This is a genomic window from Acholeplasma granularum ATCC 19168, assembly GCF_000526235.1.
GTDB lineage: Bacteria > Bacillota_I > Bacilli_A > Acholeplasmatales > Acholeplasmataceae > Acholeplasma > Acholeplasma granularum.
Genome location: NZ_JAFR01000012.1, coordinates 1 through 99194, shown reverse-complemented (window position 1 = coordinate 99194; position 99194 = coordinate 1). Strand labels below are relative to the sequence as shown.

General features: G+C 28.9%; 98 protein-coding genes, 1 rRNA gene, 1 pseudogene and 1 other annotated feature. Of the genes and pseudogenes, 10 read left to right on the top strand and 90 right to left on the bottom strand.

Annotation, left to right across the window (positions count from 1 at the left end):
* From G324_RS0106020 to trmFO, 17 genes and pseudogenes are all read right to left on the bottom strand, one after another.
* Positions 1-246 (bottom strand): 16S ribosomal RNA (locus G324_RS0106020); the annotation flags it as partial.
* A gap of 367 nt (positions 247-613) precedes the next feature.
* Positions 614-2152: an RIP metalloprotease RseP gene (gene rseP, locus G324_RS07755; RefSeq protein WP_025725489.1), complete on the bottom strand. Its 1539-nt coding sequence runs from the start codon at positions 2150-2152 to the stop codon at positions 614-616.
* Between the two features lie 36 nt (positions 2153-2188).
* Positions 2189-3145 (bottom strand): phosphatidate cytidylyltransferase, encoded by a 957-nt coding sequence (locus tag G324_RS0106010; RefSeq protein WP_025725488.1) that lies wholly within the window; start codon positions 3143-3145, stop codon positions 2189-2191.
* On the bottom strand, positions 3142-3816 hold the full coding sequence (uppS, locus tag G324_RS0106005) for a polyprenyl diphosphate synthase (protein WP_162146955.1): 675 nt from the start codon (positions 3814-3816) through the stop codon (positions 3142-3144). Before uppS ends, G324_RS0106010 begins: the two co-directional genes overlap by 4 nt.
* A gap of 40 nt (positions 3817-3856) precedes the next feature.
* Entirely contained in the window at positions 3857-4840 is a 984-nt protein-coding gene (locus tag G324_RS0106000; protein WP_025725486.1) for a branched-chain amino acid aminotransferase, read from the bottom strand.
* Between the two features lie 140 nt (positions 4841-4980).
* A complete protein-coding gene (locus G324_RS0105995) occupies positions 4981-5217 on the bottom strand; it encodes a hypothetical protein (protein WP_025725485.1) in 237 nt (78 codons plus the stop codon).
* A 96-nt stretch (positions 5218-5313) separates the two neighbouring features.
* Positions 5314-5541 carry a hypothetical protein gene (locus G324_RS0105990; protein ID WP_025725484.1) on the bottom strand — a complete coding sequence of 76 codons (228 nt, stop codon included), beginning with the start codon at positions 5539-5541 and terminating at the stop codon, positions 5314-5316.
* A gap of 70 nt (positions 5542-5611) precedes the next feature.
* Positions 5612-6166: a ribosome recycling factor gene (gene frr, locus G324_RS0105985; RefSeq protein WP_025725483.1), complete on the bottom strand. Its 555-nt coding sequence runs from the start codon at positions 6164-6166 to the stop codon at positions 5612-5614.
* Positions 6163-6882: a UMP kinase gene (pyrH, locus tag G324_RS0105980; protein WP_162146954.1), complete on the bottom strand. Its 720-nt coding sequence runs from the start codon at positions 6880-6882 to the stop codon at positions 6163-6165. The genes frr and pyrH overlap by 4 nt, the downstream gene beginning before the upstream one ends.
* Positions 6883-6912: 30 nt before the next feature.
* A complete protein-coding gene (gene tsf, locus G324_RS0105975) occupies positions 6913-7800 on the bottom strand; it encodes a translation elongation factor Ts (protein WP_025725481.1) in 888 nt (295 codons plus the stop codon).
* A 100-nt stretch (positions 7801-7900) separates the two neighbouring features.
* Complete coding sequence (locus G324_RS08170) at positions 7901-7999, bottom strand: Rho termination factor N-terminal domain-containing protein (RefSeq protein ID WP_245587897.1); 99 nt, start codon at positions 7997-7999, stop codon at positions 7901-7903.
* Between the two features lie 84 nt (positions 8000-8083).
* A pseudogene (rpsB, locus tag G324_RS0105970) lies at positions 8084-8890 on the bottom strand (30S ribosomal protein S2); the annotation flags it as partial.
* Positions 8891-9100: 210 nt separating this feature from the next.
* Complete coding sequence (locus tag G324_RS07750) at positions 9101-10129, bottom strand: trypsin-like peptidase domain-containing protein (RefSeq protein WP_025725479.1); 1029 nt, start codon at positions 10127-10129, stop codon at positions 9101-9103.
* Between the two features lie 3 nt (positions 10130-10132).
* Complete coding sequence (gene dut / locus G324_RS0105960) at positions 10133-10573, bottom strand: dUTP diphosphatase (RefSeq protein WP_025725478.1); 441 nt, start codon at positions 10571-10573, stop codon at positions 10133-10135.
* On the bottom strand, positions 10560-11105 hold the full coding sequence (locus G324_RS07410) for an NUDIX hydrolase (RefSeq protein ID WP_162146953.1): 546 nt from the start codon (positions 11103-11105) through the stop codon (positions 10560-10562). The genes dut and G324_RS07410 overlap by 14 nt, the downstream gene beginning before the upstream one ends.
* A complete protein-coding gene (gene xerA / locus G324_RS0105950) occupies positions 11089-12009 on the bottom strand; it encodes a site-specific tyrosine recombinase/integron integrase (RefSeq protein ID WP_162146952.1) in 921 nt (306 codons plus the stop codon). The genes G324_RS07410 and xerA overlap by 17 nt, the downstream gene beginning before the upstream one ends.
* A gap of 1 nt (position 12010) precedes the next feature.
* Complete coding sequence (gene trmFO / locus G324_RS0105945; RefSeq protein ID WP_025725475.1) at positions 12011-13294, bottom strand: methylenetetrahydrofolate--tRNA-(uracil(54)-C(5))-methyltransferase (FADH(2)-oxidizing) TrmFO; 1284 nt, start codon at positions 13292-13294, stop codon at positions 12011-12013.
* A gap of 100 nt (positions 13295-13394) precedes the next feature.
* Here trmFO and G324_RS0105940 point away from each other — a divergent pair, with 100 nt between their 5' ends.
* Positions 13395-14060, top strand: a complete 666-nt coding sequence (locus G324_RS0105940; RefSeq protein WP_210994120.1) for an MIP/aquaporin family protein — start codon at positions 13395-13397, stop codon at positions 14058-14060.
* A 29-nt stretch (positions 14061-14089) separates the two neighbouring features.
* Here the strand turns inward: G324_RS0105940 and G324_RS07745 are convergent, their stop codons facing one another.
* From G324_RS07745 to gap, 13 genes are all read right to left on the bottom strand, one after another.
* Positions 14090-14647 carry a folate family ECF transporter S component gene (locus G324_RS07745; RefSeq protein WP_025725473.1) on the bottom strand — a complete coding sequence of 186 codons (558 nt, stop codon included), beginning with the start codon at positions 14645-14647 and terminating at the stop codon, positions 14090-14092.
* 157 nt (positions 14648-14804) lie between these two features.
* Positions 14805-15449 (bottom strand): uracil-DNA glycosylase, encoded by a 645-nt coding sequence (locus G324_RS0105925; RefSeq protein WP_025725472.1) that lies wholly within the window; start codon positions 15447-15449, stop codon positions 14805-14807.
* On the bottom strand, positions 15427-16047 hold the full coding sequence (locus G324_RS0105920; protein WP_025725471.1) for a signal peptidase I: 621 nt from the start codon (positions 16045-16047) through the stop codon (positions 15427-15429). Before G324_RS0105920 ends, G324_RS0105925 begins: the two co-directional genes overlap by 23 nt.
* A gap of 1 nt (position 16048) precedes the next feature.
* Positions 16049-16663 carry a V-type ATP synthase subunit D gene (locus G324_RS0105915; RefSeq protein WP_025725470.1) on the bottom strand — a complete coding sequence of 205 codons (615 nt, stop codon included), beginning with the start codon at positions 16661-16663 and terminating at the stop codon, positions 16049-16051.
* Positions 16664-16669: 6 nt separating this feature from the next.
* Complete coding sequence (locus tag G324_RS0105910) at positions 16670-18106, bottom strand: V-type ATP synthase subunit B (RefSeq protein WP_162146951.1); 1437 nt, start codon at positions 18104-18106, stop codon at positions 16670-16672.
* Positions 18107-18126: 20 nt separating this feature from the next.
* Complete coding sequence (locus G324_RS0105905; RefSeq protein ID WP_025725468.1) at positions 18127-19875, bottom strand: V-type ATP synthase subunit A; 1749 nt, start codon at positions 19873-19875, stop codon at positions 18127-18129.
* A 2-nt stretch (positions 19876-19877) separates the two neighbouring features.
* Positions 19878-20447: a hypothetical protein gene (locus G324_RS0105900; protein ID WP_025725467.1), complete on the bottom strand. Its 570-nt coding sequence runs from the start codon at positions 20445-20447 to the stop codon at positions 19878-19880.
* A gap of 7 nt (positions 20448-20454) precedes the next feature.
* Positions 20455-20769 carry a V-type ATP synthase subunit F gene (locus G324_RS0105895; RefSeq protein WP_025725466.1) on the bottom strand — a complete coding sequence of 105 codons (315 nt, stop codon included), beginning with the start codon at positions 20767-20769 and terminating at the stop codon, positions 20455-20457.
* Positions 20770-20790: 21 nt separating this feature from the next.
* Positions 20791-21243: an ATP synthase subunit C gene (locus tag G324_RS0105890; protein ID WP_025725465.1), complete on the bottom strand. Its 453-nt coding sequence runs from the start codon at positions 21241-21243 to the stop codon at positions 20791-20793.
* A gap of 12 nt (positions 21244-21255) precedes the next feature.
* Positions 21256-23169 (bottom strand): V-type ATP synthase subunit I, encoded by a 1914-nt coding sequence (locus G324_RS0105885; protein ID WP_035357555.1) that lies wholly within the window; start codon positions 23167-23169, stop codon positions 21256-21258.
* A 9-nt stretch (positions 23170-23178) separates the two neighbouring features.
* Positions 23179-24210 (bottom strand): V-type ATPase subunit, encoded by a 1032-nt coding sequence (locus tag G324_RS0105880; protein ID WP_025725463.1) that lies wholly within the window; start codon positions 24208-24210, stop codon positions 23179-23181.
* Entirely contained in the window at positions 24207-24524 is a 318-nt protein-coding gene (locus tag G324_RS0105875; RefSeq protein WP_162146950.1) for a hypothetical protein, read from the bottom strand. The genes G324_RS0105880 and G324_RS0105875 overlap by 4 nt, the downstream gene beginning before the upstream one ends.
* A gap of 179 nt (positions 24525-24703) precedes the next feature.
* Positions 24704-25717 carry a type I glyceraldehyde-3-phosphate dehydrogenase gene (gap, locus tag G324_RS0105870; protein ID WP_025725461.1) on the bottom strand — a complete coding sequence of 338 codons (1014 nt, stop codon included), beginning with the start codon at positions 25715-25717 and terminating at the stop codon, positions 24704-24706.
* Positions 25718-25881: 164 nt separating this feature from the next.
* On the opposite strand from gap, the gene G324_RS07740 reads away from it, so the two are divergent.
* Positions 25882-26436, top strand: a complete 555-nt coding sequence (locus G324_RS07740) for a CYTH domain-containing protein (RefSeq protein WP_025725460.1) — start codon at positions 25882-25884, stop codon at positions 26434-26436.
* 46 nt (positions 26437-26482) lie between these two features.
* Here the strand turns inward: G324_RS07740 and spx are convergent, their stop codons facing one another.
* Positions 26483-26944 carry a transcriptional regulator Spx gene (spx, locus tag G324_RS0105860; RefSeq protein ID WP_025725459.1) on the bottom strand — a complete coding sequence of 154 codons (462 nt, stop codon included), beginning with the start codon at positions 26942-26944 and terminating at the stop codon, positions 26483-26485.
* Between the two features lie 220 nt (positions 26945-27164).
* Between spx and pepF the strand changes: the two genes are divergently transcribed.
* Both pepF and trpS read left to right on the top strand, forming a co-directional pair.
* A complete protein-coding gene (gene pepF, locus G324_RS07395) occupies positions 27165-28928 on the top strand; it encodes an oligoendopeptidase F (RefSeq protein ID WP_035357552.1) in 1764 nt (587 codons plus the stop codon).
* A 41-nt stretch (positions 28929-28969) separates the two neighbouring features.
* Positions 28970-29154: a binding site (T-box leader), on the top strand.
* Positions 29155-29201: 47 nt separating this feature from the next.
* Positions 29202-30206: a tryptophan--tRNA ligase gene (trpS, locus tag G324_RS0105850; RefSeq protein WP_025725458.1), complete on the top strand. Its 1005-nt coding sequence runs from the start codon at positions 29202-29204 to the stop codon at positions 30204-30206.
* Between the two features lie 27 nt (positions 30207-30233).
* Here trpS and G324_RS07390 read toward each other — a convergent pair whose 3' ends face one another.
* The 10 genes from G324_RS07390 to G324_RS0105800 form a co-directional block, all read right to left on the bottom strand.
* Positions 30234-31070, bottom strand: coding sequence for a diacylglycerol/lipid kinase family protein (locus G324_RS07390; RefSeq protein WP_025725457.1), 837 nt, complete (start codon positions 31068-31070; stop codon positions 30234-30236).
* A 4-nt stretch (positions 31071-31074) separates the two neighbouring features.
* Positions 31075-32310, bottom strand: a complete 1236-nt coding sequence (gene tyrS / locus G324_RS0105840) for a tyrosine--tRNA ligase (RefSeq protein ID WP_025725456.1) — start codon at positions 32308-32310, stop codon at positions 31075-31077.
* Positions 32311-32558: 248 nt separating this feature from the next.
* Positions 32559-33551 carry a LacI family DNA-binding transcriptional regulator gene (locus tag G324_RS0105835; RefSeq protein ID WP_025725455.1) on the bottom strand — a complete coding sequence of 331 codons (993 nt, stop codon included), beginning with the start codon at positions 33549-33551 and terminating at the stop codon, positions 32559-32561.
* A gap of 158 nt (positions 33552-33709) precedes the next feature.
* Positions 33710-34072 carry a 50S ribosomal protein L19 gene (rplS, locus tag G324_RS0105830; protein ID WP_025725454.1) on the bottom strand — a complete coding sequence of 121 codons (363 nt, stop codon included), beginning with the start codon at positions 34070-34072 and terminating at the stop codon, positions 33710-33712.
* Between the two features lie 81 nt (positions 34073-34153).
* On the bottom strand, positions 34154-34885 hold the full coding sequence (trmD, locus tag G324_RS0105825) for a tRNA (guanosine(37)-N1)-methyltransferase TrmD (protein WP_025725453.1): 732 nt from the start codon (positions 34883-34885) through the stop codon (positions 34154-34156).
* Positions 34882-35358, bottom strand: coding sequence for a ribosome maturation factor RimM (gene rimM, locus G324_RS0105820; RefSeq protein WP_162146949.1), 477 nt, complete (start codon positions 35356-35358; stop codon positions 34882-34884). Before rimM ends, trmD begins: the two co-directional genes overlap by 4 nt.
* Positions 35359-35362: 4 nt before the next feature.
* Positions 35363-35611: a KH domain-containing protein gene (locus tag G324_RS0105815; RefSeq protein ID WP_025725451.1), complete on the bottom strand. Its 249-nt coding sequence runs from the start codon at positions 35609-35611 to the stop codon at positions 35363-35365.
* A 21-nt stretch (positions 35612-35632) separates the two neighbouring features.
* Positions 35633-35875 (bottom strand): 30S ribosomal protein S16, encoded by a 243-nt coding sequence (gene rpsP, locus G324_RS0105810; protein ID WP_025725450.1) that lies wholly within the window; start codon positions 35873-35875, stop codon positions 35633-35635.
* A gap of 82 nt (positions 35876-35957) precedes the next feature.
* Positions 35958-36191, bottom strand: a complete 234-nt coding sequence (locus G324_RS0105805) for a YlbG family protein (RefSeq protein ID WP_162146948.1) — start codon at positions 36189-36191, stop codon at positions 35958-35960.
* A 4-nt stretch (positions 36192-36195) separates the two neighbouring features.
* Positions 36196-36891, bottom strand: coding sequence for a pseudouridine synthase (locus tag G324_RS0105800; RefSeq protein ID WP_025725448.1), 696 nt, complete (start codon positions 36889-36891; stop codon positions 36196-36198).
* Between the two features lie 45 nt (positions 36892-36936).
* Between G324_RS0105800 and def the strand changes: the two genes are divergently transcribed.
* Positions 36937-37512 carry a peptide deformylase gene (gene def / locus G324_RS0105795; protein WP_025725447.1) on the top strand — a complete coding sequence of 192 codons (576 nt, stop codon included), beginning with the start codon at positions 36937-36939 and terminating at the stop codon, positions 37510-37512.
* Between the two features lie 26 nt (positions 37513-37538).
* Here the strand turns inward: def and G324_RS0105790 are convergent, their stop codons facing one another.
* Genes G324_RS0105790 through thiI form a run of 3 tightly spaced genes read right to left on the bottom strand, consistent with a single transcriptional unit; the run spans position 37539 to position 40374 of the window.
* Positions 37539-38435 carry a TIM barrel protein gene (locus tag G324_RS0105790; protein WP_025725446.1) on the bottom strand — a complete coding sequence of 299 codons (897 nt, stop codon included), beginning with the start codon at positions 38433-38435 and terminating at the stop codon, positions 37539-37541.
* Positions 38432-39133, bottom strand: coding sequence for a TrmH family RNA methyltransferase (locus G324_RS0105785; protein WP_162146947.1), 702 nt, complete (start codon positions 39131-39133; stop codon positions 38432-38434). Before G324_RS0105785 ends, G324_RS0105790 begins: the two co-directional genes overlap by 4 nt.
* Positions 39133-40374 (bottom strand): tRNA uracil 4-sulfurtransferase ThiI, encoded by a 1242-nt coding sequence (thiI, locus tag G324_RS0105780; protein WP_162146946.1) that lies wholly within the window; start codon positions 40372-40374, stop codon positions 39133-39135. Before thiI ends, G324_RS0105785 begins: the two co-directional genes overlap by 1 nt.
* Positions 40375-40512: 138 nt before the next feature.
* Here thiI and G324_RS0105775 point away from each other — a divergent pair, with 138 nt between their 5' ends.
* Complete coding sequence (locus G324_RS0105775) at positions 40513-40977, top strand: GAF domain-containing protein (RefSeq protein ID WP_025725443.1); 465 nt, start codon at positions 40513-40515, stop codon at positions 40975-40977.
* Positions 40978-41146: 169 nt separating this feature from the next.
* A complete protein-coding gene (gene rpsD / locus G324_RS0105770; RefSeq protein ID WP_025725442.1) occupies positions 41147-41743 on the top strand; it encodes a 30S ribosomal protein S4 in 597 nt (198 codons plus the stop codon).
* Between the two features lie 43 nt (positions 41744-41786).
* Here the strand turns inward: rpsD and pdo are convergent, their stop codons facing one another.
* The 9 genes from pdo to G324_RS0105725 form a co-directional block, all read right to left on the bottom strand.
* Positions 41787-42431 (bottom strand): protein disulfide oxidoreductase, encoded by a 645-nt coding sequence (gene pdo, locus G324_RS0105765; protein ID WP_025725441.1) that lies wholly within the window; start codon positions 42429-42431, stop codon positions 41787-41789.
* An 11-nt stretch (positions 42432-42442) separates the two neighbouring features.
* Complete coding sequence (locus tag G324_RS0105760; protein ID WP_051457540.1) at positions 42443-43411, bottom strand: NAD(P)/FAD-dependent oxidoreductase; 969 nt, start codon at positions 43409-43411, stop codon at positions 42443-42445.
* Positions 43412-43416: 5 nt separating this feature from the next.
* A complete protein-coding gene (locus tag G324_RS0105755; protein WP_025725439.1) occupies positions 43417-43899 on the bottom strand; it encodes a hypothetical protein in 483 nt (160 codons plus the stop codon).
* A gap of 177 nt (positions 43900-44076) precedes the next feature.
* Complete coding sequence (locus G324_RS0105750) at positions 44077-44985, bottom strand: hypothetical protein (RefSeq protein WP_025725438.1); 909 nt, start codon at positions 44983-44985, stop codon at positions 44077-44079.
* 186 nt (positions 44986-45171) lie between these two features.
* Positions 45172-45936, bottom strand: coding sequence for a triose-phosphate isomerase (tpiA, locus tag G324_RS0105745; protein ID WP_025725437.1), 765 nt, complete (start codon positions 45934-45936; stop codon positions 45172-45174).
* 5 nt (positions 45937-45941) lie between these two features.
* Positions 45942-46187 carry an HPr family phosphocarrier protein gene (locus tag G324_RS0105740; protein ID WP_025725436.1) on the bottom strand — a complete coding sequence of 82 codons (246 nt, stop codon included), beginning with the start codon at positions 46185-46187 and terminating at the stop codon, positions 45942-45944.
* An 18-nt stretch (positions 46188-46205) separates the two neighbouring features.
* Positions 46206-46754 (bottom strand): helix-turn-helix domain-containing protein, encoded by a 549-nt coding sequence (locus G324_RS0105735; protein WP_084027171.1) that lies wholly within the window; start codon positions 46752-46754, stop codon positions 46206-46208.
* Positions 46754-47953 (bottom strand): phosphoglycerate kinase, encoded by a 1200-nt coding sequence (locus G324_RS0105730; RefSeq protein WP_025725434.1) that lies wholly within the window; start codon positions 47951-47953, stop codon positions 46754-46756. The genes G324_RS0105735 and G324_RS0105730 overlap by 1 nt, the downstream gene beginning before the upstream one ends.
* An 89-nt stretch (positions 47954-48042) precedes the next feature.
* Entirely contained in the window at positions 48043-48444 is a 402-nt protein-coding gene (locus G324_RS0105725; protein WP_162146945.1) for a competence protein ComK, read from the bottom strand.
* 73 nt (positions 48445-48517) lie between these two features.
* Here G324_RS0105725 and G324_RS0105720 point away from each other — a divergent pair, with 73 nt between their 5' ends.
* Positions 48518-49222, top strand: a complete 705-nt coding sequence (locus G324_RS0105720; protein WP_025725432.1) for a hypothetical protein — start codon at positions 48518-48520, stop codon at positions 49220-49222.
* Between the two features lie 93 nt (positions 49223-49315).
* Here G324_RS0105720 and sufB read toward each other — a convergent pair whose 3' ends face one another.
* Genes sufB through sufC form a run of 5 tightly spaced genes read right to left on the bottom strand, consistent with a single transcriptional unit; the run spans position 49316 to position 54027 of the window.
* Positions 49316-50725 carry a Fe-S cluster assembly protein SufB gene (sufB, locus tag G324_RS0105715; protein WP_025725431.1) on the bottom strand — a complete coding sequence of 470 codons (1410 nt, stop codon included), beginning with the start codon at positions 50723-50725 and terminating at the stop codon, positions 49316-49318.
* Between the two features lies 1 nt (position 50726).
* A complete protein-coding gene (gene sufU, locus G324_RS0105710) occupies positions 50727-51164 on the bottom strand; it encodes a Fe-S cluster assembly sulfur transfer protein SufU (protein WP_025725430.1) in 438 nt (145 codons plus the stop codon).
* Between the two features lie 13 nt (positions 51165-51177).
* Positions 51178-52380 (bottom strand): aminotransferase class V-fold PLP-dependent enzyme, encoded by a 1203-nt coding sequence (locus tag G324_RS0105705; RefSeq protein ID WP_035357546.1) that lies wholly within the window; start codon positions 52378-52380, stop codon positions 51178-51180.
* Between the two features lie 4 nt (positions 52381-52384).
* On the bottom strand, positions 52385-53257 hold the full coding sequence (locus G324_RS0105700; RefSeq protein ID WP_025725428.1) for a SufD family Fe-S cluster assembly protein: 873 nt from the start codon (positions 53255-53257) through the stop codon (positions 52385-52387).
* Positions 53254-54027, bottom strand: coding sequence for a Fe-S cluster assembly ATPase SufC (gene sufC / locus G324_RS0105695; protein ID WP_162146944.1), 774 nt, complete (start codon positions 54025-54027; stop codon positions 53254-53256). Before sufC ends, G324_RS0105700 begins: the two co-directional genes overlap by 4 nt.
* A gap of 135 nt (positions 54028-54162) precedes the next feature.
* Here sufC and G324_RS0105690 point away from each other — a divergent pair, with 135 nt between their 5' ends.
* Positions 54163-54879, top strand: a complete 717-nt coding sequence (locus G324_RS0105690; RefSeq protein WP_025725426.1) for a hypothetical protein — start codon at positions 54163-54165, stop codon at positions 54877-54879.
* 76 nt (positions 54880-54955) lie between these two features.
* Here G324_RS0105690 and G324_RS0105685 read toward each other — a convergent pair whose 3' ends face one another.
* The 7 genes from G324_RS0105685 to G324_RS0105655 all read right to left on the bottom strand — a co-directional run bounded on the left by G324_RS0105685 (position 54956) and on the right by G324_RS0105655 (position 67338).
* Positions 54956-55324 (bottom strand): DUF3899 domain-containing protein, encoded by a 369-nt coding sequence (locus tag G324_RS0105685; RefSeq protein ID WP_025725425.1) that lies wholly within the window; start codon positions 55322-55324, stop codon positions 54956-54958.
* A gap of 4 nt (positions 55325-55328) precedes the next feature.
* The gene (locus tag G324_RS0105680) at positions 55329-56426 is read right to left on the bottom strand and encodes an ABC transporter ATP-binding protein (protein ID WP_025725424.1); all 1098 of its coding nucleotides are present in this window, start codon (positions 56424-56426) and stop codon (positions 55329-55331) included.
* Positions 56423-57916: an oligopeptide/dipeptide ABC transporter ATP-binding protein gene (locus G324_RS07890; RefSeq protein ID WP_245587895.1), complete on the bottom strand. Its 1494-nt coding sequence runs from the start codon at positions 57914-57916 to the stop codon at positions 56423-56425. Before G324_RS07890 ends, G324_RS0105680 begins: the two co-directional genes overlap by 4 nt.
* Positions 57917-57930: 14 nt before the next feature.
* Positions 57931-59781 (bottom strand): ABC transporter permease, encoded by a 1851-nt coding sequence (locus G324_RS07735; protein WP_025725422.1) that lies wholly within the window; start codon positions 59779-59781, stop codon positions 57931-57933.
* Entirely contained in the window at positions 59781-60854 is a 1074-nt protein-coding gene (locus G324_RS0105665; RefSeq protein WP_025725421.1) for an ABC transporter permease, read from the bottom strand. The genes G324_RS07735 and G324_RS0105665 overlap by 1 nt, the downstream gene beginning before the upstream one ends.
* 183 nt (positions 60855-61037) lie before the next feature.
* Entirely contained in the window at positions 61038-64379 is a 3342-nt protein-coding gene (locus tag G324_RS0105660) for an ABC transporter substrate-binding protein (protein ID WP_025725420.1), read from the bottom strand.
* A gap of 361 nt (positions 64380-64740) precedes the next feature.
* Positions 64741-67338, bottom strand: a complete 2598-nt coding sequence (locus G324_RS0105655; protein ID WP_025725419.1) for an InlB B-repeat-containing protein — start codon at positions 67336-67338, stop codon at positions 64741-64743.
* A gap of 142 nt (positions 67339-67480) precedes the next feature.
* Between G324_RS0105655 and G324_RS0105650 the strand changes: the two genes are divergently transcribed.
* Complete coding sequence (locus G324_RS0105650; protein ID WP_025725418.1) at positions 67481-68071, top strand: TetR/AcrR family transcriptional regulator; 591 nt, start codon at positions 67481-67483, stop codon at positions 68069-68071.
* Between the two features lie 451 nt (positions 68072-68522).
* On the opposite strand, the gene asnA is transcribed toward G324_RS0105650, so the two are convergent.
* The 25 genes from asnA to G324_RS0105520 form a co-directional block, all read right to left on the bottom strand.
* Entirely contained in the window at positions 68523-69524 is a 1002-nt protein-coding gene (asnA, locus tag G324_RS0105640) for an aspartate--ammonia ligase (RefSeq protein ID WP_025725416.1), read from the bottom strand.
* Positions 69525-69661: 137 nt separating this feature from the next.
* On the bottom strand, positions 69662-70864 hold the full coding sequence (locus G324_RS0105635) for a hypothetical protein (RefSeq protein WP_025725415.1): 1203 nt from the start codon (positions 70862-70864) through the stop codon (positions 69662-69664).
* 91 nt (positions 70865-70955) lie between these two features.
* Positions 70956-71621, bottom strand: a complete 666-nt coding sequence (locus G324_RS0105630) for a hypothetical protein (protein WP_025725414.1) — start codon at positions 71619-71621, stop codon at positions 70956-70958.
* Entirely contained in the window at positions 71621-72919 is a 1299-nt protein-coding gene (locus G324_RS07730) for a helix-turn-helix domain-containing protein (protein ID WP_025725413.1), read from the bottom strand. The genes G324_RS0105630 and G324_RS07730 overlap by 1 nt, the downstream gene beginning before the upstream one ends.
* Before the next feature lie 156 nt (positions 72920-73075).
* A complete protein-coding gene (locus G324_RS0105620) occupies positions 73076-75190 on the bottom strand; it encodes an LTA synthase family protein (protein WP_025725412.1) in 2115 nt (704 codons plus the stop codon).
* A 118-nt stretch (positions 75191-75308) separates the two neighbouring features.
* Positions 75309-78041: a glycoside hydrolase family 10-like protein gene (locus G324_RS0105615; RefSeq protein ID WP_025725411.1), complete on the bottom strand. Its 2733-nt coding sequence runs from the start codon at positions 78039-78041 to the stop codon at positions 75309-75311.
* A gap of 125 nt (positions 78042-78166) precedes the next feature.
* Positions 78167-78598: a hypothetical protein gene (locus G324_RS0105610; protein ID WP_025725410.1), complete on the bottom strand. Its 432-nt coding sequence runs from the start codon at positions 78596-78598 to the stop codon at positions 78167-78169.
* A gap of 58 nt (positions 78599-78656) precedes the next feature.
* Positions 78657-80228, bottom strand: a complete 1572-nt coding sequence (locus tag G324_RS0105605; protein ID WP_156921287.1) for a hypothetical protein — start codon at positions 80226-80228, stop codon at positions 78657-78659.
* Entirely contained in the window at positions 80215-80937 is a 723-nt protein-coding gene (locus G324_RS0105600; RefSeq protein WP_025725408.1) for an ABC transporter ATP-binding protein, read from the bottom strand. The genes G324_RS0105605 and G324_RS0105600 overlap by 14 nt, the downstream gene beginning before the upstream one ends.
* 164 nt (positions 80938-81101) lie before the next feature.
* The gene (locus G324_RS0105595) at positions 81102-82967 is read right to left on the bottom strand and encodes an ABC transporter ATP-binding protein (protein ID WP_025725407.1); all 1866 of its coding nucleotides are present in this window, start codon (positions 82965-82967) and stop codon (positions 81102-81104) included.
* A gap of 1 nt (position 82968) precedes the next feature.
* Positions 82969-84729, bottom strand: a complete 1761-nt coding sequence (locus G324_RS0105590; RefSeq protein WP_025725406.1) for an ABC transporter ATP-binding protein — start codon at positions 84727-84729, stop codon at positions 82969-82971.
* Between the two features lie 3 nt (positions 84730-84732).
* A complete protein-coding gene (locus G324_RS0105585; protein ID WP_025725405.1) occupies positions 84733-85161 on the bottom strand; it encodes a MarR family winged helix-turn-helix transcriptional regulator in 429 nt (142 codons plus the stop codon).
* Positions 85162-85660: 499 nt separating this feature from the next.
* Positions 85661-86224: a DUF2179 domain-containing protein gene (locus G324_RS07365; protein WP_035357542.1), complete on the bottom strand. Its 564-nt coding sequence runs from the start codon at positions 86222-86224 to the stop codon at positions 85661-85663.
* A 35-nt stretch (positions 86225-86259) separates the two neighbouring features.
* Entirely contained in the window at positions 86260-87168 is a 909-nt protein-coding gene (locus G324_RS0105575; RefSeq protein ID WP_025725404.1) for a GIY-YIG nuclease family protein, read from the bottom strand.
* Positions 87169-87304: 136 nt separating this feature from the next.
* Positions 87305-88414, bottom strand: a complete 1110-nt coding sequence (locus G324_RS0105570) for a DUF1700 domain-containing protein (RefSeq protein ID WP_025725403.1) — start codon at positions 88412-88414, stop codon at positions 87305-87307.
* Complete coding sequence (locus tag G324_RS0105565) at positions 88407-88727, bottom strand: PadR family transcriptional regulator (RefSeq protein ID WP_025725402.1); 321 nt, start codon at positions 88725-88727, stop codon at positions 88407-88409. The genes G324_RS0105570 and G324_RS0105565 overlap by 8 nt, the downstream gene beginning before the upstream one ends.
* 401 nt (positions 88728-89128) lie before the next feature.
* Positions 89129-90421 carry a TIR domain-containing protein gene (locus G324_RS0105560; RefSeq protein ID WP_025725401.1) on the bottom strand — a complete coding sequence of 431 codons (1293 nt, stop codon included), beginning with the start codon at positions 90419-90421 and terminating at the stop codon, positions 89129-89131.
* Complete coding sequence (locus tag G324_RS0105555; protein WP_162146942.1) at positions 90414-92456, bottom strand: hypothetical protein; 2043 nt, start codon at positions 92454-92456, stop codon at positions 90414-90416. Before G324_RS0105555 ends, G324_RS0105560 begins: the two co-directional genes overlap by 8 nt.
* A 283-nt stretch (positions 92457-92739) precedes the next feature.
* Positions 92740-94350: a chaperonin GroEL gene (gene groL / locus G324_RS0105550; protein WP_025725399.1), complete on the bottom strand. Its 1611-nt coding sequence runs from the start codon at positions 94348-94350 to the stop codon at positions 92740-92742.
* 25 nt (positions 94351-94375) lie between these two features.
* A complete protein-coding gene (locus G324_RS0105545) occupies positions 94376-94636 on the bottom strand; it encodes a co-chaperone GroES (RefSeq protein ID WP_025725398.1) in 261 nt (86 codons plus the stop codon).
* Between the two features lie 117 nt (positions 94637-94753).
* On the bottom strand, positions 94754-96226 hold the full coding sequence (locus tag G324_RS0105540; RefSeq protein ID WP_025725397.1) for a phytoene desaturase family protein: 1473 nt from the start codon (positions 96224-96226) through the stop codon (positions 94754-94756).
* Positions 96227-96429: 203 nt separating this feature from the next.
* Entirely contained in the window at positions 96430-96861 is a 432-nt protein-coding gene (locus G324_RS0105535) for a DUF1801 domain-containing protein (protein ID WP_025725396.1), read from the bottom strand.
* A gap of 82 nt (positions 96862-96943) precedes the next feature.
* Positions 96944-97312 (bottom strand): hypothetical protein, encoded by a 369-nt coding sequence (locus tag G324_RS0105530; protein WP_025725395.1) that lies wholly within the window; start codon positions 97310-97312, stop codon positions 96944-96946.
* Positions 97313-97341: 29 nt separating this feature from the next.
* The gene (locus tag G324_RS0105525; RefSeq protein ID WP_025725394.1) at positions 97342-98298 is read right to left on the bottom strand and encodes a DUF1295 domain-containing protein; all 957 of its coding nucleotides are present in this window, start codon (positions 98296-98298) and stop codon (positions 97342-97344) included.
* Between the two features lie 98 nt (positions 98299-98396).
* On the bottom strand, positions 98397-99194 hold a 798-nt coding region (locus tag G324_RS0105520), incomplete at its 5' end, for a hypothetical protein (RefSeq protein ID WP_210994119.1).

The following is a 99194-nucleotide window of genomic DNA, read 5'->3' as shown; positions in this document are numbered from 1 at the left end:
CCCACCAACTAACTAATGCGCCGCAGACCCCTCCTAGACCGATAAATCTTTAAATATAAAGAAATTATCTCTATATCCTATCCAGTATTAGCTCCAGTTTCCCGGAGTTATCCTCGAGTCTAGGGTAGGTTATCTACGTGTTACTCACCCGTTCGCCACTAAGCATCCGAAGATGCTTCGTTCGACTTGCATGTATTAGGCACGCCGCCAGCGTTCATCCTGAGCCAGGATCAAACTCTCCATATAATTTTATGTTTTGTTTTGATTTTAGCTCTTATTTTTGTTTTCTCTTGTTCATCATCATTCAGTTTTCAAAGACTTAATTTTTGCGTCTCTCATTTGAGCGCTTAATCATTCTATCATTATAATTTTACCTTGTCAACATCTTTTTTCATTTTGTTGATTTTAGTATTTATCTTATAGATAAGAGTTTGATTTCGCCTTCTAAAGTTGAGACCTTTCTTATTTTAACACACTTAACTATTAAGTCAACCTTTAAAATCGTTTTTTTTATAAAAAAGTAAAACTAATTCTTATATATATTAAAAAGGCGTATTATTCTACTAAAACATATAAAAAAGACCCACTAGGTAGGCCTTTTTGTATTTTCAAATTATGTGAATAATCTTAAAATGTCATTCCAAGTTACATATACAAAGAGCATTAATAATAATATAAAGAATGCATTATTGACATACAATTCAAACTTTGGTGGAATTTTTTTCTTTGAAATTGCTTCATAGCCTAAGAAAATGAGTCTACCACCATCAAGAGCTGGTATTGGTAAGAGATTCATCAGTCCAATATTGACTGATAAGAATGCAACAAATATCATTAAACTTATAAATCCACCTTGTGCTGCATTAGAAACTAAACTAAATATTCCAACAGGTCCTGCTAAATCAGATACACCAACACCACTATTAGGATTAAATAGTAAACTTAATGTAGCAATCATTTCTGTAACCGAACTTCCAAATTTTTGGAATGGATATGTGATCATATGTATAAAATCAAATGCATATCCAGTTTGGAAACCAAAGCGTACAGATACACTTTCATAACCTAGTGATTTTAATGATTCAGCACTTAGTACTTCATAAGTATAGCTTCTAGCTTCCCCAGATCTGAGGACATCCACTTTTATAGTATTACTATTATAATTTCTAGCAATTTCAATTATATCTGACCAGTTAGATACAGAAACATCATTAATATGAGTAATCTCATCACCTATATCTAATCCTGCTGATTTTGCTTTACCACCAAGACCACCAATAATTGCTAAATCTTTATTGTTATCATTTAAATCATTTACAAGTCCAAAGTTTTGTAAAACAATAGTTACATATAAATTAATAGATTCTGGAGAACCATTTCTTGTAACAACAACTGGAACTATATGCTGATTTAAATTATTGGAAACTGCTCTGATTTCATCAATATTAGAAACTTCAATACCATTAATTTCAGTAATCACATCACCTGCAATTAAACCAGGGTTACTAGAAATATCAACAACGTTATTTTCTAAAGGCTTACCTTGAATAATTGCAACAATAAATAATATAAGTAGTGCTAATAAGAAATTCATCATTGGTCCCATAAACAAGACTAAGAATCTTTGCCATATAGTTTTTGATGCAAAGGATGATTCTTCTGGAGTAATTTGTAAATCTTTTGTTTTTTGATAGATATATTTAGCATCACGTGTAACTTGATATCTTGATATTGATCCATCTTCTGTTTTAAGTTCTATATAAAGTTCACTTAAATTTTTACCAAATAAATCAAAGTCTACAACCTCACCATAAATAAGTGGTTGTTTGCATGTTTTATCTAAAAGAATTTCTGTTACTAATCCAATTTCATTTAGACAAAGTCCAATAACTGAGCCTTTTGAAATAAGTGCATTATCACCATTTTCGCCACTCATTGCCACATAACCACCCAGTGGTATTGCACGTATAGCGTATTTTGTATCACCTTTTTGTTTCATTGCAATTGCTGGCCCCATACCAATTGAAAACTCATGGATAAGTATACCTGCTCTTTTAGCAAATATAAAATGTCCTAGTTCATGTATTGATATGATCGCTGTTAAAACTAATAAAAATATGATTAAGTTAAATATAAGTTCAAAAACTTCCACATCTGTGCTCCTTTAATTTTTAAGTTTAAAAAAAATTTATAGTGGATAGAATTGTTTAATAACAATGAATATACTTAAGAATAATATTCCTAAAAATAATATTGAATCAAATCTATCTAAAACACCACCATGACCAGGAAAAATAGTTCCGAAGTCTTTTATATCATAGTTTCTTTTTAGTTTAGATGCAACTAAATCACCAATTTGCGCAGCAATTGATCCTAATAATGTAATTGGTACGATAATTAAGGCTTGTATCAATAGTTTTTCATTACCAATACTTGTAAAGTTATCAAATATTGTCATATATCCGTCTGGATTAAACATACCACCAAAAATTCCTTCAGGTGTGAAAATTTGTCCATAAAATATTGCAAATAATGATGCAACTAATGTTCCAAATATTGTACCAGCAATCGCACCTTCCCATGATTTCTTAGGTGAGATTCTTGGTGCCATTTTATGTTTCCCGAAGGCGATTCCAAAAAAGAATGCAAAAATATCTGTTGTCATAGAAATTAGTGCCACATATACAATAAATCTAACACCTAAATATCGTAGAATTGTTATAGCAGCAGCTCCTAAACCAACATAATTAATAATCGTAAATGCTTTTCCTAAATCAGTTCCTGTGAAATCATCTATAAAGACTAAGAAACTTAGTAATAATATCGTCGTAATCGATATGATTATAACTGGATTTAAATTTATAGTAATTAAAATTAAACCAGGAAAAACATTGGGTTCTAAAGGTGCAATCATTCCACCCATATTCATATAAGTTAATAATGCAAGTACAATAATAACTATTTGAACTATTGGTTTAATTGGCTTTTCTTTTTCATACATACGTATCATTTCTAATGATGCAATAACCACAAAAGCCATCATAAATAATTGAAAGATATTAAATACCCAAAATGGAAAATTTAAAACTGTTACAGGTATTAAGATAATTGCAAGTACAAGTGCAGTAATTATTCGTTTTCTCATGATTTTATTCCCCCAAAACGGCGTTGACGTTTTGAAAACTCCTTTAATGCTTTATCAAAATCTTTTGGTCGAAAGCTTGGCCAATACCTTTTTGTAAAATATAGTTCAGCATAAGCTATCTGCCATAATAAAAAATTTGATAATCTAATTTCTCCACCTGTACGTATTAAAAAATCCACAGGATTTTTAACCATTAGATTTTCATTGAATGCTTCTAATGTATTTTCTTTCATTTTTCCAATAGCAGTAAGAATCTCATCATAACTACCATAGTCTATACAAACATTTAGTATCATTCCACTAAAGTTTCTTGTATCATTTTCTAACTTATCCATTAAATCCAATATATCTTTTTTTAGTCTGTCTTTTCTACCTTTAAATACTAATTTAATATTGGCATTTATTATACGGTCTAAATTTTCATTTACTATTTCAATAGGTTTAGTCATTAAATAATCAACTTCTTCTTGGGGTCTAACCCAATTTTCAGTTGAAAAAGCGTACACACTTAATTCTTTAATTCCTATTTTATTGGCATGCTCAGCTATTTTTGCTAAATTCATACCACCTCTGTAATGACCAGCAGAACGAGGTAATTTATATTTTTTTGCCCAACGACCATTTCCATCTAAAATGATTGCTACATGATTGGGTAATTTATTATTATTCATATAGAAATAAGTCCTTCCTAACTAAATCAATTATAACAAACTAAACCTCAATTACCCATCCAAAATCTTCATTAATATCACCAAACTGGATACTTTGAAGTAAATCATGTAATTTGTGTAAAACTTTGTTAGATTTTAATTTATAAACTTTATTTTCATCTTGTACACTTTCAATTGGAGTAATTACAGCAGCTGTGCCACATGCCCCTAATTCATCAAAGGAAGATATTTCATTTAAAGGTATTTCACGTCGTATAACTTCCATACCTAATAACTTATCTGCAATCATTTGAAGTGAGTTATTTGTAATACTTGGTAGTATTGATCTGGATTGTGGTGTAATAAACTGGTTTCCTTTGATGCCGATGATATTTGTTGCACCAGTTTCATCTATTTTAGTGTGTGTTTTAGGATCTAAATATAGACAATCATCAAATCCTTGTTGCTGTGCTAAATATTTAGGGTATAAACTTGCAGCATAGTTAGCTCCTGACTTAATATGACCTAATCCATTTGGTGCAGCCCTATCATATGGTGTTGTTGTTAAACGAATAGAGTTAAATCCATCTTTAAAATAACTACCCACAGGTGTTGCAACAACACCAAATAAAAACTCATTAGCTGACCGTACACCCATAACAGTTTCTGTACCAATTACAAACGGTCTAATATATAAAGAACCTTTTGATTCATAACTTGGTACCAAATCTTTATTTTCTTTTACAACTAATTTAACTGCTTTTATAAATAATTCCATTGGAACAGGCGGTATCATTAATCTTTCACAACTACCTTGTAGTCTTTTAGCATTTGCCTCAGGTCTGAAAAGTAATGTTCGACCATCTTTTGCTCTATAAGCTTTTAATCCTTCAAATACTGATTGTCCATATTGTATTGCAACCGCTAAAGATGAAATTTCAAAATTAATAGATGTATCTAGTTTACCTTCATCCCAAGCCCCATTTTTATAGTGTGCATAAAATGCTTTATTCGTGCCATGAAACTTAAATCCTTCAATTTTCATATCAAATTCACTTTATTTAAATTATTTAAATTTAAATAAGTCCTTTCTTTTTATGTATTGATATTGTTAAGGTTAATCATAAATAATTATTAACATTATACCATAAACAAAAATGGCATACCATGGTATGCCATTTTGTTTTAAAGTAAATCAGTTAAGACTGGTTTACCTTGTATAAGTGTCGTTACTAAGTCAATAATCCACAAGATATTCCAACCTAGAACGATCCATAGAATACCGATAACCAATAGAGTTGAGTTTTTATATTCAGCACCCTTTATTATTCTATAAATCCCCCAAGATAAATCAAGAAGTGGTAATGACATAATAATCTTACCTGTAAATGATAGATTATCCATCCATTCTATAAATTTCATGGTAATTATCTCCTTTTTTGATTAATTCTATTATATCTAATTATCATTAAAAATAAAACTGCCAGATTTAAACTGGCAGCTTATTTTAATAATTTTTTATGCAAGAACTCTAATTTTATTATCTAATAAAATTGTAACGAAATCAACAACCCAGAAAATAAAGTTCCCAATACCTGTGAAAAGTGCTAAGACACCAACAACAATTGTAACCACATTGCTTTCTTTGACCCCTTTGATGATTCTATAAAGTCCAGAGATAAGCCATCCAAAGAAAAACTGTAAAACTAATTTGACAACTTTTGATAATTGATCAAATGCTTTCATAAAAATTCTCCTTTTTTCTTTATTATACCAAATAAAAACCACCAATTACAAATGAATTGGTGGTAAATGATTAAACATCTAATAATTCGTCGGATTTTTCCTTAGTTAGCTTGTCTACTCTAGCTACATAGTCATCTGTTAATTTTTGAACATCTTCTAAATAACCTTTTTCATCATCTTCGGTTAAATCTAATTTCTTTAAATGTTCATTGCCTTCACGTCTGATATGGCGAATTGCTACTTTACCTGCTTCAGCCATTTTCTCTACATCTTTTACAAGTTGACGACGTCTTTCGCCAGTTAATGGTGGTAACAATAACCTGATTCCTGTACCATCATTTCTTGGAGGTAATTCTAGGTTGGATGTGTTAATTGCATATTCGATATCTTTTAAAACTGATTTATCAAATGGTTTAATATAAAGTTGTTGCGCTTCCGGAACTGAGATAGACGCCACTTGTTTAAGTGGTGTATCTACACCGTAATATGAAACCATAATACGATCTAGCATATTTGGGTTTGCACGGCCTGTACGAACAGATGCGTATTCTCGCTCAAGTGCGTGAATGCTTTTTTCCATTTTTTCTTCAGTTTCTAATAAAATCATATCTGCTTGTTCATTCATTGGTTTACTCCATTCTTTACAATTGTACCGATGGAATCTCCTTTTGCAGCTTTAAGAATATTATCTTTTACATTCATATCAAAAACTAATATTTCTATATGATTGTCTTTACATAAACTAGCTGCTGTTGAATCCATGATTTGTAGATTTTTTTCTAAAACTTCTTGATGTGATACGAGATTTAATTTAACAGCATCTAAATGTTTATTAGGGTCTTTATCATAAACACCATCTACACCATTTTTAGCCATTAAAATAACATCTGCATTCAGTTCAGCTGCACGTAATGCTGCTGTTGTATCTGTTGAGAAATATGGTGATCCGGTACCACCTGCTAATACGACGACGCGCCCCTTTTCAAAGTGTCTTAATGCGCGTCTACGAATATAGGGTTCTGCAACTGCAGATATTTGTAGGGCAGTCATTACACGTGTAGGTACACCAATAGCTTCTAAAGCATCTTGCAAAGATAAACTGTTCATGATTGTTCCAAGCATTCCCATATAGTCTGCTTGTGCACGGTCCATACCAAGTTCTTCACCAGTTTTACCACGCCATAAATTACCAGCACCGACAACTATAGCAACTTCAATGCCAGCTTCTTTTACTTTTTTCACTTCAAGAGCAATCTTTTTAACGGTTTTTGGATCAATACCATATTGTCCATCACCTTTTAATGCTTCACCTGAAAGTTTTAGAATTACACGTTTATACATTATAACCACCCCTTGTTCTTAAGTAATTAATTATTTAATTTGTGCCATAACTTCGGCTGCGAAGTCTTCAACACGTTTTTCGATACCTTCTCCAACTTCTAATCTAACATAGCTTAAGATATTGTTGTTATTGGATTTTAAATGATTACTTACTTTAACAGATGGGTCTTTAACAAAACCTTGATCTAATAATACGATTTCTTGTAATACTTTACTTAATTTACCTTGTAGGATACCTGATAAAATCTTTTCTGGTTTACCTTGAAGTGATTCGTCATTTGCCATTTGTTCAGAAATAATTTTAGTTTCAATATCAATTGTTTTTTGGTCAACATCTTGTCTGCTTAGGAATTGTGGGTTAAATACTGTGATGTGCATTGCTAAGTCTTTAGCTAATTCTTCGTTTGGAGTTTCTAGTACTGTAAGTACTGAAATTTTTCCACCCATATGGATGTATGAACCAAATCCTTGGCTATCTTCTTTGGTTACGCGTACTAAACGTCTTAAAGAGATTTTCTCACCAATTGTTGATGTAGCTTCTAAGATGATTGTATCTACTGTTTTACCTTCTTCATTTGTAAGTAGTAATGCTTCTTCTACTGAAGTCGCATTTGAATGGATGAATAATTGCCCTAATGAATTTAACAGGTCAGTAAATTGTTTGTTTTTAGCAACAAAGTCTGTTTCTGAGTTTAATTCAAATAAGATTGCATCATTTCCATTAACTACAACAGAAGTTAAACCTTCTGCAGCAATTCTATCAGCTTTTTTAGCTGCTTTAGCCATACCTTTTTCTCTTAATAATGTTGCTGCTTCTTCAACATTACCATTTGTTTCTTCTAATGCTTTTTTGCAGTCTAACATACCTGCACCGGTTTTTTGTCTTAATTCTTTAACCATAGCTGCTGTGATAACCATTATAAATTTCTCCTTAATCTATTTTTCATATTTATTATACTATATTATGTTCTTATTTTCATAAAATAAAGGGATGAACAATTCATCCCCTTTGTAAATTTTACTCGTTTAATGCGTCGATTAATTCTTGTTTTTTTAGTTTAGAGTAATTTTCAATTCCCTTTGCTTTAGCAAGATCTCTTAAATCTTGAACTTTCAAAGTGGATAAATCTTCAGTTGATACTTCTTCAGTTGTTGGAGCAACTTCTTGTGCTTCTTTTACGACTGGTGCTTCTTTTTTGAATTCTTTTTTAAATTCTTGTCTTGGTTGTCTGTTTTGATCTTGTCTTGGTTGTCTTGGTTTTTGATTTGGACGACTATCTTTTTCTTGTTCAAAAGATACTTCTTCATCTTCATATTTTTCAACAACGCCACCGTTAGCTTCGATTACAGCATTTGCCATAACCCATGTTAATAATTTAACAGCACGGATTGCATCATCGTTAGCTGGAATAATGTAGTCTACTAAATCTGGGTCACAGTTTGTATCTACAATACCAAATACAGGAATACCTAATTTACGTGCTTCAAGTACTGCGATTTCTTCAGTTCTTGGGTCAACTACAAAGATTGCTTGTGGTAAACGTTGCATATCTTTAATACCACCTAAGAATCTTTCTAGTTTAGTACGTTGTCTTGATAAACCTAATACTTCTTTCTTAGGTAATTTAGCCCATGTACCATTTGCTTCATCAGCATATAAATCATGTAATAATTTAATACGTTTTCTAATTGTTTTGAAGTTTGTTAATGTTCCACCTAACCATCTGTGATCAACATAGAATTGACCTGAACGGATAGCTTCTTCTTTAACTGCTTCTGATGCTTGTTTCTTTGTTCCTACAAATAATACATTTCCGCCTTCTTTAACGATGTCAAATAAAGCTGAATATGCTTTTTCGATTTCAAGCGCTGTACGCTTTAAGTCGATAATGTGGATATCTTTACGTGATGTAAAGATGTATGGAGCCATTTTAGGGTTCCATCTTCTAGTTTGGTGTCCAAAATGTACGCCAGATTCTAGGAGTTGTTTCATTGATACTACTGCCATTTAATATACTTCCTTTCGATTTTTAGTTATTTTCCTCTGCAACACTTTTTACTTTAGCCACTATTTGTCTATAGCACCTGACTAAAGGAACATGTTACATGTGTATTTAACAGCCTTTTTAATATACCATAAAGATATAGGTTTTGCAACGCTTATTTATTAATTTTTGAATGTTTTTGTTTGAAATAACATAATGATTAAAAAAATTGATTATGATTTGCCTTGAATGTATGCTTTAACCTCAGAAATGTGGATTGCAAAGTTATACATTTGTAAATCATTTTCTGTGTCATATGTTGGATAACTATATGCATTTATACCAACAAGTTGTCCATAAACATTAATTAAGGCACCACCAGAGTTACCAGGATTCATTGGTGCTGAGTGCATAATGACATCGGCATTAAATCCTTCACCGTCATCGTCATTTAATTTATTGTATGATATAACACCTTGAGTCACAATATCATCAAACCAAACCGGTGAACCTAAAGCAAATACAATACCACCGTTTTTAATTACATCATCATTTGCTAGTGGCATAACTTCTAATTGATCGGTTGTAGTAAACTTTAATATTGCTAAATCTTTTGCATATGTTTCTGAAACCTTTGTGACTGATGTATATGATTTAGTTCCTGTTTTAGTAAATACTGTGATTTCAAAGTCACTAGATTGTGTACCTGATGTAACGTGTTCATTAGTGATGACATAGTATGTATTTCCTAACTTTTGATAAATCACCCCAGAACCACCAGAATCAACATTCGCACCACCTGTAATATCTATTTTAACGACACTTTGGTGCGCTTTTTCTATTAATTTTTTTTGTGCGATATCAACAAGTTCTAGTATTTGTTCAGTAGTATAACCTGCATTTTCAAGTGCTAATATATCTAAAACAGCTTCTTTATTATTTGTTAACCATGTAATCATATCAAATGGTGCCGTATCATCTATTAAATTCCATTTTGCATAAAGTGTTATATTTTCATTTACTCCAGAACCAAATGGTGCCGGATATAAAAAGTCTTGATCTAAATACCAACCACCAAATTCATAATTTGCTTTTGTTGGTTTTTGACTTGGTAAAAATAAATTATTTGATTCGACTGTATCTGTAAATAATACATCTGTACCTGATATATATGTAACTTCTATATTTTTAGTTAAATCTTCTTGACATGCAACTAAAAATAAACTTAATACTAGTAGTGGTAAAATTAATATTTTTTTCATTTTTTATTTTCCTGAGCTCCCAAATCCACCGATGCGTTCGCTATTGGCATCGTCATCTTCAGTAATTAAGTATTTTTGAAAAATACCTTGAGCAATTCTTTCACCTTTTTTAATGTGTACGATTTCTTTACTAAAATTATATAAAGGAATCATGATATGTCCTTCATTGTCTGGATTATTGTAGTAGTCTCTATCAATAATACCAACTGCATTAGATGTAATCAGTCCTTTTTTGATTCCTAAGGATGATCTTGGATAAATCATTAAAACCTCATCTTTATCCATAAAAACTTTAATACCTGTATCAATTTTTTTAATTTCTCCAGGGTTAATACTTATTTCAATTGCACTTTCAATATCATAGCCTGCACTATATTTGGTTGCTCGTTTTGGTAAATTAATAAATTTATCCATAAAACTTGTTACTATTTCAAACTTCCTCATCTATTCCCTCTTTTATTAATTGTTTTTTTAAGTATTTTAATACTGTAACTTCTCTAGGTAAAACAGTCATCATACCTTTATGTTTATTTAATTTACTTATTGCCAGCTCATTTGCTTTAATAGCCTCATCTATATCAATCCATTGAGGGTCCACACCATGTTCAATTTCACGAGCTTCAAGTATTTGTTCACCTTTGCCATTAATATCTAAGGTGAAGTAATATGATGTTTGAAGATATACCGAGTCAGAACCAGATATGCCATATCTTTTTTCTTCTATATAACCAAAGGGTTTTATATTAAGTATTTCTTTAGCACCAAGTTCTTCTTTTAATTCTCTTTGAAGTGCCTCTATCATATCTTCATCTTTTTTCTTGCCACCACCCGGAAATGTGTAATCATTAAATTTTTTTGCATAAACCATTAAAAGTTTGTTGTTTTTATAAATAATACCGCGAACTGTTGTGCGTGTTTTATTTACCTTTTTTTCTTCTGTACCTGGTTCAATAATTGTATCACTTATTTTTAACATTTACATTCATCCTTGGGTGTGTTTGGTTATATACTTCCTTCATTTTTTCTTTGGAAACGTGTGTATATATTTGAGTTGATTTTAAATTTTTGTGTCCTAATAGTTCTTGGACAATTCTTAAATCTGCACCATGATTAAGCATTGAGGTTGCAAATGCATGTCTAAGCATATGTGGATGTAGATTATATGTTTCACCACTTTTTTTAATTAATTGATCAAGGATTGTTCGAAGTCCTCTAGTGGTTAGTGGACCTCCCTTATAATTAATAAATAATCTTTTTTCATTTGTTAGATCACCTTTACTAATTAATGCAACCCTTATAAAAGATAAGTAATGTTTAAGTTCTTCTATTAGTTTTTGGTGGAGGATAACATATCTATCTTTGCCACCTTTACCATGAATAAGTATTTGAGCACTTGATAAATATATATCACCAACAGTTAATTCTATAAGTTCACTTGCACGTAAGCCACAACTATATAATAAATCTAATATCACTAGGTTTCTATAACCTAAAGGTGTTGAAGTATCTAGTGAATCAAATAAATATTTGATAGCTTCCTCATCAATAATATGAGGAAGATTCTTAGGTACTTTAGGTGCTTTAATATCAGAAAATATATTTACTTCAATATAATTATTTTTTTGAAGATAATTATAGAAGTTTTTTAAACTAGATATTTTTCTTGAAATTGATTTTTTACTAAAATTATTGTTGTCTAAATAAGATAGATAGTTTCTTGCTAGACGTATTCTTGTTGCACCAAGTAAACTATCTGCAAATCCTTCGTTAATTAAAAAAGATTCAAACCCTTTAATGTCAATTATATAGTTTTTTATTGTATGTTCACTATAGTTTTTTTCAATCAATAAGTAATCTTCATAATTACGAAGTATATCCATATTAAACAGCCTCACTCATATATTCATTTAAGGCTTTCATTGCACGCTCATAATACATTTGTTTACGTTCAAACTTTTTAGCAATCACCTCATCAAGTAAACCAAAATTAGCATTCATAGGTACAAATGTATTATGGTAACTTGATATATAACGTGCCATTGCACCCATCATTGTATCTTTAGGTAGTGGGTTAATTTTCCCTGTTTTTATATAGTTATAAAGATTAATTGCAGCATTTAAACCTGAGGCTGCAGATTCTACATAACCTTCTACACCACTAATTTGTCCAGCAAAAAACCATTTAGGATTGTTTTTTACTTGGAATGCATTGTTAAGATGTTTAGGAGACTCTAAATAAGTATTTTTATGGATGACTCCATATCTTAATATTTCTGCATTTTCAAGACCAGGTATCATTTGAATAATACGTTTTTGTTCACCCCATTTTAAATGGGTTTGAAAACCAACCATATTATACATTGTCTTATTTAAGTCATCTTGTCTAAGTTGTACGACTGCATAAGGTTTTTCACCATTTGGTTTTCTTAAACCAACTGGCTTTAACGGTCCATAAAGTAATGTTTGAATACCTCTAGTTGCCATATCTTCAACCGGCATACATCCTTCAAAAACATTATTTTCAAAATCTTTTGGTACAACTCTATCTGCAGTAATTAGTGCATGATAAAAAGCTTCATATTCTTCTTTATTCATTGGACAATTAATATAGGCAGCAACATCTTTATCATATCTTGATTTCAAATATGCAATATCCATATTAATAGATTTAGCATCTATAATTGGAGCTACTGCATCAAAAAAGTTTAGGCTTTCTTCTTGTAGATGTTCTTTAATTTCTAATGAAAGTTTATCACTTGCTAAAGGTCCTGCAGCAATGATTGTAAATTCATCTTTATTAAGTGTTGTTACCTCTTCATTAATAACCTCAATATTCGGATGGTTTTTAATCACTTGAGTCACATGTTTTGCAAAAAGAATTCTGTCAACAGCTAAACTTGAACCTGCAGGAACTTTATAGATTTCTGCTGTATCTAAAACAAGCGAGTTAAATTTTCGCATTTCCTCTTTTAAAAGACCCACTGCATTTAATGGATCATTTGAACGAAATGAGTTTGAACAAACAAGTTCTGCAAAATCAGATGTAACGTGTGCAGGGGTTTGTTTAACGGGTCTCATTTCATATAGTTTTACTTTAATACCTTTGTTGGCTAGATAATAAGCAGCTTCGCTGCCTGCAAATCCAGCACCTATTATTTTTATCATATTTTCACCACTTTGATTATACCATTATTTAACTTAAGAGAAAATAGTATGGTTTTTAATTGTTTGTTATATAATTATACTTAAAGGAGATTGATAATACATGAATATGAAAGCATATATTGCAGAATTTATTGGTACTTTTTCTTTGGTCCTCGTAGGTTTAACTGCTGCAGTTTTAAATTTAGAATTATCTAGTATTGGTCTTGCCTTTGGATTAATTTTAATGGCAATGATTTACACTTTAGGTAATAGTTCTGGTGGGCATTTTAACCCAGCTGTTACATTTGGTATGGCACTAACTAAACGCCTAAGTTGGAAAGACTTCGGACTATATATTATAGCACAACTACTTGGTTCTTTATTTGCAGTTTTATGTTTAGTTCCATTTATTGGTAGTCTTGATAATTTAGCAGCTAATCAAGTATTAACAGACTTTGGAGTTCAAACCGATTTATTAGTATTATTACTTGCATTACTTGTTGAGGTAATTGCTACATTTATCTTTGTATTTGTAATTTTACGAGTTACCAAAGAAAAAACTCTTCATATGGTTAGTGGTTTAATTATAGGATTAACCTTAACAGCATTAATCTATTTTACCGGAAACTTAACCAATGCAAGTATAAATCCAGCACGTTCTATATTCCCGGCATTATTCCAAGGTGGTAAAGCCTTAAATGAATTATGGATATTTATAATAGGACCTATGATTGGCGCATTCTTAGCATCTGTTGCAGCACCTTATTTTGACTCAGAAAATTCTTGATAAATAAAAAATCCCGATTGGGATTTTTTTTATGCGCGTGCTTCATGAAAAAATTCAACATATAATGGCTCTAATCTCATATTCACCTGATAAGTTATAAATGATATGATAACAATATTTACAGGCATCATCATAAGTCTTAAAGGTACATTTAAACCTGCAATCATAAGTGCTTGTTCATAATCTTTACCTAGAGTTAAGTATTGGAACATAAAATCGGCAAATGTGGATAATGTAGATGCGATTATATGCGTTACTAAAATAGCTAAAGAAACACGCCAAATTTTTGAGTTTCTTCTTGCAATTAAAAATGGGACAATACCCCAACTAATTGCTTGTAATGCAAATATAAAATTGTAATCACCTTTCGGGGCAGCAAAAAAACCGATGGCATCTGATAAAAATCCCATAACTCCACCATAAATTGGTCCTAATACAATCGAACCAATAACTAAGGGAATTGCATAAAATGGAAATCCAAAGGATAGATTTGAGGGAACAATTGTTTTAAATAAAATATCTAAAACAATAGAAAATGCGGTGAGTGTTGCTGCGAGTGTTAATTTTCTTATTTCTTTTTTTACCATGAAAAAAGACCTCCTAATTTTAGAGATCCACTAAAAAATGTGGGATCTATGAGAAATACACCGCCATAATTAATTATGTTCGTTCAAGACCTATCCACAAGAATCTTGACACTTGACGCATATTTCCCATCTATATGGTTTAATTCATTATACCTTATTATAATTTCCAATCAATAGGTTTAACTCCTTGATTTTTTAAAAAGTCGTTAGTTTTCGAAAATGGTTTCGAACCAAAAAAACCATTATATGCTGATAAAGGAGATGGATGAGCACTTTCAATATATAAATGTTTTGGATTATTTAAATATTTTTTATAAGATCTTGCTTGATTTCCCCATAAAATAAAGACGATGGGTTGATTAAGTAAATTTATTTGTTTTATGATTTCTAGGGTAAATATTTCCCATCCTAAATTTTTATGGGATAGAGGTTTACCTTGTTCAACTGTTAAGATTGTATTAAGTAATAAAACACCTTGTTTTGCCCAAGAAGTTAAATCGCCTTGATTTGAATTAGATATATTTAAGTCATTATAAAGTTCTTTAAATATATTTTTTAAGCTTGGTGGTAATTTTTCATTTAATGTTGAAAAGCTTAAACCATGTGCTTGATTTGGACTATGATATGGATCTTGACCTAAAATCACTACTTTTAATTCATTAGTAGTAAATACTTCAAAAGCAAAAAACCAGTTATCTTTTTTAGGATAAATGGTTTTAGTTTGAATTTCATTTTCAAGTGTGTCCATTAAGTTTTTAAAATAAGGTTTTTTACTTTCTTTACTGATCCAAGTTGTCCACATCTTTATTTTTTTCCTCTAGTTTCTTTTTATCATTTTTATATATGATTACTAATCCTGTAATTAGACCTATATTAATAATAATTACTCCAATACCGTAAGGAGATGTAATAAATGCTTTGAAAGTAGCCATTGGAATGGTTAATTTATGACGACCTATGAGGTCATCTTTAGTGACTTTATGTATTTCAGTTGCTGATTTTCTCCACTGATCAGTAATTCTTAATTCTGGATCTTTATTATATTGTGAGTGTGGATATGTAATGATATATCCATCTTCATCTAGTTTATAAAAATGATGTGTTACTGCATCTTTTATATAAGCACCAATTTTATCATTATAAAAGTATGTTTCAAAAATAATTATGTCACCATCTTTAAAATTATTTACATCCGTATCATTTACTACAACAATAAAATCTCCTGTCATAATAGTTGGTTCCATTGAATCTGATACAACCCTATACCAACCAACACCTAATATTTTAACAAGCCCATTTGGAATAAATAAAGAAATTGATATAACAAATAATAAAAATATAATAAGTCCATAATATAAAACATTTTTAATTATTTTAATTATTTGTTTTTTATCTGTCATTTTACATTCCTTTTATCTTTTTATTCTTAATTGTCTTTAAACGAATAAACTCTTCTTGGTCTTCTGCTTCTAATCTATCGTGTATCCATTTAATATCATTAGCTAATTTAGGTAATACAACATTTTTAAGTGCATTATGTCTTTTTTTAGTTTGTCTAATGGCATTAGATAAGCGGTAAAGTGAGGATTCTAATCTAACAAGTTCAACTGTTAAGTCTCTTGCTTCTTGAAATGTTTTATAGGCATAGTCAAACTTTGAGTTTGTTGAACGTAGTCCATAAGATAGACGAATAGATGGTCTTTCATATGTGATTACAGGCAAATCAACACCCATTAAAGATCGATAAGATATACTTAAGTTTTGGTCTATTGGGATTGCTTTTGCAATCTCACTAACTATACCTAAAGTAATATTTGCATCTTGTAGTGCTTGATATGCTTTTTTATATGTATTTTGAATTTTAATACGAATATCTGATATATCTTGTACCAATGTTAATACTTCTTGAATAAATATATTTTTTTTCCTATCTAATAAAACCTCACCATTGGATGCTAAGGTTTGTTTGGCCTTTAAGTTTATTAAATTGCCCTTTGTAGGAATTACATTATTCATTATTTATCAGTTCTTTCCTAAAATTCTTTCAATTTGATTATTTTCTAATAAATTAAAACGTAAAAGTGCTTTATCTTTATGTAGATAGGTACTTATTTGTTCTTTGCTAAGTCTTGTTAATTGTTCAGGTGGTAGTATGCTTAATAAATCCCAGCCTAAATCTAAAGATTCGCCTAATCTTCTTGATGTTTCACCTTGATTTAAAAAGTGTTGTTCAAAAAGTTTACCAAATAATAGAAATGATTGATCATTATCACTTAGTTCATCTTCACCGATTACTTGACTAAGTGATGTCACTTCTTTATATTTTGCATAAGCTGCAAGTAATTGATCGGATACAATCCCATGATCATGTCTGGTAAAATCTTTACCAATACCATCCTTCATTAATCTTGAAAGGGATGGTAATACATTAATTGGTGGAAAGATGTTTCTTTGTTTTAATTCTGGATCTAATACAATTTGACCTTCTGTAATATATCCTGTTAAGTCTGGTATAGGATGAGTCATATCATTATTTGGCATGGTTAAAATTGGAATTTGTGTAACTGATCCAATTTTTCCTTCAATCATTCCTGCTCTTTCATATAAACTTGAAAGATCAGAATACATATACCCAGGATATCCTTTTCTACCAGGTATTTCACCTTTTGAGGATGAAAACTCTCTTAATGCTTCACAATAACTTGTCATATCAGTCATGATAACCAGTACATGATAATCTTCATAAAATGCTAAATATTCAGCAGTTGTCAGTGCCGCACGTGGTGCTAATATACGTTCCACAATTGGTTCTGATGCTGTATTTATAAACATTGAAACTCTATCCATGACATGCGCTTGTTCAAATTGTGATTTAAAGTATTGTGCCACATCATGTTTAACACCCATTGCAGCAAATACGATACAAAACTTTTCATGTTCTTTCTCAGCAATTTTTGCATGTTTTACAATTTCAACAGCAAGTTCATTATGTGTCAAACCTGTTGATGTAAATATAGGTAGTTTTTGTCCACGAATTAGTGTAGTTAAAGTATCAATTGCTGAAATTCCTGTTTCAATGAAGTTTTTAGGGTATTTTCTTGATACTGGGTTAATTGCCTCGCCATTTAAATCCAGTCTTTGATTTGAAAATATTGGTCCAAGTCCATCAATTGGATGTCCTACACCATTAAATGTACGACCTAATACTTCTTTAGATAAACCCATTTTTAATGGGTGTCCTAAAAACTTAGTGTGTACATCTTTTAACATCATGCCGTCTGTACCTTCAAATACTTCAACTGCGACAATATCTCCTGTAATTTCAATAACACGGCCATGTCTTAGTTCATTATTTTCAAGGCGTATTTCAACGACATCTTCATATCCGATACCATCAGAACCTTCTAAAAAGATGATTGGACCTCTAATACCTTTTAAGCCAATATATTCTAAACTCATAATATTAATCGATCCTTTCTTTAAATAATTTGGTCAATGGTTTGACGTATCTTAATTTTTAATAATTCAAGTGGTTCTAAATTTTCATTATCGATTTCATATTTCATTTGAATAACATCATCAAATAATTTAGTTTTTATAATCATTGATAAAGCTTTTCCTTTTTCAATGAATTTTAATGATGCATCATATAAATATAATATGACATCCATCATTTTTAATTGTTTATTTAATGGTACAAATGTATCCACTTTATGAAATGCATTTTGTTGGAGGAAACCAGTACGGATAACACGACCGATTTCAATTGTTAATTTTTGATTATCTGGTAATACATCAGAACCCATAAGACTTGCTATTTCAAGCAATTTATTTTCTTCTGCTAAAATGGTTAATAATCTTGAACGGTTCTTTAAAAACTTAGGATCAAGTGTATTATCATACCAACTAGATAATTCATTAATATATTCTGAATAACTTAAATTCCAATTGATTGCAGCAAAGTGTCTTTGATAAGCAAGATTTTTATCTAGTGCCCAAAATGCTCTAACAAAACGTTTTGTATTTTGAGTTACTGGCTCACTAAAGTCTGCACCTTGTGGAGATACAGCACCAATAATAGAAACAGAACCTACAGATCTATTTTGGTTTACCATCATTCCAGCACGTTCATAGAACTTAGAAATTCTACTTGGAAGATAAGATGGATAGCCTTCTTCAGCAGGAATTTCTTCTAAACGTGCAGAAATTTCTCTTAAAGCTTCTGCCCAACGTGATGTAGAATCCGCCATAATCGCAACATGATAACCCATATCTCTATAGTATTCAGCAACTGTTAAGCCTGTATAAATACTTGCCTCACGAGCTGCAACCGGCATATTGGATGTGTTTGCGATTAAAATTGTTCTGTCCATTAATGTTTCATTTGTTCTTGGGTCTACAAGTTTAGTGAATTCATCTAATACTTGAGTCATTTCATTACCACGTTCCCCACAACCAATATAAACAATAATATCTGCATCTGACCATTTAGCTAATTGGTGTTGTAACATTGTTTTGCCTGTACCAAAACCACCTGGGATTGCTGCAGTACCACCTTTAGCAATCGGAAAAAATGTGTCGATAACACGTTGTCCGGTAATTAAAGGTGTGTTTAATTCAAGTCTTTCTAAAACTGGTCTTGGCTTTTTAATTGGCCAAATATGATACAGATTTAAGTCAATATCTCCTGTTTTAGTTTCTAGTGTAATAATTGAATCCCTCACCTTATAAATACCTGATGGTTTTATTTTTTTTACGATACCTTCATACATTGGAGGAATCATTAAACGGTGAGTGATTGATTTTGTTTCTTTTAATTTACCATAACTCATACCAGCACTTAAAAAAGTACCTTCTTGGGCTGTAACTTCAATTTCATAGGTTTTATCTAAATCAAGACTAGGTAAACTTGATCCTGCTTTAATATAATGACCATCATTTTTTTCAATCGTTTGAAGTGGTCTTAAAACACCATCATAAATATTACCCATTAAACCAGGTCCTAACATAATAGATACAAGTTCACCTGTTGAATAGACTTCATCACCAACTTTTAGGCCTTGAGTTGTTTCATAAACTTGAATAATTGTTTCTTTATCTGATATGGATATGACTTCACCGATTAATTTATTGGGTCCAACATAAACCATTTCTAACATTTTAAATGTATCTGTGGCATTTAGTTTTACAACTGGACCATTAATTGCATATATAGTATTTTTCATCATATTTACTCACTAAACCATTTGGCTGTTTCATAAAAATATTGGCGTGCTTCTTTTAAGTTTGTTGAAATTGTTTCAGAAACTACACGGTTTAATTTTTCATTATATAAAACAAAACCTGCACGAATATTATTATTAATCTTTACATTTAAACCTTTAGGTGCCAAATCTTTATCTTTTTCATTTAATTCGATGGTATCAAATAATTTTATATCATATTGATTTAACTTTTTATTGAACCATTTTTTAGATTGAGGTGTTTCTTTAAATACCTTAATCTTATTTTCTAATTCAATAAACAATTCATCTATTAAATGCATTCTTTTATCCATGACTAAAAGATCAAGTGTACGCTGCTTAACAGATAAGTCTTCTTGATATTCTTTATATATATCTCTTGCACGTGATGCAAGGATAGTTAATTTTTCTTCTTCAAGTTCTTTAATAAATTGATTTCTCGCCTCAGCTTTTAAACCTTCAATTTCTTTTGTGAGCGATTCAATTTCACTTTTAGATTCTTTTTCAATCGATACTTTAAAATAAGTACCTAAATCATCTGTACTGTTATATTTCATCATACACCTACTTTATAAGTTTGACACCAATTGCTTTGGATACATAACTATCTATGGATTCACCCATATTGGTATCGCCATGTCTATCTGGAATTTCTACAAATAATGGGTTTTGATTTCTAAGTTTTAATTCAGAAATTAATTCTGGTGCCAGTAAAATAACTTTAGTCGTCATTAAAACGATTGCGATTGTATCATCTTCAATAATTTCTTTTAACTTTGCAACTAAGTCTTCTTTTTTATGTATGATTACACCTTCAATACCTACAAGACGCATGCCTACAAGCGTATCAACATTATCACTTAAAAGATAAAACCTCATTTTTTAAAACCTCTAATCTATTTACGCGATTGATGGAATCGTATTTAAAATTAAAATAGATACCAACATACCATAAATTGCAACCCCTTCACCTAAAGCAACGAAAATTAATGATTTCCCTAAGTTCTTTGGGTTTTCTGAAATTGCACCAATCGCTGCTGGTGCTGCTGCTGCAACGGCTATACCTGCACCTAAAGCGGATGCTCCAGTTGAGATTGCTGCTCCTAGATAACCAAATGCAGCTGCTTGATAAAAGAATCCTGAATCAGCAACACCTGGATCTGCTAGGTTAGCTGCAAATGCAAAAGGTGCAACAATTGCTACAGCAAAGAAAAAGGTTGCAAATAATCCGATGTGTAAAATAATTCTTTTTTTAGCACTTAATGCTGAAACACTTCCTTTAAATACTTTAATTAAAGGTAATGCGATAAAGATAATTCCTAAAACAATAATTCCTAATAAAATCCATTCCATTTATTTTTCCTCCTAAGATATTGGATTAAATACAATTCCGTCACCATCATAGTAACGTGAAAACATTTCGTAAAACTCTAATCTTAATACTTGAATACTTACTAGTAAGCCTTCAAGACCCATAACAAATAAATTTCCTAATGCCAGTGCAACTATATTTTGACCGTCATTTGCTAAGGTATTTACAACCATCATTAATCCTGCGTGAACTAAAACGAATCCGGCAACACGTAAGAATGATAATGTATTAGTAACATAACTTAAAATGATTTCAAATAGTTCAAATATACCTTCAGTTAAGAACCCACCAATACCATCAGGAAACATTTTTTCTCCATGAAATTTACGGTGTATTGGTTCTTGTAAGAATATTAATATGATTGGTATGACAATAAGTAAAATTACTGGAACAATTGAAAATAGTCCTTTAATTTGTAATAACATTGTGCCAACGATTCCAAATAATATGTATCCATAAAATAGAAATCCAGATACACCATTTGGCGAACAAATTGCTTGTGCATAATCTTTTGCCTTGAACTTATAATAAGTACCAACGCCAATTGACATGATAAGTAGGAGAGCCCCTAATCCTACAGACATTAATACCAATGTCATAGTATTACCACCCGACATGGCATGAAATGGTAAGAAGGATATCCCTAATTTATCATAAAGCGGCATCAAGAATGATTGATTACCAAAGAATTCCCCATATAAGATACCAAAGAAAGCTCCACTTAAACCAATTCTTGTAATAATTGGACCTAAACTCCAATTTTTAAACTTACCTAATAAAAATCCGATTAATGATAATGCAAGTCCTTGTCCTAAATCTCCAAACATAATACCAAATAATAAAGTATAGGTAATTGCCATTAGACTTGTTGGATCAATACCACCATATGTGGGAATACCATACATTTCAACATACATTTCAAATGGCTTACTAAACCAGTTGTTACGTAACTTAGTAGGCGGATTAAATCGCTTATCACTTAATGCATCATTATCATCAATTTGAACACTTTCCATATCTTTAAATATGTTTTTAAACTCTTCAACTTTGTTTGCTTCAATAAAACCTGAAAGTGACATTCTATCCCCTAATAAAACAACATGTCTTTTAGCTTTATACATCAAGTCTATAAACTCTAAGGTACTTTTTATAACCCCTAATTTTTCTTGGTACTTCAATCCTAAGTTAATGAGTATTGTTCTAAATTCATCAATTTCTTTTTCATTTTTAACAATTACTTCTCTTAAAGCTTCTTTAGCATTTTCAGGTGTTCCGTGAACAAACTCTGGAATATAAACACGTTCAAAGTACATGGATGTAAATAAGTTATCAATTTCTCGTTTAAACTCATTACTTGTAACATATAAACACCATTGTTCTTTAGTATCTTTATCTTCAGAAAAAGGAATAAAGATAAACGGTTTATGTCTGTAATAATTAATTCTTTCGATACTATCAAATGGTAATTTACCAATTCTTACACTTAAAAACTTAGTTTGGAATAAATCATCAAATGATAAATCCAGTTGATTTAAATTTTCTAGTTGTTTTAAAGCAATCAAGATATTAGAGTTTTCTTGTTCAAGTGCTTTAATATCATCAAATTCTACTTTAAATTCCTTATGGGAGTTTGCAATATATTGATGCATTTCATCTAAGTTATGTGTAATTGTTTTTACCTTCACAGGTAATAAAGTTAGATTTAAAGATTCTTCAATTTCACGAATCTCTTCTAATAGTTCTGTAGCCGGGTTTACATTTTCAAATGTAGACGAACCATGTACTGTAGACAGTATTTTTTGGTGATCTACCGGATGGAAACCAGAAAAATCGACAAACTTTGATAAAACTTCGTCTACTTTTTCTTTATCGGCTGTTAAGTTTACTAAACGCATTTTTGCTATCATGTCTACCTCTTAAAATACCATCATTGTACGTATTTCTTCTTCAGGTATTTGGTATCGAATACCTTCAATTAAGTGTGTTAGATTTTTTACTTCTAAATCTTGTAAAATCATGTATCCGAGAAATACTTCGGATGGATGATTGCTGTAATACATTAACTTATTTGCTATTTTATAGCGCATATGATCTGTAAAATATTCTAAATATATTTGATCTTTATCACCAACAAAGGTTTTATCACCCATTTGTATAATTTTAGTTAGAATTAAATTTGGGTCCTCAATTTTTAGTAATTCATCTAATTTTTGTTCACTTAAGCGATTTGGTATGATAAGCATTGTTTTGATTTCCAAATTAGACACTTTATAAAATTTCTTTAAACGATATATTTTTGTAATATTTTCTATTTCAATGCGAGATTTAAAAACATTTTCAAGGGCTTGTTTTTGTTTACCTTTAAAATGTTTATTAATATGTTCAAAAGCATAATTATAATAATCTGCTTCAAATAAAGATTCAAATTCATAGTATTTTAAATCTTCATTTTTAATCTTTTCATATGGTTTTAACATATCATAATATTTAGTATTTACTAAGTTTTCAACTAAAGTTTGTAGGTTAGTTGTTTTAGATATAGCTTCAAAATCTATTTTAGAATACTTATTAAAATAAACAGGTAGTTCTTTAACTACATCATAATTTTCACTAGAGATAAATGAACGAATCATCGCTAGCAATACTTCATGTTCCTGATGAAGTAAACTTACCAAATAAAAAGATTGATCTTTCATGGTTAAAAATTTAATGATACGCATCATCTGATTAAATTTTTGACGACGAATCAAACTTTCTAAACGGCTACGATTTAAACTGCCTTCAGGTATTTTTCCTAAGGTATCTATATATCCGGGATGTTTTTTTAAATAAGATGCAATCTCTGTAATAGAACGTTTTTTTACAAGTTCTAAATAATCATTAGAGGATAGATCATTTGAATGAATCGTTTTAATCTTAGTGATTAATGCATTATGAGCGCCAATCAATTTTCTTCACCTAAAATAAAAGACATTAAATCTTCAAGCCATTTATCTTTGTTTGCTTCATATTGTTCTAAGATTTTGGCTTCTTTAATGTTTGATTTTTCAGTATATTGTTTTAATCGTTCATCAAATAATACTTTCGCATCTATTTCTAGTTGTTTGGTTTGTTTTTCAAGTTCTATTTTTTGTTGTAAACTAAGTTCTTCTTTCATCTCTTTGAAAATTAAGAATAACTCGTTTTTTTCTTTTTTTAAACTTTCAATTTTGGCTTGAGCTTGTTTATCTAGTGCAAGAACCTCTTTAATTAAAGTTTTCATATATTCGCCCTTCAGTATAAAAATACAATTTTTAATGGTGTATTTTTAATTAAAATTGTATGATAAAAAATCATAATTTAATTATAGTCTTTCACTTATTATTTTACAAGGAAAAAGGAGCAAACTATAAAACCCCGCAACCTAACGGCTACGGGGTCATATAGATTGTTATTTTTAAATTATTTGTTTAAAGAAGCAATTTTTGACATTGTTCTAATTAATTGTGCAGTATATGACATTTCATTGTCATACCAAGCCATAACTTTAACAAATTTAGCATCTGTTTTTAAGATTTGAGTTGTGTTTGCATCATAAATTGAACCGAAGTGTGAACCAATAACGTCAGCTGAAACGATTGGATCAGCTTGATATTGTAAAGTATCATTTGCAGCAGCTTTAAATGCAGCATCTACTTCTTCTAATGTTACTTCCTTTTTTAATTCAACTGTTAAGTCAACTACTGAACCAGTAATTGTAGGTACACGTAAAGCTGTTCCGTCTAATTTACCTTTTAATTGAGGTAATACTAAACCGATTGCAGCAGCAGCTCCTGTTGATGAAGGAATAATACTTGTAGCAGCAGCACGTCCACGTCTTGACATAAATCCTTTTTTATGTGGTTGATCCATTAATGATTGGTCGTTTGTGTAAGCATGAACTGTAGTCATGAATCCTTTAACGATACCAAAGTTATCATCTAATACTTTAGCTACTGGTGCTAAAGCATTTGTTGTACATGATGCAGCTGAAACGATTGTTTCAGTACCATCTAAGATGTCATCATTTACGTTAAATACAACTGTTTTTACACCTTCACCAGTTGCTGGAGCAGAAACTACTACTTTTTTAGCACCTGCTTTGATGTGTAAGCCAGCTTTTTCAGCTGATGTGAATAGACCTGTAGATTCTAATACAACATCTACACCTAATTCAGCCCATGGTAATTCAGCTGGGTCTTTTTGAGCATAAACAGTAATTGATTTACCATCAACAACTAATTTATCTCCATTTGTTGAAACTTCGTGTCCACGGAATGGACCTTGTGCAGTATCATATTTTAATAAGTATGCTAGTGTCTCTGTATCTGTTAAATCGTTGATTGCTACAACATCAAATGCTGGATTTTCAACCATCAAACGAAACGCTAGTCTACCAATACGACCGAATCCGTTAATTGCTACTTTAATAGCCATATTCAATTCCTCCTAATTATGTTTGAATTTTTTTCACCTTTATTTTATCATAGTTTTTTTTAATTGCTTGCAAATTAAGATTGTAAACGTTTACTTAACATAATGTTCGTATATTTAATTTTTATGTTGAATATGATATAATCATAAATGCGAGGTAAAGTATAATGCATATGAATGTTGAAATTGAATTTAAAACACGCATTTCTAAAGATAAATACGAAGAGCTAATTAGTGCTTTTTCTTTAGAGGAAAACGTATTTAAACAAACAAATTTTTATTTTGATACCAATGAACTAGATTTAAACAAAAAATCTATGGTTCTAAGAATTAGACAAAAGAAAGAAACTTTTAAATTAACTTTAAAATCTCAGAGTGAAACAGGTGCTTTTGAGTATCATGTATTGATCACCCCAGAGCAAGCAAAATCCATGAAAAAAAATGGATTTCATACTAGAGATTTTTTCGAACAAATCGACTACCACGTATTTTTCCAAACATCTTTAGACAACTTTAGAGCATCTACACCTTATATGGGTGGTGTATTATTCCTTGATTATAATGAGTATTGCGGAAGAAAAGATTATGAACTCGAGTTTGAGGCAGATCATTTTGAGCTTGGTTTAGAAACATTTAATAAAATGCTAGAAAAATTTCAAATCACTTTCGAACAAACAAAAAGAAAAAGCGAACGTGCTCTTGCTTGCATAATTGACTTATAACATTTAAAAAAGTGCTTCCATGAAAGGAAGCACTTTTATTATCTAATTAATCTTTTTTTGAATCTTCTCCATTAATTGATGCAAAATATCTATTTAATGTATCATCATAGTGGGTAAAATCTTCTTCTGAGTTTTCGCGCATAATCATTTCTCTTAAACGCTTAGGAATAAATACTCTAATTTCTTCATCATTATATCCAACCTGCATACGTTTAGAATCCACAATAATTGGACGTTTTAAAACAGAAGGGTGATTAATAATAAAGTTTTTTAATTCAGATACCGACATATCTTCAACTTCTAATTCTTGTTCTTTAAAAACTTTAGAACGTGTTGAAATAATATCATCAAAACCATTTTCAGCATGATGAAGCATCATTTCTATATCTGCATCTTCAATTCTATGGTTAAATAGATTTTTTTCTTCATAAGCAACCTTATGCTCATCTAACCATTTTTTTGCTTTTCGACAGGATGAACAGCTTGGAGTCGTATAAATTGTAATCATCTTTAGTCCTCCTTTTATAACAACTTCTTAACATAAAAGTGTGTAGTTTTATTATATCGGTTTGTCAAACATAATACAATAGTACCTGCCAAAATTATTTTTTAGAGCCAACTGAAAACGTATTCAGAGCGGAAAACTGCGATAATTTATATCTTTTCTTTCCATTTTTATGATTTTATTGTTATAATTACTATAATTTATTTTAAGGAAGGTATTTAATATGAGTAAGTGGGATTTATCGGTCTTTTATCCAAATGATGAAGCTTGGGAAAAAGATTTTAATATACTAAAAAGCGAAGTTTCTAAGTTTGAAGACTTCAAAGGAAAACTTGGTGATTTTGAATTTTTCAAAAAATATCATGAATTTGATGAGGCATTAACTAAGTTACTATATAAGGTCTATGCTTATGCACATTTAGGTAGTGATCTTAATTTAAAAGATACTAAGAAAATGCAAATGAACCAACAAGTAGGTTTAATTTTATCTGAACTATCTCAAAAAACTGCATTTATTTCTCCTGAAATTATTAGTTTAGGTGAAGAAAAGGTTTTATCGTTTGTCGAACAAGATGAGTTTTTAAAACCATTTAAATTCCCATATCAAAAACTATTTAGAGGTCAAGAGCACATCTTAGATCATAAATCTGAGGAACTTCTTTCAAACTTTTCACCAATTAGAACAATTCCAACATCTTTATATCAAGCACTTTCAACAATTGATAGAGTTGATGAAAGAGTAACATTATCAGATGGGTCAGAAGTTACAGTTTCACAACCACAATTTAGAGCATTAATTGAAGATGCTAAAACTCCTGAAGATAGAAAAGTAATATTTGAGGCTTTATACAAAAGATATGTAGATAATAAAACAGCGTTTGCTGCTACATATAACTTAGTCTTACAACAATTATCTGCAAATGTAAAAAATAGAGGATATGAATCCAGTTTAGATGCTGCATTATTTAATAATAATATTCCTACAAGTGTATTCCTAAATTTAAAAGATGTTGCTTATGAAAATACTCATACTTTAAAAAGATATATTACTCTAAGAAAAAAAGCTTTAGGAATGAGTGAATATTTCACTTATGATCGATTCTTACCTCTTGCAAAATCTGGTAAAAAATATCCATATACTGAGGCAAAAGCATTATTCTTAGAATCTATTAAGGATTTTCCTGAAGAATTTGTTTTAAATCAAAAAGATGCAATTAAAGATGGCTTTGTTGATGTTTTACCTCAAGATGGTAAACGCTCAGGTGCTTATTCTTCTGGTTTTTATGGACATCATCCATTTATATTACTAAACCATAATGATACTTTAGATGCCGTATTTACACTAGCTCACGAAGCAGGTCATAGTGCACACACAATCTTCTCAGATAAAGCACAACCAATGCCAATTAGTGACTATACAATCTTTGTTGCTGAAATTGCATCTACATTTAATGAACATGCTTTATTAGATTATTTACTAGAAAAATCAACCTCTAAGCAAGAAAAAATAGAACTATTATCTATAGCAATTGATAATATTCATTCTACCTTCTACCGTCAAACTTTATTTGCTACTTATGAATATGAAGCAAATAAATTAGTTCAAGAAGGTAAACCTGTAAATGAAAAAGCATTAAGTCAAATCATGATTGATTTATATAAACATTATTATGATCTTGATATTACTAAAGAACCTGGGAAACAATATGTGTGGGCATATATACCTCATCTATTTTATACACCATTTTATGTATACCAATATGCAACAGCATTTAGTGCATCTCTAAAAATTTATGACAATGTCAAATCAAATGAACCCAATGCATTTGATAACTATATAAAGATGCTAAAAACTGGTGGTTCTATGTATCCGGTTGATGAAGCTAAAATTGCTGGTGCAGATTTAACAAAGAAAGATCCATTCCTATCTGTTGTTAAACGTATGGAATCATTACTTGATCAACTTGAGATTTTATTAAATGAATAACTTTACAAGTTGACTAAAGTATAAAAAACAAGTAAAATATATGCTAAGCGATGATAAGAACAAGTAACTTTAAAATTTGACATTAAGAAGAGACCTAAACATAATGCTGAAAGTTTAGGATGTTAATTAAAGTGAATGGACCTTGGAGCTTATAAATTTAAATCTAAAGTGCACAATTAATATTGTGAACTAAGGTGGTACCGCGATTAACAAAATCGTCCTTAGAAGTTTTATACTTTTAAGGACGTTTTTTTCTTAAGAAAGGAATATATTATGAACAGACTCGTATCAGGCATTAAGCCAACCGGTGAACTTACATTAGGTAATTACATTGGTGCAATTAAACAATTTGTACAGCTACAAAACGAATTACCAGACACAGAATTTTTTATTTTTATTGCTGACCTTCATGCAATTACAACACCTCAAGACAAACAACTACTTAAATCACGCATTAAAGAGATTGCAGCTTTTTATATTGCTTGTGGCCTAGATCCTAATAGAGTCAATCTATTTGTGCAATCAGAGGTTATGGAGCATGCATTACTAGGTTATATTATGGAATCTACAGCCTATATTGGTGAAATGGAGCGTATGATACAGTTTAAAGAAAAACGCCGTAACCAGGAACAAGGTGTTCGTACATCGCTTTTAACATACCCTGCTTTAATGGCTGCTGATATTTTATTATATGATGCAAATATTGTGCCTGTTGGTGAAGATCAAGTACAACATTTAGAACTGACCCAAACACTTGCAGAGCGCTTTAATAGTCAATATGGTGATACATTTGTTGTACCTAAACCATATATTACTAAGGTTGGTGCTAAAATAAAAGATCTTCAAGATCCAACTAAAAAAATGAGTAAGTCTAATGATTTATCTGTAAAATCATATATTCTTCTATCAGACAATTTAAATCAAATTAAAAACAAAATTAAGTCTGCTGTCACAGATTCAGACACTTCCATATACTTTGATGAAGTAAATAAACCAGGTATTTCTAATTTACTTACAATTTATTCTGCACTAACAAATTTAAGTATTGAAGAAATTGTTGAAAAATATAAAAATGAAACATCCTATGCAGGATTTAAAATAGACTTAGCTGAAATTGTTGCTTCACATATTGGCAATATTCAAACTAAATATAATGAATTAATAGCTTCAAACACATTAGATGAAATATTAGATCAAGGTGCAATGAAAGCAAAAATGTTTGCATCAAGAAAAATGGCTAAAGTACTAAATAAAATCGGACTAAAAAGAAAGAAGTAACCAAGCGGTTACTTCTATTTTTTTATATTATTTATTTACTTCAAACTTTCGAACTGGATATTCATGTTCACCATCACGTTGAAGATAACTATCCGTTAATAATTCTACTTTGATACGTTTTCCCTGATAAAATTGAACATACTTATATAAAAATCTATGTAGCCCTAAATATATTGAAGGAAAAAGTATAATTAATAACCATTTAGGGATTTTTTTAACAATTACTAGTTCTAAGTAGTCTTTGTCTCTACGCATTTTTGGTGCTAGACGCATCCCTCCGCCAAAAAACTGTGCATTCATTGCTGTTACAAACCATACTTTATTTTCCTCAAATACCTTACCATCCACATCAATTAATGCAGAAACGGGTTTATAATTTATGAATGATTTAAATACATTTTTAAAATAATTTGATTTGTTTTTAGCACTTTTTGAAACATTAACGTTATAACAAACAAAACCGTCAAATCCAACACCAGCACCATTTAAAAACTTTTCAGTTTTACCATTTACTTCAATAGTTGGTAGGTTTTTTATATATGGTTTAATATCTACAAACTTACCCTTTGTTTTAACGCTTCTAATAAAATCATTACCCGTACCTGCTTTATACATAAAAACTTGAGGTAAAATTTCGGTATCATTGATCTGATTAACAATTCTATTTAATGTACCATCACCACCAATAATAATAATTCTATCATCACTACTATATGCACTTAAAAAAGATTCAACATTATGAATATCGAGTAAATTTAAAATTTGAGATTTTATGCCTTTTTTGTTTGATTGTTTCTCTAATTTTTCTGCAATTTTAACATTTTTACCCTTATTAGATAGGGGGTTATATAATATAATATCCATATATTTATCTAAATACGATTAATGCGTATTTTTTCTTTCCTCTTCGTATAATACTATAGTTTTTAAATGTTCTAGGTGTTGTATTAACAATATAATCTACTTCTGTAATTTTATGACCATTAATGCTTACAGCACCATTTAAAATAAACTCTCTAGCTTCACGGTTAGATTGAGCAAGTTTTGATAAAACAAGTGTCTCAACTATATTTTCATTATGAATCAGTGTTGTATCTAAAACTTTTTCTAACGTTTGATATGCATCCATATCCAAATCCTCAAAGTTACCACTAAATAATGCTTCAGTAACACTTAATGCTGTTTCTAATGCTTTTTTCCCGTGAACAAGTTTTACAACTTCTTCTGCTAAACGCTTTTGAGCATATCTAAGTTCAGGTTTTTTACTTGACTCTAAAAGTATTTCATCAATTTCTTCTTTTTCTAAAATAGTTAATAGTTTTAAGAAGTTTTCAATATCACTATCACTACTATTTAAGAAATATTGATATAGTTCATATGGGCTAGTAAGGTTTTCATCAAGCCATAAAGCGCCTGATTCTGATTTACCAAATTTAGTACCATCTGCTTTTAATAATAGCGGGCTTGATAGTCCTACTGCATCATTTTCACCAACAACTTTTCTAATTAATTCTAATCCTGATGTTATATTACCCCACTGATCAGAACCACCAAACTGGATTTTGACATCTTCATTTTGATATAGTTTTAGCCAGTCAATTGACTGTAGAATCATATATGAAAATTCTGTATATGAAATCCCTGTTTCTAGACGTTTTTGGACAGTATCTTTATGTATCATATAAGATACATTAAAGTATTTACCAAAATCTCTTAAGTAAGTAAATAAATCTATTTTTGATAACCAATCATAGTTATTTACAAACATTACATTACCTGATATTAGTTTTCTAATTTGAGTTTCAATTTTTTGTGCATTTTCTAAAGATTTTTCTAAAGTCAGTAATTGTCTTTCACTGGTTTCTCTTGGATCTCCAATTAAACCTGTTGCACCACCTATTAAAACAACCGGTATGTGTCCGTGTTTTTGTAGGTATAGCATACGTACGATTTGTACTAAATGTCCGACTGTTAATGATTCACCTGTTGGATCATATCCTACATAAAATTTAATTTTTTTATTATTTAATAAATCTTTTGCAAGTTCGGGTTGGCTAACATCTTTAACCATACCTCTATATTCTAATTTACTGTATAAATCCATATTTTCTAAGACTTCCTTTTCATACTTTTTTAAATAAAAAATGTCCTTAAACTGAAAAAATCAGTCTAAGGACGAATGCTTAATAATTCGCGGTACCACCTTAGTTCACAATAAAAATTGTGCACTCATTTAGTAATGTAATCTCCATTAGTTGTATTTTGTTTGATATATTTAACTTCTAATTTTCACCAGCCATTAGATCTCTATATAAGTTTATATAAACTACTTGTACTAATATTATCGATTGATTAAATTGATTGTCTATTAATAATACGATGAGGTAAGATAATTCTTGTATTTTCTACATCTTGAGATTGCATCAGTTTTGTAAGTAGTCTCATTGATACAGCACCAATGTCATATACTGGTATATCAATAGATGTTAACTCTGGACGACTTAAAGCTGCATATTTAGTGTTTTGGAATCCTGCAATTTTTAAGTTTTCAGGTACACTTTTACCATTATTAATTGCCGTATTTAAAAACGATACTGCAATAGAGTCTCTAACAGCAATAGCACCATCTACATGAATATCTGCAAAGAATGTTTCAAAGTGTGGTTTATTGATGTTTGTATCACCACTTGTTCTAAAGATCATTGGTTCAAGTTTTGCTTCAACCATTGCTTTAGTATAACCTTCTTCTTTTTTATCATTAACACTATAGCGTCTTGCTGTACTTAATAAATAAATATCTTTACAGCCTTTTTCAATTAATTTTTTAGTAATTTCGAAGCCTGCTTTAACGTAATCAATACTTACAGTAGGTACAATTGGATCGGATGTTGCAACGTTTGCGAATACATAAGGTATTTTATTATCATTAAACATACGTTTGATTAAATCAACATCTTTATCACTTAATTCATCATTTAAGTATAATACACCATCAACTTGTTCAGCTACAATGTTTTGTAGTGTATCTAATACATCAGATTCATCATGAATGGTAAATAATTTAATTGAATAGTGATATTTTTCAGCAATATCAGCAATCCCACCAAGCATTTCTGCAACGGATGCTCTTGTAATATCAGAAATTACAACACCAACTGTTGTTGTTTTTCTACTTGCAAGTCCACGTGCAATAACGTTTGGTCGATAACCTAGTTCTTTAATTACTTTTAAAACTCTTAATCTTGTTTCTTCTTTTACTTTTTCAGGTGAATTTAAAACTCGAGAAACTGTTGCTAAGCTGACACCAGCAGCCCCTGCAACGTCATAAATAGTTGCGTTACTCATAGATATCACTCCTTTAATTATGATAATTATATCATAAAATGGAAGTGCTTACAATACTAAATGTAACAAAATGAAAAAATTTTCATAATGTAACATTAATGGCTTTATAATCTAAAAAAAGTCGCCATTTCATTTGAAATGACGAACTTTTTATATAATTATTTTTGCTTTTTTTCTCTAATTCTAGCTGCTTTTTTGCTTAATGTACGAATATAGTTTAATTTCGCACGACGTACGATACCATATCTTACAACTTCAATACGATCAACTCTTGGTGAGTTTACTGGGAATGTTCTTTCAACACCTACACCATTTGAAATTTTACGTACAGTAAATGTTTCGCCAATGCCACCGCCTTGACGTTTAATTACTAGACCTTCAAATAACTGAATTCTTTCTTTTGCACCTTCCACAATTTTAACGTAAACACCAACAGTGTCTCCAGCGTTAAATTTTGGACGTTCGATCATGTATTTAGATGTAATTTCAGTTAGTAAAGCTTGTCCTTTTAGTTTTGCCATAATAGTTCTCCTTATTCTACGTCTGTTCATAAGTCATATTACTTAGCGGACCAGCGTGCCTTTTTGATTATACATGAAACATTATTTTGTTTCAATTGATTTCTTAATTTTATTTAAGATTTTTGTTTCTTCTTTTGTCATGACTCTATTTTCTAATAGGTCAGGCCTTTTTAAGTATGTTTTTTCTAAACTTTTTTCTAAACGCCATAAACGAATATTTTCATGATGTCCTGATTTTAATACATCAGGTACTTTATGTCCCATATATTCATCAGGTTTAGTATATTGTGGGTATTTTAATAGTCCTTGTTGATGTGAATCATCAATGTAAGATTCTTTATTAATTACACCTGGTATTAAACGGATAATGCTATCTGCAATAACCATTGCAGGTATTTCACCACCGGTTAATACATAATCACCAATACTTACCTCTAAATCAACTAAATTTAAAATTCTATCATCAATTCCTTCATAGTGCCCACATATTAATATGAGGTGCTTAATTTCTTCACTCCATTTTGTGGCAAGCGCTTGGTTATAGACTGTACCTTGAGGAGATAAGAATACTGTGAATGTATCTTTAGTTTTTAGTTTAGTAAGTAATTTATGAAATGGCGGATAGATCATTAACATGCCTGCACCACCACCATATGGTGTATCATCAATTTTTCCACCTTTTAAATCTGTATATAATCTAAGATCGTGTATGTTGATTTCAACACGTTTATCCTCAATTGCATGTTTGATTTTTGAAGTGGTTAAGAATTGATCAAAAAAGTTTGGAAATATTGTAATAATATCTATGATCATATGAGTCCCTCAATTGCATCGATAACGATTTTTTCATCTGTAACTTCTTTAATAAAGACATCTACAAATGGGATGAGTTTATATTGACCATCGTCTTTTTTGACTCTTAGTAAATAACCTTGTGGCACTTCGACAAGTTCTATTACTTTACCTACAAAATAATTATTTTGGGCATATACATCAAGACCAATTAATTGAGGTAGATGAAATTCATCTTCTAATAATTCATCAGGTTCTTGACTTGTATATATTTCTTGTTTTTTTAAGTGCTCTACTTCAGATAATGTTGGAAAGTTTTCAAATGAAATTAAATATAAGTCTTGTTGTCTTCTAACTGTTTTGATAGTCATTTCTTGTTGGTTAATAATTACCTTACTACCTACAAAAAATCTATTAAAATCAGTAATTGATTGAACTTTAACTTCACCCTTAATGCCATGGGTGCTAACGATTTTACCAATTAAATATAACATCTAATTAATATGCGTCAATATCTAAGTGCACGCGTTTTCCAGCTTTTGAAGCACCCGCATAAACAATTGTACGTATTGCTGATGCAATTTTTCCACCTTTACCAATGACTCTTCCAAGATCTTGGTTATTGACTAACAATTGTATATGTACAAGTTGATTATCCTCAGATAAAACTTTAACGGAAACATCATCTGGGGAAACCACTAATGGCGTTACTATTTGTTTGATTAACTTTGCAAAATCGACTGCCATATGTATGACCCCCTTTTATAATTATTTATTTACTACATTAAACTTTTTGAATAAACTTTTAACTGTATCTGTTGGTTGTGCACCGTTGTTTAACCAAGCAACAACTTTGTCACTATTCACATCAACTGTTCCTTTGATTGGTTCATAAGTTCCTATAATATCTAAGAATCTACCATCTCTTGGTGCTTTTGAATCTGCTGCAACAATTCTGTAGAATGGTCTTTTATGATTACCAAAACGTTGTAAACGTAATTTAACTGCCATATTTGTTTTCTCCTTAATTCTTTTTGTCCTGTATTATTGTATCACATTATTTTAAGGTGTCAAGTATTTTTAGTTAACACCATTAAGAAATGTTTGCTTCTTCATTAAAAGTAAGAGATGGATAGATGCGAATAAAGCCTTTGACGTTTTTTAAGTGAGAAGTTAACATTTTTTCTCCCTTATTTTTATCAAAGTAAACAACTGCATAGTTTCCTTTTTTAGACACATATGCTAAATTTACATCCATTTTGCTTAATTTTTTAGGTACTTCTTTGCCTTTAAAATCTACTATATAGGCTACTCTTTGTATTTCCATAAATCTACCTTCCAAATATATCATCAATTGAGATCTCTTGATATTTTCCGGGCTCTAAGTTTAATTTTAGTGCACCAATTTGAATTCTTTTTAGATTGATTACTTCATAACCAATTTTTTTAAACATTTTTTTTACCTGATGAAATTTACCTTCATCAATTGAAATTGTTGCAACACTATCCATTGTAGTTAGATTAAGTGCTTGTGCAAAATATGTGCTACCATCTGTATTAATTAATTCAACACCTAAAAGTAGTTTATTTGCATCTTCTAGATTTAATATTTTATCTAGCGTTGCTTCATAGACTTTAATAACTTTCTTTTTAGGGTGTGTAATTTCATGAATAATTTGACCATTATTTGATAAAATCATTAATCCTTCACTGTCTAGATCCAGTCTACCAGCTATTTTTAGGTCTAACCTGTCATATGGACTTTTTATTAAATCAAATAAAACAGGATGTATATTATCTTTATTACTTGATAAATAATTCACAGGTTTATAAAAAGCTAAGATGATATCATCTTTATAGTAAAGATGTTCACCTTTAACGCATATTTTATCATAGTTCGGGTCTATTTTCATATCATATTGATATACAGGGTTACCATTTAAAGTAACATCCCCATTTTTAACCATAAACTTTACATCTTTTCTACTTCCAAGTTTTAAGTTGGATAAAAATTTATCTAATCTCATATGTCATCCTTATGATATAATTATTTAAAGAGGTGAATTTTATTTATGATACGCATGCAACACATTATAAGAGAGGGCCATCCCACTTTAACAACTCCATCAAATCCTTGCTTACTTCCACTTTCTGAAGGTGATATTAAACTAGGAAAAGATTTACTTGAGTATGTTATAAATAGTCAAAATGATGAATTGGTCCAAAAATATAAACTGCGACCAAGTGTTGGACTTGCTGCACCGCAAATCAATGTATTAAAACGTATGTTTGCTATGCATGTTCAAGACTTTGATGGGAAACTTTTTTCATATATTATGATTAATCCAGAAATTACTGCTTCATCTAAGGAAGAAACTTATTTACCAGGTGGTGAAGGATGTTTATCTGTTGATAGAGAAACTTCGGGTTTAACACCAAGATATTATGCAATTAAAGTTAAAGGTTATCACTTAGATTTAGAAACTAATTCTGCAAAACCTTTAGAAATTACATTAGAAGGGTATCCTGCAATAGTTTTTCAACATGAGTTTGATCACCTAAATGGTGTAATGTTTACATCAAAACTTTATCCACAACTACCAAATGCATTTCCATTATTTGAGATGGATGAATCAGAAGAAGATTAATCAAAAAGGCTTTATGGCCTTTTTTTTTACATAATTGATATTTTTTTATTATAAAACATTAAATATAATACTGCCAATTGAATACGTATCATAAAATAAGTATCTGTGTTTTGATATCTTTGAATATAATCTTCATATATTTTATATTCATGTTTTTTATTTTTGCTTACTAGTTTATTAAACCATGATTGTCCTTTAGGTTTATGCACTAATTCAATAATGCTTGAATCCAAAACAATATAACCATCATATTTCATTTTTATTAAACGTTTAGCAATGCCTTTAACATCAATATCATCGCCACTTCCAAGTATTCTACCACTAAGCATTCGATCGATATCATCCATAATTACCATACCAATTTTATGTCGTAAAATTCTATAGGCTGTAACTTCAGCTTCTTTTAGTTTATATAAATACACATAATCAAAAATGATTTCAACATTTTTGTTAGGAACATTATCTAAAATATATCGGTACATTTTAGGTGTATGATTATCATCAAATTTAATTAAGACTTTAAGTTTTTCTTTCTTTATAATTGAAAGATGTTTCTTAACAGTTTCAATAACCTTGTTATATGGTTTAATCGTTTCATCAAATTTAGGAATTGTATATATAAAGTATTTACTTTTTAAGTTAGAAACCTTTTTAGCAAGACTTTCTAGTAGATTATTGTAGTATGTAATTTCCTCTATTTTTTTCATATCAAATGATTCTAATAATGGGTCAACTGCAATAATAGGTATTTCTTGAAACTTTTCTTTTAGTAGTGTAAGTGTATCATCATCAAGTTGGTAAAACTTTTTACCATCAATTCTTCTGATTATTGCATAATTAATGGACGCATCATGAATGATTTTTAATTGTTCATCTATTGAAGCATGATCATAATCAACAAAACTACTAATAATAGGTTTCATCTTCTACTCCATTCATACATTAATATGGATCCAGCAACAGCAACATTTAGGCTTTCTACATTTTGGGTTTCTATTTTTATTTTACCATCTAAGATATGACTAACCTCATTTGACAATCCATGTCCTTCATTACCTAGTACTAATATATAAGGGTTTCCTTTTATAGGTTTTAGGTTTGATTCATGGGCATCAGCACCAAATGCTTGATAGTTATCTTCTTTTTTTCTTAAGATAAAGTCAACAATATTTTTTCGTTCAACAAATAATTCAAATAAAGCACCACTGGATGCACGAATTGTTTTATCATTATAAAGATCTGCACTTTTTTCTGATAAAACAACATGCCTAAACCCAAAAGCAAGTGCACTCCTTAAAAGAGCACCTAAATTATCAGGATTTTGGATATCATCTAAAACAAGTATGTTTTGAGATGATATTGGATTTTGCTTTTTTCTACAAATTGCCATTACATCATAAGGAGTTTGAGTTAAATTCAGTTCCTTCATTAATTTTGGATGAATTTGTGTGCCATCAATTTCCGGGTTTGAAGTAACAATTTCAATGACTAAATCATTTTTTAATGCAAGATCAACTAGTGTATTACCAAAAACTAAAAACTGATTTGTTAAATCACGATGTTTTTTTAATTTTAGTTTCATCCACTCTTTAAATTTTTTGTTGTCTTTAGATTCAATCATTATTTACCTTCTGTATAATTTTTTAGCGCACTTTCTACATCAAAACCATAAAGTGCTATTTCAAAATCAGTTGTTGGTTCTATTATTATTGTTTGAATATTTTTTATTGCTTCATCAAGCATTTCATTAAATTCAAATTTACTTTCTTCAATTAATGATTGCTTAATTGTAGGATTTGTTACAGGATTTCTTGGAACGTAAACTGAACAACAATCATTAAATGGAAGAATTGATATATCGTATGTATCAATTTTTTTAGATATTTCAATGATTTCTTGTTTATCGTTTGTAATTACCGGCCTTAATATAGGTATATTTGTAACATTTTCAACAACTTTAATACTACTAAGTGTTTGACTTGCTACCTGTCCTACAGATTCACCATTAATTAAAGCATCTAAACCATTTAAGTTTGCATATTTTTCAGCAAGTCTGTAAAACATGCGACGCATAATAGTTATTAAATGTGAATCTTGAACAGATCTTAATATTTCCTCATGTATTTTAGTAAAAGGAACTAAGTGTAGTTTTATTTTAGTTTTAGGCATAAAATAAGCTAACTTTTTAGATATTTCAATCACCTTTTGAACAGACTCTAAAGGAGTTAATGGAGTGGATTCAAAATGAAATAATTCCACTTCTATACCTTGTTTCATCATTAAATATGCTGCAACAGGTGAATCAATACCTCCTGATAACATCACAAGTGATTTACCACCTAAACCAATTGGATAACCACCAAGACCTGGTATTTTACCTACATAGATATAACATGCGTCATGTCTAACTTCAATATTAAGTACCGTTTCTGGTTTTTTTACCTCAACTTTAATACCTTCAAACTCAGGTAAAATACGTTTTGCTACCTCCTGAGATATTTGAAGCGATTGTAGCGGATAGTTTTTATCTGTACGCTTTGTTTCTATTTTAAAAGTTGTAGGTAGTTTAACTTCCGTTTTTACAACCTCAATTGCTAGTTTTGCAATATCATCTAAATCTTTGGTTGTTTTATATATATATGAAAAAGAATGTATCCCAGATACATATCCTAATTGTTTAATCACCAAATCTTTATCTTTTTCCATAAAATGGATAAATATTCTATCATGTTGATATTCGTATTTAATATTTAAATCTCTTAATTTTTCTCTTAATAGTCTTTTAATTTGTGTAATGAATAGAGGTTTATTTCTACCCTTTAAGACTAAATCACCAAAGCGAATTAAAATTGCTTTTTCCATAATTATCACCATTTATTATTATACCATTCATTCATCATGAAATTAAGGGTTATATTCTACAATTTAGCATCTAAACTGGATGTATGGTAAATAATGATATAATTAATTAACTATTTATTTGAAAGGAAATTTGCTTAAATGAACTATGATATATTAATTGAAAGCGCAAATGCTTTATTAAAAGATGAACCAAATAATTTATCATTATTAAGTAATGCAACAGCATTTATTAACGATCATATTAATGATTTAAATTGGGTTGGTTTTTATTTATATAATAACGGTGTATTAACACTTGGACCATTCCAAGGTAAAGTGGCTTGTAATAAGATTTTACCCGGTAAAGGTGTTGTAGGAACAAGCTATGTAAATAATGAAGTGATTGTTGTTAAAAACGTACATGAAATTGAAAATCATATTATGTGTGATGCAAACTCAATGAGTGAGGTTGTTATACCAATTAGAAATGGTAAAGAAATTTATGCTATATTTGATTTTGATAGTCCAATAGAAAATAGATTTGATGATAAACTAGTCCAATTTTTACGACAATTCGCGGCATTAATTGAAAAGTATATTGACTTTAATGCACCTTTAATATAAAATAAGTAAGCGGTCAAAAGCAGGCCATAAATACGTTTATAAATATCCCTACATTATATGGATGAACTAAGTAATCTTCTTCTGCTTGAAGGTGAAAAGGAATTTGCGGATTATATAAAAATATTGAGGTGTGTTTACCCAAAAAATAATAAAAGGAGGTAAATTCTATATGTCACGTTTTACAGGATCTACTTGGAAAGTGTCTAGACGCTTAGGATATTCAGTTTCAGAAACTGGTAAGGAATTAAAGAAAAGACCTTATGCACCAGGACAACATGGACAACGTCGTAGCAAATTATCAGACTACGGTATTCAGTTACAAGAAAAACAAAAGGTGCGTTTTGTATATGGAGTAAGCGAAAAGCAATTCAAAAAAACTTTCGTTGAAGCTTCAAAAATGCAAGGTAAGCAAGGTGAGAACTTCTTAAAACTTTTAGAATCTAGATTAGATAACGTTGTTTATCGTTTAGGTTTTGCAAGAACAAGAGCTCAAGCAAGACAACTTGTTAACCACGGTCATATCTTAGTTGATGGTAAGAAAGTTGATATTCCATCATACAGATTAAATCCAGGTCAAACTATAGCTCTTAAAGAAAGAAGCAAAAACTTAAGCATTGTAAAAGAAGCTTTAGAAGCTCAATTTGCACATGTTGATTATGTTGCATTAGACGCTAATGGCGTTGGTACTTTCTCAAGACTACCAGAAAGAAACGAATTCTTATTTGATATCAATGAACAATTAATCGTTGAATTCTACAATAGATAAAACCTAAAAAGAAAAAGGACTTTAAAAAGTCCTTTTTTTATTTCTATAATTTATCAATTTCATTTAAGAATGTTTCAATTGGTTGATTACCTAAAAACTCATATTTATCATTAATAATGATTTTAGGCACACTGCTTACATTATACTTTTCTGATAATTCATAAAATGTTTGAGCCTCATATGCTTCTGCTTCTATATTAGAATTTGTCATTGCAAGCCTAAATGCATTTGTAACAGCACCAGGACAATGTGGACACCCTAATGTCACAAAAACTTTAATGTTTACATTTTTATCAATTTTTGCAATTCTATCCATTACTTTTTGATCAAAGAATGGTTTTGTTGTTGAACTATCGATAAGTGATGATATAAGTGAATTAATTTCATGTCCAGCAGGTATGCCGTTAAATCTAAATCTTTTAAAGTTTTTATTTTGATCTAAAATTACAAATGTTGGTGCATAGGTTACACCATATTTAGATGCTTCTACTGCATCGTCTTCTAATGTTCTTTCAAGCAATGTGATTTTAGGGTTTAATACTTTGACTTCATTTAGAAGTTGTGCTGTCGGCTCACACATTTCACAAGCTTTATTCGTACCAAAAAATATTACTGTAATATCATTTTCCATCATTTTTAGTACTTCTTTAATTTGATTTGCTACATCTTGGTTTAATAGTTTATTCATTGTTTTTCTCCTTATTTATTAACCTTTAGGTAATGATTTGCATAAATTGCAGCTTTTGCACCTTCCGCTGCTGATATAATTATTTGTTTATGTATTTGATTTGTCATATCACCAGCTGCATAAATGCCAGCGATATTTGTTTCTTGGTTTGCATTTACAATTACTTCATTATGTTCATTTAATGCAACTAAATGTTTTACATATTGTGTATTTGGCGTTGTTCCGATGGAGACAAATAATCCGTCTGTTTTAAAATTGGAAGTTTCATTTGTTTTTTTATCGAGTATTGTCAAACTTTCTACTTTTAACTTCCCATGAATTTCAAGTATTTGAGTATCTAATAAATAACTTATTTTAGGATTATTATTAATTTTATCAATTAATACTTTATCTGCTCGAAATTTTGATCTTTGAATAATGGTTACTTTTTTTGCCCACACCGCTAGATCTAGCGCAGATTCAAGGGCACTATTACCACCACCTGCAACAACCACTTCCTTATCTTTAAAAAATGGTGCATCACAGATTGCACAATAAGAAACACCTTTAGATGAAAGTAATTCTTCACCCTTGATACCTAATTTTTTAGGATGTCCGCCTGTTGCAAGTAAAATAGTTTTTGAATGAATTACTTCATTTGTATTTAGAGTCAATCTAAATTTATTATCTAATTTGGTAATTGAATTTACCCATGCTTTTTCAAGTATGGGAATTTTAAATTGTTTAACATGTCCTAAAAATGAGTGAGATAGTGATTCACCAGTATAATTTGGTAGGCCTAAATAGTTATCAACATCTGTTGTATTTAGTAGTTGACCACCAATATCATTAGTAACAATTCCCGTTACTAAACCTAGTCGATGGGCATAGATACTGGCATTTAACCCCGCTGGTCCACCACCTACAATTAAAAAATCATATAATGTGTTTTTATCAAAAACAGTATCATTATTACTTATATTCATATTAAAATTAAACATATTATCTAATCCTTTAGTGGTTTTATTTTACATACACCAACTTTTATTTCTCTAAGTATAAAGAACAATCCAATTAAAATTAAAGCCAGTGAAATTATCTTATAAGGAAATCCTGCAAGTGGTAATGCAATCACACTAAATGCAATGCCAATTGATGAGAAGAATGCAATCACACATCCTGTACAGCCATATGTGAGTATTCCAAATAATATTGATAGAAATCCAAAGCTAGATGCTTTTGATTCTCTTCCTTTAATTTCAACCATAGCTGTGGATAAGTTCATCATAAGTGTGCTTAATAGTGCCATAACAATATTTAAAACAATATTAATAACAACTAAATAAGTTCCAAATGTTTGACTCATTTCAACATAAGACATATTCAAATAATCAATTAAAAAATAAATTACTAAAAAAAGTGTTAGAAAAATCGATCCTTGTATAATGTATTTTTTAGTTTTTTGTAATTCAAATGCTTTCTTTATCATGTGTGAAATCTCCTTATTTGATTATTTTCATTATACCACCGGGGGTATATTTGAAAATCCCATTTGCATTTTGACTCGATAAGATTTTTAAAATAAGTGAAAAATCATAGATTTACCTAAAAAGTAGTTTTTATATAAAATTTACTATAAAAAATAGTGCCTTAAGCACTACTTTTATTATATATATTTTGTTGTAAATTTAAATACTTTTTGCATTATTTCATACGTGGCAAAAGGATGTCCTTGACTATAACCTATTTCCATAGTGGAGCTTAAAGGATATAGTTCATCTTTATGATTCATTACTACATTTTCAAATATGACATTTGAAAGTTCTGCTTTACATAAGGGATCCCAAAGTAGGTCTTTAACTGGTACTAAACTTACGCCAATTAAAAATCTATTTATATCTTTTAATGTATGGGCATTAGGATAGTCTAGCATTTTTAAATAAATATGATTTGTATTTTTATTAATAATCTTAAAACACCAACCAGAAGTTCTTTTTGTCAATTCGATAGTTAATTTATCAAAACCTTTAAATGTATTATGATCCACCTTATTAAACTTAGATATAATTATGTTATCTACAAAAAAATCTTTTGGATGTCCACCTCCCATATAATAGTAAAATGGTTTTAAAAAGACTTCATCATTTTCATAAAATATACTTAATCCTACATCTAGTTGATCTGTTGATTGATGATTTACTAATATATATCCTTGATACTTTGTTGAATTTTGACTTGGTTTATAAATTGCTTCTACAAGCGATATATCCACACTTATTGTCTCATAACCTGGTTTTGAATATAGATAATTATATGCACCACTGTGGTACTCCAAGTCATTTGTTTTATTTAATTTGTCATAATATTTAATTGGTATATTTTTATATCTTTTATGCTTTGTATCAATTACAAATTCTTCGTTATTAAAATATATTTTATTAGTATCTATTGAGGTATCAAATATAGGTTCATCTAAGTGAAAAACTTTTGAATTATTTTTAGTTAATGCATATTTGATTGCTTCGATCTTATTATTAAATTGTACGTTTTCATGTTCATTTTTAACAATATACATTTTTAACCATCCACCCTTCAAATCACATTATACCATCTAAAATAAAACAAACAAGGTACATCATAAAATGATTGCATTATACAAAATTAAAAAGTTATTAAATATATTTTAAAATATATTTTTTTTGATATTTGTATAAAAAAGAAGCCTAATGGTCTAGACTTCTATATTAAAAACTTATATATTTTATTTATTTTTAGCTGCTTCAACAAATTTTAAGAAGTTATTATGATCAAGTGCAGCACCACCGATTAATGCACCATCAATGTCTGATTCTTCTAATAATGCTTCTATGTTATCAGTTTTAACAGAACCACCATAAAGTATACGAATTTGCATTGCAACTTCATTACCATATAAATGAGCCAATTTACTTCTAACATCTTTAATTGTTTCATTTGCCATTTGAGGGGTTGCAGTTTTACCTGTACCAATTGCCCAAACCGGTTCATAAGCAACAATTGTTTTAAGTGCTTGTTCTTTAGTCACATTTTTAAATGCGATTTCAAGTTGATTATCTAATACTTGTTTAGTTTGATTAGATTCTCTAACATCTAATTCTTCACCAATACATAAAATTGGTGCTAAATCATATTTAAATGCAGCATGCATTTTTAAATTAACTTCTTCATCAGTTTCGTTAAATATATTACGACGTTCTGAGTGTCCAATTAAAATATATTCAGCGCCAGCAGTTTTTACTTGAGCAGGTGAGTTTTCACCTGTGAAGGCACCTTCATCTTTATAGTGCATATTTTGTGCAGCAATACGTAAATTTTCTCCTTCACGTTTTACTAATAGATTTAATAAAATTGCTGGTGCACAAATAATTGATTCAACTTGATCTGTTGATGGCATATGACCATTGACTGCAAAGATAAATTCTAAAGCCTCATCTTTAGTTTTAAACATTTTCCAGTTTGCAGCAATTACAGGTACTCTTTTATGCATTTATATTATCCTAAGATTGAAGAAATGTCTTTGATTGCTTCTTCGGCATGAGGTCCTGATGCTACAATCTTAACGTTTTCTCCTTTAGGTACTGCTAAACTCATTAATCCTAATATAGATTTTAAGTCAACAGTCTTGTCTTTGTAATATAATTTAATATCTACAGCATATTTAGATGCTGTTTGAACTACTTTTGCCGCTAAGGTTGCATGTAAACCAGCGGTTGAACCTATGATAATTTCTTTTTCCATATCTATCTTCTCCTTTATTTAAAACATTGGTGGTGTGGATATCCAAAGTATCCTTGCAACACTATTTCCTAAGTTTTGTAAGTAATGTTCTTTATTAGCCATGTAATAAAAGGTTTCACCTTTTTTTACGATGTGTCTAGTTTTATTTAATACAAGGGTAACTTGTCCCTCAAGTACATAACCAAATTCTTCGCCTGGATGTGAATCATCAATTGTTGATTGGCCACCCGGCATAATCTCTATAATAATTGGTTCCATTTCATATTTTAATGCATTTGGAACAATCCAAGAAATAGTTGAACCTAAATCCGGATTTTCTTTTTCATAAAAGTCTTCTTTGGTAAATACAATTTTAGCATCTTCGCCTTCAGGTTTAGAGAAAAACTCGTGTGTCTCAACCCCTAATACTTCAAGTAATGCAAAGAGTGTCTGAATAGATGGAGAAGTGAGGTTGTTTTCTAATTGTGAAATATATCCCTTTGTGAGTTCTAAACGATTAGCAAGTTCTTCTTGAGTCAGGTTGTTACCAAGTCTGAGTGCTCTGATTTTCTTGCCGATGTCAATCATTATTTTTCGTCTACCAATTCTACTCCAGGTAATACTTTACCTTCTAAGTATTCTAGTGATGCACCGCCACCTGTAGAAATATGACTGAATTTATCTTCAAGACCAAATTTCGCTACTGCAGCTGCAGAATCTCCACCACCAACAATAGTAATTGCTTTACCGTTTAGGTTTGCTAATGCTTTTGTAATCTCTAATGTACCGTTTGCGAATGCTTCCATTTCAAATACACCTTGAGGTCCATTCCATACAACTGTTTTAGCTGATTCGATAATTTCTTTAAATCTTTCAACTGTTTTAGGTCCAATATCAAGTCCCATTTCATCTTCTGGAATTGCATCAAATGTTCTAACATTTGTCTCAGTATTTGCATCAAATGCTTTACCTGTAACAACATCAGATCCTAATTCAATTTTACCATTTGCTAATTCTAATAATTCCTTAGCTAAATCAACCTTATCTAACTCAACTAATGATTTACCAACTTCAAAGCCTTGAGCTTTTAAGAAAGTAAATGCCATACCGCCACCTATTAATACTTTATCAGCAACTTTTAGTAAGTTTTTAATCACTTCAATTTTATCAGATACTTTAGCACCACCTAAGATTGCAACAAATGGGCGTTTAGGATTTTCTAGTGCGCCACCAATAAAGTTAATTTCTTTTTCAAGTAATAAACCTGCAACAGAAACATCCATATTATTTGAAATACCTACATTTGATGCATGTGCTCTATGTGCAGTACCAAATGCATCATTAACAAATACTTCTCCTAAAGAAGCCCAGTATTTACCTAATTCTGGATTGTTTTTAGATTCTTTATTACCATCTAGGTCTTCAAATCTAGTGTTTTCAAACATTAATACATCACCAGCATTTAATTTGTTTACAGCATCTTCTAGAGCTTGTCCTCTAGTTTCAGGAATAAATGTTACTGGTTTATTAATTAATTCTGATAATCTTTGTGCAACTGGTCTTAGTGAGTTTGTTGCTTTATCAGCCTCAGTCTTAATACGTCCTAAGTGGGAGAATAAAATTAATTTTGCACCATTACTGATTGCATATTCTATTGTAGGTAATGCAGCAGTAATTCTTGTATCATCAGAAATTGAACCATCTTTGTTCAAAGGCACATTGAAGTCAACTCTTATAAGTGTTTTTTTATTTTGTAAATTTACATCTTTTATCGTTTTTTTAGCCATTTTGTGTCTCCTTATTTATTATCGTTTAACCATTTCATATTATACCATGAACTAAATAGTGTTTCCATTGTTTTCATGTGAAAGTGTATTCATTCTAAACTTTTCTTATATTTTAATATAATGATTATTATTCTTACTAACTTTTGATAACTTTTTGTGGATAATTTAATACTTAGTTGATATTTTTCATCAAATATAAATAGGATGTTTTTATCTAAATAAACGATTTCTTTTATCGCCATATAGTTGATCCAAATCGAGTCATAATCTCTCATTGATTTTGTTGAAAAAAATGCATATTTATGACTTAACACGACAGGTATTTTATATTTATCATCAATAATTGGTTTAACTGATTTTATATATCCTTCTAAGGTTGTTAGATGTTTTAAACATAACTTTTTTATGACTGTTAGAGCACTATAACCTGATATTCTTCTATTTGGATAAACATATGCGCCATCCTGTTCATTTTTAATATAATAAATCAAACCACTCACTCCTTTCAATCATTATATGATGTTATAATGAATGTTGAAAGTAAAAATATGAGGTTTTCCAATTATGCATCAAATAGAAGAATTTAATATAATTAAGGATAAAAATTTAAAAAACTTATATCAAATTGTATATCAACATTTAAAATATATTGATGATGCTCCAAATATCGAGGCACTACATACCTACAAAAAATATTTACTAGCATATCATAATGGATATACTTCTGATCAAAAGTTATTTAAAAAACTTCAAAAATATCATCTTTTATTTAAAGAGATTAATATTTCTTGGTTAGGTGTTTTTTTAGATTATAAAATTAATTATTTTGATCAATTTAGTTTAAAAAGTTATGACAATCTTATAACCTATGCCAAACTTCAATCCAAGTTTTCTTTTCTATTTTTAATTACTGACAAATTAGCTAAAAATCATCTAAATATTATTAGCAGTTTAGGAATTATTGATATTTTAAGTGATATATTATTAAATGACGAAAAACTAAATAGTCAATCTAAAATAAATTATCCAGAGCAGTTATTATTTGATTTTAATGTGGAGATTTCTTTAAATAAGTCATTTTTAAAAAATGATAAATATATTGGTTTATGGGAGTATATTCATTTTAAAGTTAGAACAGAAATTAACCTTATTAAACCACTAATAATTACTTTTTTACCTCATGAAATAGAGTTAATCAAATTATATATAAACGACATCATTAGTCGTTTAAACGAAAGAAGAAATTTCTTAATTTCACTTAGTAACTAAAATTTTTATTATAAAAAAGACGAACATTTTTAACACTTATAGGTTGAATATTCGTCTTTTTTTATATTTCATATTTGATTAATATGTTTAAAATTAACCGATTGAGCCTTCCATTTCAAGTTTAATGAGTTGATTTAATTCAACTGCATATTCCATTGGTAGTTCTTTTGAAAATGGTTCAATAAATCCCATAACAATCATTTCTGTAGCTTCCTCTTCAGAAAGACCACGACTCATTAAATAAAATAATTGTTCTTCAGATATTTTAGATACGGTTGCTTCATGTTGTAAAAACACATCTGAGTTTTTAATCACATTAATAGGGATAGTATCTGATGTAGATAGGCCATCTAAAATGATGGTATCACATTCAATATTTGATTTTGAACCTTTAGCGTTTTTACCAAAGGATACTTTCCCACGGTAGTTAACCTTTCCGCCACCACGTGAAATTGATTTAGAAATAATATTAGATGTTGTATTTGGAGCCACATGTATCATACGTGCACCTGCATCTTGCCACTGGTTTTTACCTGCAAACGCAATTGAAATTGTTGTACCTTTTGCATGTTCACCTAATAATATACAAGATGGGTATTTCATATTAACATTTGAGCCAATGTTTCCATCAATCCATTCCATATGACCATTTTCATAAACATGTGCACGTTTAGTTACTAAGTTTATGACATTTGTCGACCAGTTTTGGATTGTAGTATAACGGCAGGTTGCATCTTTTTTTACAATAACTTCAACAGTTGCAACATGAAGTGAATCTTTTTGATAAATTGGTGCGGTACATCCTTCAACATAGTTAACATATGCACCTTCATCTACAATAATTAAAGTACGTTCAAATTGTCCCATTTGATCTGAGTTAATTCTAAAGTATGATTGTAGAGGTTTTTCAACTCTTACACCTTTTGGTACATAAATAAATGAGCCACCTGACCATACTGCAGCATTTAATGCAGCATATTTATTATCTTTATTACTTACAACTGTACCAAAATATTCTTTAACAAGTTCAGGGTATTTTTTAACTGCGGTATCAGTATCCACATAAATTACACCTAATTTTTCTAACTCTTCTTTTGAACTGTGATACACAACCTCTGATTCAAACTGAGTAGAAACACCTGCCAGGTAGTTTCTTTCTGCTTGTGGAATACCTAAACGTTCAAATGTTTCTTTAATTTTTTCAGGTACGTCATCCCAAGAATTCATGGCTTTATCAGTCGATTTAATAAAGTATGTAAACTCTTGGAAATCAATAAAACTTAAATCTGGTCCCCAATTTGGATTTGGAATCTCAACGAAGTTTTTATAACTTTCTAAACGATAATTCGTCATCCATTCTGGTTCATTTTTTATTTTTGATATTTGTCTAACAATCGCTTCATTAATACCTTTTCCAGTATCCATGATTGGTGTTGCATCTGTTCTAAAGCCGTACTGATACTCACCTACGATATTATCTATTTTACTTTTTGTATCATCCATTTTAATTATCTCCTTTCAAAGGATCTAAACCTTTTTCATATGCTTTAAATGCAAGTGTTGCACATTTAATTCTAGCTGGAAATTGTCCAACGCCTTCAAATGCTAAAGCATCTTCTAATATATTTTTATTTAATAACTCTTTTCCCATTAATAGATCATAGTAGTTTTGAGTTAGATTTAGGGCTTCTTCAATACTTTTGTTTTTTAATAATTCAGAGGCAACAGATGCTGCTGCACAACAGATGCTGCAACCTTTACCCTGATGTCTTAAATCTATAATCTTTTCATCTTTTACAAGTAGTTGGACAATTATGTCATCTCCACATGTTGGATTATTTAAATGGACGGTCAGATAGTTTTCATCATTGATTAAACCTTTATTTTTAGGATTTTTATAATGATCCATAATAACTGATCGGTATAAAGTTTTTAAGTCCATGTAAATTCCTTTCTTAAAGACTTGTAAAGAAGTCTCTTGTTTCTTTAATTGCGTTAATTAATATATCACAATCTTCTATTGAATTATAAATTGCAATTGATGCACGAACTGTTGCATCTTGTTTTAAATATCTCATTGTTAATTGGTTACAATGATGTCCTGCTCTCACACATACGCCTTGTTGATCTAAAAAACTTGCTGTGTCATGTGGGTGTATACCATCAATATTAAATGAGATGATTGTTGAATCATGTGCTTTGTTAAATATCGTAATACCCTTTTCATTTTCTAATGCTTTTATGCAATAATTTCTTAAATTTAGTTCATGTTCATGAATATTATCTATACCCACGTCATTTATAAAATTAATAGCTTCTGCAAGTCCAATGGCTTCAGCAATTGGGGGTGTACCTGATTCAAATTTATAAGGTACAGTTTTCCAAGTAGAACCATCTAAATTAACAGTATCAACCATTTCACCACCAAATTCAGCAGGAGGTAAAATCTCTGATAGATGATCATTTAAATAAAGTATGCCAACACCATTTGGTCCATATAACTTATGGCCACTAAATGCTAGTGCATCAATATTTAAGTCTTGAATATCTGTTTTTATATGGAGTATAGATTGAGCAGCATCTAAAATAACGTATGCTCCATATAATTTAGCTAATTTAACCATTTCTTTAATAGGGGTAACATAACCTATAACATTTGACATATGATGTGTAACGACTAATTTTGTTTTTGTAGTTAACACACTTTTAAAATTGGGTATTGTAATTAGTCCGTTCTCAAGTGGTATAAATCTAACAACTAATTTAAGTTCATCTGCTATATTTAACCATGGTAATAAATTTGAATGATGTTCTAATTCAGAGATGATGATTTCATCTCCAGGTTCTAATATAGATTTAAAACTTGTTGCTAGCATATTTAAACTATGTGTTGTAGATTTTGTGAATATAATTTGATTTTCTTTAGCATTTATAAATTTAGCAATAACGCCTCTAGCATTTTCATATAAATTTGTTGCTTCATAAGCAAGACTATAAACACCACGGTGAACGTTGGTTCCATTATATGACATATAATCAGACATTTTTTTGATTACATTTTCATGAACCAGTGCGGATGCTCCAGAATCAAAAAACCTAAGATTAGGATATTTTTTATATATCGGAAATTGTTCTCTAATTCTTTTTACATCAATCATATACTTATATTCTTTCGTTAATTATCTTTATTACGTTTTCTTTTATTTGTTCATCATCTATTTCATCGATGACTGGTTGTAGTAATCCATTAATAATAAGTCTTTGAGCATCCATTAAAGAAATTCCACGGCTTCTTAAATAAAATAAAACTTCTTCTTCCATTTTACCAACGGTTGCAGCATGACCTGCTGTCACATCGTGTTCATCAATAATTAATATTGGATTGACATCGATTTGAGCTTTATCATTTGTAATGATACCTTTTAGTGTTTGGAAAGCTGCCGAACCATTCATACCTTGTTCAATTTGTCCAACACCATTGATTTTAATAACACCATTTTCTCCTGCAATACCAATGTTTGTCATTTCAGCAGATGTATACGGTGCATAATGCGTCATATGTACATCAAGTGATTGTACATGGTCTTTACTAGATACAGCAATAGTACGTACCTTTAGGTTTGCACCTTTACCATTTAAATCTAAGTAAAGTTTTGCATCCATTACATTACTAATAAATCCTGCAATAAATTCCATATTAGAATCATTTAAACTAGAAGATTTAAAATTTAGTTTTGCATGCTTTGATTTTAATTCTGTTAATAATAAAAATTTAACTTGACTATTTTCTTTTGTTTCTAAAAATATATCATAAATTACATCTTCATAATTATCATCTTTTAGTTCTAAAATAATTTTTGCATTGACACTTTGATCAACAATTACTTTTAGGTTAGTAAGTTGTCTATTTGTTAATTGTATTGTTAATGTATCATTAAATAAATGTTTTTTTAAAAGTTTGAGTGTACCATCATTATATGTTACACCAGCTGGTAGTGATAGTAGCTCATTATTATTTAAATTAATGATGCTCATAATGATTCTTTACCAACTTCAAAATCAATGCCTAATTCTTCTTTTACCCATTCATAACCTGATTGATCAATTTTTTCAATTAAATCGCTACCACCAGTTAATACAATTTTTCCATCAATCATAATATGAACGTGGGTTGGTTTAATATAATCTAAAATTCTTTGGTAGTGTGTAATTAATATACATCCAAAATCATCTGAAATCATATTATTAACGTTTTCACCAACAATACGTAATGCATCAATATCTAATCCTGAATCTATTTCATCTAAAATAGCTATTTTAGGTTTTAATGTTTTAAGTTGAAGAATTTCATTTCTTTTTCTTTCTCCACCTGAAAAACCTTCGTTTAAATATCTATGTGGTAAGTCCTCTCTCATTTTTAAATCGGTTGCATTTTGTTCATAATCCATAATGAACTTAATTAAAGGTACATCCTTACCAGTTACTGCTTTAAGTGCAGAACGCATGAAATCAGAGTTTGTAACACCACTTACTTCTTGTGGGTATTGCATCGCTAAAAATAAGCCTTCTCTTGCACGTTCATCTACTTCAAGATCAAGTAAGTTTGCATCATCCAAACTTGCACTTCCCTTTGTAACTTCATATTTTGGGTGACCCATTAAAGCAGAAGCCAGTGTCGATTTACCTGTACCGTTTGGTCCCATGATCGCATGAACTTCGCCTGTTTTTACTTCAAGGTTCACACCTTTTAAGATTTCTTTACCTTCAATTTCTACATGAAGATCTACAATTGATAATGTTGACATGATTTTTTTGCCTCCTAATTATGCTTAACATCCTTTTTATTATACAACAATTTACTTTAATTTCTAAACGTATTGCAACATAGACTAGTTATCTTAATATTGTAGTGTTATAATGTATTAAAGGATGTGAAAAAGTTGAAAATACCCTCAAAAAAGAAACTGTTATTCTTTATATTAACCTTATTAAGTGCTTTATTATCAGTTGTTGGATTAATATTAGTACTTATTAATGATTTTGGTGATTACCAAATATTATACATATTTTTAGTTTTAATTGTTGGTTTATTATTAATGAATAGTTTTAAATATCGCCTGGGTCAAGAAATATATTTGGAACAGCACTATTTGTTATTAAAAAACAAGATAGAGCCATATTCAATAGGGAAACCACTACTTACAAAAGAATGGATTTTCGATATCACCCAAAAAGGGTTTAAACGTTATAAAGATTTTACAAATATATCTTACTACTATCGTATAAATAAATTATCTGGTAAAAATAAAAGTGGAAAAACATTATCTCTTCTTATATTGATTCATGACCCTAAAATTAATTATGATAGTCCTTTAATTGTAAATCAAATTAACAGTTTAGAAGACGAATTAAGGAAAAAAGAAAAATATCGTCAACGCGTCTTTATCCATGTTAAATCATTTAATCAAATAGATGAAATAGCTATGAGTCAAACTGAAAAAGTATTTTGGATAAGAAAAGGAAATGAAAATATAGTATCAATAAATCTATCTTATTTTGAAAAAGAAAAACAAGTTTACTACATAGAAAACAAATCATATACACCTAATAGATATTATAATCATGCTATTGATGAGATTAAAAGTATGATTAAATAATTTATAAGTTCACCTTTATTTAGGTGGACTTTTTTATATTAAAAAAAGTCCAGCATTTATTTGCTGGACTTATAAACTATAACCATATTAACCCTAATATAACAGAAGTGATAACATATGCTAAACCGACTAATAATATTACAACACTTACATAAGTAAATTTTGTATTAATTTTTTCATCTTTGTATTCTGAATAGCTTAAGCGATCTGGGTTATCTTTTTTTTGAAACCTTTGAACAATGAAATATCTAAAACCGATAAAAACATTTTGTGCATTAGTTACTGCAATTAATCCAGCAAAGAAGGAAACAATACCTACATAAAAGAATGTATTAGATAAATTTTCTAAAGCAAAATTAAATTTATAAAATAGGTAGTGAAATCCAAATGTTACTGCTAAATAAATTGCAAAGATAACAAGTGTTTTCTTAATAATATTTAACATATGATTAAATCATCTTACGATATTGTTCTAATTCTTGTTCATTCGCATAGATGAAATGATTTTCTTTTATTTGAACCATTTTAGGCTTATCCACACTATAATCATGAACTGCAGGATTATAAACTAAACGTTTACCTTTTGTTTTTTCATATAGTGGGTCTGGTACTGGAATTGCTGATAATAATGATTTTGTGTATGGATGTAATGGATTATCAAAAATCTCAGATTTATCACCCATTTCAACAATCTTACCAGCATACATAACTGCAACTCTATCACTAAAGTATTTAACAACGGATAGGTCATGAGCAATAAATAAAATTGTAATACCTAATTCATCTCTTAAGTCATTAAGTAAGTTAATGACTTGAGCTTGAATAGAAATATCTAAAGCACTAATTGGCTCGTCAGCAATAATAAAATCTGGTTCTACAATTAAAGCACGAGCAATACCGATTCTTTGACGTTGTCCACCGCTAAATTCATGTGGATAGCGGTTTGCATGTTCTGGTAGTAAACCTACACGGTTTAATGCATCATTTACTTTTTTTGTAATGACGTCTTTATCTTTTTCACCGTCTATTCTTAATCCTTCTGCAATGATTTCTTTAACAGTCATTCTAGGATTTAACGATGCAATTGGATCTTGGAAGATCATTTGCATTTTTTTCATTAAGTCTTTATCACGGTTATTATTTGATTTATGACCAGATCTTATCTCAGCACGTATTGCTTTTATTTTTTCATTACGTTCTAATTTAAGTGCAGCGATTTTTTCTTCCTTTTCTGATGCGTCTGATTCTTTAATTTTATTAATTTCATTTTTATATAATGATTTTAATGATTTGATTTTTTCTAAGTTTGATTGATTACCTGCTGAAATGAGTTGATCTTTAAAATAAACATTTCCATCAGTAATTTCATATAAATTAATCAGTGAGCGACCTGTTGTTGTTTTACCACAACCAGATTCACCGACTAGTGAGAAAACCTCACCCTTTTTAACTTCAAAAGAAATTCCATCAACAGCTTTTAATACCATTTTAGGACCAATTTTGAAGTGTTGTTTTAGATTATCTACTTTTAAAATAACATCACTCATTTTTTAGCCTCCTGTTGAATTCTCTTTTTAAAGTCATTAATTCTATTAGTAATTGCCTCAGGTTTATCAACTTTTGGTGCATTTTCATGTAGTAACCAGCTTGCTGCATAGTGTGTATCAGAAATTTTAAAGAACGGTGGTTCTTCAACAAAGTCGATTTCAAGTGCAAACTCACTACGATATGCAAACGCATCACCCTTAGGTGGATATAACATATCTGGAGGTGTTCCTGGAATAGCAACTAAACGTTCTTTAGAGTTTAAATCAGGCATTGATGAAAGTAGTGCCCATGTATATGGATGTTTTGGATTATAAAACACTTCTTCATTGGTTCCATATTCAACAATTTTACCAGCATACATTACAGCAATACGGTCAGCAATATTTGCAACAACACCTAAATCGTGTGTAATAAATATGACTGTTAAACTACGTTCTTTTTTAATTTTATTAATTAACTCTAAGATTTGAGCTTGGATTGTAACGTCAAGTGCTGTTGTTGGCTCATCACAAATTAGTATTTCAGGGTCAGCAGTTAATGCAATGGCAATAACGATTCTTTGACGCATACCACCTGATAATTGGAATGGATATTGTTTTAATCTCTTTTCAGGATTATCAATACCAACTTCTTTAACAATTCTAATTGCACGTTCAAAAGCTTCTTTTTTAGTTACTCTTTTAACTCTTCTTAGTCTTTCTTTTTCATCACTAATTTGATTTTTAAGATCTAAGATTTTTGCTTGTTCAGTTTCTTTATTTAAACCTTCAAGTTTTAAAAGTAAATCTTCTACAATTTTATTAGATTTTTCTTTTTCATTATTCCAAAATGTTTTAACTTCTAAATCAGCTTCTTTTGATTTAGCTTTATATGCTTTAACTAAGGGTTTGATTTGTTTTAAGTTTTCTTTGATTTCAGAATTTTTATTAACTTTAAGTGTACTTAGTTTTTCTTTTAAAGAAGATATTTTTGCTGTGTTATCAGTTTCTTTATCCTTTTTAAGTTCACTTATTTCTTTGTTAATTTCTAATTTTTGAGCATCATAGTTTTTTTGTATTTTTTTGACTTGTTTTTTAACGTTTAAGATTGCAACTCTTTCAGCATGTACTAAATCTTTTTTCATGTTTTTTAAATGGTGACCATTTAGTAACATTGCCTCAGTAATTTGACGACCTATTTTCATAATCGGGTTTAAACTAGACATCGGATCTTGGAAAATCATACCTAATTTTTTACCACGTAATTTATGGAAATCTTCTTCGCCAATAGTTGTTAAGTCTTCACCTTCATAAAGGATTTGACCTTTATCGATGACACCATTACCAGCTAAAATACCCATAATTGCTCTCGTTGAAACAGACTTACCTGAACCTGATTCACCAACAATAGCTAGTGTTTCTCCTTCAAATAAATCAAAATTAATGCCTCTAACGGCTCTAACAAAACCTTGATTGGTTTTAAATGAAATTGTTAAGTCTTTGACTTCCATTACTTTTTTAGCCATTATTCTACACCTCTTAATGATGGATTAAATGCATCTCTTAATCCATTACCAAACATATTAAATGTAATCATAAGGATAGATACAACAATTGCTGGATAGATAGTTAAGTGTGGGAAGTCCATAAGTGCAGTTTGTCCATCAGATAATAATACACCAAGTGAAACACCTGATAATTTTAATCCAAAGAAATCAATAACCGAACCATGACCAATACCAAAACCTAAATATGAAATAGATGCCTCAGAAAATATTACTCCAGGTATCATTAATATACTTGATGTAATGATTGTACCAACACCATTAGGTAATATATGTCTAAAGATTAATCGGGCATCTCTCGCACCCATTGTTCTTGATGCTAATACATATTCACGATTTTTATATCGATAAAACTGGGTTCGTGTGACGCTTGCTACCCCAATCCATCCTGATATGATTAATATTAGGATCAATGAAATTACACTTGTTCCAATTAGAGCTGTTACAATACTTAATGTTACTAACCAAGGAATTCTACCTACAACTTCAGTAATTCTTTCCATTACAATGTCAATTTTTCCACCATAATAACCAGATATTGCACCATAAACAACACCAAATGTGATGTTAATAAATGATACGATGATACCAATAATTAATGATGTTCTAAGTCCTACCCATGTTAATGCAAAAAGGTCTTTACCTGATGCATCTGTTCCAAATAGGAAGTATGGTATGCTACTATATCCCATATATTTAGCATAGTCTACTTCAACAGTATAAGTTGAATATACTTCTTGAGTATCTGGGTTTACAACACTTGATGTTGAAATCATACGTTTAAGTACATAACCCTCAGGGAAAATTAATTGTCCTGGATTATTCGGATCTGCTTGAGGAGTCATGTCAGGGTTTTTTGTTAGTAAATCATTATATTCATTTCCACCGATTGTAATTACTCTAGATGAGAATAAAGCCTCATATGCACGATATTCAAATGCTGCATATAAAGTTTCGTTGTTAATTCTTAATATATTACCACCGCCGCCTGTTTCAGCAACAATTGAAAAACCACTAAATAAATCATATGCTTTTAAATTAAACATTTCTTCTGAATTTTTAATTGCTTTTAATTCAGATACAACTATTCCAGCGTTTTTATTTTCTGATTGAATATCAAGAAATAATTCACTGTTTACTCGCCCTGAACCTAAAATACCTGATACAGTAAATGTATGTTCACCTACTTCTGTGATTTCACCAACTAAGTGAACTTGGTTTCTTAAGATAATATATAATCTAAAAGTAGCACCTTCAGCGTTTTCTAGCTCATCAACATTAATTGTCACTTCAGTACCGTTTTCAAATTGATAAACAGTTGGTGTTTGAAGTGTATAATTTGTTGCATTACCACTCATTCTAAAGATAACTTCTCCACCTAAACTAGTAGGACCTGTATCTAGTGATGGTGCATAATAATTCTTTAGTGTACCTGGAACGATATAATTCATATCATAATCATCAGGTATACCTAAATTTGTTTCAGGATCAATAGTATCTAGATTCACAGGTTTTAAAACAACGTTACTATTACCATTAAAAATACCAAATTTTTCTAAAATAGGAATTCTTGGAGGTAAGTATGTTAATTGTTCTTCAATCACTGTATAGTTTTTATTTGTAACAATAGGTACAAATATTGATAGTAAAACAAGAATAGCTAAAATAATTGCTGCTGTTACGTTTGCTTTATTTTTTCTAAAACGTATCATTGCATCTTGAAAATATCCAATTGGTTTACCTTCAATCGGTTGATCATAAACGCGTCTATCTTTACCAATAAACTTAAATGAATCTTTATTGTTTTGCATTATTTTCTAGCCCCCATTCTAATTCTTGGGTCAACAATTCCATATGATAGGTCCACTAATAAAATAGCTAATAAACTAATAATTGTATAAAACGCTGTTACTGTAAGTAAAACGTTATAATCATAGTTTCCACTTGCCATTGCACGAATGAATATTCTACCTGTACCTGGAATACCATATATTTGTTCAATAATTACTGAACCACTTAATAAACCAACAAATGAACCAATAATACTCGGTACAAGTGGAACCATAGAGTTTCTCATACCATGACGAATGACTGATTGATTTTTTGTTAATCCTTTTGTTCTAGCTAAAAGTAAAAACTCTGAAGTTAGAACCTCTTTTAATTCGGCTCTTGTAAGTCTTGTTAAACCTGCAATAGAACCAAATGATAAACCCAGTACCGGTAAAATTAATCCTCTAATTTGCAACCCTAGATCATTGATATTTGATGCCGGAAACTGTGTTGGTACCCAACCAAGTGCATAACCAAAAAGCAACAGTAAAAGCATCATTAAGACGAAACTCGGCACTGAAATAAATATCATTACGAAGAAGGATATAATGTTGTCGATGGCAGTATTGCTTTTTAATGCTGCAACAATACCAAAAAGGAAGCCAATCGGTATATATACAAATAAAGCAATAAAATTCAGTCTTAGCGTCACAGGTATTCTTGATTTTAATACATCAAAGGCTGGCGCGTTGACTTCAATTCTTGTAGAAACTCCCCAGTCCCATTTGGTTAAAACATTTTCTAACCATTTGAAATACTGAATTGAAATTGGTACAGGTATATAAATATTTACCTGATCATCTTCGATTTGGTAGTAATATTTTGAGTTTCTATCAAAATTTCCAGCTTTATATTCATTGATCGTCGCTTGATCTGTAATTATGTCCATGGTCATATAGCCATCAAGTACTTGACGTGCATAATATATATCTCTTTGATCTTTATCTGCTGGTGGATAGGATGGAGCTAGTTTTAATAATATAAAGTTCATACTTAAAATGATGTATAAAATTATAAAAATCCAGCCAATCCTAACTAAAACGTATTTTAACATATTATTATTTCCTCTCAGAATCTATATAAATTAGATAAAAAAATATATAATCTTTTTACCTAATTTATATTGTTCAAATGCCTTTATTGAAACATGTAAACAAACCACAGTTTTTTTGTGGTTTGTTTACGTTTCAAATTTTAATTAATTTTTTGTGAAAATTTTGTGCTTAAAAATTACTAATTAAGCAGCCGGTTGTGTTGCAGGAACAATTTCAACTAATCCTTCAACACCTGATGATTCTAATGCATCAATAATATCTTCAAGCACTACTAGAGTTTCAGGTACATCAAACGCTTCTGGTTCAGTACCAACTAATAGTTTAGCTTCATTGCTTAATGCATTGTATGCTTTAATTGCAATTTCAACTTGAACTTTATGAGATGTTCTGATGTCATTACTATCTGGTAATGATGCAACAGTTAATGTCCATAGGTAAGCTTGTTCATTGTCTACAAATGGTTTAACTTCTGCTTCAAGAGCAAATAGTTCGTTTGCATTTGTAACTTCAGGTTGTAAGTCTAATGCTTGAGTCTTTAATGCATTGTATGCTGTTCTTACATCTTGGATTGCATAGCGGTCTGTTAGAACTACTGCACGTTCTCCAATAGATGCTACTAATGCATCGATTGCTTCAACAACTTTTAATACTCTTGACTCATTTAATGCATCTGTAATCACTGCATAGTCAGCTGGTAATACTAATTCAGCTAATCTTTCAGCTGTTACTAAGGCTTTAAGATTATTGTATGCTGTGTTAGCTGCTGCAATTGAGTCTTGATCTGCTTTAGCAGTTGTAACTACTGTAGGGATTGCATCGATTGCTGCATTTACAGATACTGCATATTGTGTAGCAAGTTCTGCAACTAATGTTGCTGCTACTTGTGCTTTAAGAGAAGCACTTAAACCTTGGTAAGCTTTTAATGCTGCTGCTACTTCAGCACTTGTTGATTCACTATTAATATCTTCTAATAGTTCTACTGCATCTGCAAGTTGAGCTGCCGCTTCTGCTGCATCATATGCATCTAATAATGCAAATAGTTTATCAACGCCTTCTACTTGAGCTTGAGCTCTTGGTAATAGACCAGCATATAATGTGTATGCTGCATCAACTGCATCTGCATCTGTAGCATGTACATAATTTGCAACTGTTGGTAAAGCTGCAATTGCATCTGTTACTGCTTTAATTGCAACTGTGTCTAATACTTCAACACCATCAACAACTGTAACAGGTCCATTTAAAACTGCAGTAATTGCATCAAATGACCAGATTTCATTTACACGTTCTTCACCAGTCGGTGTTGTATATGTAACAGGAATATTAGCAATTGATGTATCAAAGCCCCAGTCTAATGTAAATCCACCACGATTATCTGATGTAAATACTTCTAGGAAGCTTGCTGCATCTAATGTTGAACCACTAATACCACCAGTAGCTAAGTCAAATCTTCCGATTAAACCTCTAGCATAATAGTTATCTGGGAATGTTACTGGGTCAATTGTAATATCAAATTTAATATGATTTACTGTATCAACTAATAAAGATTCAATTGAATTCTTTAAAAACTCGGCCATTTGAGCTTGAGATGTTGATGCTGCTTGAATTGATAAGTCAAGTTCAATAACTCTTGGATTTGCTGCTGTACCTGGTTGTAGTACGCCTGCTGCAATCGATTCAGCTACTGCTGTTTTGAAGTAAGCTGTCGCTGCATCCGGGTTAAATCCATAAGTCTCAGGACTTAGGTTGGCTGCTAATGCTTGACCTTGAGGTGTTTGTCTAAATGCCGTACCAGTTAGTGGATCTACTAAGTAAGCATCAGAGAATAAGAATTGACCTGGGTCAGATGTTTTTAAGATATCCCAAGCTAATGTTTTACGGTCAACCGCATAATATAATGCACGTTTCATGTTTACGTTAGCTAAAATTGGTTCTGGAGTCCATTCTGTATCTGGGAATGTTTCTTGTAGCGCTTCTTTTGTTCCAAAACCGTTAATAGTCATTCTAAATGTTGTTGCACCAGGGCTACGTCTTAATCCCGGGTGTGATTTGTATTGTTCAAATTTTGTTAAAGGAATACCTGCAGAGTCTAGGTTACCAGCTTCAAATTCAGCAAAGATAATTTCTGCTCTTTCAATAATTATGAAATAGTAGCCATCATATTTATATAAATCTGGAGTGTGGAAGTTTGGATTCTTCTTGTATTCTAAAGCTTTATCAGCTTCAAAGTTAGATAGGTAGTAAGGACCTGTAAACGCCATTTGTTGTGGAGTTCTACCATAGTTTGCAATACCTTCTCTATCTAATAAACCTAAATGGACAGGTGTCATTGTGTTTGATGATAACCAGTAAACTAAGTTCCACTCTGATAAGTCAGAAGCGAATGTAAATTCAATTGAGTTACCATTAACAACTTTAAATCCAACTTTATCCCATTCTGCATCTTTTTGAGCTTGAGTTGCATTTGGGTTTGAACTAACAAAGTTACGATATGCTTGAGACCCTACAACGTTATTTGATGTTGCCCAGAAGTGTGAACCACCAGCAATCGCTCTAAACCAACCATTATCAAGTGCAAATCTAAATGTATCTACAAAGTCTTTTGCTGTAATATCAGTTGCTAAACCAGTTACATTAGTTTGTGGATGGAAGCCCCATTTTAGACCTTCTTTAACAGGTACCACCCATTTGTTTGATACCACTAAACCTGAATCTAAAGTTTCAGGTTCAACTGGTGTAGGCATAGCAGCCGCCATAGATTCTTTAACTACGTATGCAGTTTTATCATCATTAAATAAGAATGCATATAATGAGTCTAACATGTATGCTGCTGCATCACTACTTACTGAGTCATCAGATAACCATTGGTTAAATGTTGTTGGGTTTGAACTAAATGCTGCTCTGTAAGTACGCTCACCTGCAACCCCAGTTTTACCACCAGAGAATGTTACCGTTGAGTCATCTGCTGTTAATGTACCAAATGCTGAACCCCATCCCATAACCGGAACATATTTAGTGACAGGTAAACTAACTCTTGAACTATAAATAGATGAACCAGAGTTAATAAATAGCGGAACACCACCAGCTACGTTATTTAATAGATATCCTTCAGCTGCTGCAAAGAATGTATGTCTTAATTCAGAATCTGCAAAACGGTAGTTAAATGAACCATTTGCATAAAGATTAGCCTGAGCATTAACTGTAACAGCTCTTGTTGCTGTTGCAGTTAAATTTTCAGAGTCAGTTACTGAATATTTAACACTATAATTTCCTGCTACATCTGTATCTACATTATTTTCAGTGACAGTAATACTTGAAGTTAAGTCCTTACCATCATGATCTTTTGCTCCAACACCAGCTAGCGCATTAAATTCATCACCCACTACAAGTGTGACAGGGCCAACACCTGAAAATGTAGGAATGTTACGTTCTGGATCTGGATCTTTTTCATCTGGCGTACAAGCTACTAATAATACTGCAAATAGTAGTAATGTAAGCACGCCGAATAATTTCTTGGAAACTTTCATTTTCTCTCTCCTCTTTTTCTCTTTTCAAACCCATAATTTATGGTTTGTCAACTAGTTTAATTGTTTTTGTCATTTATGTCAATAAAAATCGTGTTTTTTATGATGAAAACGTTTTATTTTGTTTCATATTATTTTATAATTTGTCAAAATACGAGGTTTTTTGTACCTTTTTGTCATAAAAGGTTATTTTATTAATCTTTTTTATAAAACTGTATATTTTAAGTTTAATTAAATGATTTAACATTTATTAGTTTTTCTTTTTTAAACAAGTTTTAATAACATTTATACTTAATTAAAAAGTAAAATCCATAAAATTATGGACTTTACCTTGATTTGATTATTTAGTTTGAGTTATTAATGTTTATTTGTAATACTCATTCATTATATTTAATAAGGAACGATTATCATATAGTTTTGAAATATCAAGTGGGTTAGTTGGTTCAATACCAAATTCATTATGGTGATATACATATGGATCTATTAATGTATTACTACCTATTCTATAAGCAGTTACATAATTAGATGACATTGTAAATGCAGTACCTATTGGTAATAGTATTGGTGTAATACTTGATGCCCCACCACCTGACTGAATACCAATAATTGGACCTAAGTTATTCTCTAGGAAAATTGTTGCTAAACTATTAGCAGCAGAAAAAGATGTTTTTGATGTTAAGAGTCCCCAATTTAGGTTGCTATAATTTGGTGTACCATCAATATAAATATAATCCGTTTGATAAACCAAGGTATCCGCACTTATACTTGATAGAGAAAAACTTTCATTTGTTATAAATCCTACAACCCTGTATAAAGCACCTGCATTACCACCGGTGTTCCATGTAACATCTAATATGATGTTTTTAAGGTTAGCTGATAACTTTATAATTTTTTCCATATAAAACTCCATAAATACGGCACTATCTAAATTTATTAATCCAAGTGGATCGTTTATAAATACCGGTTCACTATTATTAGGAAGTTCCTTTACACTCATGCTTATAGATACAGCACCAAAGTCTTTATCATAACTACTATTTATATAATATATATGAGTCGATGTTTCTCTAACTTTTGATAAAGTATTTAATTTTGTTTCAAAACCATTTGATTTTAAACTTTCTTGATAATTTATGTATGTGGACTCACTTACATCTTTTATTAATATCTCTAAAATATTTTCATTCTTATTAGACATATTATAATAAAAATATTTACTCCCATTTTCTAGATTTGGAAATAATTGATCCTGGGTCTTAAGAACATCTTTTATGATATCATCTTTCCAAAAACTATCTTCTATAATATCTGCTGTTGCAAACGCATCTAAAGATAACACTACACTTGTCTTTAAATTATCTAAAAAGAAGTATTTTTGTCTTTTAGGATCACTTGCACTCCAGTTATAACTAGGTGTAATGTTCCATTTATTAGCAATCGCCATATCTGTTTGATACAATCCGTCGATATACCAAGATTTTAGCCTTGGTCCAAAATCATTTATATCGTTTATCGTAGGTCCATAATAATTTAAATCATTATAATAACCTGGATATCCATAACTGGTATGTGGTTCATCAATTTTATCTACAATTAGTCGAAAAATTCCTAATTCTTGTTTAAGTGGATTATTTGAAAGTAAGTTATCTGTATCCTCTAATAAATAGGTATAAAATGAATGAATTTCTTTTATATCTTTTAATCCGTAGAAATGATCCATAAAAAAGGCTAGGCTATTAAAATTATGAACTATTAAATCAGAAGGTATTTTGTTATTATTTTTTGAAGATGTCTTTATAATTTCATAAGCTTGACTATCTTCACTAGGTAATGCATAAATTCCATATAAGGCATCCACATTATAATAAACATTATAGTAACTTGAACCTGCAAATAATTGATTTGCTATATAGTAAGGTAATAATATGTCACCTTCATAAGATACAATATCTAAATTATATTTATTTAAATCATACAAAAGTTCTTTACCTTCACTTAAATACGCTAAAGGATTGTTTTTATCATCATTTATGTGTCTAGAGTAATTTGTGGTCGTATTTTTGACATAACCCCAAAAAAACGATGAATCTGTAGGTTTAATCTTATTATATAGACTATCTATTTCTAAACCAAGTTCATAATTCACACCATTTGAACTATCATAATAATTATATGACATATAAAGTGTGTGCTCATCTTTAAGATAATTTATGTCTATATTTGAATCGATAAACCCTTCTAATAAATTCATAAAATCAATAACTTTAACATATGGTACATAACCTTTTTCCGCATAATATAAATTAATATTAGAATCCCTTACTTGATATTCATCAGTTTGATTATAAAATGGAATGTTTTTAAAATTAGATATCGTAACTTCTTCAAAATCATTTAACTCAATATTAAAGGTATGATCCACTATTACACCATCTAATCTAAATCTAGCTTTAATGGTTGCATTTGAATCCATACTAAATTCAGGTATTAAATTTAATACAGTTCCACTACTAGATATAAAAGGATGGTTATTTATCCATGTAATATCTGAGTTATTAATAGGTCCTTTATCAACGATATTTAGTTGATTATTTTTCACTAATAAATTTTTTTCTATATGTATGATATCTTCATTAATTTTAGCTTTTATCTGTGTAGTCTCATTTGCATCAGCCTCTTTTTCCCATAAGGCATTTAAAGTTATATTTTTTGTAATTGGTAAATTGTTTTCATATTTTACTGATTCTAAATCTTCATACCAATAAACAAAAATATAACCCTTCTTTATAGGATCATCTGGCAGATCTAAAAATTCTCCTTTTAAGATATAAATATTATTTATTTTATTACCACCGTTGGTATTAAACTTGACAGTATACTTACCGTTCATTTGAGTATCTTCACATGCACTCATAATGATGAGTAAAAAAACGATTAAAAAACTATGTATTATTCTTTTCATTCACTTATATTTTTTCCGTATTCTTTAATTTATAAATATCTTACCATATTATTTATTTTATTACGGGTTCTATTAATTGACAAACCACCTAACAGTGGTTACAATTAAACTATAACAACGTTAGTAAACAAGGAGGATATGCATGACAACTAAAGAAAAAATTTATCAAAGTGCTATAGAACTTTTCTCTATTCATGGTTATCATGAATTAGGTATGCGTGATTTAGCTAAAAGTGTTGGTATTAAGGCTTCTTCTATTTATAATCACTATAAATCTAAAGAAGATATTTTAATGGATATTGCATATGATTTAATAGCCGATCTTAAACAATATGTATATCCTTTATATAAACGCCTTGATTTAAGTCCAAGAGAATTCTTTTTAAACTTATCAATTGAAACAAATAACTTTTTCGAACGACAAAAAATCAATCAATTAACAAAACTCATCATGCCTCTTCAATTTCAAATTGAACGATTAAGACATTTGTTACATACTGAATTTATTCAAAAACCAAGAACATCTTTTAATTATTACTTTAAAACTTTAATGGAAAAAGGTAAGATGAGAAAAGATGATCCAATGCTTGCAGCAAAAATGTATCATTCATTCTTCGTCTATCACTTCTATGAGAAATTTTTAAGTGATAAGCCTGATGGATTTTTAGTAAATTATGAGAATTTATTTAGAAATCATATCAATTTATTTATGGACTATTTTAATATTGCTTAATTTATAACCTTCATTTTTTAAAATGAAGGTTGTTTTATTAGAAAGGATTTTTTATGCATAAAAAACAATTATATTTAATCGGCGTATTTTACAATATCTTTCTTATGTTGTTATTTACTTCATTTTTTATCTATTTAATTATCATAGGTGATCAACTTAGAGGGTTAAATAATTATATATATTGGTTAATTTATCATGTATTACTTATCTTTATATCTATTTTTCAATATAAAGCACCAAAATTATATCCTTCTACAAGTTTTAAAATGTCATTGCTTTATTTTGTTCCCCAAATATTTTTTATATTTTATATACTTTATAGTTTAAATGATTTAAATATTCCATACTTAAACTTCTTTATTGTCTATGATATATTATTTATTTTAAATGGAATTTTATATCTTTATGCGATGAGACTTAATAAATAAAAAAGCACGAAAGTGCTTTTTTATTAGATCAATGTAATTTTATTTCTACATGCATTGATGGTTTCTTCATCCCAAATGGATGCTTGAACCTCACCAATATGTGCTTTTTCCAAGAGTATTAGACAAAGTCTACTTTGGCCAATACCACCACCAATAGTAAGTGGTAATTCTTTATTTATAATCATTTGATGATAAGGGTACTTTAAATCTTCTAAACGGGATTTATTTTCAAGTTGATTATATAAGCTTTCATGGTTAACACGAATACCCATACTTGAAATTTCAACTGCCATATCCAGTGTTTTATGATAATATAGTAAATCACCATTTAAAGACCAATCATCATAATCTGGTGCACGATTATCATGTGGTAAATTAGAATTTAATAAATTACCTATACCAATAATAAATACAACACCTTTGTCTTTTGTAATTTCGTATTCTCTTTGTTTACTATCTAATGTAGGATATAGGTTTTCTAGTTCTTGACTTGTTATAAAGAAAACCTCACTTGGGGCATGATATGTAATTGATGGATATTTTTCTATAACTGCACTAGATGTTAAATGGATTGCTTTAACAATATCTTTAACAGTGTTTTTTAAATAATCAAGCGTACGCATAGATTCATCAATAACTTTTTCCCAATCCCATTGATCAACATAGATTGAATGAATATTATCTAATATTTCTTCTTTTCTAACAGCATTCATATCTGTATATAAGCCATTACCTACATAAAAATCATAGTTATATAGTGCCATGCGTTTCCACTTAGCTAAAGAATGTACAATTTCTGCATGTTTATCTAGGCTAGGCACTAAAAAAGATACGGGTTTTTCACCATTTAGTCCATCATTTAATCCTGTTTCAGATAAGACAAAAAGTGGTGCTGATACACGCTTTAAATTAAGAGCCTTAGAAAGTTCTACTTGAAATTCATTTTTAATAAATCCAATAGCTGTTTGCGTGTCGTATAAGTTTAATTTTGACACATAATCTTGGGGTACAATTGTTTTTGACATATGCTAACATCCTTCACTATATAGTCTAGATGTTAACATAAATCTATATGAGAATCAATAAAGAAAAATCCCCTTTAAAATTTAATAATTTTTAAAAGGGGATTATTTTTTTAGTTATTTAATTATTTGTTACGGGTTTAAAAACCAAAGTCCATATCCTCTGAGATTATTGCTTTTTCAACTTCTGTAAAATCATTTAGTTCTTCAGCTGTTGGTAAGGTTAATTTATCAGCATCATAATCAAGAATAAAACCTAATTTATTCAATTTTACTGTGACATTTAAAACAACCGGTAAACTCATTTCATCAAAATCTTTCATATCCAGTGTAAAGCCACTAAAATCACCTTTTACCATTAACATGATTTGACTGATTTGTTTTTGGCCTTCAAGCTCACCTTTTAAAACGATTCTAAAGTCAAAATCAAATGATTTGATCGCTTGTTTAATTGTTGTTTTTAAGGCTGTAGCCTTTTCTAATGTTAAACCATCTTCAAGTTCTAGTATAAGCATATCAAATGTTTGATCAATTAAATCGGATACCATTTGAGTTGTAATTAAGAACCTAACTGTATGTGTTGTACCTTCTGAATAAATAGATACATAATTATCTAAAGCCTCTAATGCTTTAGTTCTTTCATCAGGAGTCATTTCTAAATTTATATCTACTTCTAACATAGATTGAAATTCATCTAACTTTTGAATAATTTCTTGATAAATTAACTCTGTTATTCTGTTTTCTAATGATTTTTCTTTTATTTCTACATAGTTTTTATTAGATGATTCATCTTCGAGGACTACATTATTTTCTTTAACCTCAACATTACGACTACCATTTAAATAATAATATGCATAATCACTTTTTGTTAAGAAAAATGAGTCTGTTAAAGAGAAGTCTAATGTATAAGTATTATTATTTGTTGTTGCATCATTATATATAGTGGTTGTAGAATTTTCTGCACTTAATACATTTAAATCTAACTTGTTTAATTTAGCATACATATATGTATCTAAATGACTTTCACCCACTTCTATATAATTAGTAGCATCAAAATCAATAGACACTGATTGTGTCATGTTTGATTGCATCATCGTGTTTACTGATTCATATTCTAAATTAGACGTTACTGCATATTCAGCATTGATAAATGTATCTAATCTAAAGTTTTTTGATGTAGCTTCGCCTAAATTCATAACTGATTGTAAAAATGTAAGTTTTTGTTCAGAGGTCATTTCTACTTTATCATCATTTTTAAGATCAGGTAATTCATTGTTTGAATTTGTACATCCTACTAAAACAAGTAGAAACATCAAAATAATGGTACTAAATAATTTTTTCATATATTTAATCTCCTTTCATATAATTATCTTATATGACACCTTTATTTTATCACTTTTATAGTTTAGAGGTTATTTATAGACTTAAACTTGATTACTTTTTGGATTTAAATAAATTTTTTAGTTTAAATATAACTTTAGATAATTTTTCTTTTCTAATTATCTTTTTTTCTATTTTATTTCTTTGTTTTTCTGTTTTATTTTCTTTTTTAAGTTTATCTTTTTCAATTTTTAGTTCTATTTGTTTTAATTTATGAGATTCTTTTATCATACGCAAAATAATTTTTCTTATTTCTTTAGCTTTTATTTTAGTAGTTATACCAAGGGCATCTGTTACATAAACATCGAGCTTAGAAACCTTCATTTTTCCTTTATTAATATCTAATATGACATTTTTAAGTTTATTGGTATGAATATTTAAAGTAATATAATCTCTTGATAAGACAACAACTTTATGATTATTACTTAGCTTGTTGTCTTCTAAATATTGATTAAAAAAATCAATATTATTTTCTTTATAAGAAAAACCTAGGCTAGATATTCGAATATCATTCATATTTTTATTAAATATTCTTACCATAAACTGCTTTTCTAGCTCACCTGATACGATGTTAGATGATGCAACAATAATAAATTTATTTTCTGTAAAGAGTTCATATAAATATCTAATTAAACTTATTATGACTATCAAAAATATAAAAGTAAATATAAAACCTATAACTGTAATAGTTTCTATATTGTTAATAATAAAATCATTCATTATTTATCCCCTTTTTTAATCACTTCTTCAAATATTAAATTAATCTTTTTAAAGGTATCAAAATTATAATATTTCTCTTCTACCTTAGCCCCGTTTTTAATTAAGAATATAAGCATATTAATGTTTTTATCTTTAACTTGAGAAAATAAATAATTTAAATCATCATTTTTTAATTTAGGAAGTATGTTTTCTAAGAAATCTATTTGATTATTATTGATTGCAGTAAGTGCTATTTCTTTATATACTAATTCTTCTTCAAACTCATTTATAAGTTCTAATGCAAAGGTTACTTGTCCTTGTTGAATTAATTTTTTTATGATGACTGTTAAATCCGTATATATTGATTTTTGTGCAAAAAGTAAAATCAGGTCTAAATTATTTAACTCTAAAATCATCAAATATAGTTTTTGAACATCTAATGAGACCTTTTTTAGCCAAGGTAGTTTTTCTTTAATAAAATGGTTTATAAATATAGTTATACCTTCAATATAACTATATTTTGAAAATATTGTTACAACATCTTTTAAATCTTCCATAACAAGAAGGTTATGAATAATTTGGTTTAAGATGTTTTTTAATTTATATTTTGAAATCATTTCAAGCAAGTCATTTTTTGATATAACTCTATTAATCTTTGGTTCTTTAATAAATTTAAAGCGTTCTTTTAAGTTGGGCTTTTGAGTATATAAATTGCTCATCATATAATTGTTTTGAGGCATATCTAAAAGTCCCCAAACCATTTTTTCTAGTAATTCATTTTTAATTTTAAATGAACCTTCTAGTTTTTGATAAAGTAGTACATAATGATGGATATCACCTAAATTGTTTTCTAACATAAAGATAATTATTTTTAAGTATATTTCTAATTGTCTATGATAATAAGTTTCAACAAATTCTACTTTTTCATCATTTAAATACTTAAACATGTTAAATTCTTTTTGTTCAATAATATAATCAATTAAAACCTTACCATAAATATCAGGTGTTTTAATATTTAGGTTTTTTGGATCATGACCTTTGAATGCATCCATTCCTTTTGAAACAACCTTTTGGTATTCAGAAAAATTAGGTGATGTTTCGTCTTCTAAACTTAATAGTTCATCTAAACTCATATTAAACATTTGAGCAATTAAAATTAGATTTTGTATATCAAATGTAGATTTACCTCTTAAGTTTTGTGAAACAGCTGATTTAGTAATAGATAGTTTATTTGCTAAATCATCCTGTGTCATTTGGTTTTCTTTTAATAATTTTTTAATCTTTTCTGCAACTTTTATGTTGTCAATAATCTCTGGCATATGAATTCCCCCTTACTCACATTATAAAGTAATTTTTATTAATTATACATACTGTTTGTACTTAACTTGAACTTTACTTTTATATTTGAATCTTTGATGAATAATTAAAATAAAAACAATCCAGTAAATTAGAACTTAACTGGATTGTTATAAGTGTTATGTATTTAGTAAATATTGTTGAAGATTTTGTGTGATCATTTTATCCATTCTATTTTTAAAAATAGATACATATTCATAGAGTTCATAAGGTGGTTTAAGTATATCATTTTCATTTTTGAAATATAGTACATTATCAAAGGTTGGTGTGCCATCAGTTGCTATATGTTTAGATAATATATAATAATCATCTGTAATAATATCAAATGTTCTAGTATCTATTGAATATGTATTTTCATTTGATAAAGCATTTACTCCATAATAATACTGATTTGTAGTTACACCAAAGAGCTCAACAATTGTTCTATATAAATCGACTTGACTACGTAAGCGATTTTGTTTACCTTTTAATAATCCTCTAGGAACTAAAGAATCTTTATCATTATCATCTGGTGCATAGATAAATGCTGTTGTTTTTAACATTTCATTTCGGTATTCTAATGGGCTTAGGCTACGATCTAAAATAGTTTCTAAATCCACTTTTGGAATACCGGAACCATGATCTCCATAAAATACATAAACTGTATTTTCTAATTGTTTTGTTAATGCTATAAATTTTTCATAAAATGAATCTACATAAGTCTCATAATTTAATAATTTTAATGTTGTTTGATCCACATTTAAATCATCAAAACTAAATTGTGGTTCATTGATGTATGGATCATATGCATAAGGTGTATGTGGTTGAATCATTATTGGATAAAGTAAATAGTTTTGGTTATTTTGTGATATTCTATTTGCTTCATCTAATACCCAATCTAGTAAGGATAAGTCACTGATCCATGGGCTTTTCTCATCGGTTTTTTCAAGATAGTTAGGAAATCTAGAAACTGCATTATTATTTGATGATGTTGGATTTTCAACATCATAATAAATATAGCGGTTAAATTCAAACATATTTTCATGAACCTTTTGACGATTATAAAATATTGGTACATCACCATGAAGTGATGTAGCATCATAGCCTTTAAATAATTTAGGTAGCGCATCAAATTCATATTCAACGTCATTATAGTTCCAATAAATGGTGGTATCACCTCTAGGATATAACCCAGTCATTACAGAAAATTCAGCATCTGATGAATTTCCTAAACCTACATTTGCATAAAAGTTATCCAGTACGTAGGATTCACTCATAATCATTTTTAAATGTTTTAAGTAGTTTTCATCGAAATATGGATTATCTTCTTCAAGTAGAAAATGATTAAATGTTTCAATATGAACAATAACTATATTTTTATCTTTAAATAACCCGTTTAGTAAATCATTTTCATTATTTAATAAAGGTGTTTCGACAGTTGATGCATCTTTAAATTGTAGCTTATTATGATATGTTTGACCATATAAATTGGTATAACTATCTTTATTTTTATTATATTCATCATATATGCTTAAGTCTATTTGTTCTTCTTTAGTTGATTCAAGTAAGTTAATACCAATAAACTCACCTAAATAATAATTATATAAACCTGCTGACTGCACACCATATAAAGATCTTTCAGCATTCACGGGCCATTTAGATTCCATAGATACTTTTACAACACCTAAAGTTGTAAGAGAAAGTATAAAGCCCATAATAAGTACCATCACTGGTAGCATTGGTCCATGTTTTAATTGATGTTTTCTTACAAATAATTCTTTTTGTGGTTTATGTTGTTGTTTGACGTATAAATATATTATTCCCATGATTATAGTTGGTATAAAAACCAGTATACGGTAATAGACAATAATTTCTCTTAGTGCTTCTATAAATATAGAACCTGCTAGATCAAGTGCTGGGTTATAAAAAAGTGTCATTTCATAAATTGAAAACATTGTTTGATAATATTTAGTAAATATACCTATAGAAAATATACCTACATTTAACCCAAAAGTTAACCAAAACATATAAAGTAGTCGACTTTTTCTGGTTTTAAATATTATAAATCCTGTAATTAGAAGTATGGTGAGTGCTGCAAAATTACCCAATATAGAATTTAGTTCTATCATTGGACTACGTCTAAAAGCGATTAAATATCTATTTAATACGGCTGTCGTTACAAAATATGTATTTATGATATTAGTTACATAAAATATGAATATAACTAATAATGTTTTCTTGGTTTCTTTTGTCACTTTTATTATTCCCTTTATGTAGATGCTTCTTATAATTATAAAATCAATTATGTGTTTATTATATCTTAATAAATCAAATAAGTTCAATATTTGATATCTTTTTTATTGGTTTTTTAATTTATCTTGTGGTTTTAATCTCTATTATATTAATAAAATAATTAAAATAATTGTTTAAGTTGTTATAAGCTTTTTGATCGACATATTCATTTAGTTCTAATTTTATAGTTACTAGACTATTTAATAAGATTTCTTGATCTTGTTTTGAATCATATGTTTTAGTACTTAAATCATTTAATTTATTAACTAAGATATTATATTTAGTTTTGGTAGATAAATCATTTGGAATATAGATATTTGTAAACTTATGTTTAATATCGTCTACAAATACTTTAAGTATCTCATGAATTGAATCAGTAATTGATATAGCTTTATTTTTATATAGTCCGTTTATTATTATTGATTTTACATTTTCATTATTAATTATATTGTGAGATGCAAAAATTGCATGTCCGTGTGAATTGTTGTAGTTAATTCTATCCATGTAGGTTGCATTATAAATATCTGGTAAATTGTAATATGTAGGTGCTATACCAACAAAACTATAAGATAAATCTTTAGTAATTTTATTTAAATCTATGATAATTGATTCTAATGTTGCCTCATCGTTAACATAAGCCATAGGTAAAACTGCATCGATATATCCATTTGTAACCCAAGTTTCCCAATCTTGCATTAAATTGGTTTTAGCATCAACTGCATTTGGTCCTACAGCAATCGATAACATTAAATCATTTTTTAGTGGCTTAATCTCATTATAGATTCTTTCAACAAATGTATTGATTTTATTTTGACGATATAAATTCCATTGATTATATAGTTCTTTATTTGTTTGAACATCCATTACTAAATTACCCGTATAATTATATAATATCTTAAATTCATTCATTGCAGTTTCTGTATATCCTGTACTATAAACAACATAATCATTTCCAGATGGATATCTAATATAGTCTAGTTGTAAACCTTTAATATCAAAGTTTACGATTTCTTTATAAATATTTATAATAAATTCACGTGCTTCATTATTGGCCGGATCAAAGAATAAAAACCCTTCTTCTTCACCACCTGGTTTATTAGTAACTACTTCATTACCTAATATATCTTTATTACGCCAATAACTATATTTTTCCCAAAGATTACTATGTTGATTAACTGTCCCTACAAAAAAGTTTTCTACCCATGCATGAACATGAATGTTTCGTAATTTGGCTTCACTTAAAAACGCATCTAAATAATCATTATAAGGACCAAAATCACTTTCATTAAACATCACATGGTATGGTGCAATACTAGACTTATATACCACATAACCATTCCAAAAAGTCTCTAGGTAAATGTCTGTAAAATTCAAATTTTCTAATGTATCTAGTAATGATTTTACCTCATCTAAATTCAGCTCATTTGGCCTATGCCAAATACCACGTGTTTCAATTTTTCTTGAAACACGTGTATTTAAATATACTTGATTAAAAAGTGGCATAATATTGTTTTTATGTTGATTAAATAAAATTACTTTACCTGGATCATATGTATTATTTAATTCTATTGATAACTCATTAAGTATTTTAATACTATCTTCAATTATACTTAACTCACTCTTAGAATTTTCTATATCATTGACATCATAATAATTAGTTAATGCTTCATCTACTTCATTTTTTGATTTTAAATAAGAAGTATTTAATTCAAACATTGCTTGATTAATTAAATGGTTATTTATGGTTATTTTTTTAGTATGATTATCATAAGTAATTTTAGAACCCAATTTTATTTCATTCATAATAAAGGTACGATTTATACCATGACCTGATAAAACAAACCCGCCTTCAGGAATATCAACTAATACATTTTTTTCAACAACAATACCGTCTTTATTTACTGCAGCTTCATATCCATAAATATTTTGGTTACTTGATTTACTTGGGGATTCATATACTAATATATAGTCTGTTAATCTTAATCCACCAATGCCATTAAAAGGATGTGTATATGTTTCTTCTAAGTTAATAAAATCAAAATTAATAAGTTCTATTAAATCATTTTCATCAAATAATAGATTATTTAGAAGTAAGGATTTATTTGGTTCACCATTTGTTGATATAACAAATCCATCTAAAGGAATGTCATTATTTCCTTCATTTGATTTTTGACTGATTTTAAATGATTCTAATTTTTGGTCATAATGAATGATTAATTCACTGGTATTTGTTTTTAAGGTTTGGGTGTTTTTACCATATAAATAATTATAATATATAAACCTTCTATAGCTATCTTTAGAATTGATATCATCAAGTGCTAACCTAACACCTTTATTGGTCTTAATAGCATATGAAAAATTTTCAATTTTTACAGATTTTTGATTAATTTCATCTCCTATATTAAAGACCTTTTCCATATTATTAGGTACAGATATGATGATGCCATTTAGTGGTATTTCTTGATTACCTAAATTATTAATTTCTGTAATCGTATATAAACCTTTGGTATTAATGATTGCTACATATTCTGTTGCATCCTCTAACCTATTAGTTTTTTCATAATGCCATCTAGGTGTGTATAATACGATTTTATTTGAAGTATCTATATATTCAATGTGATTAGATAAATACAGTGCTGGATCCATTGTAACTTTTACATCACTTCCTGCTATAGATATTTCCACTTCCTTTGGATTTGGTTTTGGAGTATCTATAATGTCAGGTACTTCATCATCAATGAGTATATTATCTGTACAGGATACAAGATAAATACTAAGTAGCATAATGATTAGAATGCTTATATATTTATTCATAATTATTTTCCTTTTTTAAAATATAGATTTTTATAATGTTAGGTTGTATATACATATATTATAACTAGATATATTATTTTTTCAAAATAAAAGGTAAACAAATATAAATTGTTTACCTAAATTGCTTAAAATATTTCAGAGTTTCTTAATATATAATTAATAATTAATTTTTCATATGATTTGTTTGGATGAGTGACACTTAAATTTTCAAACTTTTCTAAATAATACTTAGTAAATGCATATGCATCTAATTCTATTTCAAGTTCAATATAATCAGTTTCAGATAATGTTTCATTTAATTTAGAAAAATCTTTTCTCCAATCATTTGATCTTTCATTTTGATAGATATTTATATAAAATATTTGAAATGCATGGCGATATTCGTGCGCTAAACATTTTGCAGATTCTAGATAATTATTTTCATATTTTTTATTAATACCAATATAGTTTTCTTTAAGATATAGTAAGCTATCTTCTTTTATATCTTCAAATTTAAACTCTAATTCTTCAATACCTAGTCTATTTGAAATTCTTTTATTTAACGCTTTAATATCCATGATATAAGCCTCCCATGATTGTTTTCTATAATTGCCTTATAAAGGCTTTATAATACTTTTAAAATTTATTGAAATGTTTATCTGCACTCTTATATAAATAAGCCATAACTAAACTTGATAATATTATATTTAATGACCCAATAATAAATACATTAAGATTACTATGCATATAATTATTTAATAAATAATATATACCTATACTTGTAACAATAAGTGCCATACCGCCAAATGTTGCAAGCATTGCACTTACACTTTGTTTAACAACGAGTGCTTCATTTTCATAATTAAACTTTGGAAATAATAAATTGAATATACCATTTAGATGTGATGATAAAACTGATAAGCTAACAATATAATAAATAATAAGTAATACTTCAATAATATTTAAATTAAATGCGATTCCAAATAATAAAATACTTATGATACTAATTGGTATGATGAGTATTAAATTAAATAAAACTTTTGATAACATAATTAATTTAGGTGAAATGGGTAAACTTTTTATAATCCATAAATTCTTACCTTCAAGTGATAAGGATACTGCAGGAGTATAGGTAAGTACAACCATAAACCCAATTGTTACACTAAGTATTGGTACGATATTAAATTCTAATTCGTGAATGATTGGTAGTATATCGCTTTTAAAGTATATACTTGCAAGTGCTCCAATAAGCATTAATAGTAATCCAAATCCTACGTTGATCATATAAATTGGAATACTAAAGAACTTATTTATTTCTTTACCAATTAATGAAACTAGTATTGGCCTAAATTTAATAACTGTTTTTCCTTTTTTAAAGTTTAATCTTTTTATTGTTGTCTTATTAATTTTTAATGATATTTTTTCAAATATAAAAACTGATAAAACAAAGATAATTAAACTAGATAACATTAAATATATTAAGTTTAAGATATCAAAATTTACAATAGAGTTTGTAAACCATTTAAGTGGGTAATAATATTGGGTTATAAATGTCATGATATTAACTTGTCCACCTAATGGGTTTTCATTGCTTGTAGACATGCTAAATTGTAGTATCATAACTCCTATAATTAAAGCAAGTGTTACTACTGTTTGAAAAATAGATGTAAGTTTTGTTTTAATGGAAATATAACCAATTATAAATGATATAAATGTCATGAATATTACAGGGATAAGTGGTAAGAAAATAAGGCCAATAATCATGATAATTAACTTAATTATATTAAATCCAGCAAAGTAAAAATAAATTGAACAAATAGGAATAATAAATACTAATGAGCCTATATATATAAAGAGCATCATGATTGTAAGTTTCGCTAAGAAGATTGTTCTGCTTCTTATAGGAAGTGGTCCTACAATGGAAAAGTCTTTATAGAAAAACAGTGTCCCACTAGTTCTAAACATTGTCATGACTAGTGGCACAATTAAACTATATACACCTAAAAATATGATGAGTGTATCAATTTGACCAACTTTATTTAAAGTATCTGCTAGGGTATAAAATGTGAGCCCTAAACTACTAAATACTGCAACACCTACATAAACAAGTAGGAATGCAAATAATATCTTCTTTGTTTTTGTATTAGAAAATGAATTTTTAAGTAGTGCGTTTTTAAAGTATATTTTTAATAGCTTAAGATACATCATATTCTTTTTCCAGTTCCATGAATATTGTTTCAAGTGATTTATTGGAAATGATTTTTTCAGTTAAACCTGATTCTACGATTTTTCCGTTTTTAATAATAGCAACCTTATTACACAATTTTTCAACTACTTCAAGTACGTGGGTTGAAAAGAAAATTGAACTCCCTTTTTCACACATTGCTTTAAATTCATTTTTTAATAAGAAACTTGCTTGTGGATCTAGTCCTACGAATGGTTCATCTAAAAGTAATACTTTTGGTTCATGAATGAGTGCACTTATTAATACTATTTTTTGTTTCATACCATGTGAGTATTCTTGAATAGTTTGCGTAAGTACATTTTCCATTCCAAATAGTTTTGCATATTTATTAATTAATTCGATTCTTCTTTCTTCAGTAACTTTAAAGGCATCTGCAATAAAGTTTAAATACTCAATACCTTTCATCGTTTCATATACATCTGGATTATCAGGTACATAAGCAATTTGTTTTTTAACACCCATTATATCTTTTTTTACAGATACACCATTGACTAAAATATCACCCGAATCAAAATCTATTAATCCGACAATTGATTTTAGTAGTGTTGTCTTACCTGCGCCGTTATGACCAACAAATCCATAAATATCACCTTTATTTATTGTTAGTGATACATTATCTACAGCATTTTTCTTGCCATCATAACTTTTTGATACATTTATAATTTCTAGCATATTTATACCCCTATTTTTATTGTAAAAATTACTGATTTTTATATATTTATTAGTTTAGGTTATATTCACATTACTATTGTAACATAATAATTTTTAATTACTAGAATTACTATTGAACCTTTATCTAAATTAAAAAGAATCAAGCTTTCGCTTGATTCTTGATATTATGATGGATCAAATTGTGAGTTATATAATTGTGCGTAAAAGCCATCTTTTTCAAGTAGTTCTTGATGTGTACCACTTTCAACAATATCGCCTTTATCCATAACTAAAATAAGGTCTGCATTTTTAATTGTAGATAGTCTATGTGCAATTACAAAAGATGTTCTACCCTTCATTAAGTTATCCATTGCTTGTTGGATTAATACTTCTGTTCTTGTATCTATAGAAGATGTTGCTTCATCAAATATTAACAGTGGTGCATTAAGAATAATTGCTCTTGCAATTGTTAGTAATTGTTTTTGACCAGCTGATAAGTTTACCTTATCAGTTAGTATTGTTTGATATTTATCAGGCAGTGTATTAATAAAGAAGTGAATACCTACAGTTTTACAAATTTGTTCTACCTCTTTGATGGTAATATTTGTATTTGTAAAAACTAAGTTATCATAAATTGTTCCTTCAAATAACCAAGTATCTTGTAAGACCATACCAAATAAGTTATGTACATTTTTTCTTGTAAGTTCTTTAATATCTGTACCATCAATTAATATACTTCCACTATTTAGCTCATAAAAGCGCATCATTAAGTTAACAAGTGTTGTTTTACCGGCACCTGTTGGTCCAACAATAGCAACCTTTTGACCAGCTTTAACTTTTGCTGAAAAGTCTTTAATAATTAAATTATTTTCTTCATATCCAAATTTAACATTTTTAAACTCAACATCACCTTTTACATTGTCTAAAGTCTTAGTTTTATAGGATTCATCTTCTAATTCTTTTTCTTCTAAGAATTCAAATACACGTTCTGCTGCTGCTGTACCAGATTGAAGTGATGTCATTGCTTGAGCCATTGTAGATAAGGGTTGAGTAAATAGTCTAACATAGATTAAGAATGCTAATATCACACCAAATTCAAGATTACCTTTTGATACTAATAGTGCACCAACTATAATAACTGCAACATATCCTAAGTTACCTACAAAACCCATCATCGGCATCATAATGCCTGATAGAAATTGTGACTTCCAACCACTTTTATATAAATCTTCATTCATTTCATTAAATGTTTGAACTTCTTTACTTTCAGCATTATAAGCTTTAACGTTTGTATGCCCTGTATAGATTTCTTCGATGTGACCATTAATTGCACCAAGTTTAGATTGATAAGTTCTAAAATATTTTTGGGAACGCATCATAAAAACCATCATAACCATAAATCCAAGTAGTGATGAGGCAATTGCTGTAAGTGCTAAAATCCAGTTTGTTATAAACATCATGACAATGGAGCCAATAAACATAGTAATTGCAGTTACTAATGAACCAAAGCTTTGTTGATAGGTTTGTCCAACCATATCCACATCATTAGTCATACGGCTTAATACATCACCAATATTTGTTGTATCATAATATTTAAATGGAACTTTATTCATCTTTATCGCAATATCTTTTCTAAATTTATTAGAAATTCTTTGAGATACTGTCGTTAAAATAAATCCTTGTACATAGTTAAAGATAAATCCTAAACTATAAAACACAACTAAGATGATACCTAAACGGTTAATTAACCCTAAATTAATTGTTTCAGATGGATAAATACCTTTATCAGGTCTAAAATCAATTGCTTTTGTAATTTCATTTGTCATTTGTTTAATAAAGTCAGGTCCTATAATATTAAGAATAGTTCCAACAAATGCCATAATAAATGCCATAATAATTAATACTTTATATGTTTTTGCATATGAAATTAATTGTTTAAATGATTTTTTAAAGTCTTTTGCTTTAGATCCACCACCCATCATGATTCCATGATTAGGTCCTTTACCTTGAGGAGTTTTTAGTTGTGTGTTTTCTTCTTTATGTTTTGTCATATTAAATTTCCTCCTCTGATAATTGTGATAATGCAATTTCTCTATAAACTGCATTTTCTTTTAATAAATATTCATGTGTGCCTTGACCAACAATTTCACCTTCATCAATGACTAAAATTAAATCTGCGTTTTTAATTGTTCCAATTCTTTGAGCAACAATTAAAGTGATATGTTCATCTAAATTAGTTTTTAATGCATTTCTTAAATTGCGGTCTGTTTGATAATCAAGTGCTGAAAAACTATCATCAAATATTAAGATATCTGATTCTTTTTGGATTGCACGTGCAATAGAAATTCTTTGTTTTTGACCACCAGAAAAGTTTTTACCCGCTTGTGATACACGTGATTTTTCTTTTTCATCTAATGTATTTACAAAATCATTGGCTTGAGCAATATATAATGCATCATCTAATTTTTTAGATATATCTGTTCCGTAGTTAACATTTGTTTGAATCGTTCCACTAAATAAAAATGCTTGTTGTGAAATGTATCCAATTTTATGTCTTAGATCTTTTTGTATATAGTTTTTAATGTTTTCATTATTTACTTTAATTTCACCTTTAGTTACATCATAAAATCTTGGAATTAAGTTAATGAGTGTTGATTTACCTGCACCGGTTGCACCAATAATTGCAACGACTTCACCTTTGTTTGCTTTAAAACTTATATTTTTTAATACTAGATCAGATGCATCCGGGTATTTAAATGATACGTTTTTAAACTCTAAAGATTCTACTTTTGTTTCAAGTGATTGATAACCATCAATAATTTTTGTTTTTGTTTCTAAAACATCTAATATACGGTTAGCAGATACTTGAGCTCTAGGCATAATAACAAATATCATCACTAGCATCATAAATGCCATAATTACTTGCATTGCATATTGTGAGAAAATAATCATTGGTCCATATATTTCCATACGAGCAAGAAGTCCAACTAGTGGGTTTGCTAAATCAAGTGTCACATTTCCAATTAAACTACCACCAATCCAGTAAATAGCTAAACCAACACCTGACATAACAAGAGTCATTGTAGGCATCATTAAACTCATAATACGACCAGCAAATAAAGAATCATTCATTAAGTTATCACTAATGCTATTGATTTTACCTGTTTGGAATTTTTCTGCATTGTATGCTTTAATAACTCTTAAGCCTGATAGGTTTTCTCTAGAGTGCTTATTGAGTTCGTCTGTATTTTTTTGTATTTTTTTGAATCTTGGCATTGCAAAGAAAATGATTAATATAAGAACAATTGAAATAATAAATATAGCAATTATTGTAGATAAGGTAAATTCCCATCTAGAATCTGATATTTTATAAATACTCCAAATTGCAAGTATTGGTGCTTTTAATATAATTTGTGCACCCAATGAAATAATCATTTGAACTTGGTTAATATCATTTGTTGAACGAGTAATTAAACTTGGTGTAGAAAAATTATTAATTTCTTCCATTGAAAATTCTGTTGTTTTCGTAAATATATTAAATCGTAGTCTTGCACCAAATCTGGATGATATACGTGCAAATATTAGTCCAACAACTACTGCAGATGCTAAACTTCCTAATGCAAGTCCCAACATCTTTAATCCTTCTAATACGATATCCCAAATAACGGTATCATCACCTAACGCCATTCTTGAAATATTGAGCATATATTGTGGTAATTCTAATTCTAAATAAACTTGTCCCATAATGAGTGCAAGTGATATAATTATCCAAATCCATTCTTTTAACTTAATATACTTAAGTATTCTTAACATGTGTTATACCTCATCTTCTAATGTAATGTTTTGTTTGATTTGTTCAATAACTTTTTTAAATATTTCTAAATCTTCTAATGTAATATTTTGTTTGATTTTTTCTTCCATCTCATCAAATTTATCTTTAATACTACTGATAAATCGAATTGATTTTTCTGTAGGCTTTATAATCTTTTTTCTTGAATCATTTTGATCATCTATACGCATAATCAAATCATTTTGTTCCATTGTAGTTAACATTCTAGAACAAGTCGATCCACGCATACTAAATGCTATTTCTAAATCTTTTGAATTAATATCTTCATTTTGATGATGCATTAAATATTTGATAATAGCTGCTTGTTGCATTGATATATTTTGTAGTTCAGATAATTTATGGGTGTAACGCACAATCAGGTTCATTACACTTTTTAGTTCAAGTCCAATATTCACGTAATGTGCCCTCCCTTATAGTTAGCATGCTAATGATTATATATTTAAAAAAAATATTGTCAATAAATTTGCCTATAAAGAAGTTAATAATATTTTATTTACCATAATTAAATAAAAATGAAGTGAAACATATCATTTATGCTTCACTTATTTCATTTTATATATATCATTATTTACTTAATCACCAACATATCATTTGAATCTAATTTTTAAAAAAGTCAGCATGGGAAACTTCCCGGTAGTATCCATCTAAATCTTTAAAATATCCACTATAACCGCCTCAAATAGTCATCTTGGGTTCTTTAAAAACATCTCCTCCAAGCATTTTGACTAAATTCATGACATCATCAACTTCATGTTTATTTTTCATATTACAAGCTCGTGTTATACATTAAAACCTGACTGAGTTATTATAGGAGATTTAGTTTCATCTATATCTTTAGCAAGTTCATCAAGGGAAAATAATTCTATATTTTATACCTGCATTATTAAAAAAATATTATTTTACAATTCTTTGGCGTTTTGGAACAGTGCCACCTGTAAGTTTTACAACATCATTTTCAGCAATTAAAGCATCTGGTTCAATTGATTCAATGCCTAAGATAAGTTCACTTAAATTCTTTCTGTTGGTATATGTAATAAATACCAACTTATCATCTTTAATACCTTTAGCTTCTATTGTTGTTAGACCAATTTTTTGGTCTCTTATGTATTTTGCAACTTCTTTAGCATTTTTTGTAGGTAATATAATATGTAACATAACTTTACCAAAAGCCATTTTATTTTCAACAATCGAACCTACAAATACACCTACAGCATAACCAAATGCATAGATTATGCCTAATAGTGGTGCTGTTTTTACATCATTTACTACTTGAGATGCTACAAATACCCAAATAAGTACTTCAATAAAGGAAACGATTGCTCCTTCTAATTTAAAACCTCTATTAACGATTATTAATCTTGTTGTTGATAAAGTTACCTCAATAACTTTAGCAACAAAAACAAATAATACTGTATACCAAGGTGCTGCAGTAAGAAAATCTATTAAAAAATCTATCATGTTATTATCTACTCCTTATAATAATTATTTAAAATTTAATTTGCATTATATCCAAACGTTTTTGTCATGAAAACTTCTTTCCAATATGTTTCTCTTAAGAGTGCTTGCTGTTTACCAATTTCTGTTTTTGGAAATATTTCAAGTATCGTATATTTAAAATTATCTTGAATATAGGATAATCCTTCTTTAGTAACAAGTTCTTTTAATTTTACATTCGGATATTTACTATCTTCAAGTTCATTACGATCATAACCCTCTTTTAAATATGTAGACCATCTGCCATATAAACCATCATGGCCATATGCTGCACCAACATAAAGTTTTCCTTTTTTAATATCTGTAATTAAATAGACAGCATAAATAGTAGATAAATGTTCAATAAATGATTGATTGTTTAAGTGCTGCTTTAAATCATAATAAGTCATTGATAAATTTTCATACCCTGGAAAATTAATTTGTCTTTCAAAGTAAGGTTTACTTGATATTTCTGATATTTTTATATTATTAATGATTTCTTTATCCACATAAAAAAACTGTCTAGGTTTATTTATCCACTCTACAATCACACGGTCAATAAATTTATCGTAATTTGAAAGCCTTAATGCTTTTGCATAATTAAAACTTATACCATTTTGATTGATGTGTATATTTGATTTGGGTTCTATTATTTCATATGCACCAACAAATAACCAACGGTGATCTTCTACTTCAATAAATTGAAATTGAATATCTTTTTCATCATTTCTGGCTTTTTTACCACTACCAATACTTAGTATATATGGTAAAAAATCATTTGATTTTGAAGTATACATATCTACAAAATCATATGTAAAATGATTTTTCTTATCTTTGAAGTTTGTATTGAATCTTAATTTAATTCTTTTATTTGATTTATACTGTTTTATTAGATTATCAAATAAAAATAAGTCGTTTAATAAAATCATGAATTTTCCCCTTTAATTATATTAACAATATAAGATTTAACCGATTATGTTTAATTATATCATTAATATCTTATCCATAAAAAATACCCATTTATAATAAATGAGTATTTTAATATATTGAATCTATTTTAATTATTTATTTTGTTTGTTTAGTTTCTGTAATAACTGCCGTCATTGGTATTAGTAAAAATGCTAACCATGCATATTCCCATATATGTAAATATGTACCTAATAGCATAAATATAGTAACCGCTATAAATGGTGTATACGCTACTGGGTGTTTAAATTTAATTTCATCATATATTGCTATTATAGGTATTAACAATAGTATAAGCCAGCTGATTTTCCATACATTGGGTACTAAAAAACTTACAATTAAATATATAGTTACTATACTTAATATTGCGACAATAAGCCATTTTTTATCTTTTATATTTATATTATCTCCAGTTATTATTTGTACATAACCTAGTAATATTCCCATAAAAAATGGAACAAGATAAGGTAGCCAGGAAATATTTAAGTCCTTTTTTTCAAAATATAAAAATACATGAGATGCCGTTGCTAATAGAATTAAGATTATCATGATTAAATCTTTTATAGTTAACTTCCTAGTTAAAATTCCAACAACCGGTATAATTGCAAATATCGCCCAACCATAAAGGTAGAACTCACTACTTACATAAGTAGATATAAGTATATAGATAATTGCTAATATAAATGGTGATAGTGCCGTTATCTTCTCCTTACCTTTTACATGAAATATAATTCCTGTAATCGGTACAATTAAAAATATTAGCCATCCTGGATGCCAGAAGTTTAAAAAAATCCCCGTTAGGAAAAAACACACAACAGCAACAAATGGACTTAAAGCTATAATTTTTTCACTTCCTCGTACATTTAAAATAATTGCTGTAACAGGAATAAGTAAATAAAAAATCCAAGCATATGTCCAACCATTAAATGCAAACCCTGAAATAAAAAATAATATAGTAGAAATAAAAGGCATAATTCCAATAACTCTATTAAATTCATTATTTGTAAATTTGAGTGTATCCTTAATACCTTCATAAATTTCTTTAGGATTGCCTAGTTTTTTAATAACTTCTTCATGACTTAGACCTAAATCTGTTGCCTCATCATAAAGTTCCGAATAATCTTCTAATATATTTTTAATATCTTTATCAATGACACCTTTTTCTATAAAATAAGTTTTTATATCTTCTAAATAGTTTTTCTTATTCATTATCATTTCCCTCTAATATGAAATTTACATTCTTAATAAACTCATTCCACTCATCTGTATATGAGCTTAATTTTTCTTCACCTTTTTTTGTGATCTTATAATACTTTCTTTGTGCACCAAGCGGACTGTCTTTTGTATATGTTGTAAATAGTTCTTGCTCAGTTAGTCTTCTTAAAATAGGATAAATCGTATTTTCATTAATATCTAGTATATTTGATAACTTATCAATTATTTCAAATCCATACATTTCTTTGTTTTGAACTACTTTTAATATACATAAATCTAAGATACCTTTTTTAAATTGGGTGTTCAAACAATGCCCCTCCTTCTTATATTGTGTAATACACACTACTATAATACCACATGTACCGTGTATTACACAATACTAATGCTTAACTTTCTTTATACAAAGTTATATATAAAAAAGATCTATTTTTAATAGACCTTGTTTTATCATATTATAACTATTATTTAATAATTGAATAAGTATCAGAACTATTAATATTAGCCTGTACTATTTTAAAATCTATTATTATATAAAAATGTATATACTGCAACCTTTCCAGGTGGTAGTGATTTCTGTTTATGTCAAAGCACTTGATATACAATTTTAAAATAATTATTAGTAACCGTCTTATCAATACTATTTGATGCAATAGTAATTAAACCTGAAATTATTATTCATACTTCATAATGAAGCATTACCTTTATAGGTTAATTATTTATAGCCGTATATACAACAAATCCTAATAAGAACATAAAATCTTTTTTAAGAAAGTCTTCTTCAAGTATTTCAATATGAGATTCCATCCATTCTATTTCCTTTTCTACCGACTCACTTGGACTATGTTTTCTTAGGTAATATAGATCATGTAGGATAGCTCCAAAATAAGTATGAAAAAGTGCTTCTTTTTCATAGAAGTCCATATTTATTGTATGCATACCTAAAGTTTCTAGGTTAATATCAGATAGTCCTAGCCTGCTTAAATACGTATAAACTTCTCTACCACTATAACGGTAGCCCCATCTTGGATTGTTATAAACTATTTCAATAGCTTTTTTAAAGTATCCATTTTCATCAGGATAAGCTAAATTTAAGCCATCATCGATGTCTCTAATAATGATTGTTCCACCTTTATTTAAATACCTTCTTATGACTTTTAACATTTTAAATGGATTTTTCAAATGGAGTAAAACCATTGAAATATTAATGATATCGAAACCTTCGATATTGTGTTTAGTAAGTAATATCTTTATATTTTGATTAAAGTCATCAGCTTCTATATCAAATTCATAAAATTTTAAATTTTCACTTCCATAGATTTCATTTGATTTATTAACTGCTAAATTATCATATTCAATTCCAATTGTTTCTCGTGCGTTTGATTCTTGATGTATTTTATGGGTTAAATAGCCATCATTAGAACCCACATCTAACACTAAAGGTTTTTCATATCTACTGTATACAGATTTATAAGTTGAATGAGTCATTTTTTCAAGTAAACTTCTTTGACCACTTAATCGTTCTAATTCAAAATCATCGTCATATACAAAATACTTATTATCTTTTCTTTCCTTTTCTTTTGCGGTTTCTTCTATTTTAATACCTAATATATTTCTGGTTTTATCCAAAAGTTCTTGAATTGAAGTATTTAAATCATGATTTGATGCATCCACCCAATGAAATCTCTTAATATAGTAGGTCATTGCATCAGATAATAACTCATTAGATACTTTAAATGGTAGTATTGCTAGTCCTTTTTCATCCATTGCTTTATATGCGGTTTCAACTTCATTTAATACATGGTTTGAACGACTAGACTTTCCATTTAAAACAATAATAAATACTTTTGTTTTATTAATTGCAGTTACAATTGATTGTGCATATTCACCTTCAACATCTCTAGGTGCATACCAACATCTAATACTATTTTTTTCAAACACATTAACAATATTATCAGCAATTGTTTTTGTTTCTTTTTCATAGCTTATAAATACATCATGCATGATTACTTTCTCCTATTTCATTCTTAATTTTAATTATTTTATATCCGTTATGAGTTAACACATCAAATAAGTTGTTAGTTGGATCATCAAATGCCATATAGTCATATTTATAGGTTTCAACATCCATTAGTGTAACTTCCTTACCTAACTTTTTAAATACTTCCTTAACCTCTTTATGGAGCCTATCTAAGCCTTCATAAGATGTTAAACATGCATGAGTTTTATTTTTTATATCTTTTCTTTGATAATCTAATGTATATGGATTTATTTTAATGTCAGATAACTTCATTTGTTTAAATCCATTAAATAAGTAATATGCATTCCATCTTAATTTTTCACTGTAAGATATGACGTTTCTTGGATTTGTCATAAAGTAACTTTCATAATTAAGTACTTTTGGTGTACCTTCACTATAAATTTTCATAAATTCATCTTTAGATAAGCCTATTTTATTATCCTTTGTAAGATCAAGGCCTAGTAGATGGAGTTTATAATAAATGTTTAATGCCGATGAATAGTTAGAGTAGTATTCTATATTGGGTAATTTTAGAAAACTAGTTTGGATTTCTTTATTTGTTTTAGAAAGCTTGTTGTAGGAATTAAATAGATTCATTGCTAGACTATCAAGTTCATTATTAGTAATATTTTCGTGTGTGATGGTTTCATCTTCACTACCAAATTTAATAATATTATGATCTTTAATATCAATATATTTAGATCTACATATAATAGAATAATTTGAAATATTAAATTTATTTTTAATAAAATTTGATAATTCAATATTTTCAAGATCTGTACCAAAACTTACAATAAAGATATTAAATGCATTTTCATCTTTGCTTAAATTCTTTATTTCATTAATGGTATTTATATCATATAAATTGCCTGTAATCATTTTAAAGTTACATAGATCATCTGGTACAGGTAAATCTAATGATTCTTTTTTATAATTACTTATTTCATTTAAAATAAAGTCATCTCTATTTTTAAATTTTTCATCATCATTAACAATATAATAATTTACTAATTTTGGTTTAAGTTCGTTATTTATAGTTGTTACAAGTTGGTTATTTTCAATAAAGTTTTTAAATAGGCTTTGGTTAACTTTACCAAATCCTAAAAAGAAAATATTAATATTTTTATCATTTTTAATGGACCTGTTTTGGTTTATGAAGGATTCAGGTAGTAATTTAGGTATCGTAATTTCCGTTATAAATTTTCTAGCAATCATTTGATGTCTAGAAAATACATTAATATAACAATATAAATTTTTAGTGGTGTTTAAAATAATTTCAGAGCGTATCGTTTCTACATCATAATAGTTAGCTTCTAAATATAGATAAAAATTATGATGCGTGTGATTTATAGCACTTAATAGATTAATAAATTTTTGGTAATTGGTTTCATTTGTTTCAAATGAGATTAAATTATATCTTACTTTTCTATTTAATTTTTTTAATATAACTTTTGGTAACAAATTAGATTTTATATAAGCAATACCTGTTTGTCTTAAAAAAGGAATTTGTTCATAACTTTCATTATCAGTTAATAAAATAATGGATTGTTTAAGATTGTTTTTGGCATATTCAAGCGATGTATTAGAAACACCTAAGATTACATCTACATCTTTTCTTTGAAGCATAAAAACTTTAATTTGATTTTTAATCGATGATTTTATAATACCTAGGGTAGATCCAATAATTGTTAATATAGCAAGTATATAGCCAATATAAAAAGTTATCGCATAAAGTCTATTTTCTTCTAGTAAATTTAGAACATAATCTGAGTTCACCTCAAAAGCAAAAGTCTTGATACTTGCTACTAAACTTTGAATAATATAAATAATTTTAAAGTCATTTTGATTGTTTGTAATTGCAAGTATGTATAAGAAAAACATAATAAATGTTACCGGAATGATATTAATAAATGTATTTTTACTTAATAGGGTTTGTGTGTGTTTACTAATAACATAGACACTTAGCATTAAGATAATTTCAATCATTAAAATAATTATTAATCCAATAGTTAATCCCATATATTATCTCCCTAGTGATTGTTTTATAAAAAAAGACATCTTAAAAAAGTTGTCAATCATATAAATAATTTAAAAATATTTTCCTATGAAAAATCATTATTTATTCCACCTATGTTAAAGGTTATCTATAAAGTGTCTTAAGTTATTATGTATGTATATAAATATTTTATCATTATTTTCATCTATACGATAAAATATAATAATTTCTAAATAAAAAATACCCTTAAGAATTATAAACATCTTAAGATATTATATTTCTTAAATGGGTATTTTATTTTATATTTTAATACATTGGTGGTGTAGGTATGGTTTGTTCTTTATCTTTAATTTCAACAACAGCAGCTTCAGATGTAATCATTAAAGCACCGATGCTAGAGGCATTTAAAATTGCATTTCTTGTAACTTTTGTTGGGTCTATAATACCTTCTTTGAGCATATTAACCCATTTGCCTTCTTTTGCATCAAATCCAAAATCTTTATTTTGTTTTCTTTGCTCTGTTAATATATCTTGACCATCAAAACCAGCATTTTCTGCAATTTGGTAGAGTGGTTCGGATAGTGAATCAAGTACAGCTAATATACCTTTATATATATCTATGTGACTATCTTTAAGTGTTTGTTTAAGTTCTGTTTGAATATCAACTAAGATAGATCCTCCACCCGCAACTATACCTTCTAAAATTGCTGCTTTGGTTGCATTTAATGCATCTTCAATTCTTAATTTCTTTTCTTTAAGTTCAGCTTCAGTTGCTGCACCTACTTTAATAATTGCAACACCTCCTGCAAGTTTAGCAAGTCTTTCTTGTAGGCGTTTTTTATCATAATCTGATGTAGATGAATTAATTTGTGCTTGAATTTCTTGAATGCGTTTTTCAATAAATTCTTTTTTACCTTGTCCACCTATAAGTGTTGTTGTATCTTTTTTAACAACAGCTTTTTGGACTAGTCCAAGATCTTCTAGTTTTAAATCTTGAAGTTTCATTTGTAAGTCTTTTGCATAGAAGGTTGCACCAGTTAGAATTGCAATATCATTTAACATATCTTTTTGGTTGTCACCAAAGCCAGGTGCTTTAGTTGCAACAACATTAAATGTTCCTCTAAGTTTATTTAATATTAGTGTAGATGTAACTTCGTTTTCAATATCATCAGCAATAATTAATAAAGGTTTATTTGCTTTAACTACTTGTTCTAATATTGGTAAGATATCTTGTATTGTTGAAATTTTTTGATCCGTTACTAAAACATGAGGATTTTCTAGTTCTACTGTCATTGTTTCACGGTCATTTACAAAATATGGTGAGATATAACCTTTATCATACTGCATACCTTCAACAACTTCTAACTCCGTTTCAAATCCTTTAGATTCATCTACTGAAATGACACCATTTTTTGAAACTCTATCCATTGCCTCAGCAATAATTTTTCCGATTTCTCTAGAAGATGCACTGATACTTGCAACATTTTCTATATCTTCTCTTGTTTCAACAGGTCTAGATTTTTCTAATAACTTTTGTGAAACTTCTTTACCAGCACGTAAAATACCTTCTCTAACTAAGACTGGATTTGCACCATTATCAACCGCTTTAAATCCTTTATGGATAATGGATTGTGCTAGCAGTGTTGCAGTAGTTGTACCATCGCCTGCAACATCATTAGTTTTTGATGCAACTTCATATAATAACTTTGCCCCCATATTTTCATATGGATCTTTTAATTCAATCTCTTTTGCAATGGATACACCATCATTTGTAATTAGTGGAGAACCATATCCTTTATCTAAAACAACGTTTCTTCCTTTAGGTCCAAGGGTGATTTTTACTGTATTAGCAAGTAAATCTACCCCTTTAAGTAAAGATTGTTTTGCATCTTTACCATAACGAATTTCTTTACTCATTTAATAGTAACCTCCTTATGAATAATTATTTTTCTACGATTGCGAGTATATTTTTTGATTGAACTAATAAGTATTCAACCTCATCTAGTTTGACTTTAGTTCCAGCATAAGACTGATAAATAACTTCATCATTTACCTTAATATTTTCAACTTTTGGCCCTATTGAAATTACTTTACCCATGGCTGGTTTGTCTTTGTCTTCAGTTGCCAAGATAATACCACTCGCAGTAGTCTTTTCTTCTTTTTTAACTGATAAAACGACATAGTCTTCTAATGGTCTAATCACAATATCACCTCCATTTCTGGCACACTACTTAATTGAGTGCCAATCTATTTATTATTATAATTAAATAAAAAACGTTGTCAAGCCTTGTAAATCAAAAATGTGATATCTACCAAATATCTAACTATTTTTTTCTGCCGGTTTAATAAAAGATTTAAGTAAAATAGCTGATTGATATATTGTAGGTAGTCCACTACCAGGGTGTGTACCACCACCTACTAAATAAAGATTTTTAATTTCTTCAAATTTATTATGTGGTCTAAAATGCATCATTTGAGACAGTTTATGACTTAAGTTAAATACTGCACCTAAATAGACATTATAGTCATCTTGCCAATCTTTAGGGGTAATAATTAATTTGTCTATGATGTGCGGTTTTAAATCAATTCCTAGGCGTTCTTTAATTGATTTATATAGCATTTCTTCTACTTCAAGTTTATAAGTATCAAAATCAACTTTACTTCTTAAATTAGGCACTGGTGCTAAAATATAGAGCGCAGATTGACCCTTTGGTGCCATAGTATCATCCATAACAGATGGGTTATGGATATAATAACTTAGATCATCTGTAAATTCATTATTTAGTATTTTTTGTAGGTATAAATCATAGTCATTTGAAAAGACAACTTGATGGTGTTTAATATCAAATACTTTATCAAGTGCTAAATATATGTTCATTGTAGAAATAGAGTAATCCTTTTTGGCTAACTTTTCTGGTTTATATTTCTTTAAGTGTTTAGGATTAATTAACTTTGTCATTGCATAAGAAAAGTCAGCATTTATAACAACATCATCAAACTTCATTGTTATACCCTTAACTTTAAGACCATAAACTATTTTCTTTTCAACTAGTATTTCTTCAACTGGTGCATTTAAAATTAATTTACCACCATTTTTAACAAATAATTCTGCCATCTTTTCATTAATCATATTTAATCCACCATTAACATGATATAAACCAAAGCCGTGTTCTAAAAATGGTAGGAATGTAAAACCAGCAGGTGCTTGGTATGATGACATACCTAAGTATTTAGCTTGAAAAGAAAGTGAATGTATAAACTCAGGGTTTGGATGTATCTTTTTTAAAGATGTATAGACTGTTTTTGATAGTTGAAGTGAGGGTATTGCTCTTAAAGTATCTGGTTTTAGGTAATCAAATAAACTATCAAATGGTCGAAGTAATAAAGGAGTAATTGTATCAAACTTCTTTTTTTGATCATCATACCATTTTATATATGCATCACCTAAACCTTTAATATATGCATCATACATTGATTTGTTATTTAGTTTATCGTTTGTTGGTTCAAATGTTACTTTAGGAAATACTAATTTATAGAGTGGATCAATAGGTAATAAATTTAACTCTTTATGTAAGTCATATCCAGATTTTTTAAATACTTCTTCTAAAATCTCAACATACATCAAAAAGGTTGGACCTGCATCAAATCTAAAATCACCTAATTTTAGTGCTTTAGAACGTCCCCCAACGATACCATCTTTTTCATAAATAGTTACATCATGGCCCATCTTTGATAAAATCATTCCAGCTGCAAGGCCACCAGGTCCTGCACCAACAATTGCAATTTTTCTCATTTTATCCTCTTTTTTAAATTTTATTTATTTTTATAGACTTCATATACCTTATTATACTTTGAACTAGAATTAAAAGCATACTTTTAATAAATATAAAAGGGGTGAAAAAAAATACCCCCTTTATATTTTCATAAAATTAAACATCATTTTTTTAAGATAAACAAAATAATATATAACATCATATAAATCTTTCTATATCTATATTATGATATAACCTCATATTTTTCTTTTAAATATTCTATAGTTTTTAGCATGATTTGTTCAAGTGTTAATAGATTTACATCTGAGAGTTTATTAATATAAATACAACCTTTACCACGTGTAAATTTACCTAAACCTTCAAGTAGATATTCATGTTCTTCAAGTCCTGTAAATATATATAGACTTATCTTTGCCTTTCTAGGTGAAAAGCCAATAAGTGGCCAGTCTCCTTCTTGGCTGCTTCGACTGGATTTATAATGATATTTACCAAACCCAATCATCGTCTCACCCCACATTTTTGGTGGTTGGTCGGTTATTTTTTCCATAATCTTTATAAGTTCAAGACTATCTAGATATTTTTGATTTGTGTTTGAAAAGTTTAAAATAAAATCAAAAACATCACCATCATGTACCTTAGTCTTTAATTCGGCCATATATAAATCCTCCTATTATTTTTTTATTTAAGTTTTTTAGATTCAACGAATCTTTTAAATGCTTCCATACTTAAACGAGTTTTTAATATAAATGCTTTCTTAGGTACATAATCTCTTTATCAAATCTAAATTCTACATCCATTTGCCATATCGTCTTATCATTTAATGTTTTAAAGTGGTTGATACAGCGATTCCAAACGTTATTTACTTCATAGATTTGAATAATTAAATCAGGCATCCGGTTCAGCTCTACTGTTTCCATCATTTCCATTTTTTGGTTATTTCCTTGAAAAAATAGTTTACCTTTATAGCCAGTCTGACCTGGTATTCCAAATATTGTTTCCATACCAAGGTAAGCTTCTTGCCAATTAGAAAATTGATCATAATCTAAATATAATGAACATACATTTAATAAAATATCATTAATTTCAACTTCAACTATATATTTCATATACTTATACCTCAAATCAAATAATTGATTTAATTTTTAGGGCCACGATATTTTCTAAATGGAACATATTTAGATACTTGATTAATATAATCGCTATACTCTGGATATTTCTTTTTTGATATACTTTCTGAAAATTGAGAACTGCCTAAAAATAGTAAAATTAAAAACATAGATCCTATAAGTGTCCAGTTAAAGAAATAATAACTTACAACACCTGCACTTATACAAAATAAATATAATGTAACCCAAATAGATTGTTCAGAAAAGTAATTTGGATGTCTAGAAAATCCCCATAATCCTGTTGTGTTAAACCCCTTATTATAAGGACTTGGTAGATCTTCTAACTTTTTATTTTCCTTTAATAGACTATATTTTTTTGTTTGAAAAGACATTTGCTGTTTATCAGCAATTGTCTCTAATATAATAAAGCCTAATAATAAAACTGCAATTAAAATATCAAATATATTAAATGAAGTGCTAGAATCCATTACAGCAAGCATTGGTAGTGAGATTGCAAGTACTAAAGCATTTTGAAATACTGAAATAAATAGCAAATCAAATAATGCCCATTTCCATCTTTTATTAAGTTTCGGATCTTTTCTTAAATAGATCCAGCGGTAATCTTCTTCACCTTGCCAAAACTTGAGTGAATATGCACCTTTTTTACCAAAGTTAATGGTTAGTCTTACACCCCAAATAGTAATTAATACAGCCATAACCATTAGACGTATCGTCATTTCACCTCTTATAGCAATAATCCATGCATAAAAAATAGGTAAAATAGACCATAGTTTATCCATTTGAGAATTATTGGTTGTAATTTCTCCTACAATAAAACAGTATGCCATACTTATCATACATACAATGATAAGTATGTTTAACGTCTCTTTTTGTAACGCAGTTAAGCTGAATCCTCCTAAGAAAAAACCTAATACGGAAAGTACAAGTGTAAGTACTACTGTTAAAATTGTTATTATATTCTTCATATTTATCCTCTATTATTTTTATATATTTATTATATTAATATAAAATTTATTTTGTTTTGTTTCTAGTTTACTATAATTATGGGCTGTAATAGTAATCTTTACTCAGTAATTATCTTTACTACGACATCTTCTGTATACATATAAAAGCTTGCTTCATAATAATAACCATTATATTCAAAGTCTTTGATGTATACATCATTTACATACAGTTTAGTTATACCAAGTTGATTACTTTTTTCAATTAGTATATTAACAAAATCACCTACAGCATAAACAGTTTCATATGTGTTTACTAATGTATGATTATTAGAATCAATTATTAGGTTATAACCTTCATAATAAGTTGATAATTTGTCATAAACACTTTCATCGATTATACCCAATTCATATGCATGTAGTTTTAAATAATTATCTGTATGTACAGCATAATTAATAAATATATTATCTTTTTTTAGATAAAACCACAGTATTTTATCATCCCCTAAATTGTTTGAATGTTTTACCGGAAAGTCAAAGTTAAATTCAAATCCTTCATCCTTTAAATACTCATAAATACTGTATGTTTTACTAATTCCTAAAGTATTATTTTTATGTACAATTGTTTGTTCACCAATACCAATTCCTAATAATGAACCATTATCATTATTAGAAGATACTCTAAAATAACTTAATATAGGATTTTCATTCATACTTGGTATTGTGGTAAAAAGATATCTTTCATCCCCTATTAGTGATTCATATGTATATGTATCATCACTTGTTGATCCAACACGTTTCAAATGATCGTATGTTGTCTTCGGATTGATGTTGTCATCAAATAAACTATATGCACTAAATGTATGATTATTTTGCAAGAATTGTGCTGGATTCATTTGTACCATTCTACACCCAGTTAA

Excerpts from the sequence above, each read along its gene's own strand:
- G324_RS0106010 (WP_025725488.1), bottom strand. The coding sequence starts at position 3,145 with ATGAGAAAACGAATAATTACTGCACTTGTACTTGCAATTATCTTAATA.
- uppS (WP_162146955.1), bottom strand. The coding sequence starts at position 3,816 with ATGAATAATAATAAATTACCCAATCATGTAGCAATCATTTTAGATGGA.
- G324_RS0106000 (WP_025725486.1), bottom strand. The coding sequence starts at position 4,840 with ATGAAAATTGAAGGATTTAAGTTTCATGGCACGAATAAAGCATTTTAT.
- G324_RS0105995 (WP_025725485.1), bottom strand. The coding sequence starts at position 5,217 with ATGAAATTTATAGAATGGATGGATAATCTATCATTTACAGGTAAGATT.
- G324_RS0105990 (WP_025725484.1), bottom strand. The coding sequence starts at position 5,541 with ATGAAAGCATTTGATCAATTATCAAAAGTTGTCAAATTAGTTTTACAG.
- frr (WP_025725483.1), bottom strand. The coding sequence starts at position 6,166 with ATGAATGAACAAGCAGATATGATTTTATTAGAAACTGAAGAAAAAATG.
- pyrH (WP_162146954.1), bottom strand. The coding sequence starts at position 6,882 with ATGTATAAACGTGTAATTCTAAAACTTTCAGGTGAAGCATTAAAAGGT.
- tsf (WP_025725481.1), bottom strand. The coding sequence starts at position 7,800 with ATGGTTATCACAGCAGCTATGGTTAAAGAATTAAGACAAAAAACCGGT.
- G324_RS07750 (WP_025725479.1), bottom strand. The coding sequence starts at position 10,129 with ATGAAAAAAATATTAATTTTACCACTACTAGTATTAAGTTTATTTTTA.
- dut (WP_025725478.1), bottom strand. The coding sequence starts at position 10,573 with ATGAGGAAGTTTGAAATAGTAACAAGTTTTATGGATAAATTTATTAAT.
- G324_RS07410 (WP_162146953.1), bottom strand. The coding sequence starts at position 11,105 with ATGTTAAAAATAAGTGATACAATTATTGAACCAGGTACAGAAGAAAAA.
- xerA (WP_162146952.1), bottom strand. The coding sequence starts at position 12,009 with ATGGATATACTTCGTAATTATGAAGATTACTTATTGATTGAAAAAAAC.
- trmFO (WP_025725475.1), bottom strand. The coding sequence starts at position 13,294 with ATGATAAAAATAATAGGTGCTGGATTTGCAGGCAGCGAAGCTGCTTAT.
- G324_RS0105940 (WP_210994120.1), top strand. The coding sequence starts at position 13,395 with ATGAATATGAAAGCATATATTGCAGAATTTATTGGTACTTTTTCTTTG.
- G324_RS07745 (WP_025725473.1), bottom strand. The coding sequence starts at position 14,647 with ATGGTAAAAAAAGAAATAAGAAAATTAACACTCGCAGCAACACTCACC.
- G324_RS0105925 (WP_025725472.1), bottom strand. The coding sequence starts at position 15,449 with ATGTGGACAACTTGGATCAGTAAAGAAAGTAAAAAACCTTATTTTAAA.
- G324_RS0105920 (WP_025725471.1), bottom strand. The coding sequence starts at position 16,047 with ATGACAGATAAAAAACAAATAATTAAAATAATTAAAAATGTTTTATAT.
- G324_RS0105915 (WP_025725470.1), bottom strand. The coding sequence starts at position 16,663 with ATGAATAATGTAATTCCTACAAAGGGCAATTTAATAAACTTAAAGGCC.
- G324_RS0105910 (WP_162146951.1), bottom strand. The coding sequence starts at position 18,106 with ATGAGTTTAGAATATATTGGCTTAAAAGGTATTAGAGGTCCAATCATC.
- G324_RS0105905 (WP_025725468.1), bottom strand. The coding sequence starts at position 19,875 with ATGATGAAAAATACTATATATGCAATTAATGGTCCAGTTGTAAAACTA.
- G324_RS0105900 (WP_025725467.1), bottom strand. The coding sequence starts at position 20,447 with ATGAAATATAACAGTACAGATGATTTAGGTACTTATTTTAAAGTATCG.
- G324_RS0105895 (WP_025725466.1), bottom strand. The coding sequence starts at position 20,769 with ATGAGGTTTTATCTTTTAAGTGATAATGTTGATACGCTTGTAGGCATG.
- G324_RS0105890 (WP_025725465.1), bottom strand. The coding sequence starts at position 21,243 with ATGGAATGGATTTTATTAGGAATTATTGTTTTAGGAATTATCTTTATC.
- G324_RS0105885 (WP_035357555.1), bottom strand. The coding sequence starts at position 23,169 with ATGATAGCAAAAATGCGTTTAGTAAACTTAACAGCCGATAAAGAAAAA.
- G324_RS0105875 (WP_162146950.1), bottom strand. The coding sequence starts at position 24,524 with ATGAAAACTTTAATTAAAGAGGTTCTTGCACTAGATAAACAAGCTCAA.
- gap (WP_025725461.1), bottom strand. The coding sequence starts at position 25,717 with ATGGCTATTAAAGTAGCAATTAACGGATTCGGTCGTATTGGTAGACTA.
- G324_RS07740 (WP_025725460.1), top strand. The coding sequence starts at position 25,882 with ATGCATATGAATGTTGAAATTGAATTTAAAACACGCATTTCTAAAGAT.
- spx (WP_025725459.1), bottom strand. The coding sequence starts at position 26,944 with ATGATTACAATTTATACGACTCCAAGCTGTTCATCCTGTCGAAAAGCA.
- pepF (WP_035357552.1), top strand. The coding sequence starts at position 27,165 with ATGAGTAAGTGGGATTTATCGGTCTTTTATCCAAATGATGAAGCTTGG.
- trpS (WP_025725458.1), top strand. The coding sequence starts at position 29,202 with ATGAACAGACTCGTATCAGGCATTAAGCCAACCGGTGAACTTACATTA.
- G324_RS07390 (WP_025725457.1), bottom strand. The coding sequence starts at position 31,070 with ATGGATATTATATTATATAACCCCCTATCTAATAAGGGTAAAAATGTT.
- tyrS (WP_025725456.1), bottom strand. The coding sequence starts at position 32,310 with ATGGATTTATACAGTAAATTAGAATATAGAGGTATGGTTAAAGATGTT.
- G324_RS0105835 (WP_025725455.1), bottom strand. The coding sequence starts at position 33,551 with ATGAGTAACGCAACTATTTATGACGTTGCAGGGGCTGCTGGTGTCAGC.
- rplS (WP_025725454.1), bottom strand. The coding sequence starts at position 34,072 with ATGGCAAAACTAAAAGGACAAGCTTTACTAACTGAAATTACATCTAAA.
- trmD (WP_025725453.1), bottom strand. The coding sequence starts at position 34,885 with ATGATCATAGATATTATTACAATATTTCCAAACTTTTTTGATCAATTC.
- rimM (WP_162146949.1), bottom strand. The coding sequence starts at position 35,358 with ATGTTATATTTAATTGGTAAAATCGTTAGCACCCATGGCATTAAGGGT.
- G324_RS0105815 (WP_025725451.1), bottom strand. The coding sequence starts at position 35,611 with ATGGCAGTCGATTTTGCAAAGTTAATCAAACAAATAGTAACGCCATTA.
- rpsP (WP_025725450.1), bottom strand. The coding sequence starts at position 35,875 with ATGGCAGTTAAATTACGTTTACAACGTTTTGGTAATCATAAAAGACCA.
- G324_RS0105805 (WP_162146948.1), bottom strand. The coding sequence starts at position 36,191 with ATGGAAATACAAAGAGTAGCCTATATAGTAGATTTTAAAGGCAAAGAA.
- G324_RS0105800 (WP_025725448.1), bottom strand. The coding sequence starts at position 36,891 with ATGAGATTAGATAAATTTTTATCCAACTTAAAACTTGGAAGTAGAAAA.
- def (WP_025725447.1), top strand. The coding sequence starts at position 36,937 with ATGATACGCATGCAACACATTATAAGAGAGGGCCATCCCACTTTAACA.
- G324_RS0105790 (WP_025725446.1), bottom strand. The coding sequence starts at position 38,435 with ATGAAACCTATTATTAGTAGTTTTGTTGATTATGATCATGCTTCAATA.
- G324_RS0105785 (WP_162146947.1), bottom strand. The coding sequence starts at position 39,133 with ATGATTGAATCTAAAGACAACAAAAAATTTAAAGAGTGGATGAAACTA.
- thiI (WP_162146946.1), bottom strand. The coding sequence starts at position 40,374 with ATGGAAAAAGCAATTTTAATTCGCTTTGGTGATTTAGTCTTAAAGGGT.
- G324_RS0105775 (WP_025725443.1), top strand. The coding sequence starts at position 40,513 with ATGAACTATGATATATTAATTGAAAGCGCAAATGCTTTATTAAAAGAT.
- rpsD (WP_025725442.1), top strand. The coding sequence starts at position 41,147 with ATGTCACGTTTTACAGGATCTACTTGGAAAGTGTCTAGACGCTTAGGA.
- pdo (WP_025725441.1), bottom strand. The coding sequence starts at position 42,431 with ATGAATAAACTATTAAACCAAGATGTAGCAAATCAAATTAAAGAAGTA.
- G324_RS0105760 (WP_051457540.1), bottom strand. The coding sequence starts at position 43,411 with ATGTTTAATTTTAATATGAATATAAGTAATAATGATACTGTTTTTGAT.
- G324_RS0105755 (WP_025725439.1), bottom strand. The coding sequence starts at position 43,899 with ATGATAAAGAAAGCATTTGAATTACAAAAAACTAAAAAATACATTATA.
- G324_RS0105750 (WP_025725438.1), bottom strand. The coding sequence starts at position 44,985 with ATGTATATTGTTAAAAATGAACATGAAAACGTACAATTTAATAATAAG.
- tpiA (WP_025725437.1), bottom strand. The coding sequence starts at position 45,936 with ATGCATAAAAGAGTACCTGTAATTGCTGCAAACTGGAAAATGTTTAAA.
- G324_RS0105740 (WP_025725436.1), bottom strand. The coding sequence starts at position 46,187 with ATGGAAAAAGAAATTATCATAGGTTCAACCGCTGGTTTACATGCAACC.
- G324_RS0105735 (WP_084027171.1), bottom strand. The coding sequence starts at position 46,754 with ATGATTGACATCGGCAAGAAAATCAGAGCACTCAGACTTGGTAACAAC.
- G324_RS0105730 (WP_025725434.1), bottom strand. The coding sequence starts at position 47,953 with ATGGCTAAAAAAACGATAAAAGATGTAAATTTACAAAATAAAAAAACA.
- G324_RS0105720 (WP_025725432.1), top strand. The coding sequence starts at position 48,518 with ATGCATCAAATAGAAGAATTTAATATAATTAAGGATAAAAATTTAAAA.
- sufB (WP_025725431.1), bottom strand. The coding sequence starts at position 50,725 with ATGGATGATACAAAAAGTAAAATAGATAATATCGTAGGTGAGTATCAG.
- sufU (WP_025725430.1), bottom strand. The coding sequence starts at position 51,164 with ATGGACTTAAAAACTTTATACCGATCAGTTATTATGGATCATTATAAA.
- G324_RS0105705 (WP_035357546.1), bottom strand. The coding sequence starts at position 52,380 with ATGATTGATGTAAAAAGAATTAGAGAACAATTTCCGATATATAAAAAA.
- G324_RS0105700 (WP_025725428.1), bottom strand. The coding sequence starts at position 53,257 with ATGAGCATCATTAATTTAAATAATAATGAGCTACTATCACTACCAGCT.
- sufC (WP_162146944.1), bottom strand. The coding sequence starts at position 54,027 with ATGTCAACATTATCAATTGTAGATCTTCATGTAGAAATTGAAGGTAAA.
- G324_RS0105685 (WP_025725425.1), bottom strand. The coding sequence starts at position 55,324 with ATGTTAAATATTATTAAGAAAACACTTGTTATCTTTGCAATTTATTTA.
- G324_RS0105680 (WP_025725424.1), bottom strand. The coding sequence starts at position 56,426 with ATGAGTGATGTTATTTTAAAAGTAGATAATCTAAAACAACACTTCAAA.
- G324_RS07890 (WP_245587895.1), bottom strand. The coding sequence starts at position 57,916 with ATGGAAGTCAAAGACTTAACAATTTCATTTAAAACCAATCAAGGTTTT.
- G324_RS07735 (WP_025725422.1), bottom strand. The coding sequence starts at position 59,781 with ATGCAAAACAATAAAGATTCATTTAAGTTTATTGGTAAAGATAGACGC.
- G324_RS0105665 (WP_025725421.1), bottom strand. The coding sequence starts at position 60,854 with ATGTTAAAATACGTTTTAGTTAGGATTGGCTGGATTTTTATAATTTTA.
- G324_RS0105660 (WP_025725420.1), bottom strand. The coding sequence starts at position 64,379 with ATGAAAGTTTCCAAGAAATTATTCGGCGTGCTTACATTACTACTATTT.
- G324_RS0105655 (WP_025725419.1), bottom strand. The coding sequence starts at position 67,338 with ATGAAAAGAATAATACATAGTTTTTTAATCGTTTTTTTACTCATCATT.
- G324_RS0105650 (WP_025725418.1), top strand. The coding sequence starts at position 67,481 with ATGACAACTAAAGAAAAAATTTATCAAAGTGCTATAGAACTTTTCTCT.
- asnA (WP_025725416.1), bottom strand. The coding sequence starts at position 69,524 with ATGTCAAAAACAATTGTACCCCAAGATTATGTGTCAAAATTAAACTTA.
- G324_RS0105635 (WP_025725415.1), bottom strand. The coding sequence starts at position 70,864 with ATGAAAAAATTATTTAGTACCATTATTTTGATGTTTCTACTTGTTTTA.
- G324_RS0105630 (WP_025725414.1), bottom strand. The coding sequence starts at position 71,621 with ATGAATGATTTTATTATTAACAATATAGAAACTATTACAGTTATAGGT.
- G324_RS07730 (WP_025725413.1), bottom strand. The coding sequence starts at position 72,919 with ATGCCAGAGATTATTGACAACATAAAAGTTGCAGAAAAGATTAAAAAA.
- G324_RS0105615 (WP_025725411.1), bottom strand. The coding sequence starts at position 78,041 with ATGAATAAATATATAAGCATTCTAATCATTATGCTACTTAGTATTTAT.
- G324_RS0105610 (WP_025725410.1), bottom strand. The coding sequence starts at position 78,598 with ATGGATATTAAAGCGTTAAATAAAAGAATTTCAAATAGACTAGGTATT.
- G324_RS0105605 (WP_156921287.1), bottom strand. The coding sequence starts at position 80,228 with ATGATGTATCTTAAGCTATTAAAAATATACTTTAAAAACGCACTACTT.
- G324_RS0105600 (WP_025725408.1), bottom strand. The coding sequence starts at position 80,937 with ATGCTAGAAATTATAAATGTATCAAAAAGTTATGATGGCAAGAAAAAT.
- G324_RS0105595 (WP_025725407.1), bottom strand. The coding sequence starts at position 82,967 with ATGACAAAACATAAAGAAGAAAACACACAACTAAAAACTCCTCAAGGT.
- G324_RS0105590 (WP_025725406.1), bottom strand. The coding sequence starts at position 84,729 with ATGTTAAGAATACTTAAGTATATTAAGTTAAAAGAATGGATTTGGATA.
- G324_RS07365 (WP_035357542.1), bottom strand. The coding sequence starts at position 86,224 with ATGATAGATTTTTTAATAGATTTTCTTACTGCAGCACCTTGGTATACA.
- G324_RS0105575 (WP_025725404.1), bottom strand. The coding sequence starts at position 87,168 with ATGATTTTATTAAACGACTTATTTTTATTTGATAATCTAATAAAACAG.
- G324_RS0105570 (WP_025725403.1), bottom strand. The coding sequence starts at position 88,414 with ATGAATAAGAAAAACTATTTAGAAGATATAAAAACTTATTTTATAGAA.
- G324_RS0105560 (WP_025725401.1), bottom strand. The coding sequence starts at position 90,421 with ATGCATGATGTATTTATAAGCTATGAAAAAGAAACAAAAACAATTGCT.
- G324_RS0105555 (WP_162146942.1), bottom strand. The coding sequence starts at position 92,456 with ATGGGATTAACTATTGGATTAATAATTATTTTAATGATTGAAATTATC.
- groL (WP_025725399.1), bottom strand. The coding sequence starts at position 94,350 with ATGAGTAAAGAAATTCGTTATGGTAAAGATGCAAAACAATCTTTACTT.
- G324_RS0105540 (WP_025725397.1), bottom strand. The coding sequence starts at position 96,226 with ATGAGAAAAATTGCAATTGTTGGTGCAGGACCTGGTGGCCTTGCAGCT.
- G324_RS0105535 (WP_025725396.1), bottom strand. The coding sequence starts at position 96,861 with ATGGCCGAATTAAAGACTAAGGTACATGATGGTGATGTTTTTGATTTT.
- G324_RS0105530 (WP_025725395.1), bottom strand. The coding sequence starts at position 97,312 with ATGAAATATATAGTTGAAGTTGAAATTAATGATATTTTATTAAATGTA.
- G324_RS0105525 (WP_025725394.1), bottom strand. The coding sequence starts at position 98,298 with ATGAAGAATATAATAACAATTTTAACAGTAGTACTTACACTTGTACTT.